Genomic DNA, 115,343 nt, shown 5'->3' on the forward strand with positions numbered 1-115,343 from the left:
CGTACGGAGCGACCGACCATCGCTCCGTACGGGCCCGCGCGGCGTTCCGGGACCTCCCGGGTGCCCTGACCCGTACGGGTGGCACGGCTCAGCGCTCCGTACCGCGCCCACCCGCCCGTGAGGGGCGTCTGAGGGCGTCCGGGAGCCCCCGGGACCTTTCCCCTACCGGGGAGGGGGTTCAGGCCGTCAGCGCGGCGGCCAGCGCCTTGGGGTCGCGCGTGGAGAGATAGAGATACGGCGTCGGGTCGTCGGGGTCGGTGACCCGGACCCGCAGCGCCGTCGGGACATAGCTGCGCAGCAGCATGAAGGCGCGCGGGTCGGCCTTGTACGAGCGCCAGGCGCGGGCCTCCTCCGGGTCCAGCACATCGGCCTCGCCCAGCGCCGTCAGCGGGATCCGGGCGTCCCCCGCGACCAGCGAGTCCGCCACCACCCGGATCCGGGCCGAGCCATAGGAGCTGATCATGACCGCGGTGAGGGCGGCGGCGATCACCAGGCCGCCCAGCATCGCCAGGGTGCCGATGGGGGTGGCGACCAGGGCCCCGGAGAAGCCCGCCAGGACGGGCAGCGCCCACCAGAGACGGGGGACGGTCAGTCGTTCGTCGTAGCGCGGGGCGGAAGGCTGCTGCATGGGCCCAAGCTTGGCACGGCCCGCCGCGGGGCCCGGGCGGCGGGTCCACCGGCCCTCCCGCCGGAGCCGGCCCGGACCGGGCACCGGCCCGCCCGGGATCCGGCCCGCCCGGGATCCGGCCCGCCCGGGATCCGGGCCGGGCGCCCGGCCCGGGGTCTCCCCGCGCGGTGTCCGGCTCACGTGGTCCGGCCGGGGCGACCGCGGGTAAGGTCTGCGGCTGTGAGCACTGAGAACCACCGGGAGGCGGAGTCCGCGCCCCCGTCCCTGACCCCGCCGCCGAACGCCATACCGCCGGTACGGCACCCCGCCGCCCCGGCCCCCGGTGAGCTGCTCGGTTCCCACTACGACCACTGTTTCGGCTGCGGTCAGGGCCAGCCCCACGGCCTGCACCTCGCGGCGCGCGCCGGGGACGGGGTGCGGATCACCGCCGAGTTCACCGTGCAGAGCGCCCACCAGGGCGCCCCGGGCCTGGCCCACGGCGGAGTGCTGGCCACCGCCCTCGACGAGACGCTGGGCTCGCTGAACTGGCTGCTGCGGGTGATCGCGGTGACCGGCCGGCTGGAGACCGACTTCGTCCGTCCCGTGCCCGTGGGCACCGTGCTCTTCCTCCAGGCCGAGGTCACCGCGGTGGCCGGGCGCAAGATCTACTCCCGTGCGGTGGGCCGGATCGGGGGCCCCGACGGCCCGGTGGCCGTCCGCGCCCAGGCCCTGTTCATCGAGGTCAAGGTCGACCACTTCACGGAGAACGGCCGCCCCGAGGAGATCCGGGCCGTGATGTCCGACCCCGACCAGATCCGGCGCGTCCGCGCCTTCGAGGTGAATCCCTGATGTCCCCGACGCAGAGCCCCGGCCCCGTCGACGTACTGATCCGCCGGGTGGACCCCGAGGTGCCGCTCCCCTCGTACGCGCACCCGGGCGACGCGGGCGCCGACCTGGTCACCTGCGAGGCCGCGGAGCTGGCCCCGGGCGAGCGGGCGGTGCTGCCCACCGGGGTCTCGATCGCGCTGCCCGACGGGTACGCCGCCTTCGTGCATCCGCGCTCCGGGCTCGCCGCCCGCTGCGGCGTCGCCCTCGTCAATGCCCCAGGGACGATTGATGCCGGGTACCGTGGGGAGATCAAGGTGATCGTGGTCAATCTCGACCCGCGCGAGACGGTGCGGTTCGAGCGTTTCGACCGCATTGCGCAACTGGTCGTCCAGCAGGTCGAGAAGGTGCGCTTCCACGAGGTGGCGGAGCTTCCCGGCTCGGCGCGGGCCGCGGGGGGCCTCGGGTCCACCGGCGGTCACGCCGCTGTGGGCGGATCGGCCGCGGTGGACGGCTCAACGGGTGGGAATCGATACGCTTCCGTCGTATCCGACCGGGAAGGACAGTGACGTGTTCGGACGTCGCAAGAAGAGTGGTTCCGCGCAGGACGCGGACGCAGCGGGCGAGGCCGAGCAGGTCGTCGACGAGCGCGACAGCGGGACCGCCGAGGCGGACCCCGCGGGCTCCGCGGATGAGGGGTCGCAGCGGCTGAATCTGCCGCCGGCGCCGCGGCCGGACGGCCCCTGGGACATCACCGAGGTCGGCAGCCCCGGCGAGGGCCGGGTCGACCTCGGCGGCCTCTTCGTGCCCGGGGTCGAGGGCATGGAGCTGCGGGTCGAGGTCGCCGGTGACGCGATCGTGGCGGCCACGGTCGTACTCCAGGACAGCGCCGTCCAGCTCCAGGCGTTCGCGGCCCCCAAGCACGAGGGCATCTGGGGCGAGGTGCGCGAGGAGATCGCCTCCGGCATCACCCAGCAGGGCGGGATCATCGACGAGGTCGAGGGCCCGCTGGGCTGGGAGCTGCGGGCGCAGGTGCCCGTACAGCTGCCGGACGGCACCGGCGGGGTACAGCTGGTGCGCTTTGTCGGCGTCGACGGGCCCCGCTGGTTCCTGCGCGGAGTGATCTCCGGGCAGGGCGCGGTGCAGCCCCAGGCCGCCGGACTGCTGGAGCAGATCTTCCGGGACACCGTCGTGGTGCGCGGCGATGGTCCGATGGCCCCGCGCGACCCGATCGTCCTCAAGCTGCCCGAGGACGCGCAGATGGTGCCCGAGGGTGTCCAGCAGGACGAGCAGGAGGAGGGCTCCCGCTTCTCCGGCGGCATGACCCGGCTCCAGCGCGGCCCGGAGATCACCGAGATCCGCTAGCACGTACGGCCTGGTGGGCCGCATCCCCGCACCGGAGTGTTCCGGGGGGGGTGCGGCCCACCGCCTTTTCCCCGTACTGTGCCGAGAACCCCTGATCATGGACGACAGCCGTGGTCAGCGGGGCGAACAGGAACGGACGTACGAGGGGGAGTCATGGCGGAGACGGTGGACACCAGCGGCGGGACGGCGCTTCTGGACGGCCCGGGGGCGGGCCCCATGGTGCGGGTGGAGGATCTGCACCGCTCCTACGGCACGGGGGCCGCGGCCGTGCACGCCCTGCGCGGGGTCTCCTTCGAGGTACCCCGCGGTGAGCTGGTCGCCCTCAAGGGCCGCTCCGGCTCCGGCAAGACCACGCTGCTGAATCTGGTCGGCGGGCTGGACGCCGCCGACCGGGGCCGGATCACCGTGGACGGTGTCGAGCTGGGCTCCCTCGCCGAGAACGGTCTGCTGGAGCTGCGCCGCGACCGGATCGGCTTTGTCTTCCAGTCCTTCGGGCTGATCCCGGTCCTCAGCGCCGCCGAGAACGTCGGGGTGCCGCTGCGGCTGCGCCGGACCCCCGCCCGGGAGCGGGAGGAGCGGGTCCGGCTGCTGCTCTCCCTGGTCGGGCTCGCGGACCAGGCCGATCAGCGGCCCGGGGAGCTGTCCGGCGGACAGCAGCAGCGGGTCGCCATCGCCCGCGCCCTGGCCAACCGGCCCGCGCTGCTGATCGCCGACGAGCCGACCGGGCAGCTGGACGCCGAGACCGGTCTCGCGGTGATGGAGCTGCTGCGGGCGGTGGTGCGCACCGAGTCGGTCACGGCGCTGGTCGCCACCCACGACCCCCAGCTGCTGGGGCTGGCCGACCGGGTGCTGGAGCTGAACGACGGCGATCTCGTCACCCACTGACGCCCACCGCCGCGCCCGGCTGATCACCGCCGCCGCCCCGGGGCCCGGGCAGCCGGGCCCCTGAACAGCCGGGATCCCCCGACACCCCCGGGCCGCCGGACATCAGAATCGCGTCAAAGAGGGGCCCCACTCCCCCACCCCGGCCCGAAATGACCGATTCCGGGGCCGTAAGGTCGTCGCAGCGCGACAGAGCGGCCGGTGCACCAGCCGGCCGGAGCACCTTCCGCGGTATCGGAAAGACCCGGTGCGTGTGCGGCGGTATCGGAAAGACAATGGGGCCATGGCACGCGGCAAGCTGAGGATCTACCTGGGCGCGGCACCGGGTGTGGGCAAGACGTACTCGATGCTCTCCGAGGCGCACCGCCGGGTGGAGCGCGGGACCGACTGCGTGGTGGCCTTCGTGGAGCACCACGACCGCCCGCGCACCGAGGTGATGCTCCACGGGCTGGAGCAGATCCACCGCCGGGAGCTGGAGTACCGGGGCTCCGTCTTCACCGAGATGGATGTCGACGCGGTGCTGGAGCGCCGCCCGGCCGTCGCCCTCGTCGACGAGCTGGCCCACACCAACATCCCCGGCTCCCGCAACGCCAAGCGCTGGCAGGACGTGGAGGAGCTGCTGGCCGCCGGGATCGATGTGGTGTCGACCGTCAACATCCAGCACTTCGAGTCGCTGGGCGATGTGGTCGAGTCGATCACCGGGGTACGGCAGCGGGAGACCGTGCCGGACGAGGTGGTGCGCCGGGCCGACCAGATAGAGCTGGTCGACATGACCCCGCAGGCGCTGCGCCGGCGGATGGCCCACGGCAATATCTACAAACCGGACAAGGTCGACGCGGCCCTCTCCAACTACTTCCGCCCGGGGAATCTGACCGCGCTGCGCGAACTGGCGCTGCTCTGGGTCGCCGACCGGGTGGACGAGTACCTCCAGCAGTACCGGGGCGAGCACAACATCCGTTCCACCTGGCAGGCCAGGGAGCGGATCGTGGTCGGCCTCACCGGCGGGCCCGAGGGGCAGACCCTGATCCGCCGGGCCTCCCGGATGGCCGCGAAGGGCTCCGGCAGCGAGATCCTCGCCGTCTACATCGCCCGCAGCGACGGGCTGACCTCCGCGTCGCCCAAGGAGCTGGCGGTGCAGCGGACCCTGGTCGAGGATCTGGGCGGCACCTTCCACCATGTCGTCGGCGACGACATCCCGGCCTCGCTGCTGGAGTTCGCCCGGGGGGTCAACGGCACCCAGATCGTGCTGGGCTCCAGCCGCCGCAAGGCCTGGCAGTACATCTTCGGCCCCGGCGTCGGCGCCACCGTCGCCCGGGACTCCGGCCCCGATCTCGATGTCCATATCGTCACCCATGACGAGGCCGGGAAGGGCCGGGGGCTGCCGGTGGCGCGCGGCGCCCGGCTCGGCCGCTCCCGGATCATCGCCGGCTGGCTCGTCGGTGTCGCCGCCCCGGTGCTGCTGTCGCTGCTGCTCACGGCGGTGGACGACTCCCTGGGCCTCGCCAATGACGTGCTGCTCTTCCTCTTCCTGACCGTACTGGCGGCGCTGCTCGGCGGACTGCTGCCCGCGCTCGCCTCGGCCGCGGTGGGTTCCTTGCTGCTGAACTTCTACTTCACCCCGCCGGTGCGGACCCTGACGGTGTACGACCCGAAGAACATCGTGGCGATCGTGATCTTCTTCGCGGTGGCGGTGGCGGTGGCCTCGGTGGTCGATCTCGCGGCCCGCCGCACCCATCAGGCGGCCCGGCTGCGCGCCGAGTCGGAGATACTCTCCTTCCTCGCCGGGAGCGTGCTGCGCGGGGAGACCTCGCTGGACGCCCTGCTCCAGCGGGTACGGGAGACCTTCGGCATGGAGTCGGTGGCGCTGCTGGAACGCACCAGCGATGTCGATCCCTGGACCACGGCGGGGAGTGTGGGCCCCCGGTCGGTGGTGCGGCCGGAGGACGCCGATGTGGACATGCCGGTCGGCGACCACATGGCGCTGGCGCTCTCCGGGCGGGTGCTGCCCGCCGAGGACCGGCGGGTGCTGGCGGCGTTCGCCGCCCAGGCCGCGGTGGTCCTGGACCGCCAGCGGCTGGTCGGCCAGGCGGAGCAGGCCCGTGCGCTCGCCGAGGGCAACCGCATCCGTACCGCGCTGCTCGCCGCGGTCAGCCATGATCTGCGCACCCCGCTGGCGGCGATCAAGGCGGCGGTCTCCTCGCTCCGCTCCGACGATGTCGCCTGGTCCGACGAGGACGAGGCGGAGCTGCTGGAGGGGATCGAGGACGGCGCCGACCGGCTGGACCATCTGGTGGGCAATCTGCTGGACATGTCCCGGCTCCAGACCGGGACGGTGACCCCGCTGATCCGGGTGACCGACCTGGACGAGGTGGTGCCGATGGCGCTGGTCTCCGTACCGGTGGAGAGTGTGGAGCTGGACATCCCGGAGTCGCTGCCGATGGTCTCCGTCGACCGGGGGCTGCTGGAGCGGGCCGTCGCCAACATCGTGGAGAACGCGGTCAAGTACAGTCCCGAGGACACCCCGGTCACGGTGGCGGCGAGCGCCCTGGGCGACCGGGTCGAGGTCCGGGTCGCCGACCGCGGCCCGGGGGTCCCGGACGACGAGAAGGAACGCATCTTCGAACCGTTCCAGCGGTACGGGGACGCTCCGCGCGGCGCCGGGGTGGGTCTGGGGCTGGCGGTGGCCCGGGGGTTCACGGAGGCCATGGGCGGCACCCTGTCGGCCGAGGACACCCCCGGCGGGGGTATGACCATGGTGCTCACCCTGAAGGCGGCGGCGGGCAGCGAGCCCGTCGGCGGTTCGCTGCCGGCCCAGGTGACCTCATGAGTCCGCCGGGTCACCCCGAGAAGCACCGTCCGTGCCCCGCGCAGGACAGGCCGTACCCCGAGAAGGACAGGCCGTACCCCGAGAGGGGCAGACCGTACCCCGAGAAGGACAGAGAGGCAGGCACACGATGACGAGGGTGCTGGTGGTCGATGACGAGCCGCAGATCGTACGTGCCCTCGTGATCAATCTGAAGGCCCGCAAGTACGAGGTGGACGCCGCGCCGGACGGGGCGACCGCGCTCCAGCTCGCGGCGGCCCGCCACCCCGATGTCGTGGTGCTCGACCTGGGCCTGCCCGATATGGACGGCGTCGAGGTGATCAAGGGGCTGCGCGGCTGGACCCGGGTCCCGATCCTGGTCCTCTCCGCCCGGCACACCTCCGACGAGAAGGTCGAGGCGCTGGACGCGGGGGCGGACGACTATGTCACCAAGCCGTTCGGGATGGACGAGCTGCTGGCCCGGCTGCGGGCGGCGGTCCGCCGGGCCGAGCCGGTGGGCAGCGGCGACGGCGAGGTGGTGATCGTGGAGACCGAGAGCTTCACGGTCGACCTCGCGGCGAAGAAGGTCCACCGGGACGGCCGGGATGTCCGGCTCACCCCGACCGAGTGGCATCTGCTGGAGGTCCTGGTACGGAACACCGGCCGGCTGGTCAGCCAGAAGCAGCTGCTCCAGGAGGTGTGGGGGCCTTCGTACGGGACGGAGACCAACTATCTGCGGGTCTACATGGCCCAGCTGCGCAGAAAGCTGGAGGCGGACCCCTCGCACCCCAAGCACTTCGTCACCGAGCCGGGCATGGGCTACCGCTTCGAACGCTTCTGAGAGCGGTGGCGGGGGGCAAGGGCCGCCGGCTCGCGCACGGGCCCTGGGGAGTGCCGGTGGGGGCCGGTACGCTTGCCACATGAGTGCAGTACCTCCCGCCGAGAGCGGCCCCGGGCAGGGCGGCCGGACGGCGAAACCCGCCGGCCGCTTCCGCCGCATGCTGGACCGGCTCTCCAGCTCCCAGCAGGACCTGGAGTCCGAGGAGCTGCGGGAGGACGCCCAGGCCTCGGGGTGCACCCGGATCGCCGAGTGCGGCGACCGTGAGATCGTCCGGGTGACTGGTACGTTGCGCACGGTCACCCTGCGTCCGCGGGCGGGGGTTCCCGCGCTGGAGGCGGAGCTGTTCGACGGCACCGCCCCGCTGGACGTGGTCTGGCTCGGCCGGCGCTCGATCACGGGCATAGAGCCGGGCCGCAGGCTCATCGTCTCCGGCCGGATCTCCATGAGCCATGGCCGCCGTGTGCTGTTCAACCCCACCTATGAACTCCGACCGCTCGGACAGGAGTAGCCGGTGACGTCATTCGACAAGCCGACCACCGCCACCACGAACGATCCCATCGCCCCGGACGGGTCCGCCCCCGCCGGGGCCACCACTCCCGAGGACAGCAAAGCCGTCACGGAAGCGGCGCTGTTCGAGGCGTTCGGCGGGGTGCGCGGCATGGTGGAGACCGTCGTCCCCGGACTGCTGTTCGTGACGATCTACACCATCAACAAGGATCTGCACTCCTCCGCGCTGGCGGCGCTCGCGGTCTCCGCGGTGCTGGTGGTGGTCCGGCTGCTGCGCAAGGACACCACGAAGCACGCCTTCAGCGGGATCTTCGGGGTCGCCTTCGGTGTGGTCTTCGCGATGATGACCGGCAATGCCAAGGACTTCTACCTCCCCGGGATGCTCTACACCCTCGGGCTGGCGCTGGCGTACATCATCACCGCCATCGCGGGGGTGCCGCTGATCGGGCTGATGCTGGGCCCGGTCTTCAAGGAGAACCTCTCCTGGCGGACCCGTAACCCCGGCCGGAAGCTGGCCTACACCAAGGCGAGCTGGGCGTGGGGGCTGATCCTGCTCGCCAAGTCGGCGATCCTCTTCCCGCTGTATCTCTGGGCGGACACCACCCAGTTGGGCTGGGTACTGGTGTCGCTGAAGATTCCACCGTTCCTGCTGGCGGTCTATCTGACCTGGGTCTTCCTGGCGAAGGCGCCGCCGCCGATCGATGTGTTCGCGGAGATGGAGGCCAAGGAGCGGGCGGAGCGCGAGGCCGCCGCGGCCGGGGTCACCGGGGGCTCCGCCGCCGGGCACGGCGAGCGCTAGCCCTCCCTCTCGTATCGCGTACGGTCACGGGCCGTCGGCCACCCTCGGGGTGGGCGGCGGCCCTTCGTCGTTCCCGCTGGTACCGGTTGAGGCGGCCGGAAACCATCACGGCGTGATGGGGCGGCAATTCACCCCGGCCGCAAGGCAACCTCCCTGATCACAATCACATCAAGTTCTATCGGAGAGCGCTTTCCTCCATCGGGTGCTGTCTGAAAGCATCCGGCAACGGCATCCTTACCGAACATTCGTTCCGGTTGCCGTGCTGACCAGGGGACACGGGGATCAGGGGGCGTACGGTGGCGGGGTTTGTCTTTCTCCGCGCGCGGGGGCATCGACTGCTGTTGGCAGCCGCCTTGCTCGCGATCGTGCTGACCACCGCCGTCCTCGCCACCCTCGCCGGCTTCGCCGGTTCGGTCGGGGACGCGGGCCTGCGCCGGGCGCTCACCACCCGGGACACGGCACCGGCCGCGCTGATCATGACCTCGGAGACCCCCGGCGCCGACCGCGCCGCCGCGACCCGGGACGCCCGGCGCGGCGCCGAGCGCGCCTTCGACGGACTGCCGGTCACCCTCAGCAGGTTCGACCGCTCGGGGGCGTACGGGCTGCCGCGCTCGCTCCGTCCGGCGGCGGACCGGTCCGACGAACCCGATCTCACCTCCTTCGCCGTCCTGGACCGCTCCCGGCTGCGGCTGACCGCCGGTGCCTGGCCCGGCGGCGGGGACGGCTCACCGGTGGAGGTCGCGCTGCCCGAGGCGGCGGCCAAGCAGCTGAAGCTCTCCCCCGGCCCCCGGGTCATCAAGCTCACCGACCGGCTGGGCGGCGACCCCGTCCGGATCCGGATCACCGGCGTCTACCGGCCCGCCGACAGCCGTGACCCGTACTGGCAGCTGGACGACCTGGCTGGCCGCGGGGTGCGCACGGAGGCCGTCTTCACCACCTACGGACCGCTGGTCACCGACCCGCGCGCCTTCCGTGCCGACCGGATCAGCAAGGGCGAGCTGGCCTGGCTCGCCACCGCCGACTTCGACGCCCTGGAGTCCGGCCGGATCGACGCGCTGCGCGCCGCCGCCAAGAAGAGCCAGGCGCATCTCACGGCGCTGCCCGCGCTCAAGGACGCCGGGGTCGTCGCGCGCACCGGGCTGCCGGAGACCCTGGACCGGCTGGAGCGGGCGCTGCTGGTCTCCCGGGCCACCCTGCTGATCGTCTCCTTGCAACTGGTGCTGCTCGCCGGGTACACACTGCTGCTGGTCGCCCGGCTGCTGAGCAGCGAGCGCGCGGGCGAGACCCATGTCCTGCTGGCCCGGGGCGCCTCCCGGCTGCGGATCGTCGGGCTCTCCGCGCTGGAGGCGCTGCTGCTGGCGCTGCCCGCCGCGATCTGCGCCCCGCTGATCGCCGGGCCGCTGACCGGGCTGCTGGCGGAGCGCGGCCCGCTGGCCCGTGCCGGGCTGCGGATCGATTCCGGGCCGACGCCCACGCTCTGGCTGGTCGGTGCCGCGGTGGCGCTGCTGTGCGCGATGGCCGTGGTCGCCCCCGCGCTGACGGCGGCACGGGCCGGACAGCGGCGGACCCGTGAGGTGCCGGGGCCGCTGCGGGCCGGGGCGGATCTGGCGCTGCTCGCGCTCGCCGCCGTCGCCTACTGGCAGCTGGAGCGGCGTACCTCGGGCGGTGACGCCCTCGGCGGCGACCGGAACGGATCGCTGGGCATCGACCCGCTGCTGGTGGTGGCGCCCGCGCTGGCGCTGCTCGCCGCCACGGTGCTGACCCTGCGGCTGCTGCCGCCGGTCGCGCGGTTCGCCGAGCGGGGGGCCGCCCGGGGCCGGGGTCTGATCGCCCCGCTCGCGGGCTGGCAGTTCAGCCGCCGGCCCCGCCGGGGCACCGGACCGGTGCTGCTGCTGGTCCTCGCGGTCGCGATGGGCATGCTGGCGATCGGTCAGAGCGCTTCCTGGGACCGCTCGCAGGACGACCAGGCCGACTTCGCCTCCGGGGCGCCCGTACGGGTGCTGAACGGGGGGACGACACCGCAGTTCGGCCAGTCCGGGATCTACGACACGATGCCGGGCGTCCGGACCACCGTGGCGGCGGCCCGTACCGGGATGCCCGTCTCGGGCGGCCGGCAGGCGACCGTCCTGGCGCTGGACACCGCGCGCGCCGACGGTGGACTGCGGCCCCGGCGGGACCTGGTGGACGGCGACCCGGCACGGCTGCTGAAGCCGCTGGTGCCGAAGCGGGCCACCCCGGCCGGGGTGGTCCTGCCCGAGGACACCGACCGGCTCACGGCCGATCTGCGACTGCGGGTGCCCGAGAAGGCTGGCCGGACCCGCCCCGTGACCGTCTCCGTCGTCGTGCAGGACCGCTACGGGGTGCCGTACCGCATGCCGCTGGGCGATCTCCGCCCGGACGGCGAGCGGCACTCCCTCACCCTGGACCTCGCGGCCGCCGCCGAGGCACCGCTCGGCCGGGCGGCGGGCCCGCTCACGCTGACCGCCGTCGAGCTGGACGAGACCGGCGCCTCCCAGCGGATCGCCGTCCGCGAGCTGACCCTGGAGAAGCTGCGGGCGATCGGCCCGGACGGCACGGACCGTCAGGTCACCATGCCGTCGGACGCGGACTTCCGGGAAACCCTCTCGGGCGGCGAGAGTTCCGACCCCACCGACGAGCGGTCCGCGAAGCCCGCCGTGACCTCGGTACGGTCGACGCCGGGCACCCCGCTGGAGGTGCGGTACCACACGGGCCGCTCCTGGTGGGACGGCTGGAGCGCGGAGCCCTCGGTGACGGTACGGCTCACCCTGCGGCAGCCCGCCGCGCCGGTGCCCGCCGCGCTGATCACCGAGCGGTTCGCACGGTCGACGGGGGCGAAGGAAGGTTCGACCCTCACGGTGCCGGTCTCCGGCGAAGAGGTGAAGGTGCGGGTCGCCGGGGTGGCCCGGCAACTGCCCACGCTGGGCCCGGCGGCGGTGCTCGACGGCACCGGTCCGGCCGGCCGCGACGGCGGTGCGGTCCTGGTCGATCTGCGCGCCGTCAACCAGGTGCTCGCGGGCCGCACCGACCATGGGCTGCCGCCGAGCGAGTGGTGGCTCCACCCGGAGCCCGGCGCGGTGGACCGGGTCGCGTCGGCCCTGCGGGAGCGGCCCTCGCTGGACGCGGGCCAGATCCAGGTCCGGGACGAGGTCGCCGACGCGCTGCACCGGGACCCGCTGGGCGCGGGGCCGCAGTCCGCGCTCTTCGCCGCGACCCTCGCGGCGGCCCTGCTCGCGGCGGTGGGCTTCGCCGTGGCCACGGCGGGGGCGCTGCGGGAACGCTCGGCGGAGTTCGCCGTGCTGCGGGCGCTGGGGGCGCCCCGGCGGCAGCTCGCCCGGCTGGTGGCGATGGAACAGTCGCTGCTGATCGCGCTGGCGCTGCTGATCGGGGTGGGCATCGGTACGGTCCTCACCCGGGCGGTGGTCCCGCTGATCGTGCTGACCGGCCGCGCGACCCAGCCGGTCCCGTCGGTCCTGGTCGAGCTGCCGTTCGACCGGGTCGCCCTGCTCCTGGTGGCGGTGGCGGCGGCGCCGGTCCTGATGGTGGCCGGACTCGCCCTGCGCCGGGCCGAGTCGGCGACGGCGCTGCGCGTCCCGGGAGGCGAGTGAGATGGCCCGCGCCCCCTTCCCCGTACCGCACCGCCCCACACCACGGCCGGCACCACCGGCCGCCCACCCGGCCACGGTTCCCGCAGGGCCCCCCGCGAGCCCGCGTCACGACACCGCGCGGGCGGCGACCCGTACCGCCACCGGCCCTGAGCGCCCTTCCGCGAGCGGGGACGGCGCGGGCACGAGGGCGACGACGAGCACGAACACACGAACGAGCACAAGGAGGCGGGCGGGGTGAAGGCGGTCGCTCCCTGGGTCCGGACCCGGTTGCGCACAGCCGCCGGTTCCGCCGTGGCCCTGGGCATTCTGGTCCTGGTCACCGCGTTTCTGGCGGCGGCGTTCCCCCGCGCCGTGGACACCTACGAGGGCGAGGGGCTGCGGGACGGGGTACGCGCGAGCGAGCCGGAGCAGCGGGCCATCGGGCTGACGGCCGCGACGCCCAAGGAGGGCGACGCGAAGGAGCAGGCCGCCCATCTGGCCCCCGGGCGGCTCACGGAGCAGTACCGTGCCGCGCGGGCCCGGCTGCCCGAGCCGCTGCGGACGGACGGCGCGGGTTCCTCGTACGGCGCCCGGACCGTCCGGCCGAACGCGGCGACGGACGACTGGCTGCCCCAGCTGGACGGCGGCGGGCCGGTGTTCACGGTCGCCGCCCAGGCCGATCTCGCCGACCACGCCGTGGTGCGCTCGGGACGGCTGCCCCGGTCCGGCGGGGCGTCACCCGACGACCGGACGGTGGAGGCCGCGGTGACCACCGCCACCGCCAGGACCCTGAAGATCAAGGTCGGTTCGACGGTCCGGCTGGCCCGGGAGACCGCACGGGGCGCGCTCGCCGTGAAGGTGACCGGCATCGTGGAGCCCCGGCGTCCGGACTCCGACTACTGGGCGTACGAGCCGGTGCTGCGCGCCCCGGTGAAGCGCTGGAAGCCGTCGGCCCCGCCGGTCCCGTACTGGCAGGGCGCGCTGCTGCTGCCGCTGCGGGCGGCCCCCGTACTGCCGTCGCTGGGCCCCGGCACCGAGGCGTACTGGCGGCTGTCGGTGGAGACCGACGGGCTGACCGCCACCGATCTGCCCGCGCTGCGCTCCGCCATCGCCTCCGTGGAGAGCGGCCCAACGCTGAGCGCCCTGCGCGAGGGCGACTATCCGGCCCTGGCGGCGGCGACCGGTCTCGACGGGGTGCTGATCCGGTACGAGGAGACACTGCGGGCCATCGACCCGGTGGTCGCGGTCGCCGCGTTCGGCGCCGGAACGGTCATGGTCGTGGTGGTGGTGATGGCCGGCGGGCTGGCCGCCACCCGGCGCCGGTCCGAGCTGACCCTGGTGCGTTCGCGGGGTGCCTCGCTGCGCGGGATCGCGGGCCGGCTGGCGGCGGAGGTCGCCGTTCCGGTGGTGCCCGCCGCCGCGCTGGGCGCCGTCCTCGCCGCTCTCGCGGTCCCCGAGGGCCGGGCCCTGCCCGCCGCGCTCGCCGCGGGCGCCGTCGCGCTGCTCTCCTGCGCCGCGCTCCCCGTCCATGCCGTGGTGCGCCACCGCCGGGCCCGGCTGCACGAGGAGCGCGAGGACTCCGGCACCGCCCGGCCGTCGCGCCGCCGGATCGTCGCCGAGGCGACCGTGCTGGTGCTGGCGGTGGCCGCCGCGTACGCGCTGCGCAGCCGGGGCGCGGGCACCGGCTCGGGCGCCGGCGACCAGCTGGTCAGCGCCGCACCGGTGCTGGTCGGGGTGGCCTCCGCGCTGGTACTCGTACGGCTGTATCCGCTGCCGCTGCGGCTGCTGGCCCTGCCGCTGGCGCGGAGCCGGGGCGCGCTCGGTTTTCTGGCGCTGGCCCGTGCGGGCCGCGCCCCCGCCACCACCGCGCTGCCCCTGCTGGCGCTGCTGGTGGCGCTGATGACCGCCGCGTTCGGCGGCTCGGTGCTCGCCGGGATCGACGCCGCGCGGGACCGTGCCGCGCTGCTCACGGTCGGCGCCGACGCCCGGGTGGAGTCCTCCCGCGAGGAGCTGCCCGAGGGGGCGGTGCAGCGGGTACGGGCGCTGCCCGGGGTCGAGGACGTGGTCACCGTCCGCCGGGAGTTCGATCTGGACCTCGGGGACGGCGGTGGCGCGGTCGTCACCCTCTTCGCGGTGGACTCGGCGGCGTACGCGCGGCTCGCCGGCGAGCTGGGCCAGGGCGAGTTCGACGCGAAGACGCTGACCGGGGGGTCGGGTCCGCTGCCCGCGCTGGCCTCGCCCCTGGTCGCCGAGCGGATCGGCGACAGCCCGGTGATCGTCGGTACCTCCGACGGACAGTTCGGGATACGGGTCGTGGCGGAGCGCGAGGCCCTGCCCGCGCTCTTCGGGGGCAGCTTCGTGGTGGTCGACGCCGGGCGGCTGAACTGGCCGCTGGGCCCGACGACCCTGCTGGTCTCCGGCGACGGTCTGTCGTCCGCCGCGCTGACGAAGGCGGTGGGCGGCCGGGCGACGGTGGAGTCCCGGGCCGAGGAGCGGTCCGCCTTCACCGACGCACCCGTCCAGCGGGGCGCGGAGCGGATCTATGTCGCGGCGGCGGCCACCGGCGCCGGATACGCGGTGGTGGCGGTGCTGCTCTCGCTGATGCGCGCCGCCCCCGAGCGGACCGCGCTCCTGGCCCGGCTGCGGACCATGGGCCTGACCCGCCGTCAGGGCCGCCGTCTGCTGGTCCTGGAGAACCTTCCGCAGACCCTGCCCGCGGGCATCGGGGGCGCCCTGGTGGGCTGGGGGGCGATCCTGCTGCTCGCACCCGGGATCGATCTGGCCGGGCTGGCGCTGACCGGCGACGGACGGTTCGACGCCCTGGGCGCGGTGGAGCTGCGGCCCGACGCCTGGAGTCTGCTGGTGCCCGCGCTGGCCGTGGTGGTCCTCGCGGCGGGGGTGGTGGCGCTCCAGGCGTGGGCGGTCACCCGGCGTACGACAACGACCGAGCTGAGGGTGGGAGACACGCGATGAGCGAGCCGCTGGATCTGCGGGAGCTGGAGCGGCGGGCGGTGGCCGGCCGGGAGGGCCCCGGCTACGGCCATGACGCGCTGATCACCTGCGACCGGCTGGTGCGCATCTTCAGCACCGACGGGGTGGAGGTGCAGGCGCTCCAGGGGCTGGATCTGCTGGTACGGGAGGGTGAGCTGCTGGCCCTGGTGGGGGCGTCCGGAAGCGGCAAGTCCACGCTGATGAACATCCTGGCGGGGCTGGACGAGCCGACGGCGGGCGCGGCCCGGGTCGCCGGGTGCGATCTGCTGGCGATGGGCGCGAAGGAGCGGCTGCGCTACCGGCGCGAGGTGGTCGGGTTCGTCTGGCAGCAGACGGCCCGCAATCTGCTGCCGTATCTGACGGCGATACAGAATGTGGCCCTGCCGATGCAGTTGCGGGGGCGGGTGACCGGGCGCGGGAGCAAGCGGGCGGAGCGCGCCGAGGCGTTGCTGAGGATGCTGGAGGTGGCGGAGTGCCGGGACCGGCGTCCGCACCAGATGTCCGGCGGTCAGCAGCAGCGGGTGGCCATCGCGGTGGCGCTGGCGAACGAGCCGTCGGTGCTGCTGGCGGACGAGCCCACGGGTGAGCTGGACTCGCATACGGCGGAGCAGATCTTCGAGGCGTTCCGGACCGCCAATGAGGAGCTGGGGACGACGATCGTGATCGTCACCCATGACCAGGCGGTGGCGTCGGAGGTGCGGCGGACGGTGGCGATCCGGGACGGGCGGACCTCGACGGAGATCCTGCGCCGTACGGAGGTGGACACGGCGACGGGTCAGGAGTCGCTGGTGGCGCGGGAGTACGCGATGCTGGACCGGGCGGGGCGGCTCCAGCTTCCGGCGGAGTACACCCAGGCGCTGGGGATGCGGGACCGGGTGCTGCTGGAGCTGGAGCCGGACCATATCGAGATCCGGCCGGACGACCGGGAGGCGGGGACGGGCGCCTGAGGCCTCCCGGCGCCCTTGGCCCCCGCTCCCCCTGGCCCTCGATCAGCCTGGCCCTCGGTCCGCCGGAGACCGGGGGCCGGAGCACCCCGGTCGTCCGGCCGCCCTGCGGCTCTCAGCGGATCCCCGCCGCCCCCGGCCGCCCCGCGGCTCTCAGCGGCGTACCGACAGCAGCTCCTCCAGCTGCTCCTCCCGCGCCTGCGCGGCCACGAACAGCAGCTCGTCGCCCGCCTCCAGGGTCTCCTCCGGGCTGGGCGTGAGCACCCGGGAGCCCCGGATGATGGTGACCAGGGTGGTGTCCGGCGGCCAGTCCACGTCCCCGACCTGGGTGCCCGCGATCCCCGACTCGGGCGGCAGGGTCAGCTCCACCAGATTGGCGTCGCCATGGCTGAAACGCAGCAGCCGTACCAGATCGCCGACGCTCACGGCCTCCTCCACCAGCGCGGACATCAGCCGCGGGGTGGAGACGGCGACATCGACGCCCCAGGACTCGTTGAAGAGCCACTCGTTCTTGGGGTTGTTGACCCGGGCGACCACCCGGGGCACCCCGTACTCGGTCTTGGCCAGCAGGGAGACGACCAGATTGACCTTGTCGTCGCCGGTGGCGGCGATGACCACATGGCAGCGCTGGAGCGCCGCCTCGTCCAGCGAGGTGATCTCGCAGGCGTCGGCGAGCAGCCACTCGGCCTGCGGCACCCGCTCGACCGAGATCGCCGTCGGCGCCTTGTCGATCAGCAGGACCTCGTGTCCGTTCTCCAGCAGTTCCCCGGCGATGGAACGGCCCACCGCGCCGGCGCCGGCAATCGCGACCCGCATCAGTGACCGTCCTCCTCGGGTCCTTCGGCGAACGCCGCCTCGACCTTCTCGATCTCGTCCGTCCGCATCATGATGTGCACCAGGTCACCCTCCTGGAGCACGGTCTGCGAGGTGGGCAGGACCGCCTCGCCGAGCCGGGTGAGAAAGGCGACCCGGACGCCGGTCTCGTCCTGGAGCCTGCTGATCTTCTGTCCGATCCAGGCGGGCGAGGTGTGCACCTCGGCGAGTTGTACCGCCCCGCTGGGGTCGCGCCAGAGCGGCTCGGCGCCGGACGGCAGCAGCCGGCGGAGCATCTGGTCGGCGGTCCAGCGGACGGTGGCGACGGTCGGGATGCCGAGTCGCTGATAGACCTCGGCCCGGCGGGGGTCGTAGATCCGGGCGGCGACATTCTCGATGCCGAACATCTCGCGGGCCACCCGGGCGGCGATGATGTTGGAGTTGTCGCCGCTGCTGACGGCGGCGAAGGCCCCCGCCTCCTCGATGCCCGCCTCACGGAGGGTGTCCTGGTCGAATCCGACGCCGGTCACCCGGCGCCCGCCGAACGAGGATCCCAGCCGGCGGAAGGCCGTGGGGTCCCGGTCGATCACGGCGACCGTGTGCCCCTGTTGCTCCAGGGTCTGCGCGAGAGCGGCTCCCACTCGCCCGCATCCCATGATGACGATGTGCACGACCGTCCTTCCGGCTGCCACTGCTGGCAATTCTTTGCACAGTATTTAACGGTGCTCTGGCTTAAAGGGTCTCAGACCTCGGCCCAAGCTACACATGCTTGGTACGCCTGGGACAGCGGGTATGACGGGAGCCCGAGATTCCGCCGGAGCGCGGGGGCGGCGGGTGTGCGCACCCCTTATGGACCCCTTACGATCCTCTCCGTGTCCAAACTGACCGACCTGCCCAAACGGATTCTCATCGGCAGGGCGCTGCGCAGTGACCGGCTCGGCGAAACGCTGCTTCCCAAGCGCATCGCCCTGCCCGTCTTCGCCTCCGACCCCCTGTCCTCCGTCGCATACGCACCGGGTGAAGTGCTGCTGGTGCTGTCCGTGGCAGGTGTGGCGGCCTACCAGTACAGCCCCTGGATCGCGCTCGCCGTGGTGGTGCTGATGTTCACGGTGGTCGCCTCGTACCGCCAGAACGTGCACGCCTATCCCAGCGGCGGCGGCGACTACGAGGTCGCCAACACCAATCTCGGCCCCCGGGCCGGACTGACCGTCGCCAGCGCGCTGCTGGTGGACTATGTGCTCACCGTGGCCGTCTCGATCTCCTCCGGAGTCGAGAACCTCGGCTCGGCGATCCCGTTCGTGGTCGAGCACAAGGTACTGAGCGCCTTCGTGGTCATCGCATTGCTCACCGTGATGAATCTGCGGGGTGTCCGGGAATCGGGCAAGCTCTTCGCGATTCCGACATATGTCTTTGTCGGCGGTGTCTTCATCATGATCGCCTGGGGCGCGTACCAGGGCATTGTGCTGGACGAAACAATGAAGGCGCCGACCGCGGATTTGGAGATCAAGGCGGAACACGCCGGGCTCGCGGGATTCGCGATGGTCTTTCTGCTGCTGCGGGCCTTCTCCTCGGGGTGCGCCGCGCTCACCGGGGTCGAGGCGATCAGCAATGGGGTACCGGCGTTCCGCCGCCCCAAGTCCCGGAACGCGGCGTCGACGCTGGCGCTGATGGGGCTGCTCGCGGTGACGATGTTCTGCGGAATCATCGGACTGGCGATGGCCACCGATGTGAAAATGGCCGAGAACCCGGCACACGATCTGCTCCGCGACGGGGTCCCCGTCGGCGACGGCTATGTGCAGAACCCGGTGATCTCCCAGGTCGCCGCCGCCGTCTTCGGTGACGGCACCTTCTTCTTCGTCCTGCTGGCGGCGGCGACGGCACTCGTCCTCTTCCTCGCCGCGAACACCGCGTACAACGGCTTTCCGCTGCTCGGCTCGATACTGGCGCAGGACCGCTATCTGCCGCGCCAGCTCCACACCCGGGGCGACCGGCTGGCCTTCTCCAACGGCATTGTGCTGCTGGCGGGGGCGGCGGCGCTGCTGGTGTGGGTGTACGGAGCGGATTCCACCAAGCTGATCCAGCTCTATATCGTCGGGGTCTTCGTCTCCTTCACCCTGAGCCAGACCGGCATGGTGCGCCACTGGAACCGCCATCTGCGGACCGAGCGGAATCCGGCCAAGCGCCGCCATATGATCCGCTCCCGGGCGATCAACGCGTTCGGCGCGTTCTTCACCGGACTGGTGCTGGTGGTGGTCCTCGCCACGAAATTCACCCATGGCGCCTGGGTGGCCCTGCTGGGCATGGTGATCTTCTACGCGATCATGAGCGCGATCCGGCGCCACTACGACCGGGTCTCCGAGGAGATCGCCGCCCCCGACGAGCCGGGCGAGGACAGCGTCCGCCCCTCCCGGGTCCATGCCATCGTCCTGGTCTCCCGGATCCACCGGCCGACCCTGCGGGCGCTGGCGTACGCCAAGCTGATGCGGGTCGACAAGCTGGAGGCGCTCTCCATCAATGTGGACCCGCAGGAGACCACGGCGCTGCGGGCGGAGTGGGAGCGGCGCGGGATCAATGTGCCGCTGAAGATCCTGGACTCGCCCTACCGGGAGATCACCCGGCCGGTGATCGACTATGTGAAGGGGCTGCGGCGGGAGAGCCCGCGCGATGTGGTGAGCGTGGTGATCCCGGAGTACGTGGTGGGTCACTGGTACGAGCATCTGCTCCACAACCAGAGCGCGCTGCGGCTCAAGGGGCGGCTGCTGTTCACCCCCGGGGTGATGGTGACCTCCGTCCCGTACCAGCTGGTCTCCTCCGAGAAGGCGCGCAAGCGGGCGCGGCGGAGGCAGAACTGGGCGGCGCCGGGATCGGTCCGCCGGGGCCTGGTGGACGAGCGGCCCAAGGAGCCCGCCGGGGACTGAACGCCCCGGCGCGACGTAGACTGGTGGGCTGCGCCCCGCCTTCCGGAGCGAGCAGATCATCGACGTACGGAGTCACCCCACCATGCAGAACCCTTCCGCTTCGGCCCCGGTCTCCCTGGTCGGGGAGGAGTACGAGGTGACGGTGGGCCCCGTCGCCCATGGCGGGCACTGCATCGCCCGTACCGAGGACGGGCGGGTGCTCTTCGTCCGGCACACCCTGCCGGACGAGCGCGTGGTGGCACGAGTCACCGACGGTGACGAGGACTCCCGCTTTCTCCGCGCCGACGCGGTACGGGTGATCGAGGCGGCGAAGGACCGGATCGAGGCGCCCTGCCCGTTCTCGGGCCCCGGCCGCTGCGGTGGCTGCGACTGGCAGCATGTGAAGCCGGGTGCCCAGCGGCGGTTCAAGGGCGAGGTGATCGCCGAGCAGCTGGCCCGGCTGGCCGGGCTCACCCCCGAGCAGGCCGGCTGGGACGGCACCGTGGTGCCCGCCGAGGGCGACAAGCTGCCCGCGGGCGAGGTGCCCGCGTGGCGCACCCGGGTCCAGTACGCGGTCGACGCCGAGGGCCGGGCGGGGCTGCGCCGGCACCGCTCGCACGAGGTCGAGCCGGTGGACCACTGCATGATCGCCGCGCCGGGCGTCACCGAGCTGGGCGTGGAGCGGCGCTCCTGGCCGCAGATGGCCTCCGTGGAGGCCATCGCCGCCACCGGTTCCAGCGACCGCCAGATCGTGCTGACCCCCGCCCCGGGCGGCCGGCTCCCCCTGGTCGAGCTGGACCGGCCGGTCTCGGTCCTCCGCGTGGACGAGCGCGACGGCTCGGTCCACCGGGTCCACGGCCGCGCCTTCGTCCGCGAGCGCGCCGACGGCCGCACCTACCGCGTGGGCGCGGGCGGCTTCTGGCAGGTCCACCCCCAGGCGGCGGACACCCTGGTCAAGGCCGTGATGCAGGGCCTGATGCCGCGCAAGGGCGAGACCGCCCTCGACCTCTACTGCGGTGTCGGCCTCTTCGCGGGCGCCATCGCCGAACGCGTCGGCGACCAAGGCGCGGTCCTCGGCATCGAGTCCTCCAAGCGCGCCGTCGAGGACGCCCGCCACAACCTCCGCGACCTGGAGCGCGTCCGCATCGAACAGGGCAAGGTCGAGCAGGTGCTCCCCCGCACCCGGATCACCTCCACCGACCTGATCGTCCTCGACCCCCCGCGCGCCGGCGCCGGCAAGCGCACCGTCCAGCACCTCGCCTCCCTCGGCGCCCGCCGCATCGCCTACGTCGCCTGCGACCCGGCGGCCCTCGCCCGCGACCTCGCCTACTTCGCGGAGGCGGGGTACCGGCCGCGGAAGCTGCGGGCGTTCGACCTCTTCCCGATGACACACCACGTGGAGTGCGTGGCGATCCTGGAGCCGGTGAAGAAGGACGCCTGACCTGGGGTTTTGCCGATGCGCGTTGTGCGCGTTGTGGGCGTTACGGGCGATATCTTGACGCTGAAATGACGCTCGTTAATCATGGTCTGACGCCGCGCCGACCAGCGGATTTCCGTTACTGAGCGTTGACACCGACACTCGGGCACATCGCCTGCGGGCGCCCCCGCTGCGATGGGCGGACAGCGAACCGGCCCCTTCTTCCCGTCCGGAATGGGAAGAAGGGGTCGGTTCACGTTCTGCGCTCTACGCGGCGAGGGTGAGCGGGGTCTCAAGCCGCGCCCAGGCTCCGAGAACGGTCTTGTGGGCATCGGGCTGGAGGTCGGCGAGCGCTGGGTGGTCTGGAAGCTCTCGTGGCCGAGGAGGTGCTGGACCTCGTAGGGGGAGACGCCTCGTTGGACGAGCCAGGAGGCGCAAGTGTGGCGCATGGCGTGGGGCGGGTAGTGCGGTACGAGGCGCTAGTCGCCGTCGGCGTCAGCGTCGAAGCAATAGGCGTTATCGGCTGCGGGCCACCAGGTCTGGGTTCGCCAGTTACCGTCGTCGAGGAGCCTGCCGGCGCGCCCCTTGGTGATGGTGGTGAAGACCACGGCGTCACGTTCGAGGTGGCGGATGTGCCGTTCGAGGGCGTCCAGGACATGGGGTGGCAGGGGGACTTCGCGGCGGCTCTTGGAGCTTTTGGGGTACTCCTTGAGGCCGCTCTTGGTATTGACTTCGACGACGAAGAGGCGGGAGCGGCGGCGGTCGATGCTGCGGCAGGGGCTGACCGCGATGATGTCGTCGTCGACAGCCGCGCGCGTGATCGAGGACATCAGGTTGCAGGAACGCTGGATCGCCGAGGCCCCAGTTCCCTTCTCGATCAGAGCGCGTATCCAGCCCTGGACGTCAATGCGGGAGATGGCCCACATTTCCTAGTCCGCCCAGTACGGCGTGATGTGGTTTCTGATGCTGGAGGCGTCGCCGCGCAAGGTGTGCGGCTCGACCACTCGGATTGCACCACTTCTGGTGCCACTCGGCGAACTTCATCGGCCCGATATGGGGGTCGCGCAGGATCCCGCGACGGAGCTTGGCTTCCATCTCCAGACCCCAGGAGCGAGCCTTCCCTTTCAGGGGAAACGATTCGCTGAATCGCTCACCCGCGGTGTTTCGAACCGTGCACTGCCAATTTCCGGACTTCAACTTGCGGAGGTACGAGGGAATCCGCTCCTTGTCTGATCGTGGCGATGACGGCGAGTACCGGAGTCAGCGGCCGGGCAGTGGCCAGCCCGGCACCCCGGATCACGGTGCGGTGCTGCCCTGTCGTTCGTCACGGCTCCACCGCCAAGCAGGTCCGGACGAACACCGGTTTGGCGAATCGGTGATCGTCGGCTATAAATCCGCCGAGCGGGGTCCGCTCGTCGTGTCCCTCCGCTCCGAGGGATCGCGAGCAGCGTTAGATGTGGACAGATATACAGAAGGCACCTATTAGTGCTTTGTTAGGTGGTGTCGTGGGGCTGCCAGCCTCGATAGCGACCGACTTTCTCCGCTCCCCTGACGCCCTGCATGCCTAGGAGAAAATCTTCGAGGTGACCGGATGACTCCGGTGACGCTAGCACTTCAGCAACATTTACCCCTCGCTGTCCCTGTATTGCTCGAACAACAACTCACCGCGGCATCCGGGAACTCCCCCTGCCGCACTCATTCCCTCATCAGGCCGTGCAACTTTCTAGAGGCTGAAGGGTCAACTTCTGTATGCACCACCGCCTGCCGCGCCGGCACCGAGCCTCCCCCGTTCCCCCTACTGCGCATGACCGCCAAGGACTGGCGCTCCCGCCTGCACCCGGAGCGCCGCCTTGAGCACCGCTCCACCTACCGCCGCCTGCCGCAGCCACAACGAGTACCTGTTGACACGGTCAACACGCACTTCACAGTTCACACCCTCGCTCCTGGTGTACACTCCCCACTAGATACCTTCCACCACGACGCGAGTGACGGGGAGCAGCAGTGGCACTGGAGCAGGTCGGTGGACGTTTCCGGATTACCGGTGACCTGGGTCGCGGAAACATGGGCGAGGTGCATCGGGCCGTGGACCTGGAAGCCGCACCCGCTTCGCCTCAGTACGAGGTGGCACTCAAGACGGTGCTGCGCAACCGCACCGGCCTGCTGGTCGACGCTGCGGAGGGGAACAAGGAGACACAGCGCTTCCACCGCGAGGTGAAGATCATGCGCATGCTTTCCCAGGGTCACCCCAACCTCACCCATCTGATCGCAGGCGGTGTCGACGACGCACCGGGTGCCAGCGGTCTCCCTTATCTGGCAATGGAGTTGCTCGACGGCCACACCCTGGGCCTGCTTATGGATGAAGAGCCACAGCTCCCGGTCTCCTGGGTCGCCGCGATCGGCGCGCAGATCGCGTCCGGCCTCGCCGCCGCGCACACGGCTGGCGTCGTCCACCGCGATCTCAAGCCGGCCAACGCGATGCTGCTCCGCGACGGCACCGTGAAGATCCTCGACTTCGGCATGGGCTCGATCGTCGACGACCCCGACCAGACACGGCTGACCAGCACCGGAGTGAGCGTCGGCACGGCACGGTACATGGCGCCCGAGCAGTTCCGCGCCGAGCCGGTATCCGCCGCGGCCGATCTGTACGCGCTCGGCTGCGTCCTCTACGAGATGCTGATCGGCCGCCCCCCGTTCTCCGCGCGGACCGCCTACGAGCTGTCCGTGCAGCACCAGTACGACCCGCCGCCGCAGCTGACCATCGTCCGGCCCGACCTGCCGCAGGCCCTGGTGCGCCTGATCTCCCGGCTCCTGGAGAAGGAACCGGAGAACCGGCCGGAGAACGCCACCCTGATCCGCGAGGCCCTGATCCCGCACGCGCTCGCCCCCGACGCAACGGTCGACCTGCTCGCCCCGGAGTGGACGGCGATGGACCCGGTGGCCCGGCTCCGGACCGACCTGCCGCAGCCCGCAGCCGTGAAGCCGACCCCGGTACCGCGCCGCTCGCCCCGCCTGCCGGAGACCATGGACGTCTTCGGCATCCACAAGAACCTGATCGAGGAGTACGAGAGCTTCACGCGGAGCGCCACCGTCATCCGGGACGCCCGGATCGAGAACTTCGTCGAGGACGACCTGGCATCGAAGTCGCAGTGGCCCGACCCCTGGCTCTCGCTGAATCCGTTCTTCGCCGACGGCGGCCAGGTCACCGACCTGGTCAGGGACGGGCTGCTGCATCCCCGCTGTGCCGAGATCTTCCAAGCCGGCAAGAAGGAGGACGCCCGCCGTCCGGACGGTCGGCCTCTCACTTTCCACCGCCATCAGCGCGAGGCGATCGAGGCGGCCCAGCAAGGCGACTCGTACGTGCTCACCACCGGCACGGGTTCCGGCAAGTCGCTCTCCTACATCGTGCCGATCGTGAACCAGGTGCTGAAGGAGCGGGACACGGCCGCTCCGGGGGCTCCGCGACGGGTACGGGCGATCGTCGTCTACCCGATGAACGCGCTGGCCAATTCCCAGCTCAAGGAGTTGGAGAAGTACCTGCGGCACGGCTTCGGGGAGGGCCGCGAGCCGGTCACCTTCGCCCGGTACACGGGCCAGGAGGACGAAGAACGGCGCAAAAAGCTGCGCCGGAATCCGCCGGACATCCTGCTCACCAACTACGTGATGCTGGAGCTGATGCTCACCCGGCCGGACGACCGCGACGGTCTGATCCGTAACGCCGAAGGCCTGCAGTTCCTCGTCTTCGACGAGCTGCACACCTACCGGGGCCGGCAGGGCGCGGACGTCGCGCTGCTGATCCGCCGGGTCCGCGAGGCATGCCGTGCGGGGCAGAACCTGCAGTGCGTCGGCACCTCGGCGACCATGTCGACCGAGGGCACCTGGGAGGACCAGCGGCGGGAGGTCGCCCGGGTCGCGGGCCGGCTCTTCGGCACCACAGTGCTGCCCACGCGGGTGATAGGCGAGACTCTGGTCCGGGCCACCGATCAGCCCCCGGCTGCCGTTTCCCCCGAGCGGCTGCGGATGCCCGCGGCACCCCGCGCGTACGAGGCACTCACCCGGGACCCCCTCGCCCGCTGGGTGGAGTCCCGGTTCGGCCTTGAGGAGGAGCCGGATACCGGGCGGCTGCGCCGCTGTGCGCCGCGGACCATCGAGTCGGCCGCCGAGGAACTGTCCACCGGCTCCGGGATCCCCGCCGACCAGGTCCGGGAGGCGATCCGCGCCACCCTGGAGGCCGGTTCCCAGGCCAAGCACCCGGTGACCGAGCGGCCCCTCTTCGCCTTCCGCCTGCATCAGTTCCTCTCCAAGGGCGACACCGTGTACACGACCCTGGAGAACCCGCTCACCCGCCCGCTCACCCGCACCTTCCAGCTGGAACAGCCGGGCAGCGGCGGTATGCCGCTGTACCCGTTGTCGTTCTGCCGGGAGTGCGGTCAGGAGTACCTCACGGTGTGGCGCACCGAGGGCCGTGACGGTGTCTTCCGTTACGAGCCCCGGCGTGGCACCTCGGCCTCCGGCGGCCGCAAGGGCGAGGGCTGTCTGTATATCGGGGTGCCGGACGAGGACTACGTCTGGCCCGCCGATCCGCAGCGGGCCGTGGATGACCGGCGGATTCCGGAGTCCTGGCTGGAGCAGGACGCGAACGGTCTGACGGTGGTGAAGAAGACCTACCGGGAGCGGGTGCCCAGGCGCGTCGTCGTCGACTCTCTCGGCGCGGAGAGCGCGGGCGCGGAGGGCGGCGAGGGCCTGGAGGCCGCGTTCGTCCCGGCGCCGTTCCTGTTCTGTGTGCACTGCCAGGTGTCGTACGAGCAGACCCGCGGCCGTGACTTCGCCAAGCTGGCGACGCTCGACCAGGAGGGCCGCTCCTCCGCCACCTCCCTGATCTCGGCCTCCATCCTCAAGTCCCTGCGCGCGGTGCCGGAGAAGAGCCTGGACAAGGAGGCCCGCAAGCTCCTCACCTTCGTCGACAACCGTCAGGACGCCTCGCTGCAGGCGGGCCACTTCAACGACTTCGCTCAGGTGACTCAGTTGCGCGGGGCACTGTACGCGGCGGTCGTGCGCTCCGGTGAGGAGGGGGTGCGCCACGACGACCTGACGGCGGCAGTGACAGAGGTGATGGGCCTCGCCCCGCGCGAATACACCGGTGTTGCCGATCAGCCGCCGTCCATGGAGCGGCGGGCGACGAAGACCTTCCGGGACGTCGTCGGCTACCGCCTCTACCGCGACCTGGAGCGCGGCTGGCGGATCACCATGCCCAACCTGGAGCAGACGGGCCTGCTGCGCATCGACTACGAGGACCTGGAGTGGGTGGCCGCCCGCGCCGAGCGCTGGGAACAGGCGCACCCGGTGCTCCGTGAGATCGACGCGGAGCTGCGCGCCGAGCTGGCTCGCACCCTCCTGGACTACCTGCGCCGGGGCCTGGCCATCGATGTGCAGTACTTCCGGGACGACTTCGACGCACTGAAGGGCGCCAGCGAGGAGCGGCTGACCGGCGCCTGGGTCCTCAGCGACAGCGACAAGCCGAACGTCGGTACGGCCTACCCTTACGGTTCCAAGCCCGGTATGGAGCGCACCGCTCTGTTCCTCTCGCCGCGCGGCAAGTTCGGCAAGTATCTGCGCCGGAACGTCCCCGCGCTGCGCGAAGCCCCGCAGGACGATGTGCAGGGGGTGATCGAGACTCTGCTCACCGTGCTCCGCGACGCCGACCTGGTGCGCGAGGTGGAGGCGACCCCGGAGCGTTCGGGGCCGGCGTTCCGCCGACGTGCGGCGGAGAAGCGCACCGGGTACCGGGTGTCGGCCGCCGCGATCGTATGGCGGGCCGGAAATGGGGAGACGGGAGCGATCGACCCGCTGACCCGCACCTACAACCACGGCGAGGGACCGCGCGTCAATCCCTTCTTCCGCCATCTGTACCGTGACGCCGCAACCGAGCTGGCGGGGCTCTACGCGCGCGAGCACACCGCGCAGGTGCCGCCGGAGGACCGGCTGCTGCGCGAGGAGGAGTTCCGCACGGCCGAACTGCCGCTGCTCTACTGCTCACCGACGATGGAGCTGGGCGTCGACATCTCCTCGCTCAACGCGGTGATGATGCGCAACGTGCCGCCGACCCCGGCCAACTACGCCCAGCGTTCCGGCCGTGCGGGCCGTTCGGGGCAGCCGGCGCTGGTGACCACGTACTGCGCGACGGGCAACAGCCATGACCAGTACTACTTCCGCCGCTCGGAGGCGATGGTCTCCGGCCAGGTCGTGCCGCCCCGCCTCGATCTCGCCAACGAGGACCTGGTTCGCTCGCACGTCCAGAGCATCTGGCTGGCGGAGACCGAGATGAAGCTGGGTACGGCCGTACCTGACATCGTCGACGTGGCGTACGACCCGGAGAGCGGGGACCGGCCCGATCCCCGGATGGTGCTGCCGCTGCACACGCACATCCGTGACAGGTCGCTCGACGAGGGGGCCCGGCGCCGCGCGGTCACCGCCGCGCGCAACGTGCTCGCGCCGCTGATCTCGGACTTCCAGGACACGACCTGGTGGTACGACGAATGGATCGAGGACCGTATCGAGCGGGCCGCGGACAGGTTCGACAAGTCCTTCGACCGGTGGCGTGAGCTGTTCAGGGCCGCCGTGCTCGACCAGTACGAGCAGAACAAGCGGGTGGTGGACCACACGCTCAGCCAGGGCGAGCAGGGCCGCGCCCGCACCCGCCGCCGGGAGGCCGAGACGCAGACCAATCTGCTGCTCAACCGCTCAACCGACAACAAATCGGTGATGAGCGACTTCAACCCCTACCGCTATCTGGCCTCCGAAGGCTTCCTCCCCGGCTACAGCTTCCCGCGCCTGCCGCTGGCTGCGTACATCCCGCGTTCGGGCAACCGGCGCAACGCCGACGGTGACTTTCTCCAGCGGCCGCGGTTCCTGGCGATCCGCGAGTTCGGTCCGGGTGCGCTGATCTACCACGAGGGCGCCCGCTACCAGGTGACCCGGATCCAGCTGCCGCCGGACGCCTCCGGCGATCTCGCGACGGCGGAGGCACGCCGTTGCGACACCTGCGGTTACCACCACCCGGTCCGTCCCGGCCTCGACCGCTGCGCGATGTGCCGTACGGAGCTGACCGGAAAGCGCACCGGCCTGATCCATCTCCACACCGTGTACACCACCCCCCGCGAGCGGATCTCCTCCGACGAGGAGGAGCGGCGCCGGGCCGGTTTCCGACTGGAGACCTCGTACGCCTTCCAGGATCACGGGGTCCGCAAGGGCCGTCTCACCTCACAGGTGACGGACGGAGGAGGTGCCGCCGTCCTCACGCTCGACTACGGTGATTCGGCCACGGTCCGGATCACCAACCTGGGCCGGGTCCGCGACAAGGAGGACGTGCAGGACGGCTACTGGCTGGACCTGGGCGACGGCCGCTGGCTCAACGACCGGGCCGCTGCGGACGCCGTGGAGGGCACCGGGATGCCGGTGGTCGACGAGGACGGCAACGAGAAGCGCCGCCGGAAGCGCGTCCTGCCGTACGTGGAGGACCGGCGGAATATCCTGGTGACGACGCTGGACGAGCCGCTGCCGGAGCCGGTCGCGTTCTCCGTCCTGTACGCCCTGGAGCGCGGCATCGAAGCCGCCTTCGAGCTGGAGGACTCCGAGCTGACGGCCGAACTCCTGCCGCCGCCCGAGGGACCGCGCCGCCGGCTGCTCTTCACCGAGGCCGCGGAGGGCGGAGCCGGTGTGCTGCGCCGGCTGCGACAGGAGCGAGGGGCGCTGGCGAAGGCGGCCCGCGCCGCCCTGAAGATCTGCCACTTCGACCCGGACACCGGCGAGGACCTCGGCGGTCCCGAGGACGGCGAGGAATGCGCCCGCGGCTGCTATGCCTGTCTCCTGACGTACGGCAACCAGACCCACCACCGCCTGCTGAGCCGCCACGCGGCCCGCCCACTGCTGCTGCGCCTCGCGGGCTCGCAGACCGAACGCGAGGACCGGGGAGAGTCCAGGAGCGAGCAGTTCCACCGGCTGGCGGCACCCGCCGCGACCGGGTCCGGCGGCCCCGCCCCGACCAGCAGCGAGGGCTCCACCGCGCCCACTCCGCTGGAGGCCGACCTCGAAGCTCTGATCGCCTCGGGTGATCTCCTCGGCTGGCTGAAGGCCAAGGGCTACCGGCTGCCGGACGAGGTCGAGGTCCTGGTTCCGGAGGCCGCCGCCAAGCCGGATCTGGTTTTCCGTATGGACGGTGCCCATCTCGCGGTCTTCGTCGACCTTCCCGACCACGGCGCCGATTCCACCCGGGACCGCGAGGCCGGCTACCGCCTGGAGGAAGCCGGCTGGGACGTGCTGCGTTTCCGGGCCGGGTCGAACTGGGACGCCGTGGCGGACGACAACGCGACGTATTTCCACACCCGTTGACCGTGACGTACTCCCCTTCGAACCTTATGCTCACCGCCCCGGTCCCACCCCGACCACTCCACCCCGCCGACCCCGAAGGAACCGAGAGACCCATGAGCCCCACGTACACCGCCGGTTCGCTGGTGAACGCCCGCGGCCGGGAATGGGTGGTGCTTCCCGAGAGCGCCTCCGGCATGCTGGTACTGCGTCCGCTGGGCGGCGGCGAGGACGACGTCGCGGCGGTCTTTCCCGCCTTCGAGGAGGTGCGACCCGCCCAGTTCGCGGCGCCGAGCCCGTCCGACCTGGGTGACCAGCGGGCGGCCGGCCTGCTGCGGACCGCGCTGCGGATCGGTTTCCGTTCCGGGGCGGGGCCCTTCCGCGCGCTGGCGTCGATCGCCGTGGAGCCGCGCGCCTACCAGTTGGTGCCGCTGCTCATGGCGCTGCGGCAGCGGACCGTACGGCTACTGATCTCGGACGACGTCGGCATCGGCAAGACCGTCGAGGCCGGCCTGATCGTCAAGGAGCTCCTCGCGCAGGGTGAGGCGAGCCGCCTCGCGGTGCTCTGCTCCCCCTCGCTCGCCGAGCAGTGGCAGGGGGAGCTGCGGGAGAAGTTCGGCATCGACGCCGAACTGGTCCTCGCCTCCACCGTGTCGCGTCTGGAGCGCGGCCTGGAGCTGGGGCAGTCGCTCTTCGACCGGTACCCGTTCACGATCATCTCGACGGACTTCATCAAGTCGACCCGGCACCGCGAGGACTTCGTACGGCACTGTCCTGACCTGGTGGTGGTGGACGAGGCGCACACCTGCGTCGCGGCCGACGACGCGCAGGGCCCGGCCTCCTCGTCCACCAGTCAGCTCCGTTACGAACTGCTGCGGCGGGTCGCCGCCGACGAGGACCGGCATCTGCTGCTGCTCACGGCCACCCCGCACTCCGGCAAGGAATCCGCGTTCCGCAATCTGCTCGGTCTCGTCCGGCCGCATCTGGCCACGGTCGATCTGGAGAGCCCGGCGGGCCGGGCCCGTCTCGCCGAGCACTTCGTCGCCCGTAAGCGGGCCGACGTGCGCCAGTACCTCACCAAGGAGGACGGTCTCGCCGACGACTCCCTCGTCGAGCGGACAGCGTTCCCCTCCGACCGGTGGACCAAGGACGAGCCGTACAAGCTGACCCCCGCCTACCGGGCGCTGCTCGACGACGCGATCGCCTACGCCGCGGACCGGGTGGAGACCGCCGGTCGCCAGGGCAGGCGGGAGGCCCGGATCGCCTGGTGGTCGGTGATCGCGCTGCTCCGGTCGATGGTGTCCTCGCCCGCCGCCGCAGCCCGCACCCTGGAGACTCGTTCCGAGTCCGCCGCCGCCCGGACCGCCGGCGAGGCGGACGCCCTGGGCGCCCCGCTGACCCGTGACTCCTCGGACAGTGACCGGCTGGAGGGCATGGACGTCGCGCCGGGCGCGGCGGAGAGCGAGCAGGGCGATCCACGGCTGCGTGACCTCGCCGCGCGTGCCGCCGAGTTGTACGGCTCGGCGTCCGACGCCAAGCTCAAGGCGCTGACCGCGCATCTCAAGTCGCTGATCGCGGACGGCTACAGCCCGATTGTCTTCTGCCGCTACATTCCCACCGCCGAGTACCTGGCGACGCACCTGGAGAAGAAGCTGGGGGCGAAGACGCGGATCGCGGCCGTCACCGGCACGCTCTCCCCCCAGCAGCGTCTGGAGCGCATCGAGAGGCTGGCCGCCGAGGATGCCGACGACCCGGCAGTCCGCCGGGTCCTGATCGCCACCGACTGCCTCTCCGAGGGCGTCAACCTCCAGCACGCCTTCGACGCGGTGATCCACTATGACCTGGCGTGGAACCCGACCCGGCACGACCAGCGGGAGGGCCGCGTCGACCGGTACGGGCAGAAGCGCGACCAGGTCCGCGTGATCACCATGTTCGGCGAGGACAACGGCATCGACGGCAAGGTCCTCGAAGTCCTCTTCGCCAAGCACCGGCAGATCAAGAAGGACCTCGGCATCTCGGTCTCCGTCCCGGACGAGACGGCCTCGGGCGTCACCGACGCGGTGGTCGAATGGCTGCTCCTGCACGGCAGGCAGGGCACCCAGGAAGGACTCTTCGACCTCGACGGCCACCAGGAGTCCCTGGACCGGATGGAACGGGAGTGGAACTCGGCCGCCGAGCGCGAGCGGACCTCCCGGTCGAAGTACGCGCAGCGCGCCATCCACCCGGAGGAGGTGGCCCGCGAGGTCACCGCCGTACGGGCCGCGCTCGGCGGCTCCGAGGAGGTCCGCGACTTCGTCCTGGAGGCGCTGCGCGACCTGGACGCCCAGATTCGTGACCCCCGCGACGGCTCCGGCGACTTCGCCGCGCAGGTCGGCGGTACGCCGGCCGGTGTGCGCGACGGTCTCGCGGCGGTCCTCGGCGGACGGATCGTAGAGGAGGACCGGGAGATCCCGTTCCGCACCTCACCGGCGATCGGGCGCGGCGAGGCGGCCCTGGTCCGCACCGACCCGGCGGTCGGCGCGCTCGCCTCGTACGTCCTCGGCTCGGCCCTCGACGCGAACACTCCGGGCCCGCGCCCGGCCCGCCGCTGCGGCGTCGTCACCACGGACGCGGTCACCATCCGCACCACCTTGCTCCTGGTCCGCTACCGCTTCCACCTGACGCTGCCGTCCCGCACCGGGGAGCGGCAGATCGTCGCCGAGGACGCCCGGCTGCTCGCCTTCGAGGGCCTGCCGTCCCGGGCCCGCTGGCTCGACGACGACGCGGCCGCGGCGCTCCTCGGGGCACGGGCCGCCGCCAACACCCACGAACAGCTGGCCCGCAACCAGATCACCCGCACCCTGGACGGACTCCCCGAACTGTCCGGTCACATCACCGAGTACGGTGTCGCCCTCGCCGCCGACCTCGACGCCTCGCACCGCCGGGTACGGAAGGCCGACACCAGCGACCGTGCCGAGATCGTCCGCGGCCTGAAGATCGTCCCGCAGGAGCCCGCCGACGTCCTCGGTGTGTACGTATATCTGCCGCAGCAGCCCGCCGCCGTATCCGCCCCTCTCGTGACCGGAGCCGAAGCCTGATGTCCGCCGCCACCCGCACCGCACCGGCCTTCACCGCCGTCACCACCGTCGGCGGACTGCTCCCCGGCGACATCCTCCTCCGCATCGCCGAGGCACGGAACCTGCCGGGCACCAAGTCCGCCGATTACGGGCTGCCGGGCTCGGTCACCGTCCGCGACGAGGCCGAACGCGCCTGGGAGTACCTCAAGCCGCTCTGGCGCGAACTGCGCGCCGCGCTGCCCGCCGATCCGGAGACCGGTGCGCCCGCCGCCGACCCGACGGGCCGGGCCTCCTCCGACTGGCTCTCCCAGCTCTTCCGCAAGCTGGACTTCGGGACACTGACGGAGGTCGGCCCGGACGGAATCCGCGCCGACTCCGATACGGAGACCAGGTTCCGGATCTCGCACCGCCACGGGCCCGCGCTGCTCCACCTGATCCCCTGGAACCAGGAGCCGGACAAGCGGCCGGCGCCCGGGCAGATGCCGCCGCAGTCCCTCGTCCAGGACTGCCTCAACCGAACCGAGGCCCACCTGTGGGCGGTCCTCACCAACGGTCGGACACTGCGACTCCTGCGCGACTCGTCGTCGTTCGCGACAGCCGCGTATGTCGAGTTCGACCTGGAGGCGATCTTCGACGGTGAGCTGTTCAGCGAGTTCGTGCTGTTGTACTGCGTGCTGCACGCGTCGCGGTTCGAGGTGGCAGAGGGGGCGGCGCCGTCCGGGTGCTGGCTGGAGAAATGGCGGACAGTCGCCATCGAGTCCGGCAGCAGGGCGCTCGACCACTTCCGCGACGGAGTCCAGGCCGCCCTCACCGTCCTCGGTACCGGCTTCCTGAGCCACCCGCACAACCGACAGCTGCGCGAGGAGCTGGACGTCCACGCCTTCCAGACGTCACTCCTGCGCCTCGCCTACCGCATGATCTTCCTCTTCGTCACCGAGGACCGGGGTGCGCTGCTCGATCCCGACGCGGACAAGCAGACGCAGGACCGTTACGCCCGCTACTTCTCGACGGCCCGTCTGCGCCGTCACGCCCTGCGCCGGCTCGGCACCGCCCACGACGACCAGTACCGCGTCCTGGAGCTGCTGATCGAGGCGCTCGGCTCCGAGCATGGCCGCCCCGAGCTGGGCCTGAAAGGCCTCGGCGGCCTTTTCAACGACACCTCCGCCGACAAGCCGCTGCACGGCGTCCGACTGTCCAACCGCCACCTCTTCGAGGCGGTCAAGCACCTGGCCCGGGTACGGGACGTCGGCTCCCACCGCTGGCGCCCAGTCGACTACCTGCACATGGGCTCCGAGGAACTCGGCTCGGTCTACGAGGCACTGCTCGAACTGGTGCCGAAGCACAGCGTCACCAACCGCACCTTCGAACTGGTCGACCGTATCGGCAACGACCGTAAGAAGACCGGCAGTTACTACACCCCGTCAGCGCTCACCGAGACCCTCCTCGACTCCACGCTCACCCCGGTGATCGACGACGCCGTCAAGCGCGGCGAGCAGCGCGCGAGCGCCGAGGGCCGCCCGGACCCCGCCGACACCATCGTCGAGGAGCTCCTCTCTCTCACCGTCTGCGACCCGGCCTGCGGCTCCGGACACTTCCTGGTGGGAGCTGCCCGCCGCATCGCCAAGCGGGTGGCGGCCGTCCGCGAACGCAACCCTGAGCCCACCACGGACGCTGTACGACATGCCCTGCACGAGGTTGTCGCCCGCTGCGTGTACGGCGTCGACCTAAACCCGATGGCGGTCGAACTCGCCAAGGTCTCGCTGTGGTTGGAGGCCATGGAGCCGGGCCGACCGCTCAGCTTCCTCGACTCCCGGATCAAGCACGGCAACGGCCTGATCGGGGCGACGCCTTCCCTGATGCGGGACGGCATCCCGGACAAGGCCTTCAAGAAGACCGAGGGCGACGACGAGAAGTGGGCGCGCCAGCTCCTCGCCCGCAACACGGAGGAACGCCGGGGCCAGGGCGGCCTGTTCGAGATCGAGACGGAGACCAAGGTCGCGAATGCCGCCTTCGCGAGCGGCCTGCGCCGGATCACCTCCGCCCCGGCGGACGATCTCGCGGACATCCGCCGCAAGGAGGCCGCCTACCGCGACTGGTCGACATCGACCGAGTACCTGCGCGCGCTGCACGTGGCGGACGCGTGGTGCGCGGCCTTCGTCTGGGTCAAGCACGAGGACTCGCCGCCGGCCGTCACCCACAAGGTGTTCCGGGCCCTGGAGGACCCGAAGGCCGACGCCGCGCCGAAGTCGACGCACGACGAAATCGTCCGGCTGCGGGAGCAGTACACGTTCTTCCACTGGCATCTGGAGTTCCCGGAGGTCTTCGACGTCCCGGAGGAGGGCGAGGCATCGGCGGGGGCGGGGGCGGTCGACCCGGCCACGGGGTGGGGCGGTGGGTTCTCGTGTGTGGTGGGGAACCCGCCGTGGGACAAGGTCGACTTCGAGGACAAGAAGTACTTCAGCGTGGTCGCGCCCGAGATCGCGGAGATCTCCGGGACGGCTCGGCGTACGCGGATCGCCGAGTGGGAGCAGGAGCATCCTGAGGCGGGGAAGCGGTACCGGGAGGCGCGGCGGGCGGTCAAGGGACTCTTCCACTTCGCGGGGGACTCGCAGGTGTTCCCGCTGTGCGCGAAGGGGTTGACAGTCAAGGGGGTCACCATGCTCCAGACGGACACGTTGTTCGCCGAGCGGATGGCCGAGGTTACGACCGCGAAGGGCCGGTTCGGGCTTATCCTCCAGTCAGCCGTCGCGACGGGCGCTGGCTCTCAGCACCTGTTCGCGGACTTCACCCGGCGCGGGGCTTTGGCTTCGCTGTACGACTTCGAGAACCGGCGTCCGAAGTGCCCTGCACTACCGCACGGCGGTAAGTGGTTCGAGGGCGTGGACTCCCGCATCAAGTTCTGTCTGCTCTCCCTCACCGGCCGGGCCACCCACGCGGACGCCAGTCGCATCGGCTTCTTCCTGGCCGAGATCGCGGACCTAGAGGACCCGAGCCGTGTCTTCGCCCTGGACCCGGAGGATCTGGCCCGCATCAACCCGAACACGGGCACGCTCCCGGTCTTCCGTACACAACGCGACGCAGACATCACGGCTGGTGTGTACCGGCGCGTGCCGGTGCTGTGGAACGAGGGCCACCGGGACGGCAACCCATGGGACATGGCTTTCAAGGCGACCTTCTTCCATATGACCGACGACTCCGACCTCTTTCGCAGCCGCGAGCGGCTGGAGGCCGAGGGCTGGGAGCTCAGGGGGAATGTCTTCGAGCGGGGCGGGGAGCGGATGCTGCCCTTGTACGAGGGCAAGATGGCGCACCTCTACGACCATCGCTGGAACGCTTACACCGGAACCGGCAACGAGGACCGCCGCCGTATCAGCGGCACGGAGAAGGCGGACCCGGCCGCCTGCGCCGACCCCCGCTACTGGATCCTTGACGACGGGCCGATTCCCACCGTCCGCCGTGACAAGGAAAGCGAGGAACGCGGCGTTGGCGAACGTCTCGCGGAATTGCACTGGACTCACGACTGGCTCCTTGGCTGGCGCGACGTATGCCGCACGACGGATGAGCGCACCGCCATTCCCGCTTTTCTCCCTCGTGCCGCCGTCGGCCACACCTACCCGCTGATGCTCCCGCGCGTCGCCCCCCCGCTTGCCGCCGCCCTCGTCGCCACCCAGTCCTCCCTGGTCTTCGACTACGTAAGCCGTCAGAAGATCAGCGACGCCCACATGAAACTCTTCATCTGGAAGCAGCTCCCCGTACCCGCCCCCACCGCCCTCGAACCCCACCTCCTCTTCCTTCTCCCCCGTGTCCTCGAACTCGTCTACACGGCCTACGACATGACCCCACTCGCCCGCGACCTGGGAGACGAGCGCGAGCCCTTCCGCTGGGGCGAGGACCGCCGCGCCCAGCTCCGCGCCGAGCTGGACGCCTATTTCTTCCACCTCTACGGGATCTCCCGCGACGACACTGACTACGTCCTGGAGACCTTCCAGTCCCCGACCGGCGGCCTCAAGAACAACGAGATCGCCAAGTTCGGCGAGTACCGCACCAAGCGTCTGGTTCTCGCCGAGTACGACCGCATGGCCGCCGCCGGTCTCACCCTGGAGACCCCGCTCGACGAGAGCGAATCCGGCACGTACAGGTCCACCCTCACCCCACCCCCGGGACAGGGCCCGCGTCACCCGGCCCGCCAGGACGACTGACGTCCGGACAACGCGAGGGGCGCCGCCCGCTACCCAGTAGGCGGCGCCCCTCGGCGTATCAGCGCTCCGCCGCGAACCGCACGAGCTGCCCCCACCCGTCGTGACCGACGGCGAAGGCCGAACGCGCCACATCCCCGGAGTCTCTTACGTGAACGGCCGCGTCTACGATGGCCACCTCCACGCAGCTGTCACCTGACTACCGCTGTAGCTGGACTTGAACCAGTCCGGTTCAGCCGTTCCGCTCGTCATAGCCCTGGCAGCTACCCTCCACCCGTCGCGGCGCACGTCTCGCCCGCCCCCTCGCCGTCACCGGACTCCACGCTCCGACGCCCGCGGCGACCGCCTCCCCGAACCGCCGGCGAAGCCCCCGACCTCTCCACCGGCAGCCGGAGCCTGACCCTCGTCACCCTCCTCGCCGACCACCGGGAGAGGGTGCCACGCCCACCGAGCAGCAAGACCGTACAAGTAGAACTGGCCATATTGTCCGGTATCTAACGGTCCGTTGACTGAGCCAACAGACGCCACATAGGGTCAACCACGCACCACGTGCACATGGGGGACCTGCTTGAACGCCACCGACGCCACCCGCATACTCCGTCAGGCCGAACACGCCTACAGCACGGGTAATTTCGCGCGCACGCTCAACTTGCTGGACCGGATCTCCGCAGACCGTCCCGGCCTCCCCGTGGACGACCGCGCCTCCTACAACGCACTGCGCGCCCTGCTCGCCGAACGCGCGGGCAACTGGCCCGAGGCGGTCCACCGCTGGCTCGCGGTGTTCGGCGCCACTCCGCCCGCGAGCGGTGAGGACCAGCCCTGCGACCTCGGCTGCGACTGCGACGTCCGCACCGTGCTCGACGCTCCGGACGCCACGTCCGGCGAGGCCCCTTGCCTCTGCTGCCCGGCACACACGCTGTGGCGCCTGGTGTGGCAGGCGGCCCGCCAGGGTGCGATCGGCGAGGTCCTCGACGCCGTCCCCGACCCGTCCGGAAACCGCCGCACCGCTGTGCTGCACGCGCTCGCGGTCGGCACGCTGAGGTCGCTCGCCCAGAGCGAGAAGGCCGATCCGGCTCATGCGGTCTTCGCCATCGCCGTCTGGCACCTGCTGCTCGACGACGAGGACCCGCTCCGCTTCGAAGACATGGTGACCGCCCGGCGCGGCGCTCCCCTCAGCGCCGAGGACTGGCGGTCCGCATGCGACACCCTGACGAACCGGATCCGTACGGCATTCCGTTCGGCCGACGAAGCCGACGGCCGCGACATCCTCGACGCCTGGGAAACCGTCTGGAAGATCGAGGAGTACGAGTACAGCGGCGAACTCGTCCGCGGCGAACGCGCCTATCTCCGGACCGAGGAATGCTTCGGCCGATGCGACGATTACCAGCTCGACATCTGGGACGAGGACCCCTTCGGCGATCTCGGCTGCCGGTGCGACGTCGACACCTGGCAGCCACCTACCCCCGACACCACTCCCCCGTGCCTGGGGCTGCTGCTCGGAGGCCGGCCCTGGACCGGCTCCCCCGTCACCGTGGACACCGCCATCGAGCAACTGGAGGCATGCGGTGAAGACCGCGCCCTGCTCGCCGCCTACACCCGCCGTCACGGTGAACCCGCCACCTGGCAGGCGGACTCCGACACCCACCGGGCCTGCGCACCGTTCCTCGCCAACGCCCTGGCCACCAGGGCTCGCGAGCAGTTCACGAAGGGCGACTGGCAGAGCACCCTCACCGACCTCACCTCGGCCGCCAACCTCGGCTTCGTACTCGACCGGCACCACCACGAGATGGCCCGCAAAGCCGGACTGAGCGCCGGCCGGAACGGCAACGGCTACCAGCGGGCCACGCTCGTCCAGCGCATCCTCTGGCTGGAGTCCGCGCACGCGCTCGCTCCTACTGACACCGCGCTTGCCAAGGAGCTGGCAGCCGCCCTGGTCCGGCGCGGCACTGAGGCGCTGAGGACGAAGGACAGGGATCAGGGCCGTGCCCGCTTCCAGCGGGCGCTGTGCGTACATCCCGGCGATCCCGTGGCACAGGCCGCGCTGGACGCACTGGATCTCGCCGACATCGCTTCCGCAGTCACGGGAAACAGGCCGGGCAAGCAACCCGGCCTGCAACGGGTCGGGGAACTTCTGCGCCGCGGGTTCCCTGCGGAGAGCCCAGCCGAGGATCTGCACGAGGTGCACTCCTGGTACTGCGACCGGATGATCGAACGGGCCGCGCGGAAGACGCTCGACGGGAAGAAGAGCGAGGCCCGTCGGGTCCTGCGGCAACTGGCGGAGATCCGGCCCTCCGAGGACGAGTGGGGAGAACTGACCGACGACGGTGACATCGCCCGCCTCCTTCAGGACGCAGCCGTCCGGCAGCTCGGAACACAGTCCGGCGACTACCCCCGGCAGGTCCCCCTGCTGCTCTCCGCCGCCGCGTCCTTCGCGCAGGTCACCGGCGAGAGGAAGGAGTGGCAGGCGCTGGAGACCGTCCTGCCGTTCGCCGCCGAACTGGTCGACACAGGACATTTCTCCGAGCTGATCACCCTCCAGGGCGGGCTGCTGATCACCCCGCGCCGCTCCGCGGAGTACGACCAGCTCGTCGCCGTCGCGTATCACCGGCGTGCCCGCGACCGCCGTGCCGACGGCGACCCCGCCGGTGCCGTACGCGATGAACGCGCCGCGTCCGCGCTGGGGTTGAAGACCGGCCAGCAGACCTCCCTGCCGCTCAACCCGGTTGTGTTCCCAAGCCTCTTCGACTCATCTGAAACACCGGACCCGGACGACCCGCCATACATCCAGGAGACCCTGTGACCGCGCACTCCCGCACACAGATGCCCTTCTTCGGCCCCACCGTGTTCGAACTCCTTCCGCGTGCAGCGCCGGGCATCGGTCAGGGGGACCTCGCAAAGCAGGTGGCCGCGGAGACCTCCCGGGCCCGCCGCGACCGGAACCCGGACCGCGAGCGCGCCCTGAGGGCCGCCCACGACGCGGCCCTCACCCCGGGCGACGCACTCGTCAGTGAACTACTCACACCACCCCTCCCTCCGTCCGCAGCTCCGAAAGGCCCCGCACCCCAGTGACCACTACCCCGCCCGGCACCGACGAGCTGCGCAAGCTTCGCGTCCGCGTCGCGGCCCTCTCCCGCAAACGCGAGGAGGCTGTGACCCAACTGACCGCTCTCCTCAGCGCGTTGCTGCCACTCGACGATCTCCTCGCCGACACAGCGAACCGGTCCGAGCAGTTCGACCGCTCCGGGGGAGGCCGTACTGGACAGCTCGCAGTCGCCGTGCGACAGCAGACGGAAGCCGCTCATCGGATGCTCCGGGCCGAGCTCGCCCGCCATGGCGTACACCCCATGGACCTGGTCGGAAAGATCCCCGACCCGGTGGAGGCACGGGCGACGGGCGTCGAGCCGCATCCGACCGCCCCCGGGGGAACCGTCCTGCGGGAGACCGTCACCGGCTTCCGCCACGGGACCGACTGCCTGCGCCGTGCCGATGTCGTCCTCGCCGTACCCGGACCCGCGCCCGCCGCCGCCGAACAGGCGACACCCGCCGGGCCCTCCGGCGGCGGACCCACGCGGGAGCGCCGCAACCAGCCGCGCCGCACCAGCCGCTCCCGGCGCCGGCAGTCGCTGCCGCTGCCCCGCAAGCCTTCCAAGCGCCACCGCTGAACCCATCCCACGCCGCCCGCTCCCGTCCCCGCCACCCGAAGGGCACGTCATGCCGTACCGCACACTCGGAATCGATCTCGGCACCACCAACTCCGTCACCGTCTGGATGGACGGCGGCGTTCCGGTGGTCCTCCCCAACCGCCACGGCGAGCAGGCCACCGTGTCCGCCGTCGGTACCGGCGCCGACGGGTCCCTCCTGGTGGGCAGCGAGGCGCTCGGCGTGCGCGACCACCTGCCCGGCTCCGTGATCACCGAGGTGAAGCGGCTGATCGGCCGCCGCCATGCCGACGCCGATGTACAGCGGCTGCTCGACGAGCGGCCCGCGGACGCGCCGCCGGTACGGGAGTCCACGGACGGCGGGGTCGAGATCCGGCTCGGCGCCCACTGGCTGACGCCCGTACAGATCTCGGCGATCCTGCTGCGGCGACTGCGCACGGACGCCGAGAACACCGCCGGCGAACCCTTCCCGCGCGCGGTGATCACCGTCCCGGCGTACTTCACGGAACCGCAGTACGCGGCGGTGCGGGAAGCCGGGGAGCTCGCGGGCTTCACCGTCGCACGGATCCTGCCCGAACCGACCGCGGCGGCCCACGCCTTCGGGGTGGAGCGCCTCGTCGAGGTCGAGGAGGACGACATGTGCTCGGTACTCGTGTACGACCTCGGCGGCGGTACCTTCGATGTATCCCTGCTGATCATCGGGTCGGGGTACTTCAAGGTGTACAAGCTCGGCGGGGACAAGTCTCTCGGCGGGGCCGACTTCGACTCCGCGCTGTGTCGGATGCTCACCGAGAAGCGCCTCGGCGGCCGTGACCTCTCCGGGACCGGCGACGCGGCACGGATCCGCGCCGCCGCGGAACGCACCAAGATCGAACTCTCGGATGTCACCGCAGCGGAGATCATCCTCGCGCCGCTCGGACAGAACGGCGGCTCCTGGACGGGAAAGATCACCCGCGACGACTTCGAGGAGCTGATCGGCGCCGAGATCGACCGCACCCTGGAGCTCACCCGCGGCGTGTTGCGCGACGCGTCGAGGACGGCCGAGGACATCGACAAGGTCCTGCTCGTCGGCGGCTCGACCCGTATCCCGCTGGTCCGCCGCCGCCTGGCCGAACTGTTCGGCGAGGAGAAGGTGCACAGCGGAATCGACCCCATGTCCGCCGTCGCGCTGGGCGCCGGCATCGAGGCCGGGCTCGCGTCCGGGCTCGCCTGCCCCTCCGAGCCGTGCCTGACCACCGGGATCCCGCTCACCGAGAGCGCCTGCCCCGACTGCGGCGCCTCTCTGCGCGGGACGGCGACGGTCGACTGCACCGGCTGCCATGTGCCCGCCGCCGAGGGGACCATGAGCTGTCCGGTCTGTGCCGACGACCTCTCCGAGCTGCGGGCGGCCGCCCCCGTCGCCTCCCGCGCTTCGTGCCCACACTGCGGCGAGCAGAACTCCACCTCATCCACCATGTGCCAGCTCTGCGACGAGCCGCTGGACGCGGGCGGACTGAAGTGCCCCAACCCCAAGTGCCAGATGGTCAATGCCACTGGTCTGACCGCGTGTTCGGCCTGTGACGCGCTTTTCCAGACCGACCAGCCGGAGCAGGTCACCGCCCAGAACCTGGGCCTCGCCCTCAATGACGGCACCGTCGCGGTCGTCTTTCCCGCCGGAACGACGTACCCGACCACCTGGCGGAACATCGAGGACCTTCAGGTCCGGCCGGATGGCGCCACCGCGCTGACCTTCCGGTTCATCGAGGGGCCGCACGAGAAGTCCCATGAACGCAACGAGTTCTGCGGGCAGCACACGCAGCTCCTCAGCATGGGCTCCGGCAGCGCAGAGCGGCTGGAGCTTCGGGCACGGATCGACGAGAACCGCACCCTGCACCTCGCCTACCGAGTCGGCGACAGGGAGGAACAGGGAGTGCGGCTGCGCCGCAGCGCCGTCTCCGACGGAATCGGCCGCGATGCCGCTCACTTGCTGGAGAAGATCCGTACCCATGTCTCCGACTTCGGTGACGAACTCAAGGCCGCGGAGCGCGACGCCTTCACGGAACTGGCAGAACAGCTCACCGCGATCGTGCGCGGTGAACCCCTCTGCCGGTCCCTCGACGGATTCCTCGACGAAGCTCGCGACACGGTGGAGACGTGCCGGGACGCCCGCGGCTGGTCGGCCAACGCGTCCATAGCCGCACGCCGGGGCCGGGAGCTGGGCCTCGGCGCGCGGGCCGAAGAGCTGGCCGACGCACGGCGCGCCTTGGACGCGGCACGTGAACGGCACAATCTGCCCGCGCTGCGCGCAGCGACGGAGCACGCCCGCAGCCTGTGGCGGCAGCTCGACATCACCACCTGGCGGTCCATGCTCGCCGCTCACGATGCCGAGCTCGGCCGTTTCCCGGAGTCCGTACGCCGTCCCGTCCTGACTGCCTGGGACGACCTGCGCGCCGCGGTCTCTCGCGGCGACTACGCCGCCCAGGACGCCCTGCACGTGAAACTGAACGAGCTCGCCGGTCACTCGCAGGCACCCACCGCGGCGGCGCGCAACCAGCGGGACAGCGCCCAGGTGTTCCCCGAGCGCCGGTAGCCGAACGGGGCGTGGTGAGCGTCCAGCACACCGAACATACCGATTGACACCGTCAACACGTAGGCTGGACGAACTTCGTACCACCTGAGCCACCCGCATCCAGGAAGGTCCCCATGCCGCAGCTCCCCGACCGTCTTCCCGGCTTCCCGGACTTCCGGATCACCCTGCCCAAGGGTGCCGGGGAGGCTCACGGCTTCCTGCTCACCGTGGCTGGCGACAACGGCTCGCACAAGTTCCTGGTGAGCACGGGGTCGGCGGTGTCGGCGGAGGACTGGCCGGGGCTGAGTGACTCCTCACGCCGGCTCCGTGCCGAACTACGGGAAAACGGGACGCTGACCGACGGCCCCCGGCCCGGTACCTGGACCGCCTCTCGTGACATCGTGTGCAACTCACCGTCCGCCGCGGCCTCGCTGGTCCTCGGCTACGGAGCCACCGGCCCCGGCACCTGGCGCAGCACCGAGGACGGCCACCGGCTCGGCGACTTCCTGCCGCAGAGCTGGCGGGCCCCGCAGAAAGCCTGGCTGGTGCGGGGGAACAACGTCTCCGGGCAGAACCTGGTCCGCCGGCTCTGGCTGAAGGAGGGCTTCGTCTCGATCGGCGCACCCCATCTGCCACAGGTGGACGAGCCCGACCCGACCAAGAGCGTGCTGCGCCGCTTCGTCGAGGAGGGTTACGAGGGCTCGGCAACCTACCACCAGAAGCGCGGTCTCGTCGACGAACTGCACGCCTTCTTCACCCAGATGCGGATCGGCGATACCGTCGCCACCCTCAGCGACGGCCTGCTCCACCTCGGGCGGATCACCGGCGACCTGGTGCAGTCCGGCTCCCCCGGCGGGCTCTCCAACCTCCGGCGCCCGGTGACCTGGCAAGAGACCGCCCATCCATACGAGGAGCTGCTGGAGGAAGTGCAGCAGAAGCTCTCCGCCCAGCACGACGTGGTCGACCTCACCCCTGTCCTGGACCAGCTCACCGCGCTCACCGGCGGCCCGGGGACAGCTCAGGAGCAGGCCGGGCAGGTCCTGGAATCCTCCGAGCAGCGCGTCCTGACCTTCCCCGAGGTCACTGACGATTTCGCCCGGACGCTCCTCGTCCACGACCGTTCCTTCCTCGACGAACTGCGTGAACTCCTCCTCGACGAGCGGCAGACGGTTCTCTACGGGCCGCCCGGCACCGGAAAGACATATCTGGCGCTGAAGCTGGCTGAGTACTTCGGCGGCGGCCCGGAGCAGGTCAAGATCGTCCAGTTCCATCCGTCGTACGCGTACGAGGACTTCTTCGAGGGATTCCGGCCGGTCGAGGACCCCGACACGCGGGAGGTCGCCTTCCGGCTGACGGCGGGACCGCTGCGCGAGCTCGCCGGCACCGCCTCCGAAAAGGCCAACCGGCATGTGCCGCACTTCCTGATCATCGACGAGATAAACCGGGCCAATCTGGCAAAGGTCTTCGGCGAGCTGTACTTCCTCCTGGAGTACCGCAAACGCTCGGTGCGACTGACCTACTCCGGGGACGACTTCGGGCTGCCGCCGAACCTGTACGTGATCGGCACCATGAACACCGCAGACCGGTCGATCGCGCTGGTGGACGCGGCGATGCGGCGCCGATTCGCCTTCGTGGAGCTCTCCCCCCGCGTGGAGCCCACCGCCGGTCTCCTCACCCGCTGGCTGGAGCGCGAGGGCAAGGACCCCGAGCCGGCCCGCCTGCTCGACGCCCTCAACATGGCGATCGACGACCCTGACTTCGCCATCGGCCCGTCCTACCTGATGAAGCCCGGCGTATACCGCGAGGGCGGCCTCGACCGGACCTGGCGCACCAAGATCCTCCCCCTCCTTGAGGAGCACCACTACGGCGAGGGCATCGACATCGCCGCCCGCTACGGCCTGGACGCGCTGCGCGAGCGGATCCGGCGGTCGTGAGCGGGAACGCGGCGGGCGGTGCCGCCCCGGCGCACAGTGGCGCCCCGGGCGAGATCACACTGCGGGAGTACGGCGCCGCCTTGTCCGTACCACTGGACGCGTCCACCGGGCGGGCCCTCGTCGCGGCGAAGTTCCTCGACAGTGCCGCGCCGGACCCCGAGCGACCCGGACACTGGCGGCTGCGGGCGGGCCACCAGGTCGGTGCGGTCCGGCTGCCGGGCGGGACGGTACTGCGGATCGCGCCCAAGACACCGGTGGGGCGGCTGTTCTTCCTGCTCGGCTTCAGCCTCGATCCAGGTGGCGCCTGGCGCGACAGACGTGAGGGCACAGTCGGCACCGGCGAGCACGACGGGGTGGTACCCGCGCTCGCCTACGCGGTGGAGCGGCAGATCGACGCGGCGCTGCGGCAAGGGGTGCTCCAGGGCTACCGCCAGACGGCGGAGTCAGCCCATGTGGTCCGGGGCCGACTCCGGGAGGCCGAGCAGATCCGGCGCCACTTCGGCCGCATACCACCCGCCGAGATCATCTACGACGCGTACACCGCCGACACCGCCGAGAACCGCATCCTGCGCGCCGCGGTGGAACGGCTGCTGCGGCTGCCGTCCGTTCCCGGGCCGGTACGCCGCCGTCTCGCCCACCAGCGCATCCGCCTCGCGGACGCCGGTCCTCTGGTCCGCGGCAAGGACCTGCCGCACTGGCAGCCGTCCCGTCTCAACTCCCGCTACCAGCCCGCCCTGCGGCTCGCCGAGGCCGTACTGCGCTCCACCTCGCCCGAGCACCGGACCGGCCCGCTCGCCCTGGACGGCTTCCTGCTCGACATGAACCAGCTCTTCGAGGACTTCGTGACGGTCGCACTGCGCGAGGCCCTCCGGGAGTACGGCCTGACGGCGCGGCTGCAGGACGTACACACTCTCGACCCGGGCGGCCAGGTCCGGATGAAGCCAGATCTGGTGGTGTACGGCGCGGACGGCCGTGCACCTGTGGCCGTCGTCGACGCCAAGTACAAGATTGAGAAGCCTCACCGGGTTCACGGCTACCCGAACGCGGACCTGTACCAGGCGCTCGCCTACGCCACCGTGCTCGGCCTGCGCGAGGCGCATCTGGTGTACGCGGCGGGCCGCCTGCCCGAGCGGACGACCGAGGTCCGCGGCACCAGCGGTCTACGGCTGTTCCAACACAGTCTCGACCTGACCTCGGAGCCCGCGGCGCTGCTGCGGACCTTCCGGGAGCTCGCCGCCCGCCTGGCCGGGCCCACCGCCTGACACCCACGGAAAGGGGGCCCACGGCCCATGCCCCGACTCGCCTTCGCCCAGAGTTTCTGGGACGGATTCGACACCCTGGAGAAGCCGGTCCGGGCCGGCGTCCGCAAGGCCATGACGAAGTTCCAGGCCCTGACCGTGGCCGAGCTCAACGCTGACAAGGGTCTGCATCTGGAATCCGTGGAAAACGCCCGTGACCGGCGGATGCGCACCGTACGGATCACCGACTTCTGGCGCGGCGTGGTCCTCGCGCCGGACGACGGCAGCGATCTTTTCCTCCTCGTCCATGTGCTGCCGCACGACGACGCCTATACCTGGGCGGCGAAACGCCTGTACAGCACGAACAGCGCCACCCGCGGCCTGGAGGTACGCGACGCGGTCGCGCTGGACGAGCTGACACCGCTGTACGAGACGGCGTCCCGCAAGGCGCCGAAGCTGCTGTTCTCCGGCGTCTCCGACGGAGTCCTGCGCGAACTGGGCATCGACGCGCAAGTATTGCGTGCGGCGCGCTCGATGGCGGACAAGGCGCAGCTGGAGGCGTTCGCGACGCTGCTGCCCGAGGACCAGCTGGAGGTCCTCCAGTACCTCGCGGAGGGATTCTCGCCGGAGGAGGTCTACCGGGACGTGGTGGCCGTACGCCGCCCGGTGGATGCACCGCCCGAGCCGGACGAGGACCTGGCCACCGTCATCAGCAATACCACCGCCCGGATCCGTCTCGTCACCGGCCCGCAGGAGCTGGAAGAGATCCTGGCAAAGCCGTTCGCGGCCTGGCGGGTCTTCCTGCACCCATCCCAGCGGCGGGTCGCCCACCGCACCTCGTACGGCGGCCCGGTGCAGGTAACCGGCGGCCCGGGGACGGGGAAGACGGTGGCCGCGCTGCACCGGGTCCGGCACCTGCTGAGGCGGTCGCCGGACAGCAGGATCCTGCTGACGACGTACACCAACGCGCTGGCCGCCGGACTCCGCGACACGCTCAGTCTTCTCCTCGAAGGCGACGAACTCCTTCTCTCCCGGGTCGATGTCACGACCGTCGACGCCTATGCCAACGGTGTCGTGCGGCAGCACACCGGCGTCACCCCGAAGCCGGTGGGCGACCGCGACCAGCGGCAGCTCTGGGAGAAGGCGGTCAAGCAGCTGGATCTGCCGTTCCAGGCCCGCTTCCTGGCGCAAGAGTACCGTCACGTGGTACTCGGCCAGGACATCCGTGATCTGGACGGCTATCTCGCGGCGAGCCGGCGCGGACGCGGCACCGGCCTCGGAGCGGCCAGGCGCGGGCTCGTGTGGAACGGCGTCGAATGGTTCGAGAAGCTGCTGCTGGAGCGCGGTGCCACCACCCACCTGCGGGTCTGTGCCCGGGCGGCCGATCTGCTCGCCGTCGGCGCGGCCCCGTACGACCATGTCGTGGTGGACGAGGCGCAGGACCTGCACCCCGCGCAGTGGCGGGTGCTCCGGGCCGCCGCCGCCCCCGGCCCCGACGATCTGTTCCTCACCGGCGATCCGCACCAACGCATCTACGACTCACGGGTGTCGCTCGGCTCGCTGGGGATCGCCACCGCCGGCCGCAGCTTCCGGCTGCGTCTCAACTACCGCTCCACCGAGGAGATCCTGGTCTGGTCGGCGCGGCTGCTCGCACCGGTCAGCGTGGACGCCCTGGAAGGCGACGGAACCGACACCCTGGCCGGCTACCGCTCGCTGCTGCGCGGCCGCCGACCCGAGGCCGGCGGGTACTCCACCCAGCCGGAGGAGTACGTCGCTCTCGTGGACCGGGTGCGGGCCTGGATCGGTGAAGGGCTCGCACCTCACGAGATCGGAGTATGCGCCCGGTTCAACCTGGCACTGGACGCGGCGGAGTCCCGGCTGAAGGACGCCGGGATCCCGGTGGTGCGGGTGAAGGGGCAGGTCGCCGCAGAGACGCCAGGGGTCCGGCTGGCCACGATGCATGCCATGAAGGGGCTGGAGTTCAGGGCGGTCTCCGTGCTCGGCGTCACGAAGGGAACGGTGCCCTTCGCCCGCGAGATCACCCCGCTGGAGACGGACGCACCGCAGCACGAAGCCGACCTCCTGCGCGAGCGTTGCCTGCTCTTCGTCGCCTGCACCAGAGCGCGCGAGGCACTGAACGTGACCTGGACCGGAAGACCGAGCGATTTCCTGCCGACCCCGGTGTGAACGGGTGTCTCCGGGGCTGCGGGGCCCGGCACCGCGGCGGCTCCGTCTCCCGGAGCCGCCCCGCCGGATGTCCTCAGTCCTCCGGGGCGAGAGCGCCGGAGGAGAGTCCGTCGCGGGCCAGCTCGGCAAGCCGGCGACTGAGCTCGGACACGGCCCGCATCGTCGCCTCGAATTCGGTGAGCTCCCGGAAGGCCGCACCGTAGCGGCGCTGTTCCTCGATGGCCAGTTGCGGAATCCTGGCACCCTTGGCCTCCAGCCGGTAGGTGCCGGAGGCACTGGTGGCACGGCGGGTGTTGGCCGGGCTGCGCAGGAAGCCCTGGAGGTAATCGGTGTCGAGCTGGTCGCTGGCGGAGACCGGCTCCGGGCCTTCGTAGGTCACGAGGCCTGCCCGGAGGAGTTCGGCGACGCCCGCCGTGGCACCGTCGAGCGAGCCTGCCCCCGTACCGGGCCGCAGCTGAGGCAGCAGTGCGGCCAGCCGGTGCAGCTGCTCCTCCAGATCGTTACGGAGGGCCGTGAACTCGCCGGAGTAGTCGCGGTGCACGGCTTGGAGGTGGCTGCCCGGGGTGAGGTCGACCATGTCGTCGAGGAGACCGATCGAAGGGACGTCCACGATCTGCTCGGGGCGGGGGGCGAGGCTGCCGTCGGGGTCGTTGGCGGTGAGGTCCACCATCCGCACCGTGGGCGGGGGGGCGTCGGCCGGCCCGGGACGGCGCAGAGTCCAGAGGTGAACGGGGAGGGCGTGCGAGGAGGCCGTGCCCGGCGGCAGGGCGACCACCTGGGTGAGGATGCCCCTGCGGACCAGCTCGGCCCTGATCCTTCGCCCGGCCTTGCGGTAGGCGACCGAGGCGGGCAGCACGATCACCACGTGCCCGCCCGGCGCGGTGTGTGCGTAGGCGTGCTGCAGCCAGGCGAGTTCGCCCTCCGCTTTGGACGGGGTGCCGAGTTCCCAGCGTGGATCCAGAAGGAGTTCCTCGCGGCCCCATCCGGTGACGCCCACCGGAGGATCACAGACCACGAGTTCGGCCCGGAGGTCGGGCCATCGGTCGTTGCGGAGCGAGTCGCCCGTCTCGATCCGGGTGTCGGGCATCGACGACAGGGCGGCACGGAGCCTGGCGAGCCGCGCGGAGTCGGCATCGGCCTCCTGCCCGCGGCAGAGCGCCCCGGTCTGCCCGGCGACGGAGAGGAGCAACAGACCGATGCCGCAGGCAGGATCGAAGACCGTCGCCCCGGTCGGCAGCGGCGGCGCGAAGTGCCGTACGGCGAGGGCCAGGCGGGGGGACGTCACCTGATCCGACCCTGCGCGCCGTACGGCGTCGGCGAAACGTTCGGTCAGTGCGTTCACGACGTCAACGGGCCGCTCGGTTTCGGCGAGTGAACGGACGCGCGCCACGGCCTCTCGCGGCAGGCGCAACCCCGGCAGCTCTCGACCGTGCGCTTCGGAGAGCAGCTCGGCCACATCGGCGAGTCCGGCGATCATGTCCTCTCCGTAGGCTGCCCGCAGCTCCTGCCAGACCTGGACCTCGACCGAGACCTCCTGCCCCTTCCGCTGCTTCTCCAGCCACGCCTGGACTTCGGCCAGCGCAAACAGGGGGCTGCTCGCCCCACCTCCCGAGGGCGCGGGAAAGTCCTCGTAGCGGCGCCGCCAGTTGGACACGGCGGCGCGGGTGACGCCGGCCAGCCTCGCGATCTCTGATCCCGTGACGAGGGGGCCGGTGGCGGGGGCAGCTTGGTCCGACATGTGGCCACCGTACACGCAGTGGCCGGACAATGAGAACATCGACATCACGTTGACAACGTACACACATCACTGTCATCGTTCTGCGTGTACAGGTGAAACTTCGTCAGCCTTCTTGCACCGGCCCCGCAGACGCTCGGAGAACTCCCCCATGGCCACCCACACCGCAGTCCGCACCGTCTATCGACTCCCCACCGTCTCCCCGACCCCCGAGGCGATGTTCGAGGCCCTCAACCACGAACAGCTCGACCGGCTGGGAGCCGAACTGCACCACCCCGAGGCCCTCTGCGTGCCCGCGATCTACCTCACCTACGGCAAGGAAGAGGCCGCCGACACCTGGTGTGCCCCCAACGCCCGTACCACCGGAATCACAGTCTTCGAACCCGTCCGCCGCACCGGAGCCCTGCTGCTCCTCGCCGTCGACGGGCAGGTCTACGCCGTCACCTGCGGCAACGGTTACCGCCTGGTTCCCGATGCCCTCAAGGACAAGCGGTTCGGCCTCCGCTTCGCCATCCGCATGATCGACCCCCGGCACATCAGCGGTGCCGTCACCAAAGCGCTCGGCCGACCGCGCACCGACATCTCCCTGGTAGCCGCCGGCACCTCGGTCCCGGCGCTCGGCATCCGCGACCAGGCACGGGTGGTCCGCCACCTCGGCGGCCACCTCGACGACGTCCCGCTCACCCGAAGCCGCCACGCCAACGGCCGGGCCTGCACCGCCCAAGGCGGTGTCGGCCTGCGGCTCCCGCTCGGCATCGAGCCGGCCGACCTGGTCGAGGACCTGCGCACGATCACCCGGGTCTGCCAGGACGACATCCCGCACCCCGAGCTGGAATTCGTCGACCACATCGTCCCGGTCACCGACACCGTCACCCGCGCCGCACTCGAGGCCGCCCTCGACCGTCTGCTCGGGGCCCCCGCCGACGGACGGATCTCGTTCTCCGTACCCCTCGACCTGCACGAGACGTACGCCGAGGCCACCGCATACCGGACCTGCATCGGCAGCACCGAGGCTTACCTTTGCAACGACTTCGACCTGGAGTACGTCCTCACCCGGGCTAGGATCCACCGCCCCGGCACCCGTATCGCCGCCCTGCGCGACGGCACGGTGACCCTCCACCGCGACCCGTCACCCAGATCCTCCGTCCCGCTGGCAACCACCCACGCCCTGGACTGGATCCAGGCCGATGTCTCCCTCGGTCCAAGGAGGTACTGCCTTCTGGACGGAGACTGGTACGAGCTCGGCGCCTACTACATCGACTCCGTCCGGGACAACCTGCGACAGATGTTCACCAATGCCGACGTGTACGGCCTGCCGCACTGGCCCGAAGGTGCGAACGAGCGCGCCTACAATCGGGCGGTCTCAAAGGCCCGGCCCGATTGGCTATTCCTCGACGGCGAGTTCATCAATAACCCCCTCAAGCGCACCGACCGGGTCGAAATCTGCGACCTGCTGACTCCGGACGGTACCCTTATCCTCGTCAAGCAGTCCGGCTCCTCCGGCTCCTTCTGCCACCTCCTCGGGCAAGCACAGGTCGCCGTCGAACTCCTCCTCAACTCGCAGGAGGCGCGCTGTCAGTTCGTCCGCCGGGTCGCACGGGACAGCGACAGGAGAATCAGGCTGGCCGAGGACTTCACACCCCGTCGGCTGGTCCTTGCGGTCCGGCACAAGTCCGGAGCTACCTTCACCCCTGACTCGCTTTTCGCCTTCTCCCAAATCACGCTCCACCAGACAGCCAGGGAGCTCACCACCCGCGGGGTAAGTATCGAGGTCGTTCCCGTGCCGACGGCAGCCGAGATCGCTCGTACCACCGCGGCATGACGGCAGCCCGCACCAACGGTCCATCGACGCTCGCCAAGGCAGGCGTGCGCTGCGTGCCGAAAACCTGCTCGTCGGGCTCACCCGGGGCACGAAACGTCTGGAGCCCTCCGAGAGCGGGGCTGTGACGGCGGCGGTGAGGACTGCACGGCGATTACCCTTGGGGCGCCTTGACCAGAATTCCCCTTGGGGGTCCGGGGCTGGCCCACCTCATCCAGGAATGCGCCCCGCCCTTTGGTGACAGATCGTTTCACGACCTCGACGTCGAGCCCTCGGGCGACTCCGTATAGGAAGACGCTGTGCTGGCGCCTCTGTCTGCCCAGACCTTCGCTACCCTTGGACGCGAGACCAAGGGCTCATCGAACAGGCGTCTCGTTCCCAGGCCGGTCCGAGCGGCTCGGCAGGTTGCGAGCATAGGCTCGATCAACATCTATGGGTATCCGAGATATCACTGCGATAGCCGCGTCGAAAACTCACGAAGCACGCGACGATCCACCCTCGCCTCGGTCACCACTAAGAGCTCAGGCAGTCTGCACATCCGCTCAGTTGCCCCCGCTGGGGGACGTCGGACCTGTCGAAATCAGCGCACCGAACGCTCAGCGTCGCCTCCCTGCTGTGCCCCGTCGATGCCGGCCACCTCGTCGGCGCATGGTCTGCCGGATTGAGCCCCTGGCATCCCATCAGAATCGCGAACTGATTTTCAGGAGGCCACGGTCGCGGAGGGCATACGCCGAGGGCCATTCACCCGGCGCCCAGGCATGGGGTTCTTCGCCGGCAGCCAGGCTTTCGAGCAGGACACGTTGCCGATCGTTCAGGGCAGACCACCGATGCACACGGACCAGCCCACACCGCGCCCCCACACTTTACATAGAGCCGAAGGAGTGACTGCTGGCAGTGGGAATTCTCTGGGACTCGCGGCTGCATCAACGGGCACGGTCACGAAAGAGCCGAAAGTCTATTTGCGCAGGTCACAGTGCCGACCGGTCTCTTCCGGGACATCTGATCGGAACCACCAGGCTCGGTGCATCACTCATTGTCGCCCCATCGCCTTGAGAAGGGCGGCGCTACCACATGCAGCGCTGCCGGATGACGGCTACATACACCCCTCACGCGGAGTGAAGGCCCCTGCTCGGCCGACGACCGACACCGAACCCTGACGTTCGCCCGGGCCCTCCCTCTCTTGACGCTCATATGACGCTCGGGCCCCGGAGATCGCCGCAGTCGCGCCCATCAGACGGTCTCTGACCTGTACTTACCTTCAACCAGGCCCAGGCCGACGTCTTCCCGATGACGCACCACGTGGAGTGCGTGGCGATCCTGGAGCCGGTGAAGAAGGACGCCTGACCTGGTGTTTTGCCGCCGTGCGGACAACGAACCGGCCCCTTCTTCCTGCTCCCTGAGCAGGAAGAAGGGGCCGGTTCACGTGCTCCACGCGGTGGTGATCACTGGGGCCTTCCGGCAGCGCGCGGGGCGGGAGCGCTGAGCGGTGGAGCGGTGGTGTCCCCGGCCGGACGTACCCCGGCGGCAGGGCTGGTCGCCCGCGCACCCTAGGGGAGACAACTCGGCTTGTACGACCGATGGTTGACGCGGGTGGCGCCCGCAGGTGGACGCGGTGGCCGTGCCGGCGCCGGAAGGATGCTCGGTGACCGACCACCGGAGGAACACAGTGACACCAGAGGTATCAGCCGCATCCGCCGTCGAGGACCACCGGGGCAGGCGTCCGGCGTCCCGGCGCGGAGTCCTCATCGCCGCCGGGACAGCACTCGCCCTCGCGGGCTCCCTGTCCACCGCCGCCGCGGCGCCCGCCCCCGCCGAGGTACCGCGATCCGGGTCCGGGTCCGGGTCCGGGGGAGTCTCGGTCGAGGGCGTCTGGCGGATGGACGGATACGGGACCGTCGTCTCCATCCACGGCCGCGATCTGCGGTTCTGGGACACCACCGAACTGAGCTGTCTGCCCGGAGGCACCGCCCGGAGCGCGGGCGGGACCGGCCCCGGCGGCGCCGTGCGTTTCGACAGCCCGGAGTACAGCCTGACGGTGACGCCACAGGCCGGCGACCGTGCGACGCTACGCGCCCATGGCGCTCTGGGCCCCCGCGCCCTGCGCCGGATCGCCGCACTGCCGCCACGCTGCGAACAGCCCCCGCCCACCGGTCCGGTGGCGGTCTTCGACGTCTTCTGGCAGACCTTCAAGGAGAACTACGCCTTCTTCGAGCGCCGGGGCGTCGACTGGGACGCGATGCGGGCCCGGTACCGTCCGACGGTGCATGCGGGCACCACCCAGGAGGAGCTGTTCGACATACTCTCCGCGATGGCCGCGCCCCTCCAGGACGCCCATGTCGGCGTGGAGGCCTCCGATCTGGGCCGCGTCACCTCCGGGCAGCGCGCCGGGACGGTCCTCCCCGACGACGCCTACGACGAACGCGTCCGTGCCTTCGTCGAGCGCCGCGACCTCGGCGGTACCGCGCTGGAGACGCATGCCCGGGGTGCCATCGGCTACGCGGAAGTCCCGGGCGGAATCGGCTATCTGCGGATCGGCCGGTTCGGGGGGTACACAGCCGGCTCTCCCACCATCGAAACCGACGCCGCCGAACTGGACCGGGTGCTCGACCGTATCGTCACCCGGGCCCGCACCCGGGGTCCCGGTGCCTGGCGCGGACTCATCGTCGATGTCCGGGTCAATCAGGGGGGCAGTGACGAACTGGGCCTGCAGATCGCCGCCCGGCTGACCGACCGAGGCTATCCGGCCTACCGCAAGGAGGCCAGGAACGACCCCGATGACGACACCCGTTTCACCCCCCGGTACACCGCCCGCGTGGCCCCGGCCCAGGGAGTGCCCCGCTACACCGGCCCGATCGCCGTCCTCGCCTCGGGAGCCACCGTCAGCGCGGGCGAGACCTTCGTCAAGGCCCTCGCCGAACGCCCGCTGCCGACCACCCTGATCGGCGAGCACACCCAGGGCGCGCTCTCCGACATCCTGGCCCGGGCCCTGCCCAACGGCTGGCGCTTCGGCCTCTCCAACGAGCGGTACACCACCCCGCGCGGGAACTCCCACGAAGGCCCGGGCGTACCCCCGCAGATCACCGTCCCCGTCTTCACCGCGGCGGAGTTCGCCGCCGACCGCGACTCCGCGTTCGACCGGGCGGTCACCCTGCTCACCCGGCGCCGCTGAGCCCCTGCGCCGCTGAGCCGCTGACCCCCGCCGACACCCCGGTGGTGCCGGTCCCGATGACCGGGGCCGGCACCACCGTCCGTCGCCAGGTGTCCTCGCTCTCCACGGAGAAGAGGAGGCGGCCGGTAAATCGGTTGCCACTGCTCCGGGGGCTGTTGTTAACCTGACGGAGCTCCGCCGATCTGTTCTGGGCCCGCTGTGCCCTGGAAGAGGGATTTTTATGTTTCGGCCCGCGCCGAGCGCGCCTCGCCGCACCGCCTAGCCGTCCGTTTCCCTGACACCGTCCTCGCCGGACGGCGGACCGGACGTGATTCTCCGGTGCTCTGAACCAGCCCACGCCTCCACGTCCGCACCTGTGTCGCGGCGAGCGGGTGGGTGTCTTCGTCGAGCCGCTCGGCCTGCTCTTGCTGTCATGACGGACTTCTCAGCAAGGAGCACCCCGGGTGTCCAGTACCCAAAGGACCCTCCCACCCCTTCCCCACACCGTCCCGACCGGCGCGTTCACCTGCGCGTTCACCTGCGCGTGGGCAACTCGTCGGGAGCTGCCATGCGTCCGATGACCCGGGAAGAGATACGCGGCGCGATCGTGAACCTGGACTCGACCGACAACAGGGTTCGGCTGCCCACCTGGTTCGACGATGTCCGCTGGGACCGGGTCGACTACCTCGGATGGCGGGACCTGCGCTCCCCGCAGCGTGCCTACCTCGTCACCGAGGCCGACGATCAGGCTTTGGGAGTGCTGCTGCGGCAGGCCCCGAACGACGCGGCACACGGATCGCGCGCGATGATGTGCGACCTGTGCCGGTTCACCCGCCGGTTCAACGAGGTGTCACTCTTTACCGCTCGACTCCCGTCCCGGGACAAGCGCGAGCGTCTCAATACGGTGGGCCTGCTCCTCTGCACCGACCTCGACTGCGCGGTGAAGCTGCACAGCAAGCCGATCCGCCAGCCGTTCGATCCCCCGGTCGAGGAAATGATCGAGCGACGCCGTGTGGGCATGCGTTCCCGCACGATCACCTTCATCCATTCGGTGTCCGAAAGGGAGCGAACCACTCGGCGGAAGAGGTGAGGGGGTCACCCGGGGGGAGGCCCTGAAACCCCCCTGCCGTCACGGCCGAGGACGGCCGCCCATGCACCGGGGCCGAGCTTCACTGCGAAGCTCGGCCCCGTGGCACGGGCGGCCCCGCCCGGCCCCAGCGGCGCTCGTTTCCGGTCACCTTCCCCATCCGCCACAACGCACCCACCCGTCCCTGGGTGTCCCCCGTGCGCGAGGCCTGAGGCAGAACGTACGGTTCCCCGCCGCACCTTCGCGCGATCGACGCTCTCCGTGACAACACGGCCACTCCACAGGGGAGTTGAGCGGCCGGGCCACCCCTCGGGCGCTCATACCTGATGTCCGGTTTGCGCCGCGTTCGGTGGTCCCCTCCTGTGCGAGACTCCCGGCTGAGCGGGAGGGGAGCCCGGCCCGCTCGCGTGGACGAACGCCGATCGGAAGGGGAAGACATGAGACGCCTGACCGTCACTCTTGCTTTACTGCTCTCCCTGCTGGGCATCACCGTGCTGACCGCGCCGTCGTCAGGCGCCCAGGCGCGGACCGCGCCGTCCGTACCAGCGGGGTGGACCGCTGTCGAGGGAAGTGACGTATCGACCAACGCGGTCTACGCACTCCGGTTCATCGAGAACAATCTGCATGTCTCCGCCGAACTGGGCTACAGCGGTGCGGACCATGCGACGCTCCGCGCCCGCGCCTCGCTCATCGGCCCCTGGGAGCGCTTCGAACTGCTCTGGCAGTCCAGTACGTCCTCCTACGTCCTGCGGGCCGTGGAGAACGGCCTGTTCGTCTCCGCCGAGATCGGTTACGGCGGCCCGAGCCACGCGATCCTCCGGGCCCGTGCCTCCGCCGTGGGGCCCTGGGAGCGCTTCGGCCTGCTGTACAACGCGAGTCTGGGGCGCTACGTCCTCCAGTCCAAGGCGAACGGTCTGTTCGTCTCCACCGAGCTGGGTTACGGCGGTGCGAGCCATGCCGTGCTCCGGGCCCGTGCCTCCGTCATCGGCCCCTGGGAGCAGTTCGTCTTTGTCTGATCGGCTTTGTCTGATCGGCTTTGTCTGATTACCCATCGGACGACCTCTCGACCCGCCGGGAACCGCTGGTGAGGCGGGCCGGCCTCCGAATGGCGACCCCGGGCCGCCCCGGGCCGCCCCGGGCCGCCCAGGTCGATCGCGCTGCCGCGCGGCTGACTCCGCTGCGGCAACCAGGGGAAGGCCCCGGAGCGTCACCCCGGTCCGTCCGGGCGTCGGGCGCAAGCTGGCGCGATGGACGGCATGCGGCCGACCGCCCGGAAGGGCGGGTGCGGTTCGTCCGGGAGGAGGAACGGTGAGCCCATGGGCCGTCGTCGCGGTGAGCGCGGTCGTCGCGGGTTACGCGGCGGTGTCGCGCCGGCTGGTCCCGACGGTGGTCTCCGGGCCGATGGTGCTGGTCGCCTGTGGTCTGGCCATCGGCCCGCTGGGGCTCGGCCTGCTCGACCGGGCCCATGACGCAGAGGTCACCCGCGCACTGCTGGAGAGCGCGCTCGCCCTGCTGCTCTTCACCGGTGCCGCGTCGGTCCGCAGGGCGGATCTGCGCAGGGAGCGTTCCCTGCCGGTACGGCTGCTGGCGGTCGGCCTGCCGCTGACCATGCTGCTGGGATGGCTGGTGGCGTGGGCGCTGCTGCCCGGTCTCGGCGTCTGGGAACTCGCGGTCGTCGCCATCGTCCTCGCCCCCACCGACGCGGCGCTCGGCCAGCAGGCCGTCTCCGACGAACGGGTCCCCGCGCTGGTCCGGCACGGGCTCGGGGTGGAGTCCGGTCTCAACGACGGAATCGTGCTGCCCTTCTTCGTCCTCGCGCTCGCGGCGGCCGGGGAAGGACAGCAGGAAGGTCAGGGCCCGCTCGCGGTCTTCCTGCTCTCCCTCGTCGCGAGCGGCGCCATCGGGGTCGCCATCGGCTGGCTGGGGGCCCGGGGGCTCCACTGGTCGGCGGAGCGCCGCCTGAGCACCCCGACATGGCGGCAGATCCTGGTCCTGACCGTGCCCGCCATCTCGTACGCGCTGTGTGCGGCGGCCGACGGCAGTGGCTTCATCGGCGCCTGGACGGCGGGCCTGGCCTTCGGCTCCGTACTGCGGGGCAGAGAGCGCGAGGCGGCACGGGACAGCGGAAGGCAGGGGGCCGGGGCGAACCATGGGGCCGAGGCGAACGGCGCCGTGGCGGCCGACGCGGTGGCGGCCGGCGCGGTCACGAGCGGCGCGGTGGCGGCCGGTGACGACCGTGTCGGTCGCGGCACCGTGTTCTGCGCCCAGCTCGGCGAACTGCTGGCCGCGCTGAGCTTCCTGCTCTTCGGCGCGGTGATCCTGGGGCCCTCACTGGAGGTGATCGACGGACGGATGGTGGGGTACGCCGTGCTCAGCCTCACGCTGGTCCGTATGGTCCCCGTCGCCGTCGCCCTGGCCGGTTCCGGGCTGCGCGCGCCCACCGTGGGCTACATCGGCTGGTTCGGGCCGCGCGGGCTCGCTTCCCTGGTGTTCGGCCTGATCGCGTTCGAGGCGGCGCTGCCCGGCGAGGTACTCCTCAGCGGAGTCGTCGTGGTGACCGTGGCGCTCAGTGTCTGTCTCCACGGGGCGTCGGCGGCGTTTCTGGGCGCCCGCTACGGCGCCTGGTACGGCCGCGCCCTGAGCCGCGACCCCGGCCTGCGGGAGAAGACCCCGGCGGCCTGAGTGCCAGCGCGGGTGATGACCCGCCCTGAGTGCCAGGGCGGGTCATCACGGAAGCCCTTGCTATTGGTATGTACCAATGCGATGCTGCTGAACAGATCACCGTCCCAACACCCCACGTACGGGGCGGTGTTGTCGAGAACCTCCCGACGTCCCCTACACGTACGAGAGTGAGCCAGCATGTCTGCCACCCGCAGCCGCATAGCCGCAGCCGCCGCGGTCGCGTCCGCCGCGACCTTCCTGTCCCTGACGCCGTCACCCGCGGCCGCGCACGGTTCCGTCTTCGGTCCCGTCAGCCGCGTGAGCGCCTGTTTCGCCGAAGGCCCGGAGACACTGAAATCCCAGGTCTGCAAGGACCTCGCCGCCGACTCGGGAACCCAGCCGCTGTACGACTGGAACGAGGTGAACATCGCCAACGCCGACGGCAGGCACCAGCAGATCATCCCCGACGGGAAGCTCTGCTCCGCCAACCGCACCAAGTACCGCGCCCTGGACTGGGCCCGTACCGACTGGCCCGCCACGGCGGTGAACGCGGGCTCCTACAACTTCAATGTGCGGGTCACCGCGGCCCACCTGGGCTCGATGACGATGTACATCACCAAGCAGGGCTTCGACCCGACGAAGCCGCTGAAGTGGTCGGACCTGGACGCGACCCCGGTGGCCACGTACTCCACGCCGCGCGCCAGCGACAACGGCCACTACCGGTTCACCGGCACCCTCCCCGCCCGTACGGGCCGCCACATCGTCTACAAGGTCTGGCAGCGCCATGACAGCCCCGAGGCGTTCTACGGCTGCTCGGACGTCGTCTTCGGTACGGGTGCCGCCGCCGCGGCCAAGGCTTCGGCCAAGGCTCCGACCGAGGCGAAGATCGATGCGGCCGCGTCGCACTCGACCGTCAGCCACAAGGGCCACGGCGGCGACGAGCACGCGCCCGCCCTGGTCTCGGCCGAGGCGGAGTCCGCCGGCTCCCCGCTGCCGGGCGCGCTGACCGCGGCCGGAGGCGCCGCCGTCTTCGCCATGGGTGCCCTGCTCTTCAACCGCGGTCGCCGCAGGACGAACTGAGCGGCTTCCGGGAAGTGTGACCCCACGGCCTGAGTCCAGGCAGGTGGGAACCGGTGCCTCCGACCGCCCGCGGGCGGTCGGAGGCACCGGTTCAGGTGTTTCCTCACGGTGGAGACCGGTGGAGGCCGGTGGACCCGCACCGCTGTGGGCCCCGGTCGGGGCCGTGGGTCACCTGCCGATGTAGGCGTCGTACACGGTCACGCTCGCCTTACCGCCCTGGGTGTCGGCGACCTCGCCGCGCAGGGCGACCGTCTTCCCCTGCGCGGGGTTCTTCACGGTGACCTTCCCCTGGGTGACGGGGGTCCGCTGCCAGGTGGCGCCGGCGTCGTAGGAGACGGAGACATCGAGGGACTTCAGCCCCGTACCCGCGGCGGGCCCCTGCACCGTCACCGGGAAGGTGACCGTACGGTCCGCCGGGACGGTGCCGTCCGGGGCGACATGGGCGCCGAACCGGACCGTGGAGAGCGGAGTGCGCGTCTCGCCGTCCGTCGCCGGCCGGGCGCTGCGGAAGGTCCAGGACCCGTCGATACGGGTGCCGACGGCGGAGACGGTGGGGCTCCGGGTCACCGAGGTGGTCAGGGTGTACTCGGCGTCGTCCGGGCCGACGGTGTAGAACTCCCAGCCGATCAGCGGGTCGGCCTTCTCCCCGATCTGGGTGGTGCCCCGGTGGAGCGTGGTCCTCGCCGTGGAGTACACGGACCGGGCGATGTTGCCCCGGCCGTCGGAGAAGAGCGGCACCACGAACTCCAGCCGGTTCCCCTGGCGGAAGACACCGTTCCGTCCCGCCATCAACGGGGAGTGCACACCGGTGCCGAGCTTCACCCGGTGGCTCGTACCCGGGGGGAAGTCCCGCTCCGGGGAGGTGTAGCCGATCTCCTCCCACCCCCGGGCGTCGAGCTGCGTACCGGACAGGGACCAGAGGTTGGTCTTCCCGTCGGTGGCCAGGTAGTGGGTCCGTGAGCCCGGCAGCGCGAAGGAGTGGTCGGAGCCCAGGCTGACGCGTTCCTTGCCGCCCAGCGCCGTGGTGCTTCCCGTCCTGCCCGGGACGGAGGCGCCGAGGACCGCGGTGACCTTCGCGAAGTCGGCGGCCCCGAACTTCCTGGTGTATCCGGTGAAGAGCCGCTTCACCTCACCGCCGGCGGCGAGGCTGTACTGGGTCGAGGCATCGCGCTCCCACTGCGCGTACAGGGCGTCCCTGAGCTGGACACCGGTGGGCCGCTCCGGACCGAGCTGCGCGGTACGGAAGCCGTCGAAGGTGGTGGAGGCATGGTCCGTGAAGGCCATCGACCGGTCACCGCTGCCGATGGTGACGGCCGCCGCGGCGCCGGTCATCCGGGCCTGGGGATCCGTGACGGTCATCTCGACGGGCCTGGTGGTGCGGGCGTCGACGGTGAGGGCGGCGTCCTTCGTCAGCGCCAGCTTCGGGTGGACCAGCCGGTCCGAGCCGCCGGCCTCGTTCCACAGGCTGGAGAAGATCGCGTAGTCGCCCTTCGGCAGCCGGAGCTTCTCGGCGCCGGTGGCGCTGCCGTTGAGGGTGACGGAGGCATCGCCCGCGCCGGAGATCTGGCGCAGATGGGTGTAGAACTCCTTGCCGGGCTGTCCGGCCCGGTCCAGGAAGTCGAGGCTCAGGTCGTACGACTCGACCTCGCGGTCCACGGAGGCGGTGGACCGCACGGTCCGGCCGCCGCCGGTCGCGGTGACGACGGCGGTGTAGACGCCGTTGTTGTCGCCGCCGATCCGGGTGTCCGCGGTGAAGGGGACGGAGGCGGTGGCGCCCGCGGGGACGGTGACCCTGTTCGCGCCGAGGGTGAAGAAGCCCGCGGGGGCGGCCCCGCCCCGGGCGTCGAGACCCTTGACCGTCAGCTCCAGGGTGACCTCCTGGGTGCCGAGGTTGCGGTAGGTGATCTCCCGGGCGACCGGCTGGTCGTCGGTGTGCGGCCACTGCTGACGGCCGAAGGAGACGGTGGTCCCGTCGGCGACGACGGTCTGCTCGATGGCACGGTCCACGGCGACCCGGCCGGTGCCCTGCTGGAAGACGGAGTACCCGCCGTCCTGGGCGGAGGCGGTCAGCGCGGCCTTGAGCCGCTCACCCGTCCAGCCGGGGTGCCGCTGCTTGAGCAGTGCCGCCGCGCCCGCCACATGCGGGGTGGACATCGACGTACCGCCTATGGAGAAGTAGCCGGCCGGGTTCTCGCCGACCTGCTCGGCGATGATGCTGCCGGGGGCCGACGCCGCGTGATGCCCACCCCGGGAGCGGTGACATCGGGCTTGATCGCCCCGTCGTGCAGCGGGCCGACGCTGGAGAAGGGGGCGATCCGGTCGGCGTCGTCCACGGCGCCGACGGTGAGAGCGGCCTCCGCGCTGCCCGGGGAGCCGACCGTACCGGCGTTCGGTCCCTCATTGCCGGCGGAGACGGTGAAGAGGACGCCCTTCTCCTTCGTCACCCGGTTGATATGGGCCTCAAGCGGGTTGATGTCGGGGCTGTCACCGGTGCCGAAGCTCATGCTGACGATATCGGCGCCCCGGCCGACGGCCCAGTCGACCGCGGCGATGGCCCCGGACTCCATGGTCCCGTTGTCGTCCATGATCTTGCCGTTGAGGATCTTGGCCCCAGGAGCGACGCCCTGGTACTTGCCGCCGGACCGGGCACCGGTCCCGGCCGCGATCGAGGCGATGTGCGTGCCGTGCCCATGGCGGTCCCGGGTGTCCGGGGAGGAGGTGAAGTTCGCCGCCCCGACCACCTGCGTCGCCAGATCCGGGTGGGTGTCGTCGACCCCGCTGTCCAGCACCGCGATGGTGACGCCCTTGCCGTCGTAACCGGACTGCCAGACCTTCGGGGCGCCGATCCGGCCCACGCTCGTGTCCAGGGTCGGGGTGTACACCGCGTCCAGCCAGACCCGCTCGATCCCCGGGACGGTCCCGGCGGCCCCGGCGGTCCGGGCACCCCCGGCCCCGGCTCCGGCCCCGGCCCCGGATCCCGCTCCGGTGAGGGCGGCCCACAGCCCGCCCGCGTCCTTCTTCGGTACGGTCACCGCGTCCGCGTCGATCGACGGCAGGGTGCGCGCCACCTTCGCGTCGGCGCGAACCCCCTTCCGGGCCCCCGCCGCCGACCGGCCCGCGTACTCGACCACGACCTTCAGGCCGTCGCGGTAGGCCCGCCGGCTCTCGGGGGTGCCGAGCCCGGTGACGTCGAAGAGCCGCCGGTCGAGCTTTCCGGCCGCGATCAGCCGCTGGGCGTCGGCCGGAACGGCATAGGTGCGCCCCCGCTCGGTCCAGCTCCGTACGGGCACCCGGTCGCGGCCCTCGCCCTGGTCGACGGAGACGACCCGGTCCCGGGCGTCGATGCCGACCCGGTCACCGGTGACCAGGGTGACCCACCGGAGCCCGGCCCCCGCGCCGTCGGCGGGGGATCCGGCGGTACGGGTGTCCGCGAAGGCGTTGGTACTGGTCATTCCGGCGACGAGGGCCGCCGCCACAAGGGCCGTGGTGACGTTGACCGCACCGCGCCCCTGTTGTCTGGTGGAGAACAAAATGGCTCCCTGCTGCACGGGGTAGGGGGGTGAGAGCCCGGGAGCGGCCCCGCTGCCCACTCCCGGCCGGGAAGAGAGAGAAGGAAGATCCGCATCCCGTTGCCCTCCGCCCCACCGATGGCCGAAAATCGACTCTCAGCCCCCTCCGATACCCCGGGCGCGGGGCGGCCGGGCCGCTACACCGCCGGGTGCGCCCCGCCTGCCGTACCCGGAGCGCCGGCCGTACCCGCAGCGCGGAACGTCTCGAAGACCGCGTGGTAGTTCAACTCCCCGTACCCGGCCGCGATCGCGCGTTCGGCGATCTCCTTCATCAGACGGGGCTGGTCGTCGGGGACACCGACCTCACGGCTGGTGCGGAGGATGTGCTCGATGGCGTTGAGGTTCATCCGCAGGGTGCCCAGATCGCCGGGGTACTCGGCACGGTCCAGAGCGGGCGCGGAGTCCTGGAAGGAGGCCGGGGAGAGCACGGTCGGGGCGAACCAGCCATAGGCGAGTTCGGCGAAGTCCGCCGCCGGCACACCCGCCGAGCCGACGAGCGCGGCGGCGTGGAACCAGCCGTTGAGCGTCGCGTACATCATCTCCAGCAGGGCGGTGTTGTAGAGGACGGCCAGTGCGGGGTCCGGGCCGAGATACCGGGGGTCGCCGAGGGCCTCCAGCGCCTGCGCGGCTCCGTCGAAGTGCTCGCGCGGCCCGCTGTAGAGGAAGACCGCGGCCGGGGTTCCGACGAGCGGCGGCGGCACCATGATCGCGCCGTCGAGATGGCCGAACCCCCGGGCGGCCGCCCATGCCGTGGCCTCGTGGGCCTCCTTGGGCGTACCGGAGTTGAGGTTCACGATCAGGGGGCGGGACCGTCCGGATCCCTCGGCGGCGGTGTCGCCGAAGGCGGCGTACATCGTCTCGTAGTCCTTGAGGCAGACGATCACGGTGTCGGCGGCGGCGACCGCTTCGGCCACCGTCCCCGCCCGGCGGGCACCCCGCGCGACCAGGTCGTCCGCCCTGGCGGCGGTGCGGTTCCAGACGGTCAGGGGGTGACCCAGGCGGAGATAGGTCTCGGCGAGGACGATGCCCATGGGGCCGAGTCCGACCACGGCGACGGGCGTACGGGGGGCGTCAGTTGACTGCTGTGCTGTCATGATCCGGAGGCTAAAGTCTCACATCGGTGTGAGAGTCAAACGCGAACATGGGTGGTGATCGGCGGATGGGGATACGGATCGGGGAGTTCGCCCGGCGGACCGGTGCGAGTCAGCGGATGCTGCGCTATTACGAGGAGCAGGGCCTGCTGCTGCCCCGGCGCGGCTCCGGCGGCTATCGGGAGTACGCGGAGGAGGACGCCGGCACCGTCCGCCGGATCCGGATGCTGCTGGCCGCCGGGCTCAACACCCGGACGATCGCGGGGCTGTTGCCGTGCACGGTCGACGACGGCGAGCGTCTGGTCCCCGCCTGCTCCGGCCTGCTGCCGGGCCTGGAGAGCGAGCGGGAGCGCATCGACCGCGCGATGGCGGATCTCCTGGCGGCCCGTACGGCACTGGACGCGCTGGTCGCGGCGGTGCCGAGGGAGGACGAGACGGGGGCGGAGGTCTGTCTGGTGGGGGCCTGAGCCTGGCGGGGGCCTGGGCCTGGTGGGGGCCTGGGCCTGGTGGGGGCCTGGGCCTGGTGGGGGCCTGACCCCGCCCCCGCCCAGCGGGACGCCTTCTCGCCCCACGGGCCACCGCCCCAGGGCCCTTGTCAAACGGCCGGCGGCTCGTTGATCTGGGAGGCGTCCGGGAGGAGTTCGGCGATCATCTGCCAGATCTCCTTGGGCAGGATCCGGGTGAGCCGCAGCGGGACGGTCGGGCCGGTGGCGTCCTCCATGACGGGTTCGGCCGGGAGGACCCGGTGCCAGTGGCCGAGGGGGCCGCAGTCCCAGATGGCGAAGCCCCGGGCGGTGAGCCCGGAACGGGTGCCGTCCTGGCCGGGCCAGGCGGCGGTCATGCGCCAGCTGCACCGGAGGTGGACGATCAGCTCGGTGAGCCGGGAGAGATCCGGCTCGTCCAGGCCGCCGGTGGCGGCGAGGGCCGCGCGGACGGCGGTGGGCTCGTCGGCGGGGGTGGCGGCATAGCCCTGGGCGGCCAGCGCCGCGTCCAGGGCGCCCAGGGTGGCGTCGACGGTGTCGAGTCCGGTGAGCGGGACCTCGGGGCGCTGGAGGTTCACCATCCGGGCCAGCTCCCAGACGATCATGTTGCGGTCGACCCGGACGTACTCCGACTCCTGCTCGTCGGGCCAGGCCTCATGCGAGAAGACATCGTCGGAGCCGACCAGCAGCCCGTGTGCCAGCTTGCCCTGACGGCCCGCCGTCTCGATCCCGACGACGACCGACGCCCCGAGCACCGTGTTGATCAGCGGCTGAAGCGCCTCGGCCAGTCTTCCGTCCGGCCAGATCAGCCCGGCCTCCCCCAGCCCGGCGACGGCCGACGCCAGCCGGTCGGGTACGGGCTCCCCCGCCGCGATGAGGATCAGAGCGCCCAGGTCGTCGTCGCCGAGGCGGAACCGGTACCGGGAGAGGTCGAAGGAGGGCATGTGCTTGGCTCGTTTCGCTGTGTGACGGGATTCGGAGGGCTGGGGGCGGGCGGTCAGAGACCGGTGCCTAGCTCGACGGCCTGGTCGCGGCCCCGGGCGAAGAACGCCCGCACGGAGCCGCCCGGGGTGAGAGTGGACCGGTCGACCCCGGAGAACAGGACCGCGAGGGCGATGTCGGTGGGGTCGGCGACGCCCTCGATGGTGAAGGCGAGATACAGCCGACCGCTCTTCATCGCGGACATGGTGCCCTTGCCGGACTGCTCGACCCGGACGGTCGCCCCCGGCCTCGCCCCCGAGGGATCCCGGGCGAGGGCGTACTGGAGCCGGTTGACCGCCCAGAGCCGGTAGGTGTCGCCCCCGTGGGTGAGATGGAGCGCACGGGCCTGATCGGTGACGCCCAGCCGGTTGCGGCTCATGGCGACCTCGTCCTCACCCACCCGCAGAGTGCCCCGGTTCAGGGTCGGCATCAGCAGACCGGCCTGCACATGGAGGCCCTTGGCGTCGTAGACGGCCGTCGGGATGTTCTCGCCCTGCGCGATGGAGCGCACCTCGTCCTCGGCGTTCCGTACGGGATAGAGGACCGACATCTCGCCCAGCTCGGGGGAGCTGCCCCGCCAGCCCTCGAAGCCTTTCGTGTAGCTGGGGTGGCGATCCCGGTAGCCGCTCAGCCGGAACGGTGTGGTGACGGTCTGCATCGTGACTCCCTGTTCGGATGCGTGTCTGGATGGGCGCTTCGGGCCTACGGTCAGCTTCCCCATGCCACGACCTGATCGCAGCTCCGGGCGAACATCGCCCGGACGGCGCCCGTCGGAGTGAGGGCGGAGCGATCCACTCCGGAGAAAATGGTGGCGAGTGCGATATCGGTGGGTCCGGCGGCGCCCTCGATGGTGAAGGCGATGGACAACCGACCGCTTTTCATCGCCCGCATACCGTTCTTGCCCGACTGCTTGACCTGAATGGTCGTCCCCGGCCTCGCCCCGGAGGGATCCCGGGCCAGGACGTAGTGCAGTGGGCCTATCGCCCGGAGCCGGTAGGTGTCGTCCCCATGGATGAGATGGAGCGCACGGCCCTGGTCGGTCACGCCGAGCCGGTTGCGGCTCATGGCCACCTCGTCCTCACCCACCCACAGGGTGCCGCCGTTCAGCGTCGGCATGCGCAGACCGGCCATCACATGGAGGCCCTTGGACTCATAGCGGACCGTCGGGATCGCCTCGCCCTCGGCGATGGACCAGATCCGCTCACCACTGTCCGTGAACCCAAAGGTGATCACGATCTCACCCAGCTCGGGGGAGGTACCGTGCCAGCCCTGAGAGCCGTTTGTGTGGCGGGGGTCGGGGTCCCGCCAGCGCTCAAAGCCCTGGGTGCGGCGGGGGTCCCGAAAGGAGTTCAGCCGGAACGGTGTCGTGACGGTCTGCATGACTCCCTGCTCGGACGCGGTACGGCGATACGGATGGGCCGGGGCGGATCAGTCGAACGGATTATTGAAGATCTTCTTCGCTCCGCTCGCGATGCCGTCCCCGACCTTGTCGAGGCCCTTGGACACACCGTCCCCTATCTTCTCGGCCGTCTTCCCGGTCCACTCCGCCGCCTCCCGGCCGGCGTTCATGATCGCCTCGCGGTTCTCCCAGGCGGTGGCACCGAGATAGGCCACGCCGGTACCGATGGCCAGTCCCGCCGTGACCGGGTTGGGCGCCACCGCCAGTGCCGTCATGGAGGCGTTGAACGCCGTACCGGTGAGATCGGTGGCGAACTTGTCCGGGTTGGCCTTGATCATGTCGGTGTTGTACGTGGCCAGGTTCGCCACACCGTAGATGGTCGCCCCAGCGCTGCCGACAACGGTCATACCGCGCATCCAGCCGGCCGCCTTGGCGGCCTGCCCGAGCCCGCCGTTCTTGGCCGCCGTGACCAGATTCGCCTGATGGGCCTTGGGGATGACGTACTCATTGGTCCTGGTACGCCAGTACGCGCCGAACTCGGCGGCCAGGTCGGAGCCGTACATGGCACGCGCCAAATTCGGCGGGACCCTGCTCAGCAGGCTTCCCGGCTGAGCCGAGGCCAGCCGGGGGTTGACCACCCGCGCGGCCAGGGTACCGGGGGCGCTCATCGGTACCCCGGTCTTGAGGTACTTGTGGAGCTTGTGACTCCACATCCCGGAGGCGTACAGCGCCTGGGCGACCATCACCGCCTTGCCCGTACCCGCCAGATACGCGGTAATCGTCTTCCCCAGCTGCTCACTGCCGGTCAGCCGGGTGATGCCCTCGCGCTGGAGCCGCTTCAGATAGTCGTCGAGGGTCTCGTTGTCTTTCATCTCCACAACGGAGGCGAGTTCGGTCCGGACCTTCTTGGCCTGGTCGTCGGAGGCGGCGATCTTCCCCGCGTCGCCGTTGAAGCCGCCCGCCGTGGCGTCCCTCTTGTCGCCGCCCGCGTCCTTGACCACCGCCTCCAGGTCCCTCTTGAGGTCCTTGTCCGCGTCGTCCACGAACGTGACCCGGTCGCGGAGGTGGTCCTGCCAGCTCTGGACAGCGGTCTGGATCTCCTTGGCGTGACCGGGGTGGTTCAGCGCCGTACCGCGCTCCTGGGCGCTGAGCCGGTCGTAGTCGTAGGAGACATGGCCCTGTTCGGAGACCTTCATCCCGGCCTTGACGGCGTCGGCCCGGCTGGACTCCAACTGCTTCTTCAACTCGGTGAACTGGGCGTGCGCGTTGCGCAGCAGCACCGCCGTGGCCTTGGCCTGGGTCTGGGCCGCCTCGTACTCGTAGCGGGTCGCGGCGAAGTTGGCCCGGGCGGCGTTGGCGCTCTCGCCGAGCCAGGCACGGTCCATGGTGATCTTTTCCACGCTGTCCCGGTAGCGCTTCTCCACCTTGGCGAGCTCGTTCGCCGTGTCCTGCCACTTGTCCGCGGCGGCGGAGAGCCCGCCGAAATCGGCCGTCATGACATCGTGATACGTCAGCATGGTGGTCCCCCTCGGGAGCTGCCCGGCGCCCGCGTCGGGGGCGTACCGGGCGGCGGCGGTCTAGTACGTGTCGAGCTTCGACTGGACGGCGCCGATCCGGGCCTTGCGCTCGCCATCGGTGGCCTGGAGGGTGCCCGCGGTCGCGCGCAGCGCGCCCTTCTCCCCGGCGAGCCGCCCCAGCAGCTTCTTGACCTGCCCGTCCCAGGTCTCCTGAACCGTCTTCATCCCGGCGGCGGTTGCCCAGCCGTCGAGACCGCTCATGACCTTGCCGTTGGCGTCGTCGGGCAGATCGCCGGCCTTCTTGGTGCCGGGCTCCAGCTCCGATTCGATGGTGGCGGCGGCGGAGCGCTTGGCCGCCGGTGTCGACGCCAGGTCCGGGGTGCCCCCGCCCGCCGCCGACGGGCCCTCCGGTGCGACCCGGTTCAGCTGTACGGACTGCTCCCCGGCCGCGCCGGGCGCGGCACTGTCCACGAATACCATGCTGTGATCCCCGTTGTTCCGGCTCTGGTTCGCCACCGTCCATGTGCCACGGCCGATGGCCCGTTCCCGCGTTCACGCCTGGCCGATTATATGAACCGAACCGGGGGTGTGCCGTGGCGAAGGGGCGGAGGCCGGGTGATAACCCGGTCGTCGTGAGGGGTCGGGGTACGGGCGCGTCGGATCCGGACACCGGGACCTGTCGGTTCTCTGTGAATCCGCCCCCTTCCGTGCCGATCACCCGCACCCCTCGCCAGACTCGGTGCGCCCGGGGCACCCGCCCCGGCGCGGCCGGACGGCAGGGAGGCACGGCGGTGGACGGCGGTACGGGGAGCAGAGGCGGTACGGGGAGCAGCGGGGAAGAGGGCCGGGCGGAGCGCGCGGACCGGTCGGCGCGGTCGGGACGGCGGGCGGCGTCACGGCGCGGAAGGATGGTCGGGCGGCGTGCCGTGTTACGCCGGGCGGGCGCCCTGACCGGTGGGGCCACGGCCACCGTGGTCGCGGGGAGCGGTGTCGCGAGCGCGGCGAAGGGAGGCGCCCCGAAGGGAAGCACGGCGGGCGGGAACACGGCGGAGGGAGCGGGGAACGGAAGCCCGATCCGGGTGATCCCCGTACCGGAGCAGGCCGCCGCGCGGCAGGGAAGTGTGGAGGTGGACGGGGCGCGGCTCGTGTACTGGGACACGGGTGGCGACGGTGCCCCGGTCGTCCTGCTCCACCCCGCGAGCGGAAGCGCGGAGAGCTGGCCGTACCAGCAGCCGTTTCTCGCGCGGGCCGGGTTCCGGGTGATCGGCTACTCCCGGCGCGGGGCCGCCGGTTCCGGGCACGGGGACCCGGAGCGTCCCGGTACCGGCTCGGGGGATCTGCTCGCCCTGGCCGACGCGCTCGGGCTGGGCCGCTGCCATGTGGTCGGGGTCGCGGCGGGTGGCGGGATCGCCCTCGACCATGCCCTCCGGTATCCGGAGCGGCTGCGCTCCCTGACCCTCGCGGGCAGTGTCACCGGGGTCCAGGAGCCGGAGTACCGGGCGCTGCTGGCCTCGCTCCGCCCGGCCGCCTGGAACAGCCTGCCCGCCGCGTTCCGGGAGCTGGGCCCCGCCTACCGGGCGGCCGACCCCGCCGGCGTTGCCCGCTGGGTGGAGATCAACCGGCGGGCGGTCGCGGGCCGCCCGCTGACCCAGCCCCACGCGGTCCGCGCCACCTGGGCCCACCTCGCGGCGCTCACCGTACCCACCCTGCTGCTCTGGGGCGACGGTGATCTCTACACCCCGCCGCCCCTCCAGCGGCTGCTCGCCGCGCGGCTTCCCCGGGTCAGGACCCAGGTCCTGGACGAGTGCGGCCACAACGCCCACTGGGAGCGCTCGGACCTCTTCAACCCCGCCCTGCTGCGCTTCCTCAAGCGGCGGCCGACGGCCCGGACCTCGGAGGCCCGGACCCCGGCGGGGTGAGGAACACGAGGGTCACGGCCGACGGCCGGCGGCCTGGTCTCCTCGGCGGAGGGGTCGGCAGGGTCGACGGTGGGGCGCGGGTCAGCGGTAGTAGACCGCCGTGCGCCTGCCGTCGACCTCGTGGACCTGGACCGGGGTGTCGAAGACCTCGGTCAGCACCTCGGGGCGCATCATCGCGTCGACGGTGTCATGGGCCGCGACGCGGCCGTCGCGGAGGGCGATGATGCGGTCGGAGTAGGTGGCGGCGAAGTTGATGTCATGGACGATCAGGACGACGGTCTTGCCGAGTTCGTCGGCGGCCCGGCGCAGCTGGGTCATCATGCGCACGGAGTGCTTCATGTCGAGGTTGTTGAGGGGCTCGTCGAGCAGGACGTACTGGGTGTCCTGGGCGAGGACCATCGCCACATAGGCGCGCTGGCGCTGGCCGCCGGAGAGCTGGTCGAGGTAGCGGTGCTGGAGGTCGCCGAGGTGGAGGAAGTCGAGGGCGTCCTCGACATGGGCGACGTCCTCGCGGGTGAGCCGGCCGCGGCTGTGCGGGAAGCGTCCGAAGGAGACCAGTTCCCGTACGGTGACCCGCGCGGTGAAGTGGTTCTCCTGGCGGAGGATGGACAGGGTGCGCGCCACATCCGCCGACTTGGCCCGGTGGACGTCGAGACCGTCGACGGTCACGGTGCCCGAGGTGGGCTCGGTCAGCCGGCCGATGATGGTCAGCAGGGTGGACTTCCCGGCGCCGTTGGGGCCGACGAGTGAGGTGACGCCGCCCGCCGGGATCTGTCCGGTGACCGGGCCGAGGACGGTCTGGTCGCCGTATGCCTTGCGGATGTCGGTGAACTCGATCACAGGGTGCCCTTCCGGAGGAGATGGACGAGGAAGACCGCCCCGCCGACGAATTCGATGACGACGGTGAGCATGCCGGAGGCGTAGAAGACGTGCTCCATGATGAACTGCCCGCCCACCAGGGTGAGCAGCCCGATGAGGAACGCCATCGGGAGGACGACGACATGCCGGTGGGTGCCCGACATCTGGTACGCGAGCATCGCGGTGACAAAGCCGAAGAAGGTCATGGGCCCGGCGAGGGCGGTGGACATCGCGATCAGCAGGGAGATCAGCAGCAGCATCAGCGACAGCTCGCGCTTGTAGGCGATGCCCAGATTGGTGGCGGCGTCCCGGCCGAGGAGCAGGGTGTCGAGCCGGTAGCGGCGGCGCCAGATGATCACGCCGACGACCAGGCAGACGGCGCCGGCGAGCGGCAGATAGGAGGCTTCGGCGCTGCTGAGCCGTCCGAACAGCCGGGCCGAGAGGACGTCGTACTCGGCGGGTGAGAGCAGTCGTTGCAGGAAGTCCGAGAGGCTGCGGAAGGCGAGGCCGAGCACCACGCCGACGAGGAGCAGCACATGGAGGCTGCCGCCGCGTCCGGAGAAGAGCCAGCCGAAGAGCAGCATGGTGAAGCCGACCATCAGCAGGGTCTGGGTGACCAGCTTGGGCATGCCGTCCGTGGCGGCGAGCACGCTGCCGCCGAACGTGGCGACCAGCAGGGTCTGCATCAGGATGTAGACGGAGTCGAACCCCATGATCGAGGGGGTGAGGATCCGGTTGTGGGTGATGGTCTGGAAGACCACGGTGCCCACCGCCTGGGTGAAGGCGACGACGACCATGGTCCCGAGGACGGTCAGCCGGCGCTCGAAGGCGAAGTCGAAGGAGCCCTCGATGAAGAGGAAGAGGAAGCAGAAGACGGAGAGGGCGACGAGGGAGGCCAGGATGGCGAGCCGTACGGCGACGGGGATGCCCCGGCGGCCGGCGGCGGCGCCGTCCCCCGTATCCCGCGTATCGCGCGTGGGGGCCGGGACCGCAGCGGGGGCCGGGGCCGGGGAGCGGTTCTCAGACATGGGCCTTCCCTCGCTGACGCAGGATCATCACGACGAAGACGACCGCTCCGACGGCGCCGAGCACCACGGTCGCCGGGATCTCCAGCGGGAAGACGACCAGCCGTCCCACGAGGTCGCAGGCGATCATCAGGGCGACGCTGCTGAGCACCACCCACGGCAGATTGCCGCGCACGTCGTCGCCGCGGGCCATCGAGACCAGATTGGGCACGATCAGTCCGAGGAAGGGGATGAACCCGACGACGACCGTGGTCACGCCTGTGGCCAGGGCGACCATGACGAGCCCGGCGAACATGATCCGCCGGTAGGGCAGCCCCAGGCTGGTGGCCGTGTCCCGGCCGAGCCCGGCGATGGTGAAGCGGTCGGCGAGCAGATACAGGACGACCAGGATCGCCCCGACCGCCCAGAGGGGCTCATAGGTGCCGCGCACCACGGAGCTGAATCCGCCGGAGCGCCAGGTGGCGAGCATCTGGAGCAGATTGGTGGACGAGGCGATGTACAGCGTCACCGCGCTCACCAGGGCGCCCAGCATGATGCCCACGATCGGCACGATGACCTGCGACTTGAGCGCGATCCGGCCGAGGACGAGCAGAAAGACCAGGGCTCCGGCGAAGGCGAAGGTGCTGGCGGCGGCCATCTTCACCAGGGGGGAGGCCCCGGGGACGAACAGGGCGAGCAGCAGGACACCGAGGGCGGCCCACTCGCTGGTGCCGGTGGTGGTCGGCTCGACGAATCGATTCTGCACCAGCATCTGCATGATCACGCCGGAGACGGCCATCGCGGCGGCGGCGAAGATCAGGGCGAGTGTGCGGGGCACCCGGGAGACCAGGAACATTCTCCTGGCTTCGGGGTCGGTGAACAGCGCGTGCAGGTCGATGTCGTATCCGCCGATGAACAGCGAGGCGATGACCAGGGCCAGCACACAGAGCGTGGCCAGCGCGAGCGGGAGTCGGCGCATGAGGCTTCCGGGGCGGGGGGATCCGGCACGACCCCGGGCGGGGGGCCCGGGGTCGTGCCGGTGTGGGTGGTTCGGGCACGGGGCCGCCCGGCGTGAGGATCGCGCCCCTGTCGGAGCGTCCTCGTAGCGGAGTGTCCCCGTGCCGGAGGGTTCCCGTACGGGAGGGTCAGCCGGCCGCGTTGAACGACTTCGCCACCGCGTCGAAGGCGTCGGTGTACGCGTGGATGCCCTCGGTCAGGTAGAAGTCGCCCGGCAGGTAGATGACCTGGTCCTGCTTGCGGAAGGTGGTCTTGTCCCAGGCCTCCATGCCGTTCACCAGCTTCTCCGCGGCGATGGCCTCGGTGCCCGGCTCGGCGCCCACGGCCGCGTCCCGGTCCAGCACGATCAGCCAGTCCGGGTTGAGCTTGGCGATCGTCTCGGGGGCGAGCCCGGAGTTGTCGTGGACGGAGGTGCTCTCCTCGCCCTCGGCGCTGAGCACGTTCTTCAGGTTCAGCGGCTGGGTGAGACGCCCGATCCGGCTGGCACCGTTGTCGATCTTGCCGGCGCTGGCGACGCCGAGGAAGACGCTCTCGCCCTTGGTCGCGCCGACGGCCGCGGCCTCCGCCTTGTCCAGGGCGGCGACGATCTCCTTGGCCTTGGCCTCCTGGCCGAAGATCTTCCCGAGCGTCTCGGTCTGGGTCTTCAGCGAGGCGACATAGCCGCCCTTGGCCTCGTCGGACGGGGAGACATCGACCGTCTTGGTGATCTTGGAGAGCTTGTCGTGGTGGTCGCCGAACCGGTAACCGCCGACGATCAGATTCGGCTCGGCCGCGTTGAGCGCCTCGAACTTGGGCTCGCGGTGGGTGCCGACGTCCTTGATGGAGGAGTCGTTCTTCCAGTCGTCGAAGCCCGCCGGCAGCAGCTGCTTCGGCACCGCGACCGGCTTCACGCCGAAGGCCTTGAGGGTGGCGAACGAGGTGTTGTCGAGCGCGGCGACCCGGGTGGGCTTCAGGGGGACCTCAAGGTCTCCCTTGGCCGTAGCGACGGTGATCTTGCCCTCGCTCTTGCCCTTGTCCGAAGAGGTGCCGGACTCACCGCACGCGCTGAGCACCAGCCCGGCGCAGAGGACCGAACCGGTCACGACTATGGTCTTGCGAAAACGGACAGAACGCACGGTGGATGACTCCCAGGACAAAGGGCAGACCGCGCGCAAAGCAGCGCGACTGCCAAGAAATCGCTACTTCGCTTAGCCTAACCTAACCCTCTTCGGGGGTTAGATGCGGGGTACATGTGATGGGTGAGGCGGGGAGCGACCCGGGTCAGATCCTCGCGATCACCGCATACCGCTCATCGGACACCGCCCTGCCCCACAGCTCCGGGTCACCGGCGAGGTCCTCCGCCCGTACCTCCGCGACCAGCGGACGGACGGCGTCGAGGAGATCGGCGGCGGTGACCCCGCCGTTCCACGGCAGGGCATCCGCCCCGGCCACATACGGGGTCCCGCCCCCGGCCTGCCGCCATCTCCCCTCGACCAGGACGAGCGTGCCTCCGGGACGGAGCCGCGCGGTCCACGCCCGCAGAGCGGCCCGCGGATCCGGCAGGGTCCAGAGCAGATGACGGCAGACCACCCCATCGAACCGCTCCTCGCCCGTGGGCGGCGCGGCGGCGTCCCCCACGAGAAAACGCCCGCCGAGCCCCGCCGCCGCCAGCTTGGCCCGCGCGCTCCCGACCATGCGCACGGCCATGTCGACCCCGGTCACCCGATGCCCCGCACGGGCCAGCAACAGGGAGAGCGACCCCGTACCGCACCCGACGTCCAGCACACTCGCGGGCGCGTCCGGCACCCAGGAGGCCAGCCGCTCCGCCCACGCCCTACGGGTCGTCTCCCCCCGAAGCCCATGATCGGGCTCGTCGTCGAAGCCGTCCGCGGCGGCGTTCCAGTAGGCGGCGATGGCCGCAGGGTTCGTCATGAGGTGATCGTCCCCGGTGCCACTGACATCCCCCGGACAGCTGCCGGGGAGTGGCGAACTCCCCGGTCGGGCGGGTCCGTCGGGCGATGACCGCGGTTCGGCGGGGACACCGGAAATATCTGGCGGTGCGGGCCTCCCGCGGGTAGGCTCCCCGGCGATGACCATTCACTCCTTCTTCAGAATGGGGGTCCCTACCGCGAACGGTGAGTGCTGATGCTCACTGAGATCGCGGATGGGGATGCCCTCCGTTCCTTCTGGCCGCGCGTGCGTCGATTCGCCGTGCCGCCTTCCATGATCGAGACTGCGACCGCCCGCCGTGCCGCCGGTGACTGGGCGGGGGCGTGTGCCGCCGCGGGAATCGATGTCGACCTCCAACCACGTTCCCTGGCCCTGACCCATGGCCGGGAACTCGCCGCCCGGGTACGGGCGGATCTCCGGCGGCTGGCGCCGGATCTGCTGCGGTGGCACATGCCGAGGGTCGCTCCCGACGGGCTGGTGCGGCCGGGGCTGACCATCGCACTGGCCCGGTACGACGGTGCCGCGCGGGACGGTGTGCGGCCGGTGTTTCTGGTGGTGCGGACGCCGCCCGCCTGGGCGGCCGGGGGGCAGCGGATCTCGCTCGCGCTCTGGGACAACTCCCGCCCCCCGGAAGGGGCGTGCCGCCATCCACGGCCGCGTCCGCACCGGCGGTTCCGGTTCGATCTGCACCGCCATCTATGGGACGCGGAACGCGCCGGTGAGCTGCGGACACGATCCCTGGGCGGCGGACCGCCGCCCGCCCGGGCCGGTTCCGGGACCGACTTCGGGACCGACTTCGGGACCGACTTCGGGACCGACTTCGGGACCGACTTCGGCGAACCGCTGCCACCGGGGTGTGCCGTCGAACGGTGGGCGGCCGAGGCCGCGTTGCTGCTGCGGGCCGAGGGGCGGCCGCCCGGTGCGGTCGCCGTGGCGCTCGGGGCCGGACGACGGCTGATCGTCGAGCCGGTGGCGGACGACGACCGGGCGCTACGGGTCGTCGCCGACGCGCGGGGCCGGGCGGCGCGGCTGCCGGTGCTGCCGGACGCGGCGACCTGGGCCCCGCCCGATCTGGAGCTGCTGCGCACCGGGGCGATCACCCCGGGCCGGTTGCACCCCCTGGTCGCGGCGGCGCTCGTACCGGAGGACACCGCGACCGTCGCCGAGGGCATCCGCGCGTCCCCCCAGCACGACACGGACGAGGCGGACGACGCGCGGATCGTCGAGTGCCGGGGCGCCCGGCACCGGATCGGCCTGGTCGACGGGGTGTTGACGGCGCTCGACCACCACCCCGACGAGATCCGCCGGGAGGAGCTGCTGGTCGCGCTGACCGGCACTCCGCTGCCCTGTCTGCGCGTGATCGACCGGGCGCACCGCACCCCCGAGTGCCTCGAACCGGTCCGTGAACGGCTCGCCCACGGCGATGTCTCCGGAGCGCTCGCCGCCGTCGAGGGGCTGCTCGGCCCCGGGGCGTCGCTGCGGGACGGCGCGCTGCGTGACGCACTGGAGACGGCCGCACTGCGGCGGATCCGGTACGGGCTGTTCCGCGCGGGATTCGATGAACCCGGCCCCGAGCTGCGGCGGGCCGTCCCGTCCGGCGATCCACTACCCGGCAACCGCCGCTTCCGTCCCCGCAGGGCGGCCATGCGCTGAGCCAGGGCCCGGCCCCGGGCCCGGCCCTGAGCGACGCGTACCGCCCCGTACGCCCGTACCCCCGTACTCCCTGCCCTTTTCCTCTGACCTCCTCAGGTGATCACCCATGCCCGGAACCATCACATCCGCCCTGCCCGCCGCGACCAGCACGACCGCGACACCCGGAACAGCCGCGACACCCGGGGTATCCGGAACACCCGGGGCACCCGGAACTCCCGGTCCGTCCCAGCTCGATGTCGCGGGAGAGCTGCTGGCCCTGCTCCGCGACACCACCACCGAGCCCCGCCCCGACCTCCAGTTGGAGGCCCTGACCCTGACCGTCGCCGCCGATCTGCCCGTCCTGCTGTGGGGGGAGCCGGGCATCGGCAAGACCGCCGCGCTGACCCAGCTCGCCGACTCGCTCGGTCTCCCCCTGACCACAGTGATCGCCAGTGTGCACGAGCCGTCCGACTTCTCCGGGCTGCCCGTCGTCGGGGACGATCCCGCCGAGCGCGGAGTCCCGATGGCCCCGCCGCAGTGGGCGGTCCGGCTGGTCGAGGCCGGCCGGGGGCTGCTCTTCCTGGACGAGCTGTCCACCGCGCCCCCCGCCGTCCAGGCCGCCCTGCTCCGGCTCGTCCTGGAACGGCGGATCGGCACCCTGCGGCTGCCGCCCGGCATCCGGATCGTGGCCGCCGCCAACCCCCGCTCCTCGGCGGCCGACGGCTGGGAGCTGAGCCCGCCGCTGGCCAACCGGTTCGTCCATCTCCACTGGACCCATGACCCCGAGGTGGTGGTGCGCGGACTCGGCGGCACCTGGCCCCGGGCGACCCTGCCCCGGCTCGACCCGGAGCGGCTGACCACCGCCGTCGACCGCGCCCGGCGGGCGGTGTGCGGACTGCTCACCGGCCGTCCCGCGCTGGTGCACCGGCTGCCCAGCGGGGAGGCCCGCCGGGGCGGCGCCTGGCCGTCGCCCCGCAGCTGGGAGATGACCGTACGCCTGGTCGCCTTCGCGACCGCCGCGGGCACCTCCCGCGATGTGCTCTCCCTGCTGGTCCGGGGCGCGGTCGGGGACGGGCCCGGTCTGGAACTGCTGGCCGCGATGGACCGGCTGGACCTGCCCGACCCCGAGGCGCTGCTCGCCGACCCGGCCGGGGTGCCGCTGCCCGAGCGCGGCGACCTCCGGCAGGCCGCCCTGGAGGCGGTGGTGGACGCGGTCCACCGGCGCCCGGAGCGGTCCCGCTGGGACGCGGCCTGGGCACTGCTGGTCCATGCGATGGAGACCGGGGCACCCGATCTGGTGGTCGTCCCCGCGACCACCCTGGCGGGGCTGCGCCGGGACGAGTGGGACGTTCCGGAGTCGATCGAGCGGCTCGCCGGGGTGGTGGAGCTGTCCCGCCGCGCGGACCGCGCCCATGCCCGGGTGACCGGAGCCGCGGAGGGCCGCCGATGAGCGCGCGAGCCCCGTACCCACAGAACGACACCGGCACCCCGCAGCCGCACGACGGCACCGGCGCTCCCTACCCGCACGACGGCGCCGACATGCCGGGCGCCCTGGACCGGGAGAAGCTCTTCGCCGCCCGTCTGCACGCCGCCCGCGCCCGCCCCTATCTGGCCACCGCGCTCTTCGCCCTGCACACGGTGGAGTCACAGCGGGTGTTCACCATGGCCGTCGACCGGCACTGGCGCTGCTATGTCTCCCCCGACTTCGTGGACCGGACCCCGGTGGAGGAGTTGGCCGGGGTCTGGGTGCACGAGGTCAGCCACCTGCTGCGCGAGCACCATGACCGCTCCGACCGGGTGGCACGGGAACACGGGCTGGACAGCGCCAGGGACCGGCTGCGGATGAACATCGCCGCGGACTGCGAGATCAACGACGACATCTACGGAGAGGGGCTGGCCTTCCCCGAGGACGCCGTCACCCCCTGGTCCCTGGGGGTGGAGCCGGACCTGCTGATGGAGGAGTATCTGCGCCGGTTCCAGCTCGGGCGGCGGACGGACGACTTCACCTGGCTGGACTGCGGCAGCGGAGCCGACGGCCGGGAGCGCCCCTGGGATCTGGGACCGGACGGCGCCGACGGCCTCAGTCCGCAGGAGCGGGACGGGGTCCGTTTCCGGGTCGCCCAGGGCATCACCGGGCGGCCGGGCAACGCCCCGAAGAGCTGGCAGCGGTGGGCGGAGGAGGTGTTCCATCCGCCGCAGCCCTGGCGGGAGCTGCTGGGCGCGGCGGTCCGCTCGGCGGCCTCCGCGCCCGGCGCCGGTGAGGACTACAGCTACGGCCGCCCCTCGCGGCGCTCGGCCGGGGTGCCGGGCGTCGTCCTGCCGAGCCTGCGCCGCAGACCGCCCCGGGTCGCCGTGATCATCGACACCTCCGGTTCGGTCAGCGACGCCGAACTGGGCGGGGCGCTGCTGGAGGTCGCCGCGATCTCCCGGGCGGTGGGCGGGCGACGGGATCTCGTCTCCGTCCTCTCCTGCGACGCGGCGGCCGGGTTCGCGCGGACGCTCTGCGAGGCGGAGGGGATCACGCTGACCGGGGGCGGCGGAACGGATCTGCGGGCCGGCTTCGCCCGGGCGCTGGGGGCGCGGCAGCCGCCCGATGTGGTGGTGGCGCTGACCGACGGCCAGACCCCCTGGCCCGAGCACCCACCGCCGTGCCGGACGGTGGTGGGGCTCTTCGCCCGGCCGTTGCGGAGGGGGCGGTACGACGAGGAGAACCCGGAGTACGAGTCGTACGGGCCGCCCGCGTGGGCCCGGGTGGTGGAGATCGGCTAGCGCCGGCCCAGGGGCCCGGCCGGTGCCACCCGGGGGCTCCGGCGCGGCCCCGGGCACGACCCCGGCCACGACCCTCGGCGCGGCCCCCGCCGGTGCCCCGCCGGGGGCCGTCCCCTCGCCGGGCAGGTGACTCCTGGTGAAACGGTAAACTGGCGCGGCACAGCGACTCCCTCCCTCGATCACTGTGCGTAACCGGCGAGGAGTTGATCGAGGTGGCCGAAGAAGGCCGGCACTACTTCACGGCGGATCCCGATGTGGCCTCCCGCCCCGGCACGGTCGGTGTCCGCCTGGACGATGTCCAGCTGGAGCTGAGGACCGATTCCGGGGTCTTCTCCCACTCACGGCTCGACGCCGGTACCAAGGTGCTGCTGGAGAACGCCCCCCTGCCCAGGAACCGCGGCGACATCCTCGACCTCGGCTGCGGCTACGGCCCCATCGCCCTGACCTTCGCCTCCCGGCGCAAGCGTCTGCGTGTCTGGGCGGTCGACGTCAACGAGCGCGCCCTCGGCCTGGTGCGGGAGAACGCGCAGACCGCCGGGTTGGGCAATGTGACCGCGTGTACGCCCGACGAGGTCCCCGACGACACCGTCTTCGGCACCATCTACTCCAATCCGCCGATCCGCATCGGCAAGCCGGAGATGCACGCCATGCTGCTGCGCTGGCTCCCCCGCCTCCAGCCCGGCGGCTCCGCCTATCTCGTGGTCCAGAAGCATCTGGGCTCGGACTCCCTGGCAAAATGGCTGAACGCGCAGGGCCTGCCGACCACACGGCTGCTCTCTCAGCGCAGCTACCGCCTTCTGGAGGTCCAGAAGCCCAGCGACCTCCCCCAGTGAATTCCTAGCGGATCGAGAGACATGCACCAGCTCAGGGGAACCGAACTCAAGCGTCTGCACCGCTCCTGGAAGCGGCAGAGTTCGTCGCGGATCTCGCTGCTCCTCGAAGGGGTGCAGTCCCCGTTCAATGTCGGTGCCATCGTGCGGACCGCCGCCGCGCTGGGGGTGGAGCGGCTCTACATCGCCGGGAACACCGCCTCGCCGGCCAACGCCAAGTCGCAGAAGATCTCCATGGGCACCGACCGCTATCTGGACATCCAGAGCTTCGAGGGGTCGGCCGAGGCCGCCGCGCGGGTCAAGGCCGATGGATACCGGCTGATCGGGCTCGAACTGGCCGACCGGGCCGTACCGATCCATGAGGCGGACCTCTCCGAGCCCACCTGTATCGCGGTGGGCAACGAGGACCACGGTGTCTCCCCGCTGCTGCTGGGCCTCTGCGACGGCGTGGTCTTCATCCCGCAGCTGGGCCGGGTCGGCTCGCTCAATGTGGCCACCGCGCTCGCCCTCGCCTGTTACGAGGTCCGCCGCCAGGAGTGGACCGCGGACGGCGCACCCGCGACCGACTGAACGGACCGAGCGGACCGAGCGGACTCAATCGTCCAGGAGTGACGTTCAGGAGTGAGCGGGTACGCCCGGGGTAGGCGAGACGCGTCGTACGGAGGACACACCGTGCGGCACGATCGACCACGGGGTGTGTGACGGACATGAATGGGACAGGGCTGGCCGAGCGACGGGGCATCCGGACGGAGGACTCCGTTCCGTGGGCCGCCGTCTGCTACGACGGGGATCCGGGGAGCATCGCCGCCGCCCGGCGCTTCACCGGGGAGTTCCTCGCCCGGATGGGCGGCACGACCGGAACGGGCCCGGTGCCGGCCCAGGCCGTGGAGATGGCGCGGCTGATCGTCAGCGAGCTGGTCACCAACGCGTGCAAATACGCCCCGGGCCCCTGCCTGCTGGAGCTGGAGCTGGCCGACGGCCTGCTGGAGATCGGGGTACGGGACGCCAATCCCGCGCTCCCGGTCCTGGCACCGCCGCAGCCGGACCGGGTGGGACGGCACGGCCTGGAGATCGTCCTGGCCCTCAGCGAGAGCTTCCACGCCCGGCGCGAACCGGTGGGCAAGCGGGTCCTGGCCCGGCTCTCCCTCGCCTCCGACGGCACCGACGACCCCGAGGTCTGACCGCCGTCCCCGGGGACGCCCCGGAGGCGGGCGTCAGACGGTCTCCCCGCGCCGGACCGCCTCCCGGGTGATGTTGCGGGCCATCCCGCCGAAGACCACCGCATGGAACGGGGACACACTCCACCAGTAGGCGTGCCCCAGCAGCCCCCGGGGATGGAAGAGCGCCCGCTGCCGATAGCGGGTCCGGCCCCGCTCGTCCCGGTCGGCGTACAGCTCCAGCCAGGCGAGACCCGGCAGCCGCATCTCGGCGCGCAGCCGCAGCAGCCGGCCCGGTTCGATCTCCTCCACCCGCCAGAAGTCGAGTGAGTCGCCGACCCTCAGCCGCTGGGCGTCCCGGCGTCCGCGCCGCAGCCCGACCCCGCCGAGGAACCGGTCCAGCCAGCCCCGTACCGCCCAGCCGAGGGAGAAGGAGTACCAGCCGTTGTCGCCGCCGATGCCCTCGATCACCTGCCAGAGGGCCCGGGGCGAGGCGTCGACGGTCCGCTCCCGCCGGTCGGTGTAGAGGCTGCCGCCCGCCCAGTCGGGGTCGGTGGGCAGCGGGTCGCTCGGCGCTCCCGGGATCCCGGCGGAGGACCAGCGGGTGACCACATTGGCCTCCCGGATCCGTCGCAGGGTGAGGGTGAGCGACTCCTGGAAGGAGAGCGGGCGGCCCGGCTCGTCGGGGGCGTAGCGGGCGATGTCGTGTTCCCGGCAGACCACTTCGTACCGCAGCGACTCGGTGAGCGGCCGGGCGACGGAGTGGGGTACGGGGGTGATCAGCCCGACCCAGTGGCTGGAGAGCCGGGGGGTGAGCACCGGTACGGGGACGATCAGCCGCCGGGGCAGCCCGGCGACGGCGGCGTACCCCCGCATCATGTCGCGGTAGGTGAGCACATCGGCGCCGCCGATGTCGAAGGCGCGGTTGACGTCGGGGGGCATGGTGGCCGACGCGAGGAGATAGCGGAGCACGTCCCGGACCCCGATCGGCTGGACCCGGGTGCGGACCCAGCTGGGGGTGACCATCACCGGCAGTCGTTCGGTGAGATAGCGCAGCATCTCGAAGGAGGCGGAGCCGGAGCCGATGATCACGGCGGCGCGCAGCACCGTGGCGGGTACGGGGCCGTCCAGGAGGATCCGGCCGACCTCGGCGCGGGAGCGCAAATGGGGTGAGAGCCGCTGGTCGGGCACGTCGGCGGGGGTGAGTCCGCCGAGGTAGACGATGCGGCCGACCCCGGCGGCGCGGGCCTCGTCGGCGAAGATCCGGGCGGCCTCGCGGTCGGTGCGTTCGAAGTCCCGGCCGGCGCCGAGGGAGTGGACGAGGTAGTACGCGACATCGACGCCGGTGAGCGCGGCCCGTACGGAGGCACGGTCGAGGACGTCGCCCCGTACCGTCTCCACCGCCCCGGCCCAGGGGAGGTCGCGCAGTTTCTCCGGGGTACGGGCGAGGGTGCGCACCCGGTGGCCGGTGGCGAGCAGCTCGGGGACGAGGCGCCCGCCGATATAGCCCGTGGCCCCGGTGACCAGGCAGGTCAGCCGGGGTGCCGCCCCGGGGGCCGCGGAATCGGATCCGGGCGCGATATCGGATCCGGGCGGAGTGCCGGGGCCGGCCGGGGAGTCGGGTCCGGGCGGCGGAGTGCCGGGGCCGGGGCCGTCCGGGGTGTCCCGTGGGGGGTCCGGTGTCCGCTCCGTCATCGCCTCAGCATCTCCTCGGCTCCGTACCCATCCGTACCCATCCGTACCGTCCGCACCACCCGCCGGGACAGCGGCGGCCCGGCACGGTCAGGGGTCTCCTGCTCCTCATCCTCCGGGATACTCCCCCGGCGTGCGCGGGGAGTATCCCGGAGAATGAACGGTGGGGTGATCCTTCCCGTGCAGGTGCTCGTGCGGTCCCCCGGGCCGCGACAGGGAGGTGTACGGCGGTGACGGTGCTCCCGTCCCCCGGCAGCCAGGCGGAGTCCTGGCTGGCCGAGGAGTATGTCCAGGTCAACGCGGATCAGGTCCAGGGGGCACTGGCCGCCCTCGATCTGGTGCCCGAACTGCTCACGGCGGGCGGCCGGCTGGCCGACGTCGGCTGCGGTACGGGGGAGGTGGCGGTGGCGATGGCCCGGCGCGGGCTGCGGGTGGACGCCTCGGATGTCTCCCCGTCGATGGTGGCGGCGACCCGGCGGCTGGCCGGCGCGCTGCCGGTGACCGCCGTCGTCCAGGACGCCGGTGAACTGGAGCTGGAGCCGGGGGCGTTCACCGTGGTCCACTCGTCCTGGGTGCTGCACTGGGTGGCGCGGGGTCCCCGGGCGGTACGGACGATGGCGCGGGCGGTGCGGCCGGGCGGGGCGCTGGTGCTCCAGTACTGCCACAGCCAGCCCGCCTCCGAAGGGCTCCAGATGGCGGGGCTCTACCAGGAGGTGGCGAACCGTCCGCGCTGGCGGGAGCGGCTGGCGGGGATCCCCTTCGCCCATCGGCAGCATCCGCTGACGGAGGTGGTGGCGGCCATCGAGGAGGAGGGTCTGGAGGTCGTGCATCGCGGGACGGACGCCTTCGCCCCGCCCCGGGAGGGGCCGCCGGACCTGGAGCGGGCCCGGCGGCAGGTGCGGCTCACCGGCTTCGCGACGCATGCGCGGGCGCTGGGCGGCGAGATGCACGACTTCGTGGACGAGCTGATCGCCGAGGCGCACCGGTCCGGGCGGGGGGATCCCCGTGCGGCACGGATCGTCGCCCGCCGCCGGAAGGGGTAGCCCCGCCCGCCGACGGCTCCGGCATCCGGCATCCGGAGGCTCCCGTACCGGCACAGGTATCCGGGGATCAGCCCGGCTGGGGGCCCGTCGCCACCGGACGCGCGGGGTCACGGGACCAGGCGGACCAGGAGCCCGCGTAGAGCGCCGGGGTGAAGCCCGCGAGTTCCAGGGCCACCGCCTGCTGTGCCGCGGAGACCCCGGAGCCGCAGTAGACCCCGACCTCCCCGGGCACCGCCCCGAGCGCGGTGAACCGCTCGCGCAGCGCCCCGGGTGCGAGGAAGCGGCCGTCCTGGTCGAGGTTCTCGTCCGTGGGAGCGCTGACCGCGCCCGGGATGTGCCCGGCGACGGCGTCGATCGGCTCGGTCTCGCCCCGGTAGCGCTCCCCCGCCCGGGCGTCCAGGAGCAGCCCGGTGCGGGCCAGTTCGGCGGCGGTGTCGGCGGTGAGCAGCGGCAGCGCGCCCGGCGCCGGGGTGAAGTCGCCCCCGGCCACCACCGGGCTGCCGCTCTCCAGCGGTCCGTCCCAGGCACCGAGCCCGCCGTCGAGGACGCGGACGTTCCGGTGGCCGGCCCAGCGCAGCAGCCACCAGGCGCGGGCCGCGCCCCAGCCCTTGTCGGCGTCGTACACGATCACGGCGCGATCTCCCGAGACCCCCGCCCGGCGCATGGCCGCGCCGAAGTCCTCCGGGTCCGGCAGGGGGTGCCGGCCGCCGGGGCCGGGGGGTGCGGCCAGTTCCGCGTCCAGGTCGACGAAGACCGCGCCGGGGATGTGTCCGGCCTCGTACGCGGGCCTGCCGTGCGGTCCGCCGAGCCGGTAGCGGACATCCAGCAGAACGGGCGGGACGGTCCGGGCGAGCGCGTCGGCCAGCTCGGCGGCGGAGATGATCGGGCTGATGGCGTTCATGGCCCCATCCTCGCCCACATCCTGCCGGGGGCGGGCCGGTACACCGGGCCCGCCGCCCTGGGGCGGGCCGGTACGCAGGGCACGCCGCCTGGGCGCGGTCCGGTACGCAGGGCACGCCGTCTGGGCGCGGTCCGGTACGCCGGGCCCGTCCCCGTGAATGGATCACATCCCTCCCCCTGTGCGGATCACGCCCGGCACCATGAAGAAGGCATCACTGGCAGGGAACCCGCCAAAAACGGCGCGGCCGGGGCGCGCGGGACGGCGGAGGCATGGAAACATGCGCTCGGGGCGCACGGCCCGTACCGTCCGTACGGCTGCCCGCGCATCCCGTCCCCCCGCACGGCCACCACAATGGTCCGAGGAGAGAGTGACGATGACCGAGGCGACTCGGCACACCCCCGGCACGCCCTGCTGGGCGAGCCTGATGGTGCACCGCCTGGATACGATCCAGTCCTTCTACCACGAGCTGTTCGGCTGGGACTTCAGCCCCGGTCCGCAGCCGCTCGGCCCCTATGTCCGCGCCCGGCTCGGCGGCAAGGATGTCGCGGGTCTCGGGCAGCTTCCCGTCGAGCGGGAGGCCCCGATGGCCTGGACACCGTATCTGGCGACCGATGACACCGATGCCTGCGCGGTGGCGGCGCGGTCCAGCGGGGGCACGGTGGCGGTCGGCCCGCTGGACGCGGGTGACGCGGGACGGCTGGCGATCGTGGCCGACCCGGTGGGCGCGATCTTCGGGATGTGGCAGCGGGCGGCGCTCGCCGGGACCGCGGTGCGCGGCACCCATGGCACCCCGGTCTGGCATGAACTGCTGACCGTGGAGACGGTGGTGGTACGGAAGTTCTACGAGACGGTCTTCGGCTACGGGGCGGAGGAGTCACGGGCGGAGGGCACGGACCGGGTCACCCTGCGGCTGGACGGACGGCCGGTGGCGGCGCTGCACGGGCTGGGCAGGCTGCCCCGTTCCCAGGGAAGCCACTGGATGATCTTCTTCGAGGTCGATGACACCGACCGGGCGGCTCAGCGCGTGGGCGAGCTGGGCGGACGGGTGGTGGAGCCGCCCCACGACGGGCCGCGCGGACGGACGGCGACGGTGGCGGACCCGGAGGGCGCGGTGTTCAGGATCGTACGGTCCCCGCGGCCAGCGCCGTCCGGGCCGGACTCCGGTCCGCGGGCCGATCACCGTTCCGATCCGCAGACCGGTCCATAGGCCGATCACCGTTCCGGGCCGGGCTCCCGGCCGTAGCCGGGGCGCTGTCGTCCACCGGGAGGACATCGGGTGAGAGGGCCGCCGCCCGTGCGCTGGCGGCGGTCATCCGCCGTCGGTGGTGGCGGCGGCAGAGCACCTCGTACCCCACCTCGTCTCCCGCGTTGACATCGCCGACGACGACCTGGGCGCCCTCGACGACCATCAGACCGCCGACCGTACGGGCGTTGTGGGTGGCGCGGGCGCCGCACCAGCAGAGGGCCTCGACCTGGAGCACCTCGATCCGGTCGGCGAGTTCCACCAGCCGCTGGGACCCGGGGAAGAGCTTGGAGCGGAAGTCGGTGGTGATACCGAAGGCGAAGACATCCAGACCGAGGTCGTCCACCACCCGGGCCAGCTGGTCTATCTGGTCCGGGGCGAAGAACTGGGCCTCGTCGGCGATGACGTAGTCGCACCGCCCGCCCTGGGAGAGCCGGTCCACGAGATGGGCGTAGAGATCGAAGCCCTCCCCCGCCTCGACGGCGTCGGTGACCAGCCCGAGCCGGGAGGAGAGCTTGCCCTCGCCCGCGCGGTCCTGGCGGGTGAAGATGACGCCCTGGAGGCCCCGGGCCGAGCGGTTGTGCTCGATCTGCAACGCGAGGGTGCTTTTCCCGCAGTCCATCGTTCCGGAGAAGAACACCAGCTCGGGCATGGGGGGTTGACACCTTTCCAAGGGTCGGGGGGTGAAAGGGGGGAGTGGGGGTTACGAGCGCACTTCGAGCAGCGGGACCAGCTGCTCGACCGCGGTCATGGAGCCGTGCAGACCGACCATCGCGGACTCGTGCCGCTCCGAGGAGGAGGCGATGATCGCCACATCGTCGCAGGCGGCGGCGATCACATCGCCGATCCTGCCGTGGACCCGCTCGTCCACGGAGGGGCCGAACCAGCCGGCGGAGATCGCCTCGTCCCGGCCGGCCACCCAGAAGCGGTCGCCCAGCACCTCGCGCCAGACGGCCAGGACATCGGCGGCGGCGCCGGGGACGGCGTAGACATGCCGGGCCCGGCCCTCACCGCCGAGGAGCGCCACCCCCGCCCGCAGCTCCCAGTCCTCGTCGAAGTCGATCCGGGACTCGTCGCCGAAGGGGATGTCGATCATGCCGTGGTCGGCGGTGATGTAGAGCGCGGCACGGGGCGGCAGCTGCTCGGCGAGCCGCTGGGCCAGCCGGTCGACATACATCAGCTGTCCACGCCAGGCGTCCGAGTCGACACCGAAACGGTGCCCCGCGCCGTCCACCTCGCTGTAGTACGTATAGACGAGGGAGCGATCGGCGGCGCCGAGCTGCTCCGCCGCGAGATCCATGCGCTCCTCGCCGCTGAGGCGCCCCAGAAACGTTCCGCCGCTGAGGGCGATCCGGGTCAGGGGGGTGTGCTCGAAGAGCGGCGACGAGACCTGTGCGGTGTGCACCCCGGCCTCATGGGCGAGCTGGAAGACGGTGGGGTACGGCTGCCACAGATGCGGATCGGTCCAGGGGCGCCAGCGCAGCTGGTTCATCAGCTCCCCGGTGTCCGGGTCACGGACGGTGTACCCGGCGAGCCCATGGGCGCCGGGGGTGCGGCCGGTGCCGACGGAGGCGAGCGAGGTGGCCGTGGTGGCCGGGAATCCCGCGGTGATCGGCCGGCCGGTGCCACCGCGCGAGGTGGCGAGGAGCGAGCTGAGATAGGGCGCCTCGTCCGGGTGGCTCCTGATCTGCTCCCAGCCGAGGCCGTCGATCAGGAAGACGCAGTTCCGGTCGGCGGGCGTCAGCTCGGGCAGCAGCGGATCGAACCCCTGGACACCCTGCCCGGCGGCGAGGGTCGGCAGCAGATCGGCGAGCGAGCCCCGGCCGTACGCGGGTACGGGGGCGCTGCCCAGCGCGAGCGGTTCCGGTTCGTCCGGCCAGGCGGACGCGGTCATGGGCTGGACCATCAGCGGTTCGAGGCCGGGGTGGCCGTCGCCGCGGTGGCCTCGGAGAGCGCCTGGGCGAAGACCAGGGTCTGCCGGACGGTGTCCGGGCCGTCGCCGGCCTCGCTGACCCGCAGGCTCAGATCGTCGGCGGTGGAGCTGCCGGTGTAGCCGTGGTCGGCCTCGCAGTTCGGGTCGCCGCAGGCGGCGGGCTCCAGGTCGAGCCGGGAGACGGCACCCCAGCCGATGGTGAGGACGACCTCACGGGGCAGGGTCCCGGGGGTGTACGCCTCGGGGTTGGCCACCACCCGGCTGACCACGACGGAGGAGATCCGGTCCAGCTTCACCGATTCGGTGGAGGTGGTGGCGTACGGCGTCGGGGAGCTGGAGTCGGCGGCCTGCTCATCCGTGTGGCTGACGATGAAACGGGTGCCGGTCAGCACGAGGACGGTGACATGGCGGCGCACCTCGTTGGCGTCGAACGTGGTCTCCTGGTGCACCAGGTACGACGAGATCTGCTCCCCGCCGACAGCGGCCTCCACCGCCTCGGCCACCAGAGCCGGGTAGTAGCCGCTGCGCTCGATCGCCGCGCGCAGCCCCTGGGTCGTCGTACCGGTCTTCGCCATGCGGTCCATCCTACGGGGCCCGAGGGGCGCCGGGCGCTCACATCGGTCAGTAGCTCGGGAGGCGGCGCGGCCCCAGGTCAGTGAAGGTCGCGGGTGGGGCGAGCCGTACGGAGGCACCGAGCACGGAGAGTCCCCGCTGCGCCACGACGACGGGTTCAAGACTGATGGAGACCACTTCCGGGTGATCGTCCACCAGTCGTGATACCCGCAGGAGCAGCTCTTCGAGCGCCGGGGTGTCGACGGGTGCCGAGCCCCGCCAGCCGAAGAGCAGGGGGGCGGTACGGATGCCCCGGACCAGTTCGGCGGCGTCCCGGTCGGTCGCGGGGACCAGACGGTGGGAGGTGTCGCCGAGCAGCTCGGAGGCGGCTCCGGCGAGCCCGAAGGAGAGCACGGCGCCGACGGCGGGGTCGATGACGGCGCGGACGACGGTGTCCACGCCCCGGGGGGCCATGGACTGGACGACGGGGCGCAGCTCGGCGGGGTGGCCGAGCTGGTCGGTCAGTTCGCGGTAGGCCAGCCGCAGCTGGGGCTCGTCGGCGAGGTCGAGCCGGACGCCGCCGAGGTCGGGGCGGTGGCGCAGATGGGGGGCGGTGGTCTTGAGGGCGACGGGGTAGCCGAGGCGGCGGGCGGCCGAGACGGCCTCGTCGGGGTCGGGGGCGGGGAGCGCGGTCCGTACGGGGATGCCGTAGTGGGCGAGGAGGGCATGGGCGTCGGTGGCGGGGAGGGTGCCGCTGTCGCCGTCGGTGAGGAGCCGCTCGATCAGGGCGGCGGCGCCGGTCTCGTCGATGTCCTCGTACTCGGGGACCTTGCCGGGGTCGGCGGCCTGGCGGCGCCAGCGGGCGTAGCGCACGGCCTGGGAGAGGGCGCGGACGGCGCGGTCGGGGGCGGGGTAGGCGGGGATCCGGGCGCGGTCGGGGGCGGGGTCGGGGGCGGGGTCCGCCGGTACGCCGGTGGTACCGGTGGTGCCGGTGGTACCGGTGGCCTCGGTGTTTTCTGTGGTCCTTGTGATCTCTGGGGTCGCAGAGGTCCCCGTGAGTCCCTGGGGCTCGGGGGCCTCAGGGGTCGTTCTGGAGGTTTCCGTGGCCCCGGGGGCCCCAGGTGCCTCGTGCGCCCCGAGGGTTCCCGGGCTGGCAGGGCTGGTGGGAGTGGCGGTCGGTACGGTCGCCGGGCCCGGCTCCGGTGCGGGCGCGGATTCCGGCGGGGGCGCGGTGGCCCGTACCGCCGCGAGTGCCTCCGCCAGGCCGCCCAGCTCCACATGGACCACCGCCACGGGCTTGGCGCGGCCCGTGCCCGCCCGCGTACCCGCCGTCCCTGTCGCCGCCCCTGGCCCCGTCTCCGCGACCGCCGCGCGCAGCGCCCGCGCCAGGACCTCGCCGTCGCCCGACTCCGTACCGCCGTGGTCACCGACCCAGGGGATCGCGGTCACCACAACAGCGTCGCACCCCTCGTCGGCGAGGGCCCGGCTCAGCGCGGCCCGGAAGTCCGCCGGGGTGGCCTCGGTGGTCAGATCCAGCGGCGGCTGCGGACGCAGCCCCTCCGCCAGACAGGCGTCATAGGTGAGCAGCCCCAGCGACTCGGAGTTGCCGAGGATCGCCACCCTCGGCCCGGCGGGCAGCGGCTGCCCGGCGAGCAGCACCCCCGCGTCGATCAGCTCGGTGACCGTGTCGACCCGGATCACACCCGCCTGCCGCAGCAGCGCCCCGACCGCCGCGTCCGGGATACGGGTGACCGGCACCGCGTGCCCCGGCGGCTCGCTCCCGCTGTGCCGGGCGCCCTTGACCACGACGACCGGCTTCACCGCGGCGGTGCGCCGAGCGAGCCGGGTGAACTTGCGCGGGTTGCCGATGGACTCCAGATAGAGCAGGGCCACATCGGTGTCGGGGTCGTCGTACCAGTACTGGAGGAAGTCGTTGCCGGAGACATCGGCGCGGTTGCCGGAGGAGATGAAGGAGGAGAGCCCGGCGCCCCGGCGGTGCAGCTCCGACAGGAGGGCGATACCGATCGCCCCGGACTGGGTGAAGAGGCCGATCCGTCCCCGGGCGGGCGAGCGGGGGGCGAGCGAGGCGTTGAGGCGTACCGTTTCCGCGGTGCTGATGATCCCGAACGAGTTGGGGCCGATGATGCGCATCCCGTACGAGCGGGCCCGGCGGACGAGTTCCCGCTGGCGCAGCCGGCCGTCGACGCCGCTCTCGGCGTATCCGGCGGAGAGCACGACCAGTCCGCGCACCCCGTGTTCACCGCAGTCCGTGACCACCTCGGGCACCCGCTCGGCGGGCACCGCGACCACGGCGAGATCCACCGTGGAGCCGGTCGCGGCGGCGATCTCGGCCACGGAGCGGAAGGCGGGCACCCCCTCCACCTCGGGCCAGCCGTCGGGGAACGCCCGGTTCACCGCGTAGAGGCGGCCGGTGTAGCCGGAGTCACGGAGGTTGCGCAGGACGGTACGGCCCAGATTGCCGGAGGTGCGTCCGGTGCCGATGACGGCCACCGAACCGGGTGCGAGCAGCCGCTGGACGGAGCGGGCCTCGGCCCGCTGCTCCCGGGCGCGCTGGACGGCGAGGGACTTCTCGGTGGGCTCCAGGTCCAGGGTGAGATGGACGGAGCCGTCCTCGAAGCTGCGCTTCTGGGTGTAGCCGGCATCCCGGAACACCTTGATCATCTTGCTGTTGGCGGGCAGCACCTCGGCCGCGAACCGCCGGATATCGCGCTCCCGGGCGACGGCCGCGATGTGTTCGAGGAGGGCGGAGGCGACGCCGCGCCCCTGGTGCGCGTCCTGCACCAGGAAGGCGACCTCCCCCTGGTCGGCGGGGGCGGAGGCGGGCCGTCCGCGCTCGTCGATACGGTCGTAGCGGACGGTCGCGATGATCTCCCCGCCCACCGTCACGGCGAGCCCCACCCGGTCCACGTAGTCGTGATGGGTGAAGCGGTGGACGTCCTTGGCGGTGAGCCGGGGGTACGGGGCGAAGAAGCGGTAGTACTTCGACTCGTCCGAGACCTGTTCATAGAAGCTGACCAGCCGCCCGGCGTCGTCGGGGGTGATCGGCCGGATGCGCGCGGTGCCGCCGTCGCGCAGCACCACATCGGCCTCCCAGTGGTCGGGATAGGTCTGTTCCGGCCGGGTCCGCATGGCGAAAGAGTACGGCGCGACCGGCGGTCACGGAGTCCCGAGGAGGGTGATCGCCGGGTGGACGGGGAAGAAAGGACGAGGTCGGGACGGTCGGCCCCGGGGAGCGGGGCCGGGTGGCGGCGGCCCGGGGCCGGGCGGCGCGTCCGCCGGGCGCGCGGGGCGGGACGGGGAGCGTCCCGTACCGTGGCACACTGGTCTAGACAACCCATTTCCCCCCGAAGGACACCACCATGGCTGAGCGCCGCGTCACCGTCGGCTGGGCCGAGGGCCTGCACGCCCGACCCGCCTCTCTCTTCGTCCGTGCCGCCGCCGCGTCCGGCGTCCCCGTGACGATCGCCAAGGCCGACGGCAACCCGGTCAACGCCGCCTCCATGCTCGCGGTGCTCGGGCTGGGCGCCCGGGGCGGCGAGGAGATCGTGCTGACCTCGGACGCCGAGGGTGCGGACGGTGCGCTGGACCGGCTGGCCAAGCTGGTCGCGGAGGGCCTGGAGGAGCTGCCGGAGACGGTCTGACCGCCGGCCGCGCGGCCCGGGGTCTCCCGGGCCCGGTCCCGGTGCCGGTTCTCCCCCCCACCCGGCACCGGAGCGCCCCCGTCCGGCGCTCCCCCGGCCCGTACCCACGGGCCGCACCCCCGGCCCGTTCCGACGGGCCTCGTAGACGGCCGCCCTCAGGGGCCGGCGGAACAAGCCGCGGACTCTTCCCCCGACCAAGGAGAGCCCGCGGCTTTTCGCATGTGCCGGGCCGCCGGTGGCCGCGGCTTCCCGCCCCCGCCGCCCCCGGCGCCGGGCTCAGGCACTCAAGCACTCAAGCACTCAAGCAAGCAGGCACCCGGGGGCTCAGCGGGGCTCACCCGGGTTCAGCGGGGGGCCGTCGCCAGCCGGGGCGGACGGCGGTACGGGCGGTGCGGCGGGCCCGGTGGCTGGGGCAGCCGCAGCCGGTGCGCCCGGGCGCCGCGCTCGGCATGGAGCGCGGTCAGCTCCCGCGCCCGCTCCGCGTCGCCGCGCACCACCGCGTCCAGGATCGCCCCGTGCTCCGCCCAGCACACCGCCGGCTCGGCCGGCTGCTCCACGGCGTACATCCACGCGATCTTGTGCCGCAACTGCGTGAGCAGCGCGATCAGCCCCGGGCTGGCCGACGCCTGGGCCAGCGTCTGATGGAACCAGCCGCCCAGCGCCCGCAGATCCTCGCCCTGGTCCCGGCGGACCCGCTCCTGCCCCAGCCGTACCAGCCCGCGCAGCACCCGCAGATGCGCCTCGGTGCGCCGCCGGGCCGCCCGGGCCGCGCCCAGTGGCTCCAGCAGCATCCGCGCCTCCAGCAGATCGGCCGCCTCCTGCGCGGTGGGCTCGGCGACCCGGGTCCCGGCATGCCGGCGGATCACCACGAACCCCTCGGCCTCCAGGGTGCGCAGGGCCTCACGGACCGGGATGCGGGAGACCCCGTACCGGCGGGCGAGCTGTTCCTCGGTGAGCCGGCCGCCGCGCGGGAAGACCCCGGAGACGATGTCGTCGCGGATCGCCGTGCAGACCGAGTGCGCCGGGACGCGCATGACCGAACCTCCGCTGGGATCCGCTGCACTCCCCCGGGGTCGTCGGGCACCCCGGGTGCGCGGCCCGTGTGCCGCGCGCCCGGCGACTCTATTGCAGCGGACCGCCCTTCCCCGTGGAGCCGGGTGCGAAGCCGCTCTCTTCCGGCCAGTACGCCGAGAGCCCCCGGCACTGGGTGGATTCCAGGCGCCGGGGGCTCTCGGTGAGACTTCTGGGGGGCGGGGTGTCAGATGCCGACCCCATGGGAGCGCAGATAGGCGACGGGGTCCACATCGGAGCCGTACTCGGCGCCGCTGCGGGCCTCGAAGTGGAGGTGCGCGCCGGTGGAGTTGCCGGTGGAGCCCGCGAGGCCGATCTGCTGACCCGGCATCACGCTCTGTCCGGCGGTGACCTGGACGGCCAGCAGATGGCCGTACTGGGTGTACGAGCCGTCGTTCATCCGGATCACGACATTGTTGCCGTAGGCGCCGCCCCAGCCGGCCTCGACCACGGTGCCCGCGCCCACGGAGACCACGGCGGTGCCCTCGGAGGCGTGGAAGTCGATGCCGGAGTGGCTGCCGGAGGACCAGTAGGCGCCGCCGGTCTGGTAGCCGGTGGAGACATGGGACCCGGCCACCGGTGAGGTGTAGGTCTTCATCAGCCGCTCGCGCTCGGCCTCACGGGCGGCGCGCTCACGCTCCTCACGGGCTTCCCGCTCACGGGCCTCGGCCTTGCGGCGGGCCTCCTTGACGGCCTCCTCGCGGGCGATGGCCTCGCGCTTCTGGGTGAGGGCCTGGTCGTTGACCTCGTCGGCGAGGGAGTCGGCCTCCGCGTCGGCGGCCAGGATCATGAAGGTGCCGGTGTCCTCGGCGGTGGCGGGCGCCTTGGAGACGTCGTCCGCCACGGCGAAGGCCGGGGTGGCGAGGGCGCCGCAGACCCCTGTGGTGGCGAGCGTGGCGGCACCGGCGATGCTCGCGCCGCGGCGCTTCGCACGGCTCGGGGCACGGTGTTTCCCGGTGGAGCGGGTCAACGCCATGTAGAGGCTGATCCTTTCCTTCCTTCTCGCCTACCGGGTTAGCTGACGGGTTCGGAGCAGGAAGGTCTCCTACGGGCCCCTCCGCACGGAGCGAAGGCGTCCGATTCACCCCTGGGGACGGTGGGTCCCCGGCTCCCCCGGGCTCACACCCATGGGGGATTCGGCGATGACTGTCCGTGCCGCGGATGCGGCGTACAGCAGGCGAACAGCCGCACTGACGCTACGGGCGGCGCCTTCGGTTCGCCAAACAGACGGCGGATTTTGTTGGGTATGCCACACCACAGACAGGCGAGTTCCCCATGACATTCCCTCAAAAGCGGACAGACGCCACGAAAAATGACCGGAGCCCTGGTGGGAGTGGACACCAGGGCTCCGGCCGGCCCGATCGGGCCTTCCCGGGGGAAGGTCAGCCGGTCACCACGGTGACCTCGCCGATGCCCAGGGCCTTGACGGGCTCCACGATCTGCGCCGCGTCCCCGACGAGCACCGTGACCAGCCGGTCCACCGGGAAGGCGCTGACCACGGCGGCGGTCGCCTCCACGGTGCCGGTCGCGGCGAGCCGTGCGTACAGGGTGGCCTGGTAGTCGTCGGGCAGATGCTGCTCGACCTGGTCCGCCAGGGTGCCCGCGACGGCCGCCGCGGTCTCGAACTTCAGCGGTGCGACACCGACGAGGTTCTGTACGGCGGTGTCCCGCTCGGCGTCGGTCAGCCCTTCGGCCGCCAGCACCCGCAGCACCTGCCACAGATCCGCCAGGGCCGGACCGGTGTTGGGCGTGTCCACCGAGCCGCTGATGGCGAGCAGCGAGGCGCCCGTGCCGTCCGGCGCGGACCGCAGCACCTGGCCGAAGGCGCGGACGCCGTAGGTGTAGCCCTTCTCCTCGCGCAGCACCCGGTCGAGCCGGGAGGTGAGGGTGCCGCCGAGGCAGTACGAGCCCAGCACCTGCGCCGCCCAGACCCGGTCGTGCCGGTCCGGCCCGATCCGGCCGATGAGCAGCTGGGTCTGGACCGCCCCGGGACGGTCGACGACGACCACCCGGCCGGTGTCGTCCGCGGTGGTCGGCGGTACGGGGCGGGGGTCGCGGGAGTCGCCCGTCCACTCGCCCAGGGTCTCGGCGAGCACGGCGTCCAGGTCGACACCGGTCAGATCGCCGACGACGACCGCGGTGGCGGTGGCGGGGCGGACATGGGCCTCGAAGAAGGCGCGTACGCCCGCCGCGTCGATCCGGGCGACGGTCTCCTCGGTGCCCTGCCGGGGCCGCGACATCCGGTGCGTGGCCGGGAACAGCTCCCGGAACAGCTCCTTGGCGGCGCGGCGGGAGGGGTTGGCCAGCTCATGGGGGATCTCGTCCAGCCGGTTGCGCACCAGCCGCTCGATCTCCCCGTCGAGGAAGGCGGGGGCCCGCAGCGCCTCGGCGACCAGGCCGAGCGCCTTGGCCAGCCGGGAGACCGGGACCTCCAGGGAGACCCGCACACCCGGGTGGTCGGCATGGGCGTCGAGGGTCGCGCCGCACCGCTCCAGCTCGGCGGCGAACTCCTCGGCGGAGCGCTTGTCGGTGCCCTCGGAGAGCGCCCGGGACATGATCGTGGCGATGCCGTCAAGGCCCTCCGGCTCCGCGTCGAGCGGGGCGTCGACCAGGATGTCGACGGCCACCACCTGCTGACCGGGGCGGTGGCAGCGGAGCACGGTCAGCCCGTTGTCGAGGCCGCCGCGCTCGGGCGCGGGGAAGGCCCAGGGGCTCGGCTGCCCCGCCTCGGGCCGGGGGTGGAAGTCCATGGTGGTCAGCGGCTCGGCGTCGGTCACTGGCCCGCCCCTTCTGCGTGCTCGGTGGTCGCGTCGTTCTGGTCGTTCGCGTCGTTCCCGGTGGCGGCGTCGGCGGCGTCGGCGGCCAGCGGCTCGTACACCAGCACCGCGCGGTTGTCGGGGCGCAGCCGGGCGGCGGCGACGGCCCGCACCTCGTCGGCGGTGACATCGAGGATGCGGTCGACGGCGGTCAGCGCGAGCTGGGGGTCGCCGAAGAGGACCGCGTACCGGCAGAGTTCGTCGGCGCGGCCGGCGACGGTGGAGAGCCGGTCCAGCCACTCCCGCTCCAGCTGGGCCTGGGCGCGCTCCAGCTCCTCGGGGGTCGGACCGTCCTCGGCGAACCGGGCCAGCTCGTCGTCGACGGCGGACTCGATCCGCTCCACCTCGACACCGGTGGAGGTCTTCACATCCAGCCAGCCCAGCGAGGGCGCGCCGGCCAGCCGCAGCAGGCCGAACCCGGCGGCGACGGCCGTCTGGTCGCGGCGGACCAGGCGGTTGTGCAGCCGGGACGACTCACCGCCGCCGAGGACGGTCAGCGCCAGATCGACGGCGTCGCACTCACGGGTGCCGTCGTGCGGCAGCCGGTAGGCGGCCATCAGCGCACGGGCGGGCACCTCCTCCTCGACCACCTCGCGCAGCTGCTCGCCGATGGTGTCCGGCAGGGAGCCGTCCCGGGGCTGCGGCTTGCCGTCGTGGCCCGGGATGGAGCCGAAGTACTTCTCGATCCAGGCGAGGGTGGCCCCGGGGTCGATGTCGCCGACGACCGACAGCACCGCGTTGTTCGGCGCGTAGTAGGTACGGAAGAACGCGCGGGCGTCCTCCAGCGTCGCGGCGTCCAGATCGGCCATGGACCCGATGGGGGTGTGGTGGTACGGGTGGCCCTCGGGGTACGCGAGGGCGGTGAGCTTCTCGAACGCGGTGCCGTACGGGACGTTGTCGTACCGCTGGCGGCGCTCGTTCTTGACCACGTCGCGCTGGTTCTCCATCGACTCGTCGTCGAGGGCGGCCAGCAGGGAGCCCATGCGGTCGGCCTCCAGCCAGAGCGCCAGCTCCAGCTGGTGGGCGGGCATGGTCTCGAAGTAATTGGTGCGCTCGAAACTGGTGGTGCCGTTGAGGGAGCCGCCGGCCCCCTGCACCAGTTCGAAGTGGCCGTTGCCCTTGACCTGGTGCGAGCCCTGGAACATCAGGTGCTCGAAGAGGTGGGCGAGGCCGGTACGGTCCTTGACCTCATGGCGGGATCCGACGTCGTACCAGAGGCAGACCGCGGCGACCGGGGTCAGGTGGTCCTCGGAGAGCACCACACGCAGGCCGTTGGCCAGCCGGTGCTCCGTCGCTGTCAGGCCGCCCGAACCGGCCTGAGCTGTGGCCGTGTGACCCATGGGCATGTACGTCCCTTCGATCGCGATGCTGTTGGGTGTTGTTTTCCCAGCGATGCCACTGTATGCAAGCGGAGCGACACCTGGCGAAGTGCTTACCGCGCGCTCCCCTCTTCCGCGCTCCCTTCCGCCCGGCGGTCCGTGCCGGGCTCCCGCGGGGCCCGCCGGCGGGCCCGTGACAGGTGGGAATCCGGTACGGAGCGGGTGCGTCCGGCGGGGTGACCAGCGGTGGGTACGGTGGGCGGGCCGGTGTCGTTCACCGGGTCGCGGTCGGTGATGTCAGTGCGACAGTCCACAATGGGCGGCGACAGTTCCCGATCCGGTCCGTGAAGGAGCAGCAGCCGCGATGGCCCGCCGCAGCACGAAATCCCCGCAGCCCGATTTCGAGGAGAAGATCCTCGACATCGACGTCGTCGACGAGATGCAGGGCTCCTTCCTCGAATACGCCTATTCGGTGATCTACTCCCGCGCCCTCCCGGACGCCAGGGACGGGATGAAGCCGGTACAGCGCCGCATCGTCTATCAGATGAACGAGATGGGGCTGCGCCCGGACCGGGGCTATGTGAAGTGCGCCCGGGTCGTCGGCGAGGTCATGGGCAAGCTGCATCCGCACGGCGACGCCTCGATCTACGACGCCCTGGTGCGCATGGCCCAGCCGTTCTCCATGCGGGTGCCGCTGGTCGACGGCCATGGCAACTTCGGTTCGCTGGGCAATGACGACCCGCCCGCCGCGATGCGGTACACCGAGTGCCGGATGGCGGACGCCACCTCGCTGATGACCGAGTCCATCGACGAGGACACGGTGGACTTCAGCCCGAACTACGACGGGCAGGAGCGGGAGCCGGTGGCGCTCCCCGCCGCCTATCCGAACCTCCTGGTGAACGGCTCGTCGGGCATCGCGGTCGGTATGGCGACCAATATGCCGCCGCACAATCTGGGCGAGGTCATCGCCGCCGCCCGGCATCTGATCCGCTACCCGGGCGCGGATCTGGAGACCCTGATGCGGTTCATCCCCGGTCCCGATCTGCCCACGGGCGGACGGATCGTGGGGCTCGCGGGCATCAAGGACGCCTATGCCACCGGGCGCGGCACCTTCAAGATCCGTGCCACCGCCACGGTGGAGAGCGTGACCGCCCGCCGCAAGGGCATCATCGTCACCGAGCTGCCGTTCTCGGTGGGCCCGGAGAAGGTGATCTCCAAGATCAAGGATCTGGTCGGGTCGAAGAAGCTCCAGGGCATCGCCGATGTCAAGGACCTCACCGACCGCGCCCATGGGCTGCGCCTGGTCATCGAGATCAAGAACGGCTTCGTCCCGGAGGCGGTGCTGGAGCAGCTCTACAAGCTGACCCCGATGGAGGAGTCCTTCGGGATCAACAATGTGGCGCTGGTGGACGGCCAGCCGCTCACCCTGGGGCTGCGGGAGCTGCTGGAGGTCTATCTGGACCACCGCTTCACCGTGGTGCGGCGGCGCAGCGAGTTCCGGCGCGGCAAGCGCAACGACCGTCTCCACCTGGTCGAGGGGCTGCTGGTCGCGCTGATCGACATCGATGAGGTGATCCGCCTCATCCGCTCCAGCGAGAATTCGGCGCAGGCCAAGCAGCGGCTGATCGAGCGGTTCGGTCTCTCCGACATCCAGACCCAGTACATCCTGGACACCCCGCTGCGGCGGCTGACCAAGTTCGACCGGATCGAGCTGGAGAGCGAGCGCGACCGGCTGACCGAGGAGATCGAGGCGCTGACGCGGATCCTGGACTCCGACGCCGAGCTGCGCAAGCTGGTCTCGGGCGAACTGGCGTCGGTGGCGAAGAAGTTCGGCACCGAGCGCCGCACGGTGCTGCTGGAGTCGGGGGCGGTCCCGGCCCCCGCGGTCTCCCTGGAGGTGGCGGACGACCCCTGCCGGGTGCTGCTCTCCTCGACCGGTCTGCTGGCGCGCACGGCCACCGGTGAGCCCCTGCCGGAGCCGGGCGAGCGGCGGGCCAAGCACGATCTGATCGTCTCCTCGGTGCTGTCGAGCGCCCGGAGCGACATCGGCGCGGTCACCTCGGCGGGCCGGCTGCTGCGGCTCTCCGTGATCGATCTGCCGCAGCTGCCGCAGACGGCCACCGCGCCCACCCTCTCCGGCGGGGCGCCCCTGTCGGAGTTCCTGACGCTGGAGGCGGACGAGAGCCTGGTCTGTCTGACCACGCTGGACGAGTCCTCGCCGGGGCTGGCGCTGGGCACCCTCCAGGGTGTGGTCAAGCGGGTGGTGCCCGACTATCCGGCGAACAAGGACGAGCTGGAGGTCTTCAGCCTCAAGGACGGCGACCGGATCATCGGCGGGTCCGAGCTGCGCACGGGCGACGAGGATCTGGTCTTCATCACCTCGGACGCGCAGCTGCTGCGGTATCCGGCCGGGCAGGTCCGGCCGCAGGGCCGGGCGGCGGGCGGTATGGCCGGGGTGAAGCTGGCGGACGGGTCGCGGGTGCTGTCGTTCACGGCGGTCGACCCGGCGGCGGACGCGGTGGTCTTCACGGCCGCCGGCTCGGCGAACGCGCTGGACGACTCGGCGACCTCGGTGAAGCTGACCCCCTTCGACCAGTATCCGCGCAAGGGCCGGGCCACCGGAGGGGTGCGCTGCCAGCGGTTCCTGAAGGGTGAGGATGTGCTGGTGCTCGCCTGGGCGGGCGAGGCGCCCGCCCGCGCGGCGCAGAAGAACGGCACACCGGCCACACTGCCGGAGCCGGACCCGCGCCGGGACGGCTCGGGCATCGTGCCCGAGTCGGCGGTCGCGGTGCTGGCGGGCCCGCCGCGCTGATCCGGGGCCCTGCCGTGGCCCCGGCGGAGCCCTGCCGGGGCCGCTGGGCGGACGGATGACAGCGGGCCGGGAGCGAGGTCGTCACCTCGCTCCCGGCCCGCTCTGTCCTTGAAGGGCTCCGGCGCTCAGGGCGGCCGGGGCCTGGGGCTCAAGGCCGCCGGGGCCTCAGGGCCGGGCTCGGCCGCTCAGGGCCGTGGCCCGGTCGCTCAGGGCCGGGCCGAGGGCTCCGCGTACCACTCGGGCTCCTCCGGACCGGGGTCGTCCGCCTCCGGACCGAGGCCGTCCGCCTCCGGACCGGTGACATAGCGCAGTACGCCCCACATGCTCCGCTCATCGGCGACATCCTCCGCGGGACCGGTCACCCGGGTGTGCTCCAGCGCCTCACCGAGGGCCGGGGCGTCGATACCGGAGCCGATGAGCACCAGTTCGGAGCGGCGCCGCGCGCCCGGGGGCCAGGGCTCGGGGTGGAAGCGCAGAAACCGGCCGACGGCGTGGACCGCGTAGCGGTTGCGCGGATCCCGGGCCCCGAAGTCCACAAACCCCTTGATCCGGTACAGCCCGCGCGGCCGGGAGTCCAGGAAGTCCAGCAGCCGCCGGGGGTGCAGGGGCCCATCGGCGGTGAAGTCCACGCTGTCATAGGCGGCGTGCAGATGGGCGGAGTGGTCGTGGCCGGTCTCCTCCGGCTCCAGCAGATCCTCGAAGGCCAGCTGGCCCACCCGCTCCCGGCCCGGCCGGGGGTCGAAGAAGAGCGCGGGGTCGACCCTCCCGTGCACCGACTCCACGACCGCCGCCGCCGGAGCGACCGCCCCGAGCGCGGCCCGCAGCCGCTCCCGGGCCGGGGGGTCCACCCGGTCGGTCTTGTTGAGGACGACGAGATCGGCGACGGCCAGATGCCGGTCGATCTCCGGATGCCGCTCCCGGGTGGCGTCGAACTCGGCCGCGTCGACGACCTCGACCAGCCCCCCGTACACGATCCGTTCGTTCTCCCCGGCGAGCACCATCCGCACCAGCTCCTGCGGTTCGGCGAGACCGCTCGCCTCGATCACGATCACATCGAGACGGGCGGCGGGCCGGGCCAGCTTCTCCAGGAAGACATCCAGCTCGGAGCTGTCGACGGCGCAGCAGAGACAGCCGTTGCCGAGGGAGACCGTGGAGTCGCCGAGCTGGCCGGCGACGGTCATGGCGTCGATCTCGATGGAGCCGAAGTCATTGACGATGGCGCCGATCCGGGTGCCCCGGCAGGTGCGCAGCAGATGGTTGAGGAGGGTCGTCTTGCCGGAACCGAGGAATCCGGCGAGAACGACGACGGGGATCCGCCCGGCCGCCGGGGCGACGGGGACCTCTGGGACGGCAGCGGCCTCCGGGGCGGCAGATGTGCGGGCGGGCGGGGCGGTGCTGGTGGGACGGGTCATCCGGGGGTCTCTCAGACGGCGGGCACGGGCTGCGGCGGAGGCGGGCCGACATAGCGGGCCGCCGGTCGGATGATCTTCGAGTCCGCCGCCTGCTCCAGGATATTGGCGCTCCAGCCCACCACCCGGGCCGCGCAGAAGGTGGGGGTGAACATCTCCCGGGGCAGCCCGCACAGCTCCATGACCACGCCCGCGTAGAACTCCACATTGGTGTGCAGCTCCCGCCCCGGCTTCAGCTCGGCCAGCACGGCGACGACCTCCTTCTCCACCTGGACGGCGAACTCCACCAGCGGCCCGCCGAACTCCTGGGCGATCGAGCGCAGCATCCGCGAGCGGGGGTCCTCGGTGCGGTAGACGGGGTGGCCGAAGCCCATGATCCGGTCGCCCGCGAGGACCCGCTCGGTGACCCAGGGCCGGATCCGCCCGGGGGTGCCGATGGCGTCGAGGGTGTCCAGGGCGCGGCTGGGCGCACCCCCGTGCAGGGGCCCGGAGAGGGCGCCGATGGCACCGGTCAGACAGGCGACGACATCGGCGCCGGTGGAGGCGATCACCCGGGCGGTGAAGGTGGAGGCGTTGAAGCCGTGGTCCACGGTGGCGATGAGATAGCGCTCGATCGCCCGTGCGCGGTCGGGCGCGGGTTCGGTCCCGGTGAGCATGTAGAGGTAGTTGGCGGCGTACGGCAGGTCGTCCCGGGGCTCCACCGGCTCCAGCCCCCGGCCGAGCCGGTGGAGCGCGGTGAGCAGGGTGGGGACGGCGGCGCAGGCGGTCAGCGCGTCGGCCCGGCGGGCCTCGGGGTCCAGGTCGTACCCGGGCCGCATCCCGGTGGCCGCCCCGAGCAGCGAGAGCGCGGTCCGCAGCCCCGCGAGCGGCCCGGCGGGCGCACTGGCGCGGGCGATGGCGGGGAGCGCGGAGCGCACCTCGGCGGGGAGCCGCCGCAGCGGCGCGGTGGCGGCGTGGAAAGCGGCCCGCTCGGCGGCGTCCGGCAGCCGGCCGTGGACCATCAGATGCCAGACGTCCTCGAACCCCCGGACGGTGGCCAGGTCGACGGCGGAGTACTGGCGGTAGTGGTAGAAGCCCTCACGTCCGCGCACATCGCCGAGGGCGGTGTCGGTCACCACGACGCCCGCGAGTCCACGGGGTACGGCGACGCCTTCGGAGGTGGCGGTGGCGGTGGTGTCGGCGTTGTTCATGGGGAGCATCGGTCTCCTCTGTCGGACCCCGGGGCCGATCGAGCCGGCCCCGGGTGGGGTCCATCGAGCACTTCCTCAAATATTGATTCGACTCTCCATCCTTGACTCGATCAGTGTCAATATTGATTGAATCAATGTGTATGGGGGTGGGTACGGTGTCCCCATGACGGATCAATCGGCGCACGCGGCACGGCTGACCACCCGGGAGGCCGCCGAACGGCTGGGAGTGAAGCCCGCGACGCTGTACGCGTATGTCAGCCGGGGCCTGCTGGACAGCCGGCGCGACCCCGGCGGCCGGGGCAGCACCTTCGACCCCGAGGAGGTCGACGCGCTGGCCCGGCGGAACCGCCGGGAGAGCGCCCCGGGCACGGAGGTCACCCAGCGGATCCGTACCGGTATCACCTTGATCGACAAGGACCGGTACTACTACCGGGGCGTCGATGCCACGGAGCTGGCCCGGCTTCACTCGTACGAGACCGTCGCCGAATGGCTGTGGACGGGACGGCTGCGGCCGGGGATCCGTTTCACCGCCCCGGCCGGGGCCCTGGCGGCGGCCCGGCGCGCGGTCGCCGCGCTGCCCCCGGCGAGCGGCTCGGCGGACCGGCTGCGGGCGGCGGCGGTCGCGGCGGCCGTCACCGACCCGGTCCGCTTCGACCTGGGACGGGACGCGGTGCTGGGGAGCGCCCGGATGCTGGTGCCGACCCTGGTCGACGCCCTGCCGCCGCTGGGCGGCCCCTCCGGCTCCCGTGCCGGTGCTTCCGGTACCGCCGGAGCCTCTGGTGCTTCCGGGAATCCCGAGACCTCCGGTACTTCCGGTACTTCCGGTACGGAGTCCATCGCCCGGCGGCTGTGGGCGCGGCTGACCCCCGCCGAGCCGGACCCGGCGGCCGTACGCGTCCTCGATCTGGCCCTGGCGCTGCTCATCGACCACGATCTGGCCGCCTCCACGCTGGCCGTCCGGGTGGCGGCCTCCGCGCACGCCCACCCGTACGCGGTGGTCTCCGCCGGTCTGGGCGCCCTGGACGGCCCGCTGCACGGCGCCGCCGGGGGGCTGGCCCACCGGATGCTCACCGAGGTGCTGGAGCGCGGCAGCGCGGCGGCGGTCGTCGCCGACCATCTGCGGGCGGGCCGCCCGGTGCCGGGGCTCGGGCACCGGCTCTACCCCGGGCGCGACCCCCGTGCCGAGGCGCTCCTCACCGCCCTGGAGGCGATCCCGGCCGCGGCTCCCGCACTGGCGGCGGCCCGCGAGGTGGAGGCGGTGACCGCGCGCCAGATGGCGCTGAACGCCAATGTCGATCTCGCCCTGGGGACCCTCTCGGCCGGGTTCGGGATGGCCACCGAGGCGAGTGAGACGATCTTCGCGGTGGCCAGGACGGCCGGCTGGATCGCCCATGCCCTGGAGGAGTACGGGGAACAGCCCCTGCGGCTGCGGCCCAGCGGCCAGTACATCGGCCCGCGCCCGCCGCGCCCCCTGCCCGCGCCGGAGATCTGACCGCCGGAGATCCGACCGCAGGAAATCTGGCCACCGGAGGCCCCCGGCCGGGGGCGGCCACCGGGGCGGACCGGGCCGCTGAGCAGGGGCGGAGCCGGGCCGGAGCCGATCCGGAGCAGGGGTGGATTTCGGAAAGGCCATCCCGCCGTCTACCGTTCATAGACATGAGCCCGGAATCGACCGCCCCGCCCCGCCGACGGCGGATCGGCTGGCCGCAGCGGGTGTTCTCCCAGGTCCTGCTGATGCAGCTGGCCATCGCCACCGGTGTCACCGTTCTCGCCACCGGCTTCTTTCTCGCGCCGCTCTCCGCCCAGCTGGACGACCAGGCGATGCGCAGGGCCCTGGCCATCGCGCAGACCGCCGCGTCCCCGCAGGTCGTCGAGGCTCTGACGACCACCCGCCCCACCCCCACCGGACCGGCCCAGGCGGAGGCCGAGCGGATCCGGTCGGCCACCGGGGCCGAGTATGTCGTGATCATGGACATGAGCGGGGTCCGCTGGTCCCACACCTCCCCGCAGCAGATCGGCCGGCTGGTCTCCACCGACCCCAGCGCCGCGCTCGCGGGCCGGGAGGTCATGGAGATCGACAGCGGCACCCTCGGCCGCTCCGCCCGGGGCAAGGTCCCCCTGCGCGGCGAGGACGGACGGATCATCGGCGCGGTCTCCGTCGGCATCGAGTACGACAGCGTGCGCGACCGTCTCTTCTCGGCCATCCCCGGTCTGCTGCTGTATGCGGGCGGGGCGCTGGCCGCCGGGGCCATCGCCGCCTATCTGATCTCTCGCCGACTGCAACGGCAGACCCATGACCTGGCCTTCTCCGATATCTCCGCACTGCTGGCGGAACGGGAGGCCATGCTGCACGGCATCCGCGAGGGTGTGGTGGCCCTGGACGCGAACGGCCGGATCCGGCTGATGAACGACGAGGCCCAGCGGCTGCTCGGGCTGGAGAACGACGGCCGGGGGCTCCCGCTCGGCCAGGTGCTCGGCGAGGGGCGTACCACCGATGTCCTGGCCGGACGGGTCACCGGCGAGGATCTGGTGGCCGTCCGGGGCCACCGGGTGCTGATCACCAACCGGATGCCCACCGACGACGGCGGCGCCGTCGCCACCCTGCGCGACCGCACCGAGCTGGAACGGCTGGGCCGGGAGCTGGACTCCACCCGGGGCCTGATCGACGCCCTGCGCGCCCAGGACCATGAGCACGCCAACCGGATGCACACCCTCCTCGGCCTGCTGGAGCTGGAGATGCACGACGAGGCGGTCGACTTTGTCACCGAGGTGGTCGGGGTGCACCGGGCCACCGCCGAACAGGTCACCGAGAAGGTCCACGACCCCCTGCTCGCCTCCCTGCTGGTGGGCAAGGCCACCGTGGCCGCCGAACGCGGGGTCTCCCTGCGGATCGCCCCCGCCACCCTGCTCCCGGACCGGTTGGTGGACCCGCGCGGCCTGGTCACCGTCGTCGGCAACCTCGTGGACAACGCCATGGACGCGGCGGCCGGTTCGGCCGATCCCCGGATCGAGGTCGAGCTGTCCTGCGCGGGCCGTACGGCGGTCCTGCGGGTCGCGGACAGCGGCCCCGGTGTCCCGCCCGAGCGGCGGGAGGAGATCTTCACCGAGGGATGGACCACCAAGGAGCTGCCGTTCCACGGCAAGCGCGGTCTGGGCCTCGCCCTGGTCCGCCGGCTCGCCGAGCGCCAGGGCGGCAGCGCCCAGGTGCGCGACGCGGAGGGCGGCGGCGCCGAGTTCATCGTCGTCCTCCCGGAGGCACTGACGGAACTGGCGGACCCCGAACCGGAGCCGAGGCCCGCCACGGCAGCGGAGGCAGAGCGATGAACAGCGGTACGGTCAACAACGCCACGGCCGCCGGGGCGGTGGGCGCCGCCCCGGGGCAGGGCTCCCGGGACACGACCCCGCACGGCGGCGGCGACCGGCCCATCGAGGTCCTGATCGTCGACGACGACATCCGGGTCGCGGGCATCAACGCCGCCTATGTCGCCAAGGTGCCCGGCTTCCGGGTCTGCGCCGAGGCCCACTCCGCGGCCGAGGCCCTCGCCCGGATCGCCGACTCCCCCGCCGACCTGGTCCTCATGGACCACTATCTGCCGGACGGCAATGGCCTGGCCGTCGTCCGGGAGCTGCGGCGGCTCGGCCACCACACCGACGTGATCATGGTGACGGCCGCCCGGGACGTGGCCACGGTCCAGGCGGCCATGCGGCACGGCGCCCTCCAGTACCTGGTCAAACCGTTCAACTTCGCCGGCCTGCGCACCAAACTGGAGGCGTACGCGGGACTGCGCCGCACCCTGGGCGGCGGCGGCGAGGCCGAACAGGCCGAGGTGGACCGGATCTTCGGCGCCCTCTCGGCCGGCTCGATCGCCCCCGATCTGCCCAAAGGGCACTCACCGACCACCGCCGAGGTGGTGCGGCAGGTCCTGCTGACCGCCGAAGGGCCGCTCTCCACCCAGGAGATCGCCGAACGGGCGGGGGTGAGCCGACAGACCGCGCAGCGCTATCTGAAGCTGCTGGAGCGGACGGGCCGGGTGCGGCTCAGTCTGAAGTACGGCGAGACCGGCCGCCCCGAGCACCGGTATCTCTGGTCCGCCCGCACCTGACGCCTCCTCCCGCCCCGCCCGGACGCCTGAGGGCCCCCTCGGGCATCGAGGGGGCCCTCAGGTACGGGAGAACGCTCAGGCGTCGATCCGGGAGCGGTCCAGCGTCGCGGCGGAGCTGGTGATGAACTCCTTGCGGGGCGCGACCTCATTGCCCATCAGCAGGTCGAAGACCTGCTCGGCCGCCTCCAGATCCCCGATGTTGATCCGGCGCAGGGTGCGGAAGCGGGGGTCCATCGTGGTCTCCGCCAGCTGGTCGGCGTCCATCTCACCGAGACCCTTGTAGCGCTGGATCGAGTCCTTGTAGCGGATGTTCTTGCGCTGGTACTCCAGCAGGGTCTGGCGGAGTTCGTTGTCCGAGTAGGTGTAGACGTACTTGTCCTGGCCCCGCTTGGGCTGGACCAGCTCGATCCGGTGCAGCGGCGGCACCGCGGCGAAGACCCGGCCCGCCTCCACCATCGGGCGCATATAGCGCTGGAAGAGGGTGAGCAGCAGACAGCGGATATGGGCGCCGTCCACATCGGCGTCGACCAGCAGCACGATCTTTCCGTAGCGGGCCGCGTCGATGTCGAAGGTCCGGCCCGAACCGGCCCCTATCACCTGGATGATGGCCCCGCACTCGGCGTTCTTCAGCATGTCCGAGACGGAGGACTTCTGAACGTTGAGGATCTTGCCGCGGATCGGCAGCAGCGCCTGGAACTCGCTGTTCCGGGCGAGCTTGGCGGTACCGAGCGCCGAGTCCCCCTCGACGATGAAGAGTTCGCTGCGCTCCACGTCGTCGCTGCGGCAGTCGGCCAGCTTCGCGGGCAGCGAGGAGGACTCCAGGGCCGTCTTCCGGCGCTGTGCCTCCTTGTGCTGCCGGGCCGCGATCCGGGTACGGGCGGCGGCGACGGCCTTCTCCAGCACCGCGCGGGCCTGGGCCTTGGCGTCGCGCTTGGTGGAGGTGAGGAACGCCTTCAGCTCGCGGGAGACGACATGGGCGACGATCCGGCTGGCCGCCGAGGTGCCGAGGATCTCCTTGGTCTGGCCCTCGAACTGCGGCTCGGCGAGGCGCACGGTGACGACCGCGGTCATCCCCTCCAGGGCGTCGTCCTTGACGACGTCGTCCTCCGCCACCCTCAGCAGCTTGGCGGAGCGCAGCACCTCATTGACCGTCTTGGTGACGGCGCGCTCGAAACCGGTGACATGGGTGCCCCCCTTGGGGGTGGCGATGATGTTGACGAAGGAGCGGACGGTGCTGTCGTAACCGGTGCCCCAGCGCAGCGCGATATCCACGACCAGCTCACGGGTGACCTCGGTCGGGGTCATGTGTCCGCGGTCGTCGAGGACCGGGACGGTCTCCTTGAAGGTGCCCTGGCCGGTCAGCCGCAGCACATCGCAGACCGCCTTGTCCTGGGCGAGGTACTCGCAGAACTCGCTGATGCCGCCGTCGAAGCGGAAGATCTCCTGGCTCTTGCCCTCGCCCTCCAGGTCCCGCTCGTCGCGGACCACGATGGTGAGGCCGGGGACGAGGAACGCGGTCTGGCGGGCACGCTGGTGGAGCCCCTGGAGGTCGAGCCGGGCCTCCTTGAGGAAGATCTGCCGGTCGGCCCAGTACCGCACCCGGGTACCGATGCGGTTCTTGGGGACGCGCTTGCCCTTGCGCAGTCCGCTCGCCGGGTCGAAGGGGGAGTCGGGACCCTGCTCGGTGAAGATCCCGGGCACACCGCGGCGGAAGCTGATGGTGTGGGTGGTGCCGTTCCGGTCGACCTCGACGTCGAGACGGGCGGAGAGCGCGTTGACCACGGAGGCGCCGACGCCGTGGAGGCCGCCGGAGGCTGCGTAGGAGCCGCCGCCGAACTTGCCGCCGGCGTGCAGCTTGGTCATCACGACCTCGATACCGGTGAGCCCGGTCTTGGGCTCCACGTCCACCGGGATGCCCCGGCCGTTGTCGCGGACCTCGACGGAGCCGTCGTCGTGCAGGATCACCTCGATGTGATCGCAGTAGCCGCCCAGGGCCTCGTCGACGGAGTTGTCGATGATCTCCCAGAGGCAGTGCATCAAACCGCGGCTGTCGGTCGACCCGATGTACATGCCGGGTCGCTTGCGGACCGCCTCCAGGCCCTCCAGGACGAGCAGGTGCCGCGCGGTGTAGTTGGAGCCGTCACGCTCTGCGGTCAGCAGCGCTGTCGACGGCACGGACGTTTCGGCGGTCACGCGGTTCGCTCCTCGCTGAATTTCAGATGTGGCCCGGTGGGGTAAGGCCCGGCGTCGGTCGCCCGCTGAGAGGGTACCGACCCCTGGTAGAGCGGTTGTCACGCCACCCTGGTGATTCCACATGCTAGTCCAGGGTCGCATGGGTGTTCGATCCCTCGATGGGGTGACGCGAACATCACGTTCCCTTTCGCGCATGAACCATTTAGGCTCCGGGCACGTCCTCAAGAACAACCGGCAGCCAGCCAGGAGGGCCCCCAACGAGACAAGCAACGCGAAACCCGTAAAGCACAGCAATACGGCCCATTCGCCGCCAACCGGCAGCAGCCAGCCCCCCGCGAAGAAATTTTCGAGGAAAAGTCCCGAGCGGGAACGATTTGGGACTGGTTGGATGTTGACCCTGGTACGACAGCTCGTCGAGCTAGAGAAGAGGCGACGTGACTACTGTTCTGACCCCCGCGAGCCCGCTGACGGCCGCTGATCGCTGCGACCGCTGCGGCGCCCAGGCATATCTGCGCGTCGTCCTGACCAGCGGCGGTGAGCTGCTCTTCTGCGCCCACCACGGACGCAAGTTCGAGCCGGAACTCAAGAAGATCGCCGCGGAAATACAGGATGAGACCGACCGTCTGACGGCAGTCCCGGCCGGAGCCGGTCACGAGGATCACTGACACCTCACATCCACGACGAGCGCTGGCCGGTCCAGGATCGGTCGACGGGCGGTCGTCCCCTCGGGGGCGACCGCCCGCTCGTGTGCCCGGACCCCTCCGCCGCGGGGCCCGTCAGGGCAGCCGTACCGCCGAGACCCGGGTGTAGACACCGGGGCTGTCGGCGAGGCCGCAGCCGCTCCCCCAGGAGACCAGGCCGATCAGCCTGCCATCCGCCACCAGAGGGCCTCCACTGTCCCCCTGACAGGCGTCCCGCCCGCCCCGGGGGTCGCCGGCGCAGAGCATCGTGGCGGGGACGTAGCGCCCCTCCAGGCCCCCGGGATAGGCCCGCAGGCAGGTGGCGTCGGGCAGGACGCTCACCCGCGCCGCCCGCAGGGAGAGCGCGTACCGGCCCTCACCGGTCGTATCGCCCCACCCGTACACCGACGCCGTGGTACCGGGTGAGTACACGGGGTCACCCGCGGCGGCCACCGCGATCACCCGGGAGGCGGGCAGCGGCTCCGCCAGGGTCAGCAGCGCCAGATCGGCACCGTTGGTGACCGGGTCGTACTCCGGCGAGACCCAGGTGCCCGTCACCGGCACCTCGACACCCCCGCCGCCCGACAGATCGGTCCGCCCGGCGATGATCCGCAGATCGGGCACCTCCCGGACGTCCTGGCCCAGCACCGCGCGGCTCAGACAGTGGGCGGCGGTCATCACCCGGGTCGGCGCCACCACCACCCCGCCGCAGAACTGACCGGAGCGTGTTCCCCCGAACCGGTCACGACTGGAGAGCGCGACCACCCAGGGACTCTCCGCTGCGCGTACCGGACGGCCGCCCACGACCACGCTGTCGGCGGCGGCGGGCGCCGGCACGGCCAGCGGGGCCAGCACCCCCGTGGGGAGCAGGGCCAGCACCCCGGTCAGGGCTCGGAGGAGGGGACGGCGCATCAGTTCTCCTGACTCTTGGCGACAGCAGAGGCACTCAGCGTCATCCAGTAGACCCCCATCCGCACTCCCGGACACGGCAAAGGCCCGGATCCCTGGTGGAATCCGGGCCTCTGACGACCGGTACGAGCGGTCCCGGCCTCACCGCCGGAGCGGCTGGCCGGGTGTCCGTCTCCTAGTCGAGGTAGTCGCGCAGAACCTGCGAACGGGACGGGTGGCGCAGCTTGGACATGGTCTTGGACTCGATCTGGCGGATGCGCTCACGGGTGACCCCGTACACCTTGCCGATCTCGTCCAGGGTCTTCGGCTGGCCGTCGGTGAGGCCGAAGCGCATGGAGACCACGCCCGCCTCACGCTCGGAGAGGGTGTCGAGCACCGAGTGCAGCTGCTCCTGGAGGAGGGTGAAGCTGACCGCGTCCGCGGGGACGACCGCCTCGGAGTCCTCGATCAGGTCACCGAACTCGCTGTCGCCGTCCTCACCGAGGGGGGTGTGGAGCGAGATCGGCTCACGGCCGTACTTCTGGACCTCGATGACCTTCTCGGGGGTCATGTCGAGTTCCTTGGCCAGCTCCTCCGGGGTGGGCTCGCGGCCCAGGTCCTGGAGCATCTGGCGCTGCACCCGCGCGAGCTTGTTGATGACCTCGACCATGTGCACCGGGATACGGATGGTGCGGGCCTGGTCGGCCATCGCGCGCGTGATGGCCTGACGGATCCACCAGGTGGCGTACGTGGAGAACTTGTAGCCCTTGGTGTAGTCGAACTTCTCGACGGCACGGATCAGACCGAGGTTGCCCTCCTGGATCAGGTCCAGGAAGAGCATGCCGCGGCCGGTGTACCGCTTGGCCAGCGAGACCACGAGCCGGAGGTTGGCCTCCAGCAGGTGGTTCTTGGCGCGGCGGCCGTCCTCGGCGATGATCTCCAGCTCGCGCTTGAGCTTGGGGGCCAGCTTGTCGGAGTTGGCCAGCTTGTCCTCGGCGAAGAGACCGGCCTCGATCCGCTTGGCGAGCTCGACCTCCTGCTCCGCGTTGAGGAGCGGGACCTTACCGATCTGCTTCAGATAGTCCTTGACCGGGTCGGCCGTGGCACCGGCCACCGCGACCTGCTGCGCGGGAGCGTCGTCCTCGTCCTCGTCGGAGAGGACAAAGCCCTTGGTCTCGCCCTCGGTCTCGTCCTCTTCCTTGCCTCCCGGCTGGACGTCGTCGAGCAGCTCCTCGCCCTCGGCCGGCTCGTCCAGATCCTTCTTGGCGCTGGTCTTCTTGGCGACCGTCTTCTTGGCGGCGGTCTTCTTCACCGCGGCCTTCTTGGCGACCGTCTTCTTGGCGGCGGCCTTGCGGGCGGGCGTGGCGTCGTCCCCCGCGGAGGCGTCGGCACCGGCGGCCGGGGTGGCGGCGGCCGCGACCGTCTTGGTCGTGGTCGTCGTCCTGGCGGCGACGGTCCTGGTGGTGGTGCGCTTGGCCGTGCTCTTCGCGGCGACACTCTTGCGGGTTCGCTTGGGGGACTCTGCGGCGCTGACCATCAGCGTCACCCCCTCTTCCTCAAGAATCTGGTTGAGGCTGCGCAGAACATTCTTCCACTGGGTTGGCGGAATCTGGTCGGCCTCGAAGGCGCGACGCACGTCATCGCCGGCGATCTGCCCATCAGCCTTTCCCCGCTCGATGAGCGCCATCACAGACTCGGACTCGGCGATCTCCGGCGGGAGCGTACGGGATGTGCTGGCCGACACGAACAACCTCTCGGAACGATGGAAACGGCTTCCGGCTCCGCCCATGATCGGGTCGGAGCCGACGACCACCGGGCTTGGGATGTGGCCGGTGGCGCGGGGCGCAACCTCTGGCTGGAACAACAACAGCGCCGAAAACGGCTGCCGTATTCCCTCCTCGGCTGTCACCTCTTAAGTCATCGCCCTGCCCCGAGGAGCGTTACGCCCAATCCACGTGGCCCGAGTCACACCCCATTGCGGGCAATTTACGATCAATTACAGCTAACCGGACAGATCGGATGGCCGAATCCGCCGTCCGGAACGCCCACTCGTGCCGCCGGACCCCCAGGGTGCCCGGCGACACTCGGTGCGCGCGCCTCCGCGCCCCCGGCCGCGCGCCGGGCTCAGTGCTCGCGCGGCGCCGGGACCACACGCTCCACTTCCGGGTGGACCGTCAGCAGCTGCCGCATGGCGGACTCGGCCGCGTGGGCGTCCCCCGCGGCGAGGGCGTCGGCGATCCGGGCGTGGTGCGCCAGGGATGCCTCATGCGGCCGGTCACACCCCGTGACCGGACCCCCCGAGACCTGGAGGGCGGCGGAGACGATCCCGGAGAGGTGCTCCAGCATGCGGTTGCCCGCGAGCTGGATGAGCAGGGTGTGGAACTCGGCGTCGGCGCGGGAGAAGGTGATCCCGTCCCCCTGGGCGAGCGCATGGCCCATGATCTCGACCATGTCGCCGAGGCGCTGCTGGACGTCCTCCCGGCCGTGACCGGCGGCGAGCCTCGCGGCCAGCGGCTCGATGGTCCAGCGCAGCTCGCTCAGCTCACGGCGCTGGTCGTCGCGCTGCGGGCCGAACGCCCGCCACTCGATGATGTCGGGGTCCAGCAGATTCCAGTCGCTCACCGGCCGGACCCGGGTGCCGACATTGGGGCGCGCGCTGACCAGGCCCTTGGCCTCCAGTACCCGCAGGGACTCACGGACGACGGTGCGGGAGACCTCGAAGCGCTGGCCGATCTCCTCGGGGACGAGTGGCCGGTCCGCGCCGAGATCGCCGGAGACAATCATCTGGCCGAGCTGCTGGACCAGTTGGCCGTGGAGCCCGCGGCCCCGGCTGCCCGCGGCCCGGCGGCCGACCCGGCCCAGCTCCGTATCGGATCCGTCCCAAGCGGGCGGTCCCACACGGTCGCTTCCCGGCGACTCCGTGTAGGGGTATCGGTCGAGTTCGCCCGGACCGGCGAGGCCGGAGTCGGCGGGACGGGCGGCGGTCATCATGGTGTGCGCAAGGGTACTCACGCATCCTTTGTCGGCCCGGCTTCCACGGCCCTTGAGGTCTTTGGTGAAAAGCACACGAAAGGGTGATCGGCGCTTCCCCCACAATTGACGCCTTATCGGAAAGAAACGGGCATAGATCGCGAGGTGATGAGCAGATCGCCGCACCCGGTCCGATCACCGCGTCCCGGGGACCCCACGACGGACACCGGCGACCATATAAGCGCAGATCAACACGGACAGGGACAACAACAGTGCGACGCCCACAGGTTGGACGAACAGTCGTGTCCCGGTCGTCAGCCAGCCCTCCGCCCGCTCCGGCACCGTGATCCAGGGCAGCTCCAGGAGCCTGCCGGGAAATCCGGCGGCGGACCTCGGAGACGGCACCTCGATCACCGCCCGCACCGCCGGAACGGCCAGCACCGGCACCGCGAGGACCGCGGCGAAACCCGCCGCCGCCACCCGGAAGATCCCGGCCGCCAGCAACCCGGCCCAGGCACAGCCGACACAGAGGGCGCACCAGCCGGCGAGCAGCGCCGCCCGGCCGTCCGGCAGCGCGTCCGGGCCCAGGCCGTAGAGGAGCGCCACCGCGAGGGCGCAGACGGCCGCCGAGGCCCCCGCGGTGAGCACGGCCGCCGCACCGGTGACCAGAGCCTTGGCCAGGAGCAGCCGGAGCCGTGCGGTTGGCG

79 protein-coding genes, 2 pseudogenes and 1 riboswitch (1 of these 82 running past the window's edge) are annotated in these 115,343 nt (G+C 71.7%); of the genes and pseudogenes, 44 read left to right on the forward strand and 37 right to left on the reverse strand.

Annotated features, from left to right (window positions below):
• Positions 1-178: 178 nt before the first annotated feature.
• Positions 179-628: a DUF3093 domain-containing protein gene (locus tag ABT354_RS20395; RefSeq protein ID WP_351495702.1), complete on the reverse strand. Its 450-nt coding sequence runs from the start codon at positions 626-628 to the stop codon at positions 179-181.
• Positions 629-847: 219 nt separating this feature from the next.
• Here ABT354_RS20395 and ABT354_RS20400 point away from each other — a divergent pair, with 219 nt between their 5' ends.
• The 11 genes from ABT354_RS20400 to ABT354_RS20450 all read left to right on the forward strand — a co-directional run bounded on the left by ABT354_RS20400 (position 848) and on the right by ABT354_RS20450 (position 16,172).
• Complete coding sequence (locus ABT354_RS20400) at positions 848-1,456, forward strand: PaaI family thioesterase (protein WP_351495704.1); 609 nt, start codon at positions 848-850, stop codon at positions 1,454-1,456.
• A complete protein-coding gene (dut, locus tag ABT354_RS20405; protein ID WP_351495706.1) occupies positions 1,456-2,001 on the forward strand; it encodes a dUTP diphosphatase in 546 nt (181 codons plus the stop codon). Before ABT354_RS20400 ends, dut begins: the two co-directional genes overlap by 1 nt.
• 1 nt (position 2,002) lies before the next feature.
• Positions 2,003-2,797 carry a DUF3710 domain-containing protein gene (locus tag ABT354_RS20410; protein ID WP_351495708.1) on the forward strand — a complete coding sequence of 265 codons (795 nt, stop codon included), beginning with the start codon at positions 2,003-2,005 and terminating at the stop codon, positions 2,795-2,797.
• Positions 2,798-2,950: 153 nt separating this feature from the next.
• Positions 2,951-3,682, forward strand: coding sequence for an ABC transporter ATP-binding protein (locus ABT354_RS20415; RefSeq protein ID WP_351495710.1), 732 nt, complete (start codon positions 2,951-2,953; stop codon positions 3,680-3,682).
• Positions 3,683-3,962: 280 nt separating this feature from the next.
• A complete protein-coding gene (locus ABT354_RS20420) occupies positions 3,963-6,506 on the forward strand; it encodes an ATP-binding protein (RefSeq protein ID WP_351495712.1) in 2,544 nt (847 codons plus the stop codon).
• A gap of 127 nt (positions 6,507-6,633) precedes the next feature.
• Positions 6,634-7,323: a response regulator gene (locus ABT354_RS20425; protein ID WP_351495713.1), complete on the forward strand. Its 690-nt coding sequence runs from the start codon at positions 6,634-6,636 to the stop codon at positions 7,321-7,323.
• A gap of 79 nt (positions 7,324-7,402) precedes the next feature.
• Positions 7,403-7,831, forward strand: a complete 429-nt coding sequence (locus tag ABT354_RS20430) for an OB-fold nucleic acid binding domain-containing protein (protein ID WP_502983455.1) — start codon at positions 7,403-7,405, stop codon at positions 7,829-7,831.
• A gap of 3 nt (positions 7,832-7,834) precedes the next feature.
• Positions 7,835-8,629, forward strand: a complete 795-nt coding sequence (locus ABT354_RS20435; protein ID WP_351495715.1) for a DUF3159 domain-containing protein — start codon at positions 7,835-7,837, stop codon at positions 8,627-8,629.
• Positions 8,630-8,925: 296 nt separating this feature from the next.
• On the forward strand, positions 8,926-12,255 hold the full coding sequence (locus tag ABT354_RS20440; protein ID WP_351495717.1) for an FtsX-like permease family protein: 3,330 nt from the start codon (positions 8,926-8,928) through the stop codon (positions 12,253-12,255).
• A 234-nt stretch (positions 12,256-12,489) separates the two neighbouring features.
• On the forward strand, positions 12,490-15,207 hold the full coding sequence (locus ABT354_RS20445; RefSeq protein WP_351495719.1) for an FtsX-like permease family protein: 2,718 nt from the start codon (positions 12,490-12,492) through the stop codon (positions 15,205-15,207).
• On the forward strand, positions 15,204-16,172 hold the full coding sequence (locus ABT354_RS20450; protein ID WP_351495721.1) for an ATP-binding cassette domain-containing protein: 969 nt from the start codon (positions 15,204-15,206) through the stop codon (positions 16,170-16,172). Before ABT354_RS20445 ends, ABT354_RS20450 begins: the two co-directional genes overlap by 4 nt.
• Before the next feature lie 150 nt (positions 16,173-16,322).
• Here the strand turns inward: ABT354_RS20450 and ABT354_RS20455 are convergent, their stop codons facing one another.
• Both ABT354_RS20455 and ABT354_RS20460 read right to left on the reverse strand, forming a co-directional pair.
• The gene (locus ABT354_RS20455) at positions 16,323-16,985 is read right to left on the reverse strand and encodes a potassium channel family protein (RefSeq protein ID WP_351495723.1); all 663 of its coding nucleotides are present in this window, start codon (positions 16,983-16,985) and stop codon (positions 16,323-16,325) included.
• Entirely contained in the window at positions 16,985-17,653 is a 669-nt protein-coding gene (locus tag ABT354_RS20460) for a potassium channel family protein (RefSeq protein ID WP_351495725.1), read from the reverse strand. Before ABT354_RS20460 ends, ABT354_RS20455 begins: the two co-directional genes overlap by 1 nt.
• 201 nt (positions 17,654-17,854) lie before the next feature.
• Between ABT354_RS20460 and ABT354_RS20465 the strand changes: the two genes are divergently transcribed.
• Both ABT354_RS20465 and ABT354_RS20470 read left to right on the forward strand, forming a co-directional pair.
• The gene (locus ABT354_RS20465) at positions 17,855-19,900 is read left to right on the forward strand and encodes an APC family permease (RefSeq protein WP_351495727.1); all 2,046 of its coding nucleotides are present in this window, start codon (positions 17,855-17,857) and stop codon (positions 19,898-19,900) included.
• An 82-nt stretch (positions 19,901-19,982) separates the two neighbouring features.
• Entirely contained in the window at positions 19,983-21,320 is a 1,338-nt protein-coding gene (locus ABT354_RS20470) for a class I SAM-dependent RNA methyltransferase (protein ID WP_351495729.1), read from the forward strand.
• On the opposite strand, the gene ABT354_RS20475 is transcribed toward ABT354_RS20470, so the two are convergent.
• Entirely contained in the window at positions 21,206-21,745 is a 540-nt protein-coding gene (locus tag ABT354_RS20475; protein WP_351495731.1) for a site-specific integrase, read from the reverse strand. The two genes, ABT354_RS20470 and ABT354_RS20475, sit on opposite strands and share 115 nt — an antisense overlap.
• A 30-nt stretch (positions 21,746-21,775) precedes the next feature.
• Positions 21,776-22,222: a site-specific integrase gene (locus ABT354_RS20480; RefSeq protein WP_351495733.1), complete on the reverse strand. Its 447-nt coding sequence runs from the start codon at positions 22,220-22,222 to the stop codon at positions 21,776-21,778.
• Between the two features lie 1,135 nt (positions 22,223-23,357).
• Between ABT354_RS20480 and ABT354_RS20485 the strand changes: the two genes are divergently transcribed.
• The 3 genes from ABT354_RS20485 (at position 23,358) to ABT354_RS20495 (ending at position 36,912) form a co-directional block, all read left to right on the forward strand.
• Positions 23,358-29,681, forward strand: coding sequence for a protein kinase domain-containing protein (locus tag ABT354_RS20485; protein ID WP_351495735.1), 6,324 nt, complete (start codon positions 23,358-23,360; stop codon positions 29,679-29,681).
• A gap of 92 nt (positions 29,682-29,773) precedes the next feature.
• Complete coding sequence (locus ABT354_RS20490) at positions 29,774-32,734, forward strand: DEAD/DEAH box helicase (RefSeq protein ID WP_351495738.1); 2,961 nt, start codon at positions 29,774-29,776, stop codon at positions 32,732-32,734.
• Positions 32,734-36,912 carry an Eco57I restriction-modification methylase domain-containing protein gene (locus ABT354_RS20495; RefSeq protein WP_351495740.1) on the forward strand — a complete coding sequence of 1,393 codons (4,179 nt, stop codon included), beginning with the start codon at positions 32,734-32,736 and terminating at the stop codon, positions 36,910-36,912. Before ABT354_RS20490 ends, ABT354_RS20495 begins: the two co-directional genes overlap by 1 nt.
• A 58-nt stretch (positions 36,913-36,970) precedes the next feature.
• On the opposite strand, the pseudogene ABT354_RS20500 reads toward ABT354_RS20495, so the two are convergent.
• A pseudogene (locus ABT354_RS20500) lies at positions 36,971-37,161 on the reverse strand (DUF397 domain-containing protein).
• 316 nt (positions 37,162-37,477) lie between these two features.
• Here ABT354_RS20500 and ABT354_RS20505 point away from each other — a divergent pair.
• From ABT354_RS20505 to ABT354_RS20530, 6 genes are all read left to right on the forward strand, one after another.
• On the forward strand, positions 37,478-39,709 hold the full coding sequence (locus tag ABT354_RS20505; protein ID WP_351495742.1) for a hypothetical protein: 2,232 nt from the start codon (positions 37,478-37,480) through the stop codon (positions 39,707-39,709).
• Positions 39,710-39,974: 265 nt separating this feature from the next.
• Positions 39,975-40,571, forward strand: coding sequence for a nucleotide exchange factor GrpE (grpE, locus tag ABT354_RS20510; RefSeq protein ID WP_351495744.1), 597 nt, complete (start codon positions 39,975-39,977; stop codon positions 40,569-40,571).
• Positions 40,572-40,620: 49 nt separating this feature from the next.
• Positions 40,621-43,137 (forward strand): Hsp70 family protein, encoded by a 2,517-nt coding sequence (locus tag ABT354_RS20515; protein WP_351495746.1) that lies wholly within the window; start codon positions 40,621-40,623, stop codon positions 43,135-43,137.
• A gap of 113 nt (positions 43,138-43,250) precedes the next feature.
• Entirely contained in the window at positions 43,251-45,050 is a 1,800-nt protein-coding gene (locus ABT354_RS20520; RefSeq protein ID WP_351495748.1) for a DUF4357 domain-containing protein, read from the forward strand.
• A complete protein-coding gene (locus tag ABT354_RS20525) occupies positions 45,047-46,312 on the forward strand; it encodes an McrC family protein (RefSeq protein WP_351495750.1) in 1,266 nt (421 codons plus the stop codon). The genes ABT354_RS20520 and ABT354_RS20525 overlap by 4 nt, the downstream gene beginning before the upstream one ends.
• A 27-nt stretch (positions 46,313-46,339) precedes the next feature.
• On the forward strand, positions 46,340-48,475 hold the full coding sequence (locus ABT354_RS20530) for a UvrD-helicase domain-containing protein (RefSeq protein WP_351495753.1): 2,136 nt from the start codon (positions 46,340-46,342) through the stop codon (positions 48,473-48,475).
• Between the two features lie 73 nt (positions 48,476-48,548).
• Here ABT354_RS20530 and ABT354_RS20535 read toward each other — a convergent pair whose 3' ends face one another.
• A complete protein-coding gene (locus ABT354_RS20535) occupies positions 48,549-50,213 on the reverse strand; it encodes an N-6 DNA methylase (RefSeq protein ID WP_351495755.1) in 1,665 nt (554 codons plus the stop codon).
• Positions 50,214-50,361: 148 nt separating this feature from the next.
• Here ABT354_RS20535 and ABT354_RS20540 point away from each other — a divergent pair, with 148 nt between their 5' ends.
• The 6 genes from ABT354_RS20540 (at position 50,362) to ABT354_RS20565 (ending at position 60,005) form a co-directional block, all read left to right on the forward strand.
• Positions 50,362-52,032, forward strand: a complete 1,671-nt coding sequence (locus ABT354_RS20540; RefSeq protein ID WP_351495757.1) for a TIGR04141 family sporadically distributed protein — start codon at positions 50,362-50,364, stop codon at positions 52,030-52,032.
• Between the two features lie 1,639 nt (positions 52,033-53,671).
• Entirely contained in the window at positions 53,672-55,198 is a 1,527-nt protein-coding gene (locus ABT354_RS20545; protein ID WP_351495759.1) for a S41 family peptidase, read from the forward strand.
• A gap of 547 nt (positions 55,199-55,745) precedes the next feature.
• On the forward strand, positions 55,746-56,267 hold the full coding sequence (locus ABT354_RS20550) for an FBP domain-containing protein (protein WP_351495761.1): 522 nt from the start codon (positions 55,746-55,748) through the stop codon (positions 56,265-56,267).
• Positions 56,268-56,701: 434 nt separating this feature from the next.
• Positions 56,702-57,280 carry a fascin domain-containing protein gene (locus tag ABT354_RS20555; RefSeq protein WP_351495763.1) on the forward strand — a complete coding sequence of 193 codons (579 nt, stop codon included), beginning with the start codon at positions 56,702-56,704 and terminating at the stop codon, positions 57,278-57,280.
• 292 nt (positions 57,281-57,572) lie between these two features.
• Entirely contained in the window at positions 57,573-58,946 is a 1,374-nt protein-coding gene (locus ABT354_RS20560; RefSeq protein WP_351495765.1) for a cation:proton antiporter domain-containing protein, read from the forward strand.
• A 177-nt stretch (positions 58,947-59,123) separates the two neighbouring features.
• On the forward strand, positions 59,124-60,005 hold the full coding sequence (locus tag ABT354_RS20565; RefSeq protein ID WP_351495767.1) for a lytic polysaccharide monooxygenase auxiliary activity family 9 protein: 882 nt from the start codon (positions 59,124-59,126) through the stop codon (positions 60,003-60,005).
• Between the two features lie 168 nt (positions 60,006-60,173).
• Here the strand turns inward: ABT354_RS20565 and ABT354_RS20570 are convergent, their stop codons facing one another.
• From ABT354_RS20570 to ABT354_RS20580, 3 genes are all read right to left on the reverse strand, one after another.
• The gene (locus ABT354_RS20570) at positions 60,174-62,159 is read right to left on the reverse strand and encodes a S8 family serine peptidase (RefSeq protein WP_351495769.1); all 1,986 of its coding nucleotides are present in this window, start codon (positions 62,157-62,159) and stop codon (positions 60,174-60,176) included.
• 11 nt (positions 62,160-62,170) lie between these two features.
• Entirely contained in the window at positions 62,171-63,535 is a 1,365-nt protein-coding gene (locus ABT354_RS20575) for a S8 family serine peptidase (RefSeq protein WP_351495771.1), read from the reverse strand.
• Positions 63,536-63,711: 176 nt separating this feature from the next.
• Complete coding sequence (locus tag ABT354_RS20580) at positions 63,712-64,668, reverse strand: NAD(P)-dependent oxidoreductase (RefSeq protein ID WP_351495773.1); 957 nt, start codon at positions 64,666-64,668, stop codon at positions 63,712-63,714.
• Positions 64,669-64,739: 71 nt separating this feature from the next.
• Here ABT354_RS20580 and ABT354_RS20585 point away from each other — a divergent pair, with 71 nt between their 5' ends.
• Positions 64,740-65,132 (forward strand): MerR family transcriptional regulator, encoded by a 393-nt coding sequence (locus tag ABT354_RS20585; protein ID WP_351495968.1) that lies wholly within the window; start codon positions 64,740-64,742, stop codon positions 65,130-65,132.
• 128 nt (positions 65,133-65,260) lie between these two features.
• On the opposite strand, the gene ABT354_RS20590 is transcribed toward ABT354_RS20585, so the two are convergent.
• From ABT354_RS20590 to ABT354_RS20610, 5 genes are read right to left on the reverse strand one after another with little or no spacing between them, the layout of a single operon-like run.
• Positions 65,261-66,091, reverse strand: a complete 831-nt coding sequence (locus ABT354_RS20590; protein ID WP_351495775.1) for a histidine kinase — start codon at positions 66,089-66,091, stop codon at positions 65,261-65,263.
• Positions 66,092-66,144: 53 nt separating this feature from the next.
• Positions 66,145-66,786, reverse strand: coding sequence for a hypothetical protein (locus ABT354_RS20595; RefSeq protein WP_351495778.1), 642 nt, complete (start codon positions 66,784-66,786; stop codon positions 66,145-66,147).
• Positions 66,787-66,836: 50 nt separating this feature from the next.
• Positions 66,837-67,508: a hypothetical protein gene (locus ABT354_RS20600; RefSeq protein WP_351495780.1), complete on the reverse strand. Its 672-nt coding sequence runs from the start codon at positions 67,506-67,508 to the stop codon at positions 66,837-66,839.
• Between the two features lie 48 nt (positions 67,509-67,556).
• Entirely contained in the window at positions 67,557-69,044 is a 1,488-nt protein-coding gene (locus ABT354_RS20605; protein WP_351495782.1) for a hypothetical protein, read from the reverse strand.
• A 60-nt stretch (positions 69,045-69,104) separates the two neighbouring features.
• Positions 69,105-69,515 carry a hypothetical protein gene (locus ABT354_RS20610; protein WP_351495784.1) on the reverse strand — a complete coding sequence of 137 codons (411 nt, stop codon included), beginning with the start codon at positions 69,513-69,515 and terminating at the stop codon, positions 69,105-69,107.
• A 455-nt stretch (positions 69,516-69,970) separates the two neighbouring features.
• Between ABT354_RS20610 and ABT354_RS20615 the strand changes: the two genes are divergently transcribed.
• Positions 69,971-70,963, forward strand: a complete 993-nt coding sequence (locus ABT354_RS20615) for an alpha/beta fold hydrolase (RefSeq protein ID WP_351495786.1) — start codon at positions 69,971-69,973, stop codon at positions 70,961-70,963.
• Between the two features lie 81 nt (positions 70,964-71,044).
• Here the strand turns inward: ABT354_RS20615 and ABT354_RS20620 are convergent, their stop codons facing one another.
• From ABT354_RS20620 to ABT354_RS20640, 5 genes are all read right to left on the reverse strand, one after another.
• Entirely contained in the window at positions 71,045-71,803 is a 759-nt protein-coding gene (locus ABT354_RS20620; RefSeq protein WP_351495789.1) for an iron ABC transporter ATP-binding protein, read from the reverse strand.
• Positions 71,800-72,849 carry an iron chelate uptake ABC transporter family permease subunit gene (locus ABT354_RS20625; protein ID WP_351495791.1) on the reverse strand — a complete coding sequence of 350 codons (1,050 nt, stop codon included), beginning with the start codon at positions 72,847-72,849 and terminating at the stop codon, positions 71,800-71,802. The genes ABT354_RS20620 and ABT354_RS20625 overlap by 4 nt, the downstream gene beginning before the upstream one ends.
• Complete coding sequence (locus ABT354_RS20630) at positions 72,842-73,804, reverse strand: ABC transporter permease (RefSeq protein ID WP_351495793.1); 963 nt, start codon at positions 73,802-73,804, stop codon at positions 72,842-72,844. The genes ABT354_RS20625 and ABT354_RS20630 overlap by 8 nt, the downstream gene beginning before the upstream one ends.
• A gap of 166 nt (positions 73,805-73,970) precedes the next feature.
• Positions 73,971-74,924, reverse strand: coding sequence for a siderophore ABC transporter substrate-binding protein (locus ABT354_RS20635; protein ID WP_351495794.1), 954 nt, complete (start codon positions 74,922-74,924; stop codon positions 73,971-73,973).
• A gap of 178 nt (positions 74,925-75,102) precedes the next feature.
• Positions 75,103-75,753, reverse strand: coding sequence for a class I SAM-dependent methyltransferase (locus tag ABT354_RS20640; RefSeq protein ID WP_351495796.1), 651 nt, complete (start codon positions 75,751-75,753; stop codon positions 75,103-75,105).
• A gap of 213 nt (positions 75,754-75,966) precedes the next feature.
• On the opposite strand from ABT354_RS20640, the gene ABT354_RS20645 reads away from it, so the two are divergent.
• The 6 genes from ABT354_RS20645 (at position 75,967) to ABT354_RS20670 (ending at position 82,183) form a co-directional block, all read left to right on the forward strand.
• Entirely contained in the window at positions 75,967-77,424 is a 1,458-nt protein-coding gene (locus ABT354_RS20645; protein ID WP_351495798.1) for a hypothetical protein, read from the forward strand.
• 106 nt (positions 77,425-77,530) lie between these two features.
• On the forward strand, positions 77,531-78,853 hold the full coding sequence (locus ABT354_RS20650; RefSeq protein WP_351495800.1) for an AAA family ATPase: 1,323 nt from the start codon (positions 77,531-77,533) through the stop codon (positions 78,851-78,853).
• 89 nt (positions 78,854-78,942) lie between these two features.
• The gene (locus ABT354_RS20655; protein WP_351495971.1) at positions 78,943-80,172 is read left to right on the forward strand and encodes a vWA domain-containing protein; all 1,230 of its coding nucleotides are present in this window, start codon (positions 78,943-78,945) and stop codon (positions 80,170-80,172) included.
• A 212-nt stretch (positions 80,173-80,384) separates the two neighbouring features.
• Positions 80,385-81,005: a class I SAM-dependent methyltransferase gene (locus ABT354_RS20660; RefSeq protein WP_351495803.1), complete on the forward strand. Its 621-nt coding sequence runs from the start codon at positions 80,385-80,387 to the stop codon at positions 81,003-81,005.
• Between the two features lie 21 nt (positions 81,006-81,026).
• A complete protein-coding gene (locus ABT354_RS20665) occupies positions 81,027-81,572 on the forward strand; it encodes a TrmH family RNA methyltransferase (protein ID WP_351495805.1) in 546 nt (181 codons plus the stop codon).
• A 137-nt stretch (positions 81,573-81,709) separates the two neighbouring features.
• Positions 81,710-82,183 carry an ATP-binding protein gene (locus tag ABT354_RS20670; RefSeq protein WP_351495973.1) on the forward strand — a complete coding sequence of 158 codons (474 nt, stop codon included), beginning with the start codon at positions 81,710-81,712 and terminating at the stop codon, positions 82,181-82,183.
• Between the two features lie 33 nt (positions 82,184-82,216).
• On the opposite strand, the gene ABT354_RS20675 is transcribed toward ABT354_RS20670, so the two are convergent.
• Positions 82,217-83,854, reverse strand: coding sequence for an SDR family oxidoreductase (locus tag ABT354_RS20675; RefSeq protein WP_351495807.1), 1,638 nt, complete (start codon positions 83,852-83,854; stop codon positions 82,217-82,219).
• 227 nt (positions 83,855-84,081) lie between these two features.
• On the opposite strand from ABT354_RS20675, the gene ABT354_RS20680 reads away from it, so the two are divergent.
• Positions 84,082-84,894 carry a class I SAM-dependent methyltransferase gene (locus ABT354_RS20680; protein WP_351495810.1) on the forward strand — a complete coding sequence of 271 codons (813 nt, stop codon included), beginning with the start codon at positions 84,082-84,084 and terminating at the stop codon, positions 84,892-84,894.
• Between the two features lie 67 nt (positions 84,895-84,961).
• On the opposite strand, the gene ABT354_RS20685 is transcribed toward ABT354_RS20680, so the two are convergent.
• Complete coding sequence (locus ABT354_RS20685; protein WP_351495812.1) at positions 84,962-85,795, reverse strand: sulfurtransferase; 834 nt, start codon at positions 85,793-85,795, stop codon at positions 84,962-84,964.
• Positions 85,796-86,168: 373 nt separating this feature from the next.
• On the opposite strand from ABT354_RS20685, the gene ABT354_RS20690 reads away from it, so the two are divergent.
• Positions 86,169-87,002 (forward strand): VOC family protein, encoded by an 834-nt coding sequence (locus tag ABT354_RS20690; protein ID WP_351495814.1) that lies wholly within the window; start codon positions 86,169-86,171, stop codon positions 87,000-87,002.
• Between the two features lie 52 nt (positions 87,003-87,054).
• On the opposite strand, the pseudogene ABT354_RS20695 reads toward ABT354_RS20690, so the two are convergent.
• From ABT354_RS20695 to ABT354_RS20710, 4 genes and pseudogenes are all read right to left on the reverse strand, one after another.
• Positions 87,055-87,690, reverse strand: a pseudogene (locus tag ABT354_RS20695) (thymidine kinase); the annotation flags it as partial.
• Between the two features lie 51 nt (positions 87,691-87,741).
• Positions 87,742-88,944, reverse strand: a complete 1,203-nt coding sequence (locus tag ABT354_RS20700; RefSeq protein ID WP_351495818.1) for an alkaline phosphatase family protein — start codon at positions 88,942-88,944, stop codon at positions 87,742-87,744.
• Positions 88,944-89,546, reverse strand: a complete 603-nt coding sequence (locus ABT354_RS20705) for a DUF5998 family protein (RefSeq protein ID WP_351495821.1) — start codon at positions 89,544-89,546, stop codon at positions 88,944-88,946. The genes ABT354_RS20700 and ABT354_RS20705 overlap by 1 nt, the downstream gene beginning before the upstream one ends.
• Before the next feature lie 46 nt (positions 89,547-89,592).
• Positions 89,593-92,673, reverse strand: a complete 3,081-nt coding sequence (locus ABT354_RS20710) for a GNAT family N-acetyltransferase (protein WP_351495823.1) — start codon at positions 92,671-92,673, stop codon at positions 89,593-89,595.
• A gap of 230 nt (positions 92,674-92,903) precedes the next feature.
• On the opposite strand from ABT354_RS20710, the gene ABT354_RS20715 reads away from it, so the two are divergent.
• Positions 92,904-93,185, forward strand: a complete 282-nt coding sequence (locus tag ABT354_RS20715; RefSeq protein ID WP_351495825.1) for an HPr family phosphocarrier protein — start codon at positions 92,904-92,906, stop codon at positions 93,183-93,185.
• A 344-nt stretch (positions 93,186-93,529) separates the two neighbouring features.
• On the opposite strand, the gene ABT354_RS20720 is transcribed toward ABT354_RS20715, so the two are convergent.
• From ABT354_RS20720 to ABT354_RS20735, 4 genes are all read right to left on the reverse strand, one after another.
• Positions 93,530-94,219, reverse strand: a complete 690-nt coding sequence (locus ABT354_RS20720; protein WP_351495827.1) for a GntR family transcriptional regulator — start codon at positions 94,217-94,219, stop codon at positions 93,530-93,532.
• Between the two features lie 224 nt (positions 94,220-94,443).
• Positions 94,444-95,232: a M23 family metallopeptidase gene (locus tag ABT354_RS20725; protein ID WP_351495829.1), complete on the reverse strand. Its 789-nt coding sequence runs from the start codon at positions 95,230-95,232 to the stop codon at positions 94,444-94,446.
• Positions 95,233-95,245: 13 nt separating this feature from the next.
• Positions 95,246-95,408: riboswitch (cyclic di-AMP (ydaO/yuaA leader) on the reverse strand.
• 230 nt (positions 95,409-95,638) lie between these two features.
• Positions 95,639-97,006 carry a M16 family metallopeptidase gene (locus ABT354_RS20730; RefSeq protein WP_351495975.1) on the reverse strand — a complete coding sequence of 456 codons (1,368 nt, stop codon included), beginning with the start codon at positions 97,004-97,006 and terminating at the stop codon, positions 95,639-95,641.
• Between the two features lie 23 nt (positions 97,007-97,029).
• Positions 97,030-98,412 (reverse strand): M16 family metallopeptidase, encoded by a 1,383-nt coding sequence (locus ABT354_RS20735; protein WP_351495977.1) that lies wholly within the window; start codon positions 98,410-98,412, stop codon positions 97,030-97,032.
• A 343-nt stretch (positions 98,413-98,755) separates the two neighbouring features.
• On the opposite strand from ABT354_RS20735, the gene ABT354_RS20740 reads away from it, so the two are divergent.
• Entirely contained in the window at positions 98,756-101,203 is a 2,448-nt protein-coding gene (locus tag ABT354_RS20740) for a DNA gyrase/topoisomerase IV subunit A (protein ID WP_351495831.1), read from the forward strand.
• Positions 101,204-101,409: 206 nt separating this feature from the next.
• Here ABT354_RS20740 and ABT354_RS20745 read toward each other — a convergent pair whose 3' ends face one another.
• Positions 101,410-102,615: a CobW family GTP-binding protein gene (locus tag ABT354_RS20745; RefSeq protein WP_351495833.1), complete on the reverse strand. Its 1,206-nt coding sequence runs from the start codon at positions 102,613-102,615 to the stop codon at positions 101,410-101,412.
• 11 nt (positions 102,616-102,626) lie between these two features.
• On the reverse strand, positions 102,627-103,802 hold the full coding sequence (locus ABT354_RS20750) for a citrate synthase/methylcitrate synthase (protein WP_351495835.1): 1,176 nt from the start codon (positions 103,800-103,802) through the stop codon (positions 102,627-102,629).
• A 163-nt stretch (positions 103,803-103,965) separates the two neighbouring features.
• Here ABT354_RS20750 and ABT354_RS20755 point away from each other — a divergent pair, with 163 nt between their 5' ends.
• The 3 genes from ABT354_RS20755 (at position 103,966) to ABT354_RS20765 (ending at position 107,905) form a co-directional block, all read left to right on the forward strand.
• Entirely contained in the window at positions 103,966-105,294 is a 1,329-nt protein-coding gene (locus tag ABT354_RS20755) for a citrate/2-methylcitrate synthase (RefSeq protein ID WP_351495837.1), read from the forward strand.
• A 164-nt stretch (positions 105,295-105,458) separates the two neighbouring features.
• Positions 105,459-107,126 (forward strand): sensor histidine kinase, encoded by a 1,668-nt coding sequence (locus tag ABT354_RS20760; protein WP_351495839.1) that lies wholly within the window; start codon positions 105,459-105,461, stop codon positions 107,124-107,126.
• Positions 107,123-107,905 (forward strand): DUF7342 family protein, encoded by a 783-nt coding sequence (locus ABT354_RS20765; protein WP_351495841.1) that lies wholly within the window; start codon positions 107,123-107,125, stop codon positions 107,903-107,905. Before ABT354_RS20760 ends, ABT354_RS20765 begins: the two co-directional genes overlap by 4 nt.
• A 75-nt stretch (positions 107,906-107,980) precedes the next feature.
• On the opposite strand, the gene ABT354_RS20770 is transcribed toward ABT354_RS20765, so the two are convergent.
• On the reverse strand, positions 107,981-110,098 hold the full coding sequence (locus ABT354_RS20770) for a DNA gyrase/topoisomerase IV subunit B (RefSeq protein ID WP_351495843.1): 2,118 nt from the start codon (positions 110,096-110,098) through the stop codon (positions 107,981-107,983).
• 434 nt (positions 110,099-110,532) lie between these two features.
• On the opposite strand from ABT354_RS20770, the gene ABT354_RS20775 reads away from it, so the two are divergent.
• The gene (locus ABT354_RS20775; protein ID WP_003956119.1) at positions 110,533-110,763 is read left to right on the forward strand and encodes a DUF7455 domain-containing protein; all 231 of its coding nucleotides are present in this window, start codon (positions 110,533-110,535) and stop codon (positions 110,761-110,763) included.
• A 111-nt stretch (positions 110,764-110,874) separates the two neighbouring features.
• On the opposite strand, the gene ABT354_RS20780 is transcribed toward ABT354_RS20775, so the two are convergent.
• From ABT354_RS20780 to ABT354_RS20795, 4 genes are all read right to left on the reverse strand, one after another.
• On the reverse strand, positions 110,875-111,690 hold the full coding sequence (locus ABT354_RS20780) for a serine protease (protein WP_351495845.1): 816 nt from the start codon (positions 111,688-111,690) through the stop codon (positions 110,875-110,877).
• Between the two features lie 172 nt (positions 111,691-111,862).
• Positions 111,863-113,410 carry an RNA polymerase sigma factor gene (locus tag ABT354_RS20785; protein WP_351495847.1) on the reverse strand — a complete coding sequence of 516 codons (1,548 nt, stop codon included), beginning with the start codon at positions 113,408-113,410 and terminating at the stop codon, positions 111,863-111,865.
• 380 nt (positions 113,411-113,790) lie between these two features.
• Entirely contained in the window at positions 113,791-114,678 is an 888-nt protein-coding gene (locus ABT354_RS20790) for a FadR/GntR family transcriptional regulator (RefSeq protein ID WP_351495849.1), read from the reverse strand.
• Positions 114,679-114,831: 153 nt separating this feature from the next.
• A protein-coding gene (locus ABT354_RS20795) for an ATP-binding cassette domain-containing protein (RefSeq protein ID WP_351495851.1) crosses the window boundary here: on the reverse strand, positions 114,832-115,343 show its 3' end. 1,576 nt of this gene lie beyond the right edge of the window; only the last 512 of its 2,088 coding nucleotides appear in the window; its start codon lies beyond the right edge, outside the window; the stop codon is at positions 114,832-114,834.

Origin of the sequence: Streptomyces sp. NPDC000594, from assembly GCF_040299965.1 — a bacterium.
Classification (GTDB): Bacteria; Actinomycetota; Actinomycetes; order Streptomycetales; family Streptomycetaceae; genus Streptomyces.

Coding starts and splice junctions, on each gene's coding strand:
- ABT354_RS20765 (WP_351495841.1), top strand. CDS start 107,123: ATGAACAGCGGTACGGTCAACAACGCCACGGCCGCCGGGGCGGTGGGC.
- ABT354_RS20555 (WP_351495763.1), top strand. CDS start 56,702: ATGAGACGCCTGACCGTCACTCTTGCTTTACTGCTCTCCCTGCTGGGC.
- ABT354_RS20415 (WP_351495710.1), top strand. CDS start 2,951: ATGGCGGAGACGGTGGACACCAGCGGCGGGACGGCGCTTCTGGACGGC.
- ABT354_RS20665 (WP_351495805.1), top strand. CDS start 81,027: ATGCACCAGCTCAGGGGAACCGAACTCAAGCGTCTGCACCGCTCCTGG.
- ABT354_RS20420 (WP_351495712.1), top strand. CDS start 3,963: ATGGCACGCGGCAAGCTGAGGATCTACCTGGGCGCGGCACCGGGTGTG.
- ABT354_RS20780 (WP_351495845.1), bottom strand. CDS start 111,690: ATGCGCCGTCCCCTCCTCCGAGCCCTGACCGGGGTGCTGGCCCTGCTC.
- ABT354_RS20450 (WP_351495721.1), top strand. CDS start 15,204: ATGAGCGAGCCGCTGGATCTGCGGGAGCTGGAGCGGCGGGCGGTGGCC.
- ABT354_RS20425 (WP_351495713.1), top strand. CDS start 6,634: ATGACGAGGGTGCTGGTGGTCGATGACGAGCCGCAGATCGTACGTGCC.
- ABT354_RS20700 (WP_351495818.1), bottom strand. CDS start 88,944: ATGGTCCAGCCCATGACCGCGTCCGCCTGGCCGGACGAACCGGAACCG.
- ABT354_RS20535 (WP_351495755.1), bottom strand. CDS start 50,213: ATGTCGGACCAAGCTGCCCCCGCCACCGGCCCCCTCGTCACGGGATCA.
- ABT354_RS20475 (WP_351495731.1), bottom strand. CDS start 21,745: ATGCGCCACACTTGCGCCTCCTGGCTCGTCCAACGAGGCGTCTCCCCC.
- ABT354_RS20455 (WP_351495723.1), bottom strand. CDS start 16,985: ATGCGGGTCGCGATTGCCGGCGCCGGCGCGGTGGGCCGTTCCATCGCC.
- dut (WP_351495706.1), top strand. CDS start 1,456: ATGTCCCCGACGCAGAGCCCCGGCCCCGTCGACGTACTGATCCGCCGG.
- ABT354_RS20515 (WP_351495746.1), top strand. CDS start 40,621: ATGCCGTACCGCACACTCGGAATCGATCTCGGCACCACCAACTCCGTC.
- ABT354_RS20565 (WP_351495767.1), top strand. CDS start 59,124: ATGTCTGCCACCCGCAGCCGCATAGCCGCAGCCGCCGCGGTCGCGTCC.
- ABT354_RS20590 (WP_351495775.1), bottom strand. CDS start 66,091: ATGCCCTCCTTCGACCTCTCCCGGTACCGGTTCCGCCTCGGCGACGAC.
- ABT354_RS20570 (WP_351495769.1), bottom strand. CDS start 62,159: ATGTCCACCCCGCATGTGGCGGGCGCGGCGGCACTGCTCAAGCAGCGG.
- ABT354_RS20530 (WP_351495753.1), top strand. CDS start 46,340: ATGCCCCGACTCGCCTTCGCCCAGAGTTTCTGGGACGGATTCGACACC.
- ABT354_RS20605 (WP_351495782.1), bottom strand. CDS start 69,044: ATGCTGACGTATCACGATGTCATGACGGCCGATTTCGGCGGGCTCTCC.
- ABT354_RS20490 (WP_351495738.1), top strand. CDS start 29,774: ATGAGCCCCACGTACACCGCCGGTTCGCTGGTGAACGCCCGCGGCCGG.
- ABT354_RS20675 (WP_351495807.1), bottom strand. CDS start 83,854: ATGACGGAGCGGACACCGGACCCCCCACGGGACACCCCGGACGGCCCC.
- ABT354_RS20580 (WP_351495773.1), bottom strand. CDS start 64,668: ATGACAGCACAGCAGTCAACTGACGCCCCCCGTACGCCCGTCGCCGTG.
- ABT354_RS20600 (WP_351495780.1), bottom strand. CDS start 67,508: ATGCAGACCGTCACGACACCGTTCCGGCTGAACTCCTTTCGGGACCCC.
- ABT354_RS20395 (WP_351495702.1), bottom strand. CDS start 628: ATGCAGCAGCCTTCCGCCCCGCGCTACGACGAACGACTGACCGTCCCC.
- ABT354_RS20735 (WP_351495977.1), bottom strand. CDS start 98,412: ATGGGTCACACGGCCACAGCTCAGGCCGGTTCGGGCGGCCTGACAGCG.
- ABT354_RS20760 (WP_351495839.1), top strand. CDS start 105,459: ATGAGCCCGGAATCGACCGCCCCGCCCCGCCGACGGCGGATCGGCTGG.
- ABT354_RS20655 (WP_351495971.1), top strand. CDS start 78,943: ATGCCGGGCGCCCTGGACCGGGAGAAGCTCTTCGCCGCCCGTCTGCAC.
- ABT354_RS20745 (WP_351495833.1), bottom strand. CDS start 102,615: ATGACCCGTCCCACCAGCACCGCCCCGCCCGCCCGCACATCTGCCGCC.
- ABT354_RS20645 (WP_351495798.1), top strand. CDS start 75,967: ATGCTCACTGAGATCGCGGATGGGGATGCCCTCCGTTCCTTCTGGCCG.
- ABT354_RS20540 (WP_351495757.1), top strand. CDS start 50,362: ATGGCCACCCACACCGCAGTCCGCACCGTCTATCGACTCCCCACCGTC.
- ABT354_RS20710 (WP_351495823.1), bottom strand. CDS start 92,673: ATGCGGACCCGGCCGGAACAGACCTATCCCGACCACTGGGAGGCCGAT.
- ABT354_RS20595 (WP_351495778.1), bottom strand. CDS start 66,786: ATGCAGACCGTCACCACACCGTTCCGGCTGAGCGGCTACCGGGATCGC.
- ABT354_RS20430 (WP_502983455.1), top strand. CDS start 7,403: ATGAGTGCAGTACCTCCCGCCGAGAGCGGCCCCGGGCAGGGCGGCCGG.
- ABT354_RS20625 (WP_351495791.1), bottom strand. CDS start 72,849: ATGTCTGAGAACCGCTCCCCGGCCCCGGCCCCCGCTGCGGTCCCGGCC.
- ABT354_RS20670 (WP_351495973.1), top strand. CDS start 81,710: ATGAATGGGACAGGGCTGGCCGAGCGACGGGGCATCCGGACGGAGGAC.
- ABT354_RS20730 (WP_351495975.1), bottom strand. CDS start 97,006: ATGGACTTCCACCCCCGGCCCGAGGCGGGGCAGCCGAGCCCCTGGGCC.
- ABT354_RS20725 (WP_351495829.1), bottom strand. CDS start 95,232: ATGGCGTTGACCCGCTCCACCGGGAAACACCGTGCCCCGAGCCGTGCG.
- ABT354_RS20480 (WP_351495733.1), bottom strand. CDS start 22,222: ATGTGGGCCATCTCCCGCATTGACGTCCAGGGCTGGATACGCGCTCTG.
- ABT354_RS20630 (WP_351495793.1), bottom strand. CDS start 73,804: ATGCGCCGACTCCCGCTCGCGCTGGCCACGCTCTGTGTGCTGGCCCTG.
- ABT354_RS20470 (WP_351495729.1), top strand. CDS start 19,983: ATGCAGAACCCTTCCGCTTCGGCCCCGGTCTCCCTGGTCGGGGAGGAG.
- ABT354_RS20720 (WP_351495827.1), bottom strand. CDS start 94,219: ATGCGCGTCCCGGCGCACTCGGTCTGCACGGCGATCCGCGACGACATC.
- ABT354_RS20685 (WP_351495812.1), bottom strand. CDS start 85,795: ATGAACGCCATCAGCCCGATCATCTCCGCCGCCGAGCTGGCCGACGCG.
- ABT354_RS20485 (WP_351495735.1), top strand. CDS start 23,358: ATGGGCGAGGTGCATCGGGCCGTGGACCTGGAAGCCGCACCCGCTTCG.
- ABT354_RS20650 (WP_351495800.1), top strand. CDS start 77,531: ATGCCCGGAACCATCACATCCGCCCTGCCCGCCGCGACCAGCACGACC.
- ABT354_RS20755 (WP_351495837.1), top strand. CDS start 103,966: ATGACGGATCAATCGGCGCACGCGGCACGGCTGACCACCCGGGAGGCC.
- ABT354_RS20520 (WP_351495748.1), top strand. CDS start 43,251: ATGCCGCAGCTCCCCGACCGTCTTCCCGGCTTCCCGGACTTCCGGATC.
- ABT354_RS20715 (WP_351495825.1), top strand. CDS start 92,904: ATGGCTGAGCGCCGCGTCACCGTCGGCTGGGCCGAGGGCCTGCACGCC.
- ABT354_RS20640 (WP_351495796.1), bottom strand. CDS start 75,753: ATGACGAACCCTGCGGCCATCGCCGCCTACTGGAACGCCGCCGCGGAC.
- ABT354_RS20740 (WP_351495831.1), top strand. CDS start 98,756: ATGGCCCGCCGCAGCACGAAATCCCCGCAGCCCGATTTCGAGGAGAAG.
- ABT354_RS20690 (WP_351495814.1), top strand. CDS start 86,169: ATGACCGAGGCGACTCGGCACACCCCCGGCACGCCCTGCTGGGCGAGC.
- ABT354_RS20750 (WP_351495835.1), bottom strand. CDS start 103,802: ATGAACAACGCCGACACCACCGCCACCGCCACCTCCGAAGGCGTCGCC.
- ABT354_RS20705 (WP_351495821.1), bottom strand. CDS start 89,546: ATGGCGAAGACCGGTACGACGACCCAGGGGCTGCGCGCGGCGATCGAG.
- ABT354_RS20495 (WP_351495740.1), top strand. CDS start 32,734: ATGTCCGCCGCCACCCGCACCGCACCGGCCTTCACCGCCGTCACCACC.
- ABT354_RS20550 (WP_351495761.1), top strand. CDS start 55,746: ATGCGTCCGATGACCCGGGAAGAGATACGCGGCGCGATCGTGAACCTG.